The 115,343-nt window shown below is 68.2% G+C and carries 94 protein-coding genes, 1 pseudogene and 3 riboswitches (1 of these 98 running past the window's edge); of the genes and pseudogenes, 45 read left to right on the top strand and 50 right to left on the bottom strand.

Translation table 11 applies throughout. The annotated features are described in order from the left end of the window. Positions 1-4,834 carry the 3' portion of an ATP-binding protein gene (locus ABD231_RS05350; protein WP_344145861.1) on the top strand. Its footprint begins 686 nt before the window's first position, so 4,834 of the gene's 5,520 nt are visible here — the last part of the coding sequence; its start codon lies beyond the left edge, outside the window; the stop codon is at positions 4,832-4,834. A gap of 49 nt (positions 4,835-4,883) precedes the next feature. Next, the gene (locus ABD231_RS05345; protein WP_344145858.1) at positions 4,884-7,124 is read left to right on the top strand and encodes a penicillin-binding protein; all 2,241 of its coding nucleotides are present in this window, start codon (positions 4,884-4,886) and stop codon (positions 7,122-7,124) included. Here the strand turns inward: ABD231_RS05345 and ABD231_RS05340 are convergent. The 4 genes from ABD231_RS05340 to ABD231_RS05325 form a co-directional block, all read right to left on the bottom strand. Further along, positions 7,110-7,445, bottom strand: a complete 336-nt coding sequence (locus ABD231_RS05340; protein ID WP_344145855.1) for a hypothetical protein — start codon at positions 7,443-7,445, stop codon at positions 7,110-7,112. The genes ABD231_RS05345 and ABD231_RS05340 overlap by 15 nt on opposite strands. Positions 7,446-7,510: 65 nt before the next feature. After that, entirely contained in the window at positions 7,511-7,945 is a 435-nt protein-coding gene (locus tag ABD231_RS05335; protein ID WP_344145852.1) for an ester cyclase, read from the bottom strand. A gap of 78 nt (positions 7,946-8,023) precedes the next feature. After that, positions 8,024-8,248 (bottom strand): translation initiation factor IF-1, encoded by a 225-nt coding sequence (infA, locus tag ABD231_RS05330; protein WP_344145849.1) that lies wholly within the window; start codon positions 8,246-8,248, stop codon positions 8,024-8,026. 1 nt (position 8,249) lies between these two features. Then, the gene (locus tag ABD231_RS05325; RefSeq protein ID WP_344145844.1) at positions 8,250-8,984 is read right to left on the bottom strand and encodes a GNAT family N-acetyltransferase; all 735 of its coding nucleotides are present in this window, start codon (positions 8,982-8,984) and stop codon (positions 8,250-8,252) included. Between the two features lie 208 nt (positions 8,985-9,192). On the opposite strand from ABD231_RS05325, the gene ABD231_RS05320 reads away from it, so the two are divergent. Beyond that, positions 9,193-9,663 (top strand): hemerythrin domain-containing protein, encoded by a 471-nt coding sequence (locus ABD231_RS05320; protein WP_344145841.1) that lies wholly within the window; start codon positions 9,193-9,195, stop codon positions 9,661-9,663. Here the strand turns inward: ABD231_RS05320 and ABD231_RS05315 are convergent. The 3 genes from ABD231_RS05315 to ABD231_RS05305 are packed head-to-tail and all read right to left on the bottom strand — an operon-like array spanning position 9,660 to position 11,849. Further along, positions 9,660-10,862: a cytochrome P450 gene (locus tag ABD231_RS05315; RefSeq protein ID WP_344145838.1), complete on the bottom strand. Its 1,203-nt coding sequence runs from the start codon at positions 10,860-10,862 to the stop codon at positions 9,660-9,662. The two genes, ABD231_RS05320 and ABD231_RS05315, sit on opposite strands and share 4 nt — an antisense overlap. Continuing rightward, positions 10,859-11,425 (bottom strand): TetR/AcrR family transcriptional regulator, encoded by a 567-nt coding sequence (locus ABD231_RS05310; protein WP_344145835.1) that lies wholly within the window; start codon positions 11,423-11,425, stop codon positions 10,859-10,861. The genes ABD231_RS05315 and ABD231_RS05310 overlap by 4 nt, the downstream gene beginning before the upstream one ends. A gap of 28 nt (positions 11,426-11,453) precedes the next feature. Next, positions 11,454-11,849, bottom strand: a complete 396-nt coding sequence (locus ABD231_RS05305) for a nuclear transport factor 2 family protein (protein ID WP_344145832.1) — start codon at positions 11,847-11,849, stop codon at positions 11,454-11,456. A gap of 95 nt (positions 11,850-11,944) precedes the next feature. Between ABD231_RS05305 and ABD231_RS05300 the strand changes: the two genes are divergently transcribed. Together ABD231_RS05300 and ABD231_RS05295 are read left to right on the top strand one after the other, a co-directional pair. Further along, positions 11,945-15,358, top strand: a complete 3,414-nt coding sequence (locus ABD231_RS05300; protein ID WP_344145829.1) for an error-prone DNA polymerase — start codon at positions 11,945-11,947, stop codon at positions 15,356-15,358. A gap of 41 nt (positions 15,359-15,399) precedes the next feature. Beyond that, on the top strand, positions 15,400-15,996 hold the full coding sequence (locus ABD231_RS05295; protein WP_344145826.1) for an acyltransferase: 597 nt from the start codon (positions 15,400-15,402) through the stop codon (positions 15,994-15,996). Here the strand turns inward: ABD231_RS05295 and ABD231_RS05290 are convergent, their stop codons facing one another. Continuing rightward, positions 15,997-16,572: a hypothetical protein gene (locus tag ABD231_RS05290; RefSeq protein ID WP_344145823.1), complete on the bottom strand. Its 576-nt coding sequence runs from the start codon at positions 16,570-16,572 to the stop codon at positions 15,997-15,999. It abuts the gene before it with no gap. A 147-nt stretch (positions 16,573-16,719) separates the two neighbouring features. Between ABD231_RS05290 and ABD231_RS05285 the strand changes: the two genes are divergently transcribed. Further along, positions 16,720-17,133, top strand: a complete 414-nt coding sequence (locus ABD231_RS05285; protein ID WP_344145820.1) for a hypothetical protein — start codon at positions 16,720-16,722, stop codon at positions 17,131-17,133. Between the two features lie 240 nt (positions 17,134-17,373). Here the strand turns inward: ABD231_RS05285 and ABD231_RS05280 are convergent, their stop codons facing one another. Then, positions 17,374-18,636 (bottom strand): S8 family peptidase, encoded by a 1,263-nt coding sequence (locus ABD231_RS05280; protein ID WP_344145817.1) that lies wholly within the window; start codon positions 18,634-18,636, stop codon positions 17,374-17,376. 86 nt (positions 18,637-18,722) lie between these two features. Here ABD231_RS05280 and ABD231_RS05275 point away from each other — a divergent pair, with 86 nt between their 5' ends. The 3 genes from ABD231_RS05275 to ABD231_RS05265 all read left to right on the top strand — a co-directional run bounded on the left by ABD231_RS05275 (position 18,723) and on the right by ABD231_RS05265 (position 22,435). Further along, on the top strand, positions 18,723-21,311 hold the full coding sequence (locus tag ABD231_RS05275; RefSeq protein ID WP_344145814.1) for a CHAT domain-containing protein: 2,589 nt from the start codon (positions 18,723-18,725) through the stop codon (positions 21,309-21,311). 66 nt (positions 21,312-21,377) lie between these two features. Beyond that, complete coding sequence (locus tag ABD231_RS05270; RefSeq protein WP_344145811.1) at positions 21,378-21,968, top strand: RNA polymerase sigma factor; 591 nt, start codon at positions 21,378-21,380, stop codon at positions 21,966-21,968. Positions 21,969-21,973: 5 nt separating this feature from the next. Beyond that, positions 21,974-22,435 (top strand): hypothetical protein, encoded by a 462-nt coding sequence (locus tag ABD231_RS05265; protein ID WP_344145808.1) that lies wholly within the window; start codon positions 21,974-21,976, stop codon positions 22,433-22,435. 28 nt (positions 22,436-22,463) lie between these two features. Here ABD231_RS05265 and ABD231_RS05260 read toward each other — a convergent pair whose 3' ends face one another. The 4 genes from ABD231_RS05260 to ABD231_RS05245 all read right to left on the bottom strand — a co-directional run bounded on the left by ABD231_RS05260 (position 22,464) and on the right by ABD231_RS05245 (position 28,467). Beyond that, complete coding sequence (locus ABD231_RS05260; protein ID WP_344145805.1) at positions 22,464-23,912, bottom strand: alkaline phosphatase PhoX; 1,449 nt, start codon at positions 23,910-23,912, stop codon at positions 22,464-22,466. Positions 23,913-24,019: 107 nt separating this feature from the next. Next, positions 24,020-25,456, bottom strand: coding sequence for a DUF4832 domain-containing protein (locus ABD231_RS05255; protein ID WP_344145802.1), 1,437 nt, complete (start codon positions 25,454-25,456; stop codon positions 24,020-24,022). Positions 25,457-25,468: 12 nt separating this feature from the next. Further along, on the bottom strand, positions 25,469-27,211 hold the full coding sequence (locus ABD231_RS05250; RefSeq protein WP_344145799.1) for a DUF4832 domain-containing protein: 1,743 nt from the start codon (positions 27,209-27,211) through the stop codon (positions 25,469-25,471). 113 nt (positions 27,212-27,324) lie between these two features. Beyond that, on the bottom strand, positions 27,325-28,467 hold the full coding sequence (locus ABD231_RS05245; protein ID WP_344145796.1) for an ROK family transcriptional regulator: 1,143 nt from the start codon (positions 28,465-28,467) through the stop codon (positions 27,325-27,327). A 95-nt stretch (positions 28,468-28,562) separates the two neighbouring features. Here ABD231_RS05245 and ABD231_RS05240 point away from each other — a divergent pair, with 95 nt between their 5' ends. From ABD231_RS05240 to ABD231_RS05230, 3 genes are all read left to right on the top strand, one after another. After that, complete coding sequence (locus ABD231_RS05240; RefSeq protein WP_344145793.1) at positions 28,563-29,609, top strand: Gfo/Idh/MocA family protein; 1,047 nt, start codon at positions 28,563-28,565, stop codon at positions 29,607-29,609. A gap of 11 nt (positions 29,610-29,620) precedes the next feature. After that, positions 29,621-30,616, top strand: a complete 996-nt coding sequence (locus ABD231_RS05235) for a Gfo/Idh/MocA family protein (RefSeq protein WP_344145790.1) — start codon at positions 29,621-29,623, stop codon at positions 30,614-30,616. A gap of 124 nt (positions 30,617-30,740) precedes the next feature. After that, positions 30,741-31,886 (top strand): acyltransferase family protein, encoded by a 1,146-nt coding sequence (locus tag ABD231_RS05230; RefSeq protein WP_344145787.1) that lies wholly within the window; start codon positions 30,741-30,743, stop codon positions 31,884-31,886. Here the strand turns inward: ABD231_RS05230 and ABD231_RS05225 are convergent. The 3 genes from ABD231_RS05225 to ABD231_RS05215 are packed head-to-tail and all read right to left on the bottom strand — an operon-like array spanning position 31,864 to position 36,061. Further along, the gene (locus tag ABD231_RS05225) at positions 31,864-33,201 is read right to left on the bottom strand and encodes an aminotransferase family protein (protein ID WP_344145784.1); all 1,338 of its coding nucleotides are present in this window, start codon (positions 33,199-33,201) and stop codon (positions 31,864-31,866) included. The genes ABD231_RS05230 and ABD231_RS05225 overlap by 23 nt on opposite strands. After that, positions 33,198-34,520, bottom strand: coding sequence for an aminotransferase class III-fold pyridoxal phosphate-dependent enzyme (locus tag ABD231_RS05220; protein ID WP_344145781.1), 1,323 nt, complete (start codon positions 34,518-34,520; stop codon positions 33,198-33,200). Before ABD231_RS05220 ends, ABD231_RS05225 begins: the two co-directional genes overlap by 4 nt. After that, complete coding sequence (locus ABD231_RS05215) at positions 34,517-36,061, bottom strand: aldehyde dehydrogenase family protein (protein WP_344145778.1); 1,545 nt, start codon at positions 36,059-36,061, stop codon at positions 34,517-34,519. Before ABD231_RS05215 ends, ABD231_RS05220 begins: the two co-directional genes overlap by 4 nt. Positions 36,062-36,386: 325 nt before the next feature. Here ABD231_RS05215 and ABD231_RS05210 point away from each other — a divergent pair, with 325 nt between their 5' ends. Beyond that, positions 36,387-36,851, top strand: coding sequence for a nitroreductase family deazaflavin-dependent oxidoreductase (locus tag ABD231_RS05210; RefSeq protein WP_344145775.1), 465 nt, complete (start codon positions 36,387-36,389; stop codon positions 36,849-36,851). On the opposite strand, the gene ABD231_RS05205 is transcribed toward ABD231_RS05210, so the two are convergent. Continuing rightward, complete coding sequence (locus tag ABD231_RS05205) at positions 36,852-38,585, bottom strand: L-aspartate oxidase (RefSeq protein WP_344145772.1); 1,734 nt, start codon at positions 38,583-38,585, stop codon at positions 36,852-36,854. It abuts the gene before it with no gap. 161 nt (positions 38,586-38,746) lie between these two features. Here ABD231_RS05205 and ABD231_RS05200 point away from each other — a divergent pair, with 161 nt between their 5' ends. Beyond that, positions 38,747-40,063: an NAD(P)/FAD-dependent oxidoreductase gene (locus tag ABD231_RS05200; protein WP_344145769.1), complete on the top strand. Its 1,317-nt coding sequence runs from the start codon at positions 38,747-38,749 to the stop codon at positions 40,061-40,063. 29 nt (positions 40,064-40,092) lie between these two features. Here the strand turns inward: ABD231_RS05200 and ABD231_RS05195 are convergent, their stop codons facing one another. Beyond that, entirely contained in the window at positions 40,093-41,304 is a 1,212-nt protein-coding gene (locus tag ABD231_RS05195) for an ROK family protein (protein WP_344145766.1), read from the bottom strand. Positions 41,305-41,344: 40 nt separating this feature from the next. Here ABD231_RS05195 and ABD231_RS05190 point away from each other — a divergent pair, with 40 nt between their 5' ends. Genes ABD231_RS05190 through ABD231_RS05180 form a run of 3 tightly spaced genes read left to right on the top strand, consistent with a single transcriptional unit; the run spans position 41,345 to position 45,368 of the window. Further along, positions 41,345-41,767, top strand: a complete 423-nt coding sequence (locus ABD231_RS05190; protein WP_344145763.1) for a hypothetical protein — start codon at positions 41,345-41,347, stop codon at positions 41,765-41,767. A gap of 33 nt (positions 41,768-41,800) precedes the next feature. Then, positions 41,801-43,594: an ABC transporter ATP-binding protein gene (locus ABD231_RS05185; RefSeq protein ID WP_344145760.1), complete on the top strand. Its 1,794-nt coding sequence runs from the start codon at positions 41,801-41,803 to the stop codon at positions 43,592-43,594. Continuing rightward, positions 43,587-45,368, top strand: a complete 1,782-nt coding sequence (locus ABD231_RS05180) for an ABC transporter ATP-binding protein (RefSeq protein WP_344145757.1) — start codon at positions 43,587-43,589, stop codon at positions 45,366-45,368. Before ABD231_RS05185 ends, ABD231_RS05180 begins: the two co-directional genes overlap by 8 nt. Here ABD231_RS05180 and ABD231_RS05175 read toward each other — a convergent pair. Beyond that, positions 45,359-45,958, bottom strand: coding sequence for a dihydrofolate reductase family protein (locus ABD231_RS05175; protein ID WP_344145754.1), 600 nt, complete (start codon positions 45,956-45,958; stop codon positions 45,359-45,361). The two genes, ABD231_RS05180 and ABD231_RS05175, sit on opposite strands and share 10 nt — an antisense overlap. Before the next feature lie 25 nt (positions 45,959-45,983). After that, positions 45,984-46,583 carry a dihydrofolate reductase family protein gene (locus ABD231_RS05170; protein ID WP_344145751.1) on the bottom strand — a complete coding sequence of 200 codons (600 nt, stop codon included), beginning with the start codon at positions 46,581-46,583 and terminating at the stop codon, positions 45,984-45,986. Positions 46,584-46,700: 117 nt separating this feature from the next. Here ABD231_RS05170 and ABD231_RS05165 point away from each other — a divergent pair, with 117 nt between their 5' ends. Together ABD231_RS05165 and ABD231_RS05160 are read left to right on the top strand one after the other, a co-directional pair. Continuing rightward, entirely contained in the window at positions 46,701-49,487 is a 2,787-nt protein-coding gene (locus ABD231_RS05165; RefSeq protein ID WP_344145748.1) for an ATP-binding protein, read from the top strand. A 169-nt stretch (positions 49,488-49,656) separates the two neighbouring features. Beyond that, the gene (locus tag ABD231_RS05160) at positions 49,657-51,696 is read left to right on the top strand and encodes a HelD family protein (protein ID WP_344145745.1); all 2,040 of its coding nucleotides are present in this window, start codon (positions 49,657-49,659) and stop codon (positions 51,694-51,696) included. Here ABD231_RS05160 and ABD231_RS05155 read toward each other — a convergent pair. After that, on the bottom strand, positions 51,673-52,551 hold the full coding sequence (locus tag ABD231_RS05155; RefSeq protein WP_344145742.1) for a DUF2797 domain-containing protein: 879 nt from the start codon (positions 52,549-52,551) through the stop codon (positions 51,673-51,675). The genes ABD231_RS05160 and ABD231_RS05155 overlap by 24 nt on opposite strands. Positions 52,552-52,582: 31 nt before the next feature. Further along, positions 52,583-52,753, bottom strand: coding sequence for a hypothetical protein (locus tag ABD231_RS05150; protein WP_344145738.1), 171 nt, complete (start codon positions 52,751-52,753; stop codon positions 52,583-52,585). 156 nt (positions 52,754-52,909) lie between these two features. Here ABD231_RS05150 and ABD231_RS05145 point away from each other — a divergent pair, with 156 nt between their 5' ends. Further along, complete coding sequence (locus tag ABD231_RS05145) at positions 52,910-53,233, top strand: plasmid stabilization protein (RefSeq protein WP_344145735.1); 324 nt, start codon at positions 52,910-52,912, stop codon at positions 53,231-53,233. Between the two features lie 245 nt (positions 53,234-53,478). On the opposite strand, the gene ABD231_RS05140 is transcribed toward ABD231_RS05145, so the two are convergent. The 4 genes from ABD231_RS05140 to gcvT form a co-directional block, all read right to left on the bottom strand. Then, on the bottom strand, positions 53,479-55,431 hold the full coding sequence (locus ABD231_RS05140; protein ID WP_344145732.1) for a heparinase II/III domain-containing protein: 1,953 nt from the start codon (positions 55,429-55,431) through the stop codon (positions 53,479-53,481). Between the two features lie 126 nt (positions 55,432-55,557). Continuing rightward, a complete protein-coding gene (glyA, locus tag ABD231_RS05135) occupies positions 55,558-56,829 on the bottom strand; it encodes a serine hydroxymethyltransferase (protein WP_344145729.1) in 1,272 nt (423 codons plus the stop codon). Position 56,830: 1 nt separating this feature from the next. After that, positions 56,831-57,205 (bottom strand): glycine cleavage system protein GcvH, encoded by a 375-nt coding sequence (gene gcvH / locus ABD231_RS05130; protein WP_344145726.1) that lies wholly within the window; start codon positions 57,203-57,205, stop codon positions 56,831-56,833. After that, positions 57,205-58,323 (bottom strand): glycine cleavage system aminomethyltransferase GcvT, encoded by a 1,119-nt coding sequence (gcvT, locus tag ABD231_RS05125; protein WP_344145723.1) that lies wholly within the window; start codon positions 58,321-58,323, stop codon positions 57,205-57,207. Before gcvT ends, gcvH begins: the two co-directional genes overlap by 1 nt. Positions 58,324-58,378: 55 nt before the next feature. Then, positions 58,379-58,490: riboswitch (glycine riboswitch) on the bottom strand. After that, a riboswitch (glycine riboswitch) is annotated at positions 58,491-58,585 on the bottom strand. Between the two features lie 82 nt (positions 58,586-58,667). Here gcvT and ABD231_RS05120 point away from each other — a divergent pair. After that, positions 58,668-59,921 (top strand): hypothetical protein, encoded by a 1,254-nt coding sequence (locus ABD231_RS05120; protein ID WP_344145721.1) that lies wholly within the window; start codon positions 58,668-58,670, stop codon positions 59,919-59,921. 3 nt (positions 59,922-59,924) lie between these two features. Here the strand turns inward: ABD231_RS05120 and ABD231_RS05115 are convergent, their stop codons facing one another. The 4 genes from ABD231_RS05115 to ABD231_RS05100 all read right to left on the bottom strand — a co-directional run bounded on the left by ABD231_RS05115 (position 59,925) and on the right by ABD231_RS05100 (position 66,215). Beyond that, complete coding sequence (locus ABD231_RS05115; RefSeq protein ID WP_344145718.1) at positions 59,925-63,635, bottom strand: S8 family serine peptidase; 3,711 nt, start codon at positions 63,633-63,635, stop codon at positions 59,925-59,927. 99 nt (positions 63,636-63,734) lie between these two features. Then, complete coding sequence (locus ABD231_RS05110; protein WP_344145715.1) at positions 63,735-63,950, bottom strand: MbtH family protein; 216 nt, start codon at positions 63,948-63,950, stop codon at positions 63,735-63,737. Between the two features lie 10 nt (positions 63,951-63,960). Further along, on the bottom strand, positions 63,961-65,268 hold the full coding sequence (locus tag ABD231_RS05105; protein WP_344145712.1) for a lysine N(6)-hydroxylase/L-ornithine N(5)-oxygenase family protein: 1,308 nt from the start codon (positions 65,266-65,268) through the stop codon (positions 63,961-63,963). A gap of 83 nt (positions 65,269-65,351) precedes the next feature. Then, positions 65,352-66,215, bottom strand: coding sequence for a MurR/RpiR family transcriptional regulator (locus ABD231_RS05100; RefSeq protein WP_344145709.1), 864 nt, complete (start codon positions 66,213-66,215; stop codon positions 65,352-65,354). 85 nt (positions 66,216-66,300) lie between these two features. Here ABD231_RS05100 and ABD231_RS05095 point away from each other — a divergent pair, with 85 nt between their 5' ends. Genes ABD231_RS05095 through ABD231_RS05085 form a run of 3 tightly spaced genes read left to right on the top strand, consistent with a single transcriptional unit; the run spans position 66,301 to position 69,708 of the window. Then, a complete protein-coding gene (locus tag ABD231_RS05095) occupies positions 66,301-68,361 on the top strand; it encodes a glycoside hydrolase domain-containing protein (RefSeq protein ID WP_344145706.1) in 2,061 nt (686 codons plus the stop codon). Positions 68,362-68,395: 34 nt separating this feature from the next. Then, complete coding sequence (locus tag ABD231_RS05090; RefSeq protein WP_344145703.1) at positions 68,396-68,941, top strand: RNA polymerase sigma factor; 546 nt, start codon at positions 68,396-68,398, stop codon at positions 68,939-68,941. Continuing rightward, positions 68,938-69,708, top strand: coding sequence for a hypothetical protein (locus ABD231_RS05085; protein ID WP_344145700.1), 771 nt, complete (start codon positions 68,938-68,940; stop codon positions 69,706-69,708). Before ABD231_RS05090 ends, ABD231_RS05085 begins: the two co-directional genes overlap by 4 nt. Here the strand turns inward: ABD231_RS05085 and ABD231_RS05080 are convergent. After that, positions 69,701-70,174 carry a nitroreductase family deazaflavin-dependent oxidoreductase gene (locus tag ABD231_RS05080; protein ID WP_344145697.1) on the bottom strand — a complete coding sequence of 158 codons (474 nt, stop codon included), beginning with the start codon at positions 70,172-70,174 and terminating at the stop codon, positions 69,701-69,703. The two genes, ABD231_RS05085 and ABD231_RS05080, sit on opposite strands and share 8 nt — an antisense overlap. 10 nt (positions 70,175-70,184) lie before the next feature. Then, the gene (locus tag ABD231_RS05075; RefSeq protein ID WP_344145694.1) at positions 70,185-71,408 is read right to left on the bottom strand and encodes a flavin monoamine oxidase family protein; all 1,224 of its coding nucleotides are present in this window, start codon (positions 71,406-71,408) and stop codon (positions 70,185-70,187) included. A gap of 73 nt (positions 71,409-71,481) precedes the next feature. Between ABD231_RS05075 and ABD231_RS05070 the strand changes: the two genes are divergently transcribed. Further along, on the top strand, positions 71,482-72,198 hold the full coding sequence (locus tag ABD231_RS05070) for a tetratricopeptide repeat protein (protein ID WP_344145691.1): 717 nt from the start codon (positions 71,482-71,484) through the stop codon (positions 72,196-72,198). On the opposite strand, the gene ABD231_RS05065 is transcribed toward ABD231_RS05070, so the two are convergent. Next, a complete protein-coding gene (locus ABD231_RS05065) occupies positions 72,188-75,058 on the bottom strand; it encodes an ATP-binding protein (RefSeq protein WP_344145688.1) in 2,871 nt (956 codons plus the stop codon). The two genes, ABD231_RS05070 and ABD231_RS05065, sit on opposite strands and share 11 nt — an antisense overlap. A 106-nt stretch (positions 75,059-75,164) precedes the next feature. Between ABD231_RS05065 and ABD231_RS05060 the strand changes: the two genes are divergently transcribed. Next, entirely contained in the window at positions 75,165-76,355 is a 1,191-nt protein-coding gene (locus ABD231_RS05060) for an epoxide hydrolase family protein (RefSeq protein WP_344145685.1), read from the top strand. A 76-nt stretch (positions 76,356-76,431) separates the two neighbouring features. Here ABD231_RS05060 and ABD231_RS05055 read toward each other — a convergent pair whose 3' ends face one another. From ABD231_RS05055 to ABD231_RS05030, 6 genes are all read right to left on the bottom strand, one after another. Beyond that, positions 76,432-77,919 (bottom strand): agmatine deiminase family protein, encoded by a 1,488-nt coding sequence (locus ABD231_RS05055; RefSeq protein ID WP_344145682.1) that lies wholly within the window; start codon positions 77,917-77,919, stop codon positions 76,432-76,434. Between the two features lie 130 nt (positions 77,920-78,049). Further along, entirely contained in the window at positions 78,050-78,619 is a 570-nt protein-coding gene (locus ABD231_RS05050; protein ID WP_344145679.1) for a TetR/AcrR family transcriptional regulator, read from the bottom strand. Positions 78,620-78,633: 14 nt separating this feature from the next. Beyond that, the gene (locus ABD231_RS05045; RefSeq protein WP_344145676.1) at positions 78,634-80,346 is read right to left on the bottom strand and encodes an ABC transporter permease subunit; all 1,713 of its coding nucleotides are present in this window, start codon (positions 80,344-80,346) and stop codon (positions 78,634-78,636) included. Continuing rightward, on the bottom strand, positions 80,343-81,455 hold the full coding sequence (locus ABD231_RS05040) for a polyamine ABC transporter substrate-binding protein (RefSeq protein WP_344145673.1): 1,113 nt from the start codon (positions 81,453-81,455) through the stop codon (positions 80,343-80,345). Before ABD231_RS05040 ends, ABD231_RS05045 begins: the two co-directional genes overlap by 4 nt. Next, positions 81,455-82,555: an ABC transporter ATP-binding protein gene (locus ABD231_RS05035; protein WP_344145670.1), complete on the bottom strand. Its 1,101-nt coding sequence runs from the start codon at positions 82,553-82,555 to the stop codon at positions 81,455-81,457. Before ABD231_RS05035 ends, ABD231_RS05040 begins: the two co-directional genes overlap by 1 nt. Continuing rightward, positions 82,552-83,697 (bottom strand): agmatine deiminase family protein, encoded by a 1,146-nt coding sequence (locus tag ABD231_RS05030; RefSeq protein WP_344145667.1) that lies wholly within the window; start codon positions 83,695-83,697, stop codon positions 82,552-82,554. Before ABD231_RS05030 ends, ABD231_RS05035 begins: the two co-directional genes overlap by 4 nt. 60 nt (positions 83,698-83,757) lie before the next feature. On the opposite strand from ABD231_RS05030, the gene ureB reads away from it, so the two are divergent. The 4 genes from ureB to ABD231_RS05010 are packed head-to-tail and all read left to right on the top strand — an operon-like array spanning position 83,758 to position 87,512. Next, positions 83,758-84,498, top strand: a complete 741-nt coding sequence (gene ureB, locus ABD231_RS05025; protein WP_344145664.1) for an urease subunit beta — start codon at positions 83,758-83,760, stop codon at positions 84,496-84,498. Continuing rightward, positions 84,495-86,168, top strand: coding sequence for an urease subunit alpha (locus ABD231_RS05020; RefSeq protein ID WP_344145661.1), 1,674 nt, complete (start codon positions 84,495-84,497; stop codon positions 86,166-86,168). Before ureB ends, ABD231_RS05020 begins: the two co-directional genes overlap by 4 nt. Positions 86,169-86,193: 25 nt before the next feature. After that, positions 86,194-87,306, top strand: a complete 1,113-nt coding sequence (gene ald, locus ABD231_RS05015; protein ID WP_344145659.1) for an alanine dehydrogenase — start codon at positions 86,194-86,196, stop codon at positions 87,304-87,306. Further along, positions 87,303-87,512 carry a hypothetical protein gene (locus tag ABD231_RS05010; protein ID WP_344145656.1) on the top strand — a complete coding sequence of 70 codons (210 nt, stop codon included), beginning with the start codon at positions 87,303-87,305 and terminating at the stop codon, positions 87,510-87,512. Before ald ends, ABD231_RS05010 begins: the two co-directional genes overlap by 4 nt. Here the strand turns inward: ABD231_RS05010 and ABD231_RS05005 are convergent. Beyond that, complete coding sequence (locus ABD231_RS05005; RefSeq protein WP_344145654.1) at positions 87,509-88,123, bottom strand: TetR/AcrR family transcriptional regulator; 615 nt, start codon at positions 88,121-88,123, stop codon at positions 87,509-87,511. The genes ABD231_RS05010 and ABD231_RS05005 overlap by 4 nt on opposite strands. Positions 88,124-88,187: 64 nt before the next feature. Here ABD231_RS05005 and ABD231_RS05000 point away from each other — a divergent pair, with 64 nt between their 5' ends. Genes ABD231_RS05000 through ABD231_RS04990 form a run of 3 tightly spaced genes read left to right on the top strand, consistent with a single transcriptional unit; the run spans position 88,188 to position 93,080 of the window. Beyond that, positions 88,188-89,603: an agmatine deiminase family protein gene (locus ABD231_RS05000; RefSeq protein ID WP_344145652.1), complete on the top strand. Its 1,416-nt coding sequence runs from the start codon at positions 88,188-88,190 to the stop codon at positions 89,601-89,603. Positions 89,604-89,622: 19 nt separating this feature from the next. Continuing rightward, complete coding sequence (locus ABD231_RS04995; protein WP_344145650.1) at positions 89,623-90,270, top strand: MBL fold metallo-hydrolase; 648 nt, start codon at positions 89,623-89,625, stop codon at positions 90,268-90,270. Next, on the top strand, positions 90,267-93,080 hold the full coding sequence (locus ABD231_RS04990) for a helix-turn-helix transcriptional regulator (RefSeq protein ID WP_344145649.1): 2,814 nt from the start codon (positions 90,267-90,269) through the stop codon (positions 93,078-93,080). Before ABD231_RS04995 ends, ABD231_RS04990 begins: the two co-directional genes overlap by 4 nt. Positions 93,081-93,132: 52 nt before the next feature. Here ABD231_RS04990 and ABD231_RS04985 read toward each other — a convergent pair whose 3' ends face one another. From ABD231_RS04985 to ABD231_RS04965, 5 genes are all read right to left on the bottom strand, one after another. Further along, positions 93,133-94,056: a hypothetical protein gene (locus ABD231_RS04985; RefSeq protein WP_344145648.1), complete on the bottom strand. Its 924-nt coding sequence runs from the start codon at positions 94,054-94,056 to the stop codon at positions 93,133-93,135. 114 nt (positions 94,057-94,170) lie between these two features. Further along, positions 94,171-96,888, bottom strand: coding sequence for a TIM-barrel domain-containing protein (locus ABD231_RS04980; RefSeq protein WP_344145646.1), 2,718 nt, complete (start codon positions 96,886-96,888; stop codon positions 94,171-94,173). Between the two features lie 76 nt (positions 96,889-96,964). Next, on the bottom strand, positions 96,965-97,660 hold the full coding sequence (locus ABD231_RS04975) for a GAF and ANTAR domain-containing protein (RefSeq protein WP_344145644.1): 696 nt from the start codon (positions 97,658-97,660) through the stop codon (positions 96,965-96,967). 40 nt (positions 97,661-97,700) lie between these two features. After that, complete coding sequence (locus ABD231_RS04970) at positions 97,701-98,765, bottom strand: fatty acid desaturase family protein (protein WP_344145642.1); 1,065 nt, start codon at positions 98,763-98,765, stop codon at positions 97,701-97,703. Positions 98,766-98,935: 170 nt separating this feature from the next. After that, entirely contained in the window at positions 98,936-99,868 is a 933-nt protein-coding gene (locus ABD231_RS04965; protein ID WP_344145640.1) for an amidohydrolase family protein, read from the bottom strand. An 87-nt stretch (positions 99,869-99,955) separates the two neighbouring features. Between ABD231_RS04965 and ABD231_RS04960 the strand changes: the two genes are divergently transcribed. Next, complete coding sequence (locus ABD231_RS04960; RefSeq protein WP_344145638.1) at positions 99,956-100,606, top strand: TetR/AcrR family transcriptional regulator; 651 nt, start codon at positions 99,956-99,958, stop codon at positions 100,604-100,606. Here ABD231_RS04960 and ABD231_RS04955 read toward each other — a convergent pair. The 3 genes from ABD231_RS04955 to ABD231_RS04945 form a co-directional block, all read right to left on the bottom strand. Beyond that, the gene (locus ABD231_RS04955; protein WP_344145636.1) at positions 100,603-101,100 is read right to left on the bottom strand and encodes a flavin reductase family protein; all 498 of its coding nucleotides are present in this window, start codon (positions 101,098-101,100) and stop codon (positions 100,603-100,605) included. The genes ABD231_RS04960 and ABD231_RS04955 overlap by 4 nt on opposite strands. A 1-nt stretch (position 101,101) precedes the next feature. Further along, complete coding sequence (locus ABD231_RS04950; RefSeq protein ID WP_344145634.1) at positions 101,102-101,818, bottom strand: AfsR/SARP family transcriptional regulator; 717 nt, start codon at positions 101,816-101,818, stop codon at positions 101,102-101,104. A gap of 163 nt (positions 101,819-101,981) precedes the next feature. Next, positions 101,982-103,004, bottom strand: a complete 1,023-nt coding sequence (locus ABD231_RS04945) for an LLM class flavin-dependent oxidoreductase (RefSeq protein WP_344145632.1) — start codon at positions 103,002-103,004, stop codon at positions 101,982-101,984. A gap of 218 nt (positions 103,005-103,222) precedes the next feature. On the opposite strand from ABD231_RS04945, the gene ABD231_RS04940 reads away from it, so the two are divergent. From ABD231_RS04940 to ABD231_RS04910, 7 genes are all read left to right on the top strand, one after another. Further along, a complete protein-coding gene (locus ABD231_RS04940; RefSeq protein ID WP_344145630.1) occupies positions 103,223-103,339 on the top strand; it encodes a lasso RiPP family leader peptide-containing protein in 117 nt (38 codons plus the stop codon). Between the two features lie 152 nt (positions 103,340-103,491). Continuing rightward, positions 103,492-105,315 carry an asparagine synthase-related protein gene (locus ABD231_RS04935; RefSeq protein ID WP_344145628.1) on the top strand — a complete coding sequence of 608 codons (1,824 nt, stop codon included), beginning with the start codon at positions 103,492-103,494 and terminating at the stop codon, positions 105,313-105,315. Further along, a complete protein-coding gene (locus tag ABD231_RS04930) occupies positions 105,312-105,569 on the top strand; it encodes a lasso peptide biosynthesis PqqD family chaperone (protein ID WP_344145626.1) in 258 nt (85 codons plus the stop codon). Before ABD231_RS04935 ends, ABD231_RS04930 begins: the two co-directional genes overlap by 4 nt. Further along, positions 105,566-105,994, top strand: a complete 429-nt coding sequence (locus ABD231_RS04925; protein WP_344145624.1) for a lasso peptide biosynthesis B2 protein — start codon at positions 105,566-105,568, stop codon at positions 105,992-105,994. The genes ABD231_RS04930 and ABD231_RS04925 overlap by 4 nt, the downstream gene beginning before the upstream one ends. Further along, positions 105,987-106,526, top strand: coding sequence for a MauE/DoxX family redox-associated membrane protein (locus ABD231_RS04920; RefSeq protein WP_344145622.1), 540 nt, complete (start codon positions 105,987-105,989; stop codon positions 106,524-106,526). Before ABD231_RS04925 ends, ABD231_RS04920 begins: the two co-directional genes overlap by 8 nt. Positions 106,527-106,532: 6 nt before the next feature. Then, positions 106,533-107,453 carry an ATP-binding cassette domain-containing protein gene (locus ABD231_RS04915; RefSeq protein ID WP_344145620.1) on the top strand — a complete coding sequence of 307 codons (921 nt, stop codon included), beginning with the start codon at positions 106,533-106,535 and terminating at the stop codon, positions 107,451-107,453. Continuing rightward, positions 107,450-108,277, top strand: a complete 828-nt coding sequence (locus ABD231_RS04910) for an ABC transporter permease (RefSeq protein WP_344145619.1) — start codon at positions 107,450-107,452, stop codon at positions 108,275-108,277. The genes ABD231_RS04915 and ABD231_RS04910 overlap by 4 nt, the downstream gene beginning before the upstream one ends. 12 nt (positions 108,278-108,289) lie before the next feature. Here ABD231_RS04910 and metE read toward each other — a convergent pair whose 3' ends face one another. Continuing rightward, positions 108,290-110,551, bottom strand: coding sequence for a 5-methyltetrahydropteroyltriglutamate--homocysteine S-methyltransferase (metE, locus tag ABD231_RS04905; RefSeq protein WP_344146747.1), 2,262 nt, complete (start codon positions 110,549-110,551; stop codon positions 108,290-108,292). A gap of 115 nt (positions 110,552-110,666) precedes the next feature. Continuing rightward, a riboswitch (cobalamin riboswitch) is annotated at positions 110,667-110,879 on the bottom strand. 76 nt (positions 110,880-110,955) lie between these two features. Between metE and ABD231_RS04900 the strand changes: the two genes are divergently transcribed. Continuing rightward, positions 110,956-112,014 (top strand): enoyl-CoA hydratase/isomerase family protein, encoded by a 1,059-nt coding sequence (locus ABD231_RS04900; RefSeq protein ID WP_344145617.1) that lies wholly within the window; start codon positions 110,956-110,958, stop codon positions 112,012-112,014. On the opposite strand, the gene ABD231_RS04895 is transcribed toward ABD231_RS04900, so the two are convergent. Beyond that, complete coding sequence (locus ABD231_RS04895) at positions 112,011-112,919, bottom strand: LysR family transcriptional regulator (RefSeq protein ID WP_344145615.1); 909 nt, start codon at positions 112,917-112,919, stop codon at positions 112,011-112,013. The two genes, ABD231_RS04900 and ABD231_RS04895, sit on opposite strands and share 4 nt — an antisense overlap. Positions 112,920-112,989: 70 nt before the next feature. Here ABD231_RS04895 and ABD231_RS04890 point away from each other — a divergent pair, with 70 nt between their 5' ends. From ABD231_RS04890 to ABD231_RS04880, 3 genes and pseudogenes are all read left to right on the top strand, one after another. After that, positions 112,990-113,919 (top strand): SDR family NAD(P)-dependent oxidoreductase, encoded by a 930-nt coding sequence (locus tag ABD231_RS04890; RefSeq protein WP_344145613.1) that lies wholly within the window; start codon positions 112,990-112,992, stop codon positions 113,917-113,919. Continuing rightward, entirely contained in the window at positions 113,916-114,740 is an 825-nt protein-coding gene (locus ABD231_RS04885) for an SDR family NAD(P)-dependent oxidoreductase (protein ID WP_344145611.1), read from the top strand. The genes ABD231_RS04890 and ABD231_RS04885 overlap by 4 nt, the downstream gene beginning before the upstream one ends. 136 nt (positions 114,741-114,876) lie before the next feature. Next, positions 114,877-115,343 (top strand): annotated as a pseudogene (locus ABD231_RS04880) (hypothetical protein); the annotation flags it as partial.

The following is a 115,343-nucleotide window of genomic DNA, read 5'->3' as shown; positions in this document are numbered from 1 at the left end:
CGGTGTGCGCGACTGCTCGGTGCAGCGCCGCAACCAGAAGGTGATCGAGGAGTCCGCCTCACCGCTGCTCTCGGCCGGTCAGGTCGAGGACCTCAAGGCCTCGGCCGAGCGGCTCGCCCTCGCGGTCGGTTACCGGGGCGCGGCCACGGTCGAGTTCCTGTACCACCCGGGGGAGAAGAGTTTCGCGTTCCTCGAGGTGAACACCCGCCTCCAGGTCGAGCACCCGATCACCGAGCTGACGACCGGGTTCGACCTGGTCAAGGCCCAGTTGCACGTTGCGAACGGCGGCCTGTTGGAGGGCCTGAAGCCCGCCGAGCTCGGGCACGCGGTCGAGGCCCGGTTGAACGCCGAGGACCCGGACCGCGACTTCGCTCCGTCACCGGGGCGCATCGCCGTACTGGATCTGCCGGCTGGTCCGGGTATCCGCGTCGACACCGGTGTGAGCGCAGGGGACAGCATCCCGGCCGACTTCGACTCGATGATCGCCAAGATCATCGGCTACGGCCGGACTCGCGAGGAGGCGCTGGCTCGCCTGCGCCGCGCGGTCACCGCGACCACTGTGCTGATCGAGGGTGGCGCGACCAACAAGAGCTTCATCCTGGAGTTGCTCGACCAGCCCGAGGTGATCGACGGCAGCGCCGACACCGGCTGGATCGACCGGGTGCGCGGTGAGGGCCGGCTGGTTTCGCACAAGCACTCGGCGATCGCACTGGTCGCCGCTGGGATCGAGGGCTATCAGGACGCCGAGAAGGTCGAGCGGGCCCGGTTGCTGGAGACCGCGCACGGCGGCCGGCCGCAGGTGCAGCACGAGGTCGGTCGCGCGATCGACCTGAAGCTGCGCGGAGCGACGTACCGGGTGACTGTCGCGCGGATCGGCGCGACTCGCTTCCGGGTGGGCGTCGGCTCCGGTAGTGACCCGTTCAAGGTGGTCGACGCCGATCTCGAGCGGTTGGACGGTCACAGCGGGCGGCTCACCGTCGGTCGGCAGCGTTTCCGGCTCGTCACAGCGACCCACGGCCCGGTGCACCTGATCGAGGTCGACGGTGTGACGCACCGCGTCAGCCGGGACGAGGGCGGCGTACTGCGTTCTCCTGCGCCCGCGCTCGTGGTTGCGACGCCGGTGCAGACCGGTGCCGAGGTAGAGGCCGGTGCGCCGGTTCTGGTGCTGGAGAGCATGAAGATGGAGACGGTGCTCTACGCGCCGTTCAAGGCCACGGTGAAGGAGCTGCAGGTCTCCACGGGCAGCCAGGTGGAGACCGGTGCGCCGCTGCTCCGGCTGGAGCCGGTCGCTGACGAGACCGACGGTGCGGCGGCCGCGCCCGCGCAGAGCGGCGTACGGCTCGACCTGCCGAACGGCATCGGTGAACGCACGCCCGAGCAGCGGTTCGGGCGGGCGCTGGAGGATCTGCGCAGCATGCTGCTCGGGTTCGACATCGACCCGCGCGACGAAGGCGGCATGCTGGCCGGCTACCTGTTGTCCCGGACGCAGTTGCCGCAGCCGCCGGTGCGTGCCGAGATCGACCTGATGCAGGTGTTCGCGGACTTCGCCGAGCTGAGCCGCAACCGGCCGGCCGGTGAGGAGATCAGCACCGAGAACCGGGTGCACAGCCCGCGTGAGCACTTCCACACCTACCTGCAGAGTCTCGACCCCGAGCGTGGTGGTCTGCCGGGCGAGTTCCAGACGCGGCTCACCCGGGTGCTGGCTCACTACGGTGTGAAGGACCTGGAGCGCAGTACTGAGATCGAGGAGGCCGTGTTCCGGATCTTCCTCGCCCAGCAGCGGTCCACGCCGGACATCCTGCTGGTCACGTCGGTGCTGGAGCGCTGGATCGACGAGCCGCGGCCGGAGGCCCCGCTGGACGAGGCCGTGCACGACCTGCTGGACCGGCTGGTGCTGGCCACGCAGCTGCGCTTCCCGATCATCGGCGACCTGGCCCGCAGTGTGCGGTTCCGCTGGTTCGACCAGCCGCTGGTGGACGCGGACCGAGCCTCGGTGATCGCAGGCGTCGGTGACGAGGTCGCCGAGCTGGCCGCCAACCCCGACGCCACGGATCGCCAGGAGCGGCTCGACGCGCTGGCCGCGATCCCGGAGCCGATCGTTCAGTTCCTGGCCCAGCGGGTGGAGGACGGCTGGAGTGATCGCGAGCCGATGCTCGAGATCCTCATTCGCCGTCACTACCGCGAGTACGAGCTGCACGACGTCAACGAGGTCACGGTCGACGGGCGGCCGTTCGCGACCGCCGACTACACGATCGACGATCGGCCGACGCACCTGGTCACCACAGTCGGTACGACGGCTGAGCTGGCCGACCCGGCCAGTGGGCTCTCCCAAGCGCTGACCGCGCGGCTGGATGCCAGTCCGGCCGGTCACGAAGCGGTGGTCGAGCTCTACCTGTTCGGTTCCGACCTGCCTGAGGTTCAGCAGGACGCGTCCGATCTGTACCGCCAGATGGTGGCCGACTTGCCGATCGCTCAGCGCGCCCGCCGGATCTCCGTCGCGGTCGCGCCTGGGGGCGGTCGCCCGGTCTCGTACTTCACCTACCGCCCGGCTGACGGCTCGGTGATCGAGGACGACAACGTCCGTGGCGTGCACCCGATGGTCGGTCGCCGGCTGAACCTGTGGCGCCTGCGCGACTTCCGGATCACCCGTCTGGAGAGCCCGGACGACGTACTGCTCTACTACTGCGTTGCTCGGGACAACGCGGCCGACCAGCGGCTCGTCGCCCTGGCTCAGGTCCGTCAGTTCGCTGTGGTTCGCGACGAGAACGGCAACGTCACCTCGCTGCCGCACGCCGAGCGGGCGATCGCCAACTGCCTTGAGGCGATCCGCCGGGCCCGGACCGCGCGCGGTGCGGCCGGGGCCAAGCTGGACATGAACCACGTGTGGATCCACATCTGGCCGGTCGTCGACGCACAGGTCGACGAGGTCACCACACTGAAGAGCAAGATCGCCCCGATGACGGCCGGTGCCGGGATCGAGGAGGTCCTGATCCAGGGCCGCGTCGAGGGACCGGACGGCGTCGCCTACCCGGTCGCGGCCCGGTTCTACGCCCAGCCGGGTGCCGGTGTCGTCACGTCCATCGAGCAGCCGCCGACCACCGGGCTGATGCCGCTCGACGACTACGCGCAGAAGGTCCAGCGCTCGCGGCGCCGCAACACGATCTACCCGTACGAGGTCAGTGGCATCGTCACGGGCCCGGGCGGCTCGTTCGTCGAGCACGACCTGGACGACACCGGTGCGCTGGTCCCGGTCGAGCGCCCCAAGGGCCTCAACAAGGCCGGCGTCATCCTCGGTGTGGTCACCACGCCGACCGCTCGCTACCCCGAGGGCATCACCCGGGTCGCGCTGAGTGGCGACCCGACCAAGGCGCTCGGTGCGGTTGCCGAGCCCGAGTGCTCGCGGATCATCGCGGCCATCGATCTGGCCGAGCGGCTGCAGATCCCGGTCGAGTGGTACTCGCTGTCCGCCGGTGCCCGGATCTCGATGGACTCCGGGACCGAGAACATGGACTGGGTCGCGAAGGCGCTGAAGCGGATCGTCGAGTTCACCCAGGCCGGTGGCGAGATCAACATCGTCGTGGCCGGGATCAACGTCGGTGCGCAGCCGTACTGGAACGCCGAGGCGACCATGCTGATGCACACCAAGGGCATCCTGGTGATGACGCCGGACAGCGCAATGGTGCTGACCGGGAAGCAGACTCTGGACTTCTCCGGCAGCGTCTCGGCCGAGGACAACTTCGGGATCGGCGGCTACGACCGCGTGATGGGCCCGAACGGTCAGGCGCAGTACTGGGCGCCGGACCTGAAGGCGGCCCGCGACGTGCTGATGTCGCATTACGACCACACGTACGTCGCTCCTGGCGAATCCGGTCCGCGTCGTGCGGAGACGACCGACCCGATCGATCGGGACGTGACGCCGTACCCGCATATCGTCGAGGGCAGCGACTTCAAGACCGTCGGCGAGATCTTCTCCGCCGAGACCAACCCGGACCGCAAGAAGGCGTTCGACATCCGCACGCTGATGCGGGCGGTCAGCGACCAGGACCACCCGGTGCTGGAGCGCTGGGCCGGGATGGCCGACGCCGACACCTCGGTGGTTCAGGACGCGCGGCTGGGCGGTTACCCGGTCTGCCTGGTCGGGATCGAGTCCAAGTCGGTGCCGCGGCGCGGATTCCCGCCGGCCGACGGCCCCGACACGTACACCGCCGGCACGCTGTTCCCGAAGTCGTCGAAGAAGACAGCCCGGGCGATCAACACGGCCAGTGGCAACCGGCCCCTCGTCGTACTGGCGAACCTGTCCGGGTTCGACGGCTCGCCGGACTCGATGCGCAACCTGCAACTCGAGTACGGCGCCGAGATCGGCCGCGCGATCGTGAACTTCCAGGGACCGATCGTGTTCTGCGTGGTCTCGCGGTACCACGGTGGTGCGTTCGTGGTGTTCTCCAAGCAGCTCAACCCGTCGATGACCGTGCTCGCGGTCGAGGGTTCGTTCGCGTCCGTGCTCGGTGGTGCACCAGCCGCGGCCGTGGTGTTCTCGGCCGAGGTCGACGCCCGGACGGCGGCCGACCCGCGGGTCGCGGCACTGGCCGAGCAGGTCGCTGCGGCGAGTGCGGGGGAGCGCGCCGAGCTGGCGACCGAGCTCGCGGAGGTGCGAACCGCCGTACGGGCCGAGAAGCTCACCGAGGTGGCGACCGGGTTCGACAAGGTGCACAGCATCCAGCGTGCGCGCGACGTCGGTTCGGTGGACGCGGTGATCAGTGCGGCCGAGCTGCGGCCACGGTTGATCGAGGCAATCAGTCACGGCCTGTCGTCGGGCGGTACCAACCAGGTCTAAGCTGTGCGGCATGCGCGGCGGGGAAGGCGCTCCAAACAAAGCACGGGCGTTGATTACGTTCATCGGGGTCAGCGTGCTTTCCGGTGCGCTCGCGGCGGGGCTGGCGATTCCGCTGGCCGGCTTCGCCGGGATCAGCAGCGAGCAGGTCGTGAAGACCGTTCAGGACCTGCCGCGTGAGCTCGAGGTCGAGCCGGTCGCCGTCCGCAGCCGGATGCTGGCCGCGGACGGTTCGATCATCGCGACCCTGTTCGAGCAGAACCGGGTCCCGATCCGGCTGAACCAGATCGCGCCGATCATGAAGACCGCGATCATCGCGATCGAGGACTCCCGGTTCTACGAGCACGGCGCGCTGGACCCGAAGGGCACCGTGCGGGCGATGATCCGCAACCACGGCAGCGGTGAGGTCCAGCAGGGCGGGTCGAGTATCACCCAGCAGTACGTGAAGCTCAGCCTGATCGAGAAGGCCCGGACTCTGGCCGAGCGGCAGAAGGCGACCGAGGTCTCGTACGAGCGCAAGCTGACCGAGCTGCGCTACGCGATCGCTCTCGAGAGCCGGCTGACCAAGAACGAGATCCTCGAGCGGTACCTGAACCTGGTCAACTTCGGTGACGGGACGTACGGCGTACAGGTCGCTTCCCAGCACTACTTCCAGACCACGGCGGACAAGCTCACCCTGCCGCAGGCCGCGCTGCTGGCCGGCCTGGTGAAGAACCCGACCGGCTACGACCCGACCAACAACCTGGCCCGGGCCAAGGCGCGCCGCGATGTGGTGCTCCGGCGGATGCTCGAGCTCAAGGTGATCTCGGTGCACCAGGCGAACCTCGCCCTGCGGTCGCCGGTCATCGACCGCGCCAAGGTGCGCCCGGTGCCGAACGGCTGCGCCAACTCGCGCTACCCCTTCTACTGCGAGTACGCCGTCGCTCAGCTGCTCGCGAATCCCGCGCTCGGGCGGACGGGCAAGGCCCGTGAGCACCTGCTGAAGACCGGCGGCCTGACCATCCGGACCAGCCTCGATCCGCGTACCCAGGCGGCCGCGCAGGCCTCCATCACCGCGCACGCCAAGCCCACCGACACCGCGGTCGCGGCGATCACGATCGTCCAGCCGGGAACCGGGCTGGTGAAGGCGATGGTGCAGAGCAAGCCGTACGGCAACGGCCGCAACCACACGAACTACAACTACAACGTCGAGAAGTCCTACGCCGGTGGGTACGGCGGATTCCAGAACGGCTCGACGATGAAGGCGTTCACCATCGCGGCCGCGATCCAGGCCGGCGTACCGCTGGACTACCGGATCAACTCACCGCAGCAGATCAACCTGAGCAACAAGAAGTTCCGCACCTGCACCGGCTTCACCCGGGACCCCGACTACACCCCGCAGAACTCGACCCGCAGCGGCAACCTGACCATGGTCGAAGCGGCCCGCTACTCGACCAACACCTACTTCCTGCAGCTCTCGCAACGGGTCGGCCTCTGCCAGATCGCCCGGGTCGCATCCCGGCTCGGCATGTACAACGCGCAGACCCTGCAGCCGCTCGACCAGGTCATCTCGATGACACTCGGCGTCGGCTACGTGACCCCGCTGCAGATGTCGAACGCCTACGCGACCTTTGCGGCCCGCGGCAAGTACTGCCGCCCGCTGGTCGTCACTTCGCTCCGCGACAAGGCCAACCGGCCGATCCGCACCCCGAAGGTCCAGTGCTACCAGGCACTCAAAGCAGGCGTCGCCGACGGCGTGAACAAGGTCCTCAGCGCAGTGATGGAGCCGGGCGGCACCGGCGGCCGGCTGAAGTTCGGCAACTGGGACCTGGCCGGCAAGACCGGAACCATCCAGGAGAACAAGGCAGTCTGGTTCGCCGGCTACGCCCCGAACCTAGCCGCCGCGGCAGTCGTCGCCGACGCCAACCTGCCCTACACAAACCTCATGTACGGCCACACCCTGGACGGCCGCGACATCTCCGACCCCACCGGCTCCGGCACCGCAGGCCCCCTCTGGGAAACCGCCATGCAAGGTGCACTCAAGGGCCTCCCGCTGCAGCGCTTCGTCGAGCCGTCCAAGAAGATCGTCAACGGCGACCGCAAAGGCCTCCCCGACGTCACCGGCCTCGACCGCGCCGAAGCCGCCAACCTCCTCCGCAAGGCCGGCTTCGACGTCACCATCGCCAACAAACTGGTCGCCTCCCCAGTAGCCACCGGCAAGGTCGCCTACACCGACCCCCGAACCGACTCCGGCGCCACCCGAGGCTCCCTCGTCACCATCTACCTCTCCAAGGGGCCCTCACAGCGGCCGTAGGTCGGTGCCGGGGATCCAGGTGACCTGACCGGTCTCGTCGCAGAACCGGCCGAGCCACTCGCCGTTGTGCCGGATCCACACGTCCAGCTCACCTGGAGACCACTTCGCGCGCTGCACGGCCTGCGCCGGATCAACCCGCCGTACGGCGTCGGCCGGGCGCGGGCCGTGCGTGTCGTACTGCACCTCCAGGTCGGAGGCCATTCGTTGCGCCTCCACCTCCGTGCCGAGACCACTCGCGCGCCAACCGTTGACCGCGCCGTCCCAGACGCCGAATCCTTCGGATCCGTCGTCTGCGGGGCGCACTGTGAACCGACCAAGCATATTTTCAGATTAGCCGATCATCGAACATATGTTCTAGTCTTGATCGCGTAGGGAGTCGTGTGCGGTCAGTTGCCGGTCGGGGCCGGGATCACGCCCAGTTGGGTCAGCCAGCTGAGCTGGTCGAGGACGTTCCAGTGCTGGATGATCTGGCCGTCGCGGACGGTCATGATGTCGACGTACTGGACGGTCACGTGTTTGCCGGTGGCCGGGACGCCGCCGAAGTCGCCGGTGTTGGTGCCGGACATGGTCTTCTTGGTCACCACCTGGTCACCTTCGGCGATCATGTCGTCGATGGTGAAGGTGGCATCGGGGTAGGCCTCGGCGAAGGCCTGCAGGAACACCTTGCCGCTGTCGCGGTCCGGTGGGACGCCTGGCGGGCTGCTGAGATTGACGAAGTCCGGGGCGTTGAGTTCGTCGTAGGCGTCGAAGTCCTTGCCGTTCTGGACTTCCTCGACGAAGCGCCGGATCAGGGCCTTGTTCTGTTCGGTCTGGTTTTCCATCGTTGCCACCCCCTGGCCAGGCTGTCGGCGCCGACGATCGGTGCCGACAGCACCTGGGGTCATTGTGCAACTGTGCGGTCAGTTGCGGTAGCGGAAGATGATCCGGCCGCGGGTGAGGTCGTAGGGGCTGAGCTCCACCAGGACACGGTCCTCGGGAATGATCTTGATGTAGTTCTTGCGGATCTTGCCGCTGATGTGGGCCAGCACCTGGTGGCCGTTGGTGAGTTCGACGCGGAAGTTCGCGTTGCGCAGCGACTCGATGACGATGCCGTCGAGCTCGATGGCGCCTGCTTTCCTGGGCATATCAGGCCTTCCCGTGGACGAGTTCGAGGTTGCTGTTGGTGTGGCGGGCGCCGAGGCTTTCGAACAGGGCCAGGGCGGCCGCGTTCGTTTCGTTGACCTCGGCCACGACCGTTTCGGCGCCGAGGTGGTGGAGCGCGTGGGTGAGCAGGGCGCGGCCGATCCCGGTACGCCGCTCGCCGGCTCGGACCGCGATCAGACCGATGCGCGGTTGGCGGGTCGCCGTGGCTAGGCGGAGGAGGCCGACGTACTGGCCGTTGCGTTGGGCGATCGTGTACGTCGACGGGTCGATCGGGGTGGTTCCGCCCTGCCAAGGCAGGACTTCGGCCGGCATCGTCGACCAGTCGATCTCGGCGCGGAGCGCATGGTCGAGTTCGCGGAGGGGTTCTTTGTCGGCCGCGGTGATGACGACACCTGGTGGTAGCGGTGCCGGGGTGATTCCGGCAGTGGGTACGACGAACTCGCGCTCGCGGCGCCAGGTCGTGAACCCGGCGCGTTCCCAGGCGGTTGTCAGTTCACGGTCGGTCTCGTCGACCACCGTGTACAGAGGCGATGGGTGGTCGGTCAGCATCGCGGCGGCGAGCCGGTCGAAGACGGCCTCGTCCCACGTGTCGATGCTGAGGAAGGTCCGGCCGTCGAGCCGGCGGGACGCATGTCCGCGGCCGACGACCAGATCGTTCTCGACCGCATGCCACTGGTTCTCGGCGACGCGGGAGATCGTGAGAAGCAAAGAGTTCATAGGTGTTTCCTTTCGGGAGTGCCGAAGTTCTCGGGGCGCTCCCGGCGACACCTATGTCAATCGCCCGCCCGTGACCACGAGAGGGAGAGCCCACTGCGCTACTGCGGTCATGGGTCCCACCTCCAAAGCTCATGTCACGGACTCCGGAACCGTAGCAACCCGACCGCCGTACCGGCCAGCCATTTATCGCTTGCTTAGAATGGCGGGAATGACCGACGCCGAGACGACCAGGATCATTGCCTGGAGCACCGAGCTTCGCCGGGTGCACACCCGGATCCGGGAAGCCTTGGAGGTCACCCGGCAGGCGGTCCGTGACGGGATGCCGAGCGAGCATGCGAGTCGTGACCTGCTGCTGTACTGCCACGGCTTCTGCGCTGCCCTCGACGGGCATCACCAGGGCGAGGACCGCGCGCTGTTCCCGGCGATCGAGGCCGCGCATCCGCAACTCGCGCCGGTCCTGCGAGCGCTCACCCAAGACCACTCGATGATCGAGCACCTGCTCGGAGGATTGCGGGACGCGGTCGACCGATCGGCTGCGCCCGATGAGCTGGATCGGCATCTCGAAGGGGTGGCGGCGATCATGGAGAACCACTTCCGGTATGAGGAGAAGCAGTTGCTCACCGTGCTCGAAGGCCTCGAGCTGAACGCCGCCGTACCGGAGGTGCTGGGACCGCTCTAGTCGATCAGGAGGGGCAGGGTGGCGTAGCCGCGGATGACTCGGGATTCTCGCCAGGTCGGGGTGTCGGCGGGGCGGCGTAGTTTCGGGAGTCTGGTGGCGATTTCAGCGAAAGCGATCTGGGCCTCCAGCCGGGCCAGCGGGGCGCCCAGGCAGTAGTGGATGCCGCTCGAGAAGGCCAGGTGTTCGGCCTGACGGGGGCGGGTGATGTCGAAGACGGCGGGGTCGCTGAAGATCTCGGGGTCTCGGTTGGCGGCACCTAGGAGCAACATGATCCAGCTGTCCGCGGGGAGGTCGACGCCGGCGATCGATACCGGCTCGTGCGCGAAGCGGCTCGTGTTCTGGACCGGCGGCGCATAGCGCAGGACCTCTTCGACGGCAGCGCCCGCGCGTTCCGGCTCGGTCCGGAGCAGCTCCCATTGCGCCGGGTGTTCGAGCAGGGTGGCGACGCCGTTGCCGATCAGGTTGACGGTCGTCTCGAACCCCGCGATCAGCAGCAGCCGCGCGGTCGTGTGTAGCTCGTACGGCGTGATGCCGTCAGGTGCCGCGGCGACCAGGTAGCTGATCACGTCGTCGCCCGGGTGCGCCTTCTTCAGCGGGATGAGCTCGCTGAACAGTTCGTAGAGTTCGGCGTTCGCCGCTGCCAGTGCGGCGGCCTCAGCCGGGGTTTCGATGCCCGACAAGGCCGAACCGACCACGGTGCCGTGCTGGGACAGCCGATCGACGTCCGCGTCCGGGATGCCCATCAGGGTCGTGATGACGCCGATCGGCAGTGGCGCGGCGAAGTCGGCGATCAGGTCGAAGGGACGGTCAGGTTCGGCCGCGGCGCGGCGTTCGATGCCGGTGATCAGGTCGCGGGTGAAGTCCGCGATCCGTTCGGCGTACCCGGCCATCATCTTCGGCCGGAACGCCGGCGCGGCCAGTCGCCGCAGCCGGGTGTGATCTGGTGGTTCGCGCTCGAGGAAACCGAGGTCCAGGGTGTTGCCCGAGGTGTCCTCCGAGGTCGGTCCCGGATCGCCCGCCGGACGGACGCCGAACCGCCGGTCGCGGAGAATCGCGTTGCAGACGGCGTAATCGGTGCTGACCCACTCCTGACCGGACTCGATGATCGGTCCGCCGGCGCGGAGCCGCTCGTAGATCGGGTACGGCTCGTCCTGCCCCGACCGGGACCAGAACGCATCGAGCGCGGAAGTGTCGGTCATGGCGTCAGCACTCCTCCGGTGAACGTCGACAGGACCAGCTCGGGCGCGTCCCGAGGGGCGAGCCAGCCGGCTTGGAGCAGATCCCAGGCGGTGAACAACAGCGCGTGCAGGGACCGGACGAGCCACCAGTCGGGCACGCCCGGACGAACGATCCCGGCGCCGGCCACGATCGCTGCGATCGGCGCGGTCAGTGCGTCGGTCCGGGCCGTGACGGCCTCATCGGCGAAGACCTCGGGTTGCGCCGTCAGCAACGTCAGATAGGCGCCGAACGGGAGAAGATCGACGACCATCCGGCGGAGCGGATCAGGGTCGGCCGGGGCGGCGGCGATCACCGATTCGCTGATGTCGAGCGCCCGCGACGCGACGCCCACCAGGAGGTCGTGCCGGGTCGGGAACTGCTTGTGCAGTGTCGTCCGGCCGATCCGCGCGGCAGCGGCGATCTGCCCGAGGGAGGCGGCCGGGTCCCTGGCGAGAACCGCCGCCGCGATATCGAGAACCTGCACCGGCGTCGCGGCCCCCGCCGTACTGGGTGGTGACTGGGCAGGAACCACGCGAACACTCATGTTCGCGAAGGTGCAGTGTTGTTCACGGCTACGAAAGGGACGGCACGACCACGCGGGCGCTGATTCGCCATCCGTTCGTCGTCCGGACCACCTCGTCCTCGTAGACGACCGTGCCCGCGCGGCCGTCCGCCATCACCGACAATCCCTTCGAACGCACCCGGGCGCGGTCATCGAGATCGGGGTCGGCCGTGACGATCACGTTGGTGACGTGGTGCCCGGCCGGCTGGTCGCCGGGGGCCGAGCTGAAGAGTTCGACGAGTGCCGGCAGCCCCCGGACGATCCCGAGGCCATAGGCAGTCACGTCGTACGACGCGTCGGGTGTCAGGAGTAGTCCGAGTTGGTCGGTACGTCGGTCGTCCGCGAGATGCCCGTGCAGCGAAACCAGTTCATGGATGGCCAGCCGGTCCTCGGTGGTCAGTGGCATCTGCACTCCTGAGTGATCGGTGGGGGAGGATGGCGGTGATAACCGATCCTAACGGGGCGAGGTAACCGCCTCCGAACATATGTTCTAATATCTGCATGGGGTACAACAATCCGCCGATCAAGTGGTCGGAGCTGGAGCGCAGGCTCTCGGACCGGTCGCGGCCCGGGAGCCACGGCGGGCGGCCGGTGACGGCGGATGGTGGGGACAGTCCGGCGTGGTCGCAGCATCGGGGGCCTTATGTGCCGTCGAAGGTTCAGCGGGGCGAGTCTTCGGTGGCTTATGCGGAGCTGCATGTGCACTCGAACTACTCGTTCCTGGACGGGGCCTCGCAGCCGGAGGCGCTGGTCGAGACCGCGGTTCGGCAGGGGTTGCATGCGCTGGCGCTGACGGATCATGACGGGTTCTACGGGGCGGCCCGGTTCGCCGAGGCTGCGGCGGCGTACTCGTTGCCGACGGTGTTCGGGGCCGAGCTGTCGCTGGGGCTGACCGGACCGCAGAACGGGGTGGCGGATCCGGAGGGGAGTCATCTGCTGGTGCTTGCCGAGGGGCAGGAGGGGTATCACCGGCTGGCGGGCGAGATCACCCATGGGCAGTTGAAGGGTGGCGAGAAGGGGAAGCCGGTCTACGACCTGGAGCGGCTCGCCGCCAAGGGCAAGGACCACTGGGTGATTCTGACCGGCTGCCGTAAGGGGCTGGTGCGGCAAGGGCTGGCGCAAGGTGGGCGGGAGGCGGCTGGGCGGGAGCTGGATCGGCTGACGGGTTTGTTCGGCAAGGATCGGGTGGTGGTCGAGTTGACTGACCATCATTTGCCGGAGGACAGCACGCGGAACCAGATCCTGGCCGAGCTGGCGGCCGGGCGTGGTCTTCCGGTCGTTGCCACCAACAACGTTCACTACGCGATCCCGGCACAGCACAAGCTGGCTGCTGCGCTGGCCGCAGTCCGAGCTCGGCGCGACCTGGATGCGATGGACGGCTGGCTGCCACCCAGCGGGATGGCGTTCCTGCGCACCGGCGAAGAGATGGCCTATCGCTTCCGCCGGTACGACGGCGCTGTCGCGCGGTCGGTGGCCCTGGCCGACCAGCTCGCGTTCGACCTGGGCCGGGCGAAACCGAAGTTGCCGTTGCGCGACGTACCGGATGGGCACGACCCGGACAGTTGGCTGGAGCACGTCACTCTCGAAGGCGCCGCCCGGCGGTACGGGACACCCGAGCAGCGCCCGGATGCCTACGAGCGGCTGAAACGCGAGCTGGCCGTGATCAAGGCGAAGGGCTTCCCGGGCTACTTCCTGATCGTGCACGACATCGTCAGCTTCGCCCACAGCAACGGCATCCTCTGCCAGGGCCGGGGCTCGGCGGCGAACTCGGCGGTCTGCTACGCGCTCGGGATCACCGCGGTGGACAGCATCCTCTACGACCTGCCGTTCGAGCGGTTCCTCGCCTCGACCCGGGCCGAGGAGCCCGATATCGACGTCGACTTCGACTCCGACCGGCGCGAGGAGGTGATCCAGTACGTCTATGACAAGTACGGCCGGCAGAACGCCGCCCAGGTGGCGAATGTCATCTCGTACCGGCCGAAGTCCGCCGTACGGGATGTTGCCAAGGCACTGGGGTATTCGGTCGGTCAGCAGGACGCGTGGTCGAAGCAGGTGGACGGCTGGAGTCCCGAGATCACCTCGACCGAGCACGACATCCCGCCGCGGGTGGTGACGATGGCGACGGCGTTGCTGAAGTTCCCCCGGCACCTGGGGATCCACTCCGGTGGGATGGTGCTGACTGAGCGGCCGGTCGGGGAGGTGGTACCGATCGAGCATGCCCGCAAGGAGAAACGCACGGTTCTGCAGTGGGACAAGGACGACTGCGCGTGGATGGGGCTGGTGAAGTTCGACCTGCTCGGTCTCGGCATGCTGGCGGCACTGCAGTACTGCCTGGACATGGTGCGCGAGCAGCTGGGGGAGTCCTGGCTGCTGCACACGATCCCGAAGGAGGAGGCCGGGGTCTACGACCAGTTGTGCCGGGCCGACTCGGTGGGGGTGTTCCAGGTCGAGTCGCGAGCGCAGATGGCGACGCTGCCCCGGCTGAAACCACGCAGGTTCTACGACCTGGTCACCGAGATCGCGCTGATCCGCCCCGGCCCGATCCAGGGCGGCGCCGTCCATCCGTACATCCGCCGCCGGACCGGCGAGGAGCCGATCAGCTACCTGCACCCGAAGCTGCAGCCGGTGCTGGAGCGCACCATGGGGGTGCCGCTGTTCCAGGAGCAGCTGATGCAGATGGCGATGGCGGTCGGCGAGATCGACGGCGACGAGGCCGACCTGCTGCGCCGCGCGATGGGCTCCAAACGCGGGGTCGAGAAGATCTCGTCCCTGAAGGTCAAGCTGTACGCCGGGATGGAGCGCAACGGGATCACCGGCGACCTGGCCGACGAGATCTACGCCAAGATCGAAGCCTTCGCGAACTTCGGTTTCGCCGAGTCGCACTCGATCAGTTTCGCCCTGCTGGTCTACTCGAGTACCTGGCTGCGGTTGCACTACCCGGCCGCGTTCCTGGCTGCGCTGTTGCGGGCCCAGCCGATGGGCTTCTACTCCCCGCAGTCCCTGGTCGCCGACGCCCGCCGGCACGGTGTCGAGGTGCGGCGTCCTGATCTGCTCCGCTCGGGGATCAACGCCGAGCTGGAGTTGCTGGTCGACGGCCAGGAGCTGACCGGGCCGACCGGTTCGCCGAGCTGCCTGAAGGATCCGCAACCACCGGTCGGGCCGTTCGACGGCTCGAAGCCGTTCGATTCGACAGTGCACCGGCGTGACGGCGCCTTCGCCGTACGGCTCGGGTTGTCGGAGGTCCGGACGGTGGGGGAGAAGGGTGCGACGCTGATCGTCGAGGAGCGCGAGCGCGGTGGCGACTACTGCGACATGGCCGACCTGGTACGGCGGACTGGGATCACAGCCGCACAGGTCGAGGCGCTCGCCACTGCCGGGGTGTTCGACTGCTTCGGTCTCGATCGGCGGCAGGCGTTGTGGGAGGCCGGCCGGGCCGCCGAGGAACGCCCGGACAGACTCGCCGGTGTCTCCACCGCCGGTCCACCACCGACCCTGCCCGGGATGAGCGACATCGAGACCGACATGGCCGACCTGTGGTCCACCTCGATCACCGCCACCAGCCACCCGATGCAGCGCGTCCGCGACCAGCTCCGCGCCGACGGCATCCTCTCGGCCGCTCAACTCCGCGAGGTCCCCGACGGCACCCGCGTCCGTGTCGCCGGCGTCGTCACCCACCGCCAGCGCCCCGCCACCGCCTCCGGCGTCACCTTCATGAACCTGGAAGACGAGACCGGCATGGCCAACATCGTCATCACCAAAGGCTGCTGGCACCGCCATGCCGCCGTAGCCCGCACCGCCAGCGCCCTGATCATCCGCGGCCGGGTCGAACGCGCCGGCGAAGTCACCAACCTCTCCGCCGAAACCCTCGAACGCCTCCCCCTGGCCACCCGCACGCCATCCCGCGACTTCCGCTGATCGCCAGCAACCAGGAACCAGCAGTCAGTAGCATGCGGCGGATGGACGGTCTTGCCGGGCAGGCGAAGTTGTGGGCGCAGAAGTGGCGGTGGTACGAGCGCAACTCGCTGCCTTGGAATCGGGGGCGGATTCACTGGGAGCTGATGCGGCGCGGGGCGTTCGCGCGGTGGCCGTTACAGGGGAATGTGCTGGAGGCGCTGCGGGACGGGCGGCTCGAGGTGGGGGAGCATGCGCTGTTCGAGCCCAATGTGTGGATCACGGTCGGCGACCAGGCGCGGGTGCGGATCGGCGGGGGGACGTTCCTGAATATCGGGGTGATGGTTGCGGCGCTCGAGCTGGTGGAGATCGGGGCGCACTGCATGCTCGCCAACGGGTGTTTCGTGACGGACTCCAACCATCGGTTCGACGATCCGGATCGCCCGGTGCCCTGGCAGGGATTCGACTCCAAGGGGCCGACCCGGATCGGCGACAACGTGTGGCTCGGGGCGAATGTGGTCGTGACCAGTGGCGTGACGATCGGCGAGAGGTGCGTGATCGGCGCCAACAGCGTCGTCACGCACGACATCCCGCCGTACTCGATCGCGACCGGCGCACCGGCCAAAGTCCTGCGCGCCGTCACCTACCCCGACGCCGGATGACTACATGCAGCTGGAGCTGAAGTCCATCCAGGCGGGGGTGTCGCCCACCTTGATGGTGCGGAAGTACCCGATCGACCCGGCACCGTCGACCGAGCGGGCGAACGACCCGTTGCCGGTGATGCGCAGCTGGTACTTGTGCCCCTTGGTCAGGGTGACGTTCGCGGAGCCTGAGCCGTAGTTCTGCTTGCTGCCGTTCGGGTACTGCAGGCTCTGGGTCACGGGGTACTTGCGGGTGCTGCAGTCCAGGAGTTGGTAGTACATGATCCCCGTGTACAACTTGCCCGGGGTGCTCCACTTCAGCGTGATCCGGCCGGTCGTGGCTCCGGTCCGGCCGTAACAGCCGATGCCGCGGATCTCGTTCACCTTCCGCGCCGCTCCGGTCCCGGCCGGGCCACCGGGCTTACCCGGGCCGCTGGCACCGCCGGCGTACGACGAATTGGCGAAGGCGGCCTGGAAGCGGCTGGGGCAGTCGTCCGCCGACGGCGGATCCGGCTGTGCGGCCGCGTGACTGCCCATCGACAGCGTCGCTCCGGTCAGTGCCAGCACCAGCAGTCCCCGCACACTTGCCTTGCTCATCACGAGTTTCCCCGTCCAGTAGTTGTTCACGGCAACTGTTATTGACGCTAAGTGACGACGGGGCCGTTGCGGAAGGACCCTCGGTGAATTTGCCACTTCCTGCAACGAACGGGCTTCCGGGTGCGTCTAGGGTGGGAGGTGATGATCATGATTCGACGATCCGGTACGGCGCTGGCGGCGGGTGCCGTCATGATGCTGGCTTTGGTTGCTTGTGGCAATGAATCTGGAGGTCCTGGGGTGAGTCCGTCCGACAGCAGCAGTTCGGCACCGACACCTGGTGGAGCGGCGCCGACCGGGACACCGGGCGGTACGGCGGTGGAGCAGGCGACGGCCGATCTGGCGAAGCGGCAGGGGATCCAGGCGGCCGCGGTGAAGGTGGTCTCGGCCGAGGAAGTCACCTGGTCGGACGGGAGTCTCGGGTGCCCGGAGCCGGGGATGCGGTACACGCAGGCGCTGGTCAACGGGATGCGGATCATCCTCGAGGCCGACGGCAAGCGGTACGAGTACCACTCGGGTGGGCCGCGGGCGCCGTTCCTGTGCGAGAACCCGCAGGCCCGCTGAAAAAGTTTGAAACTCGCTGTATCACCGGTCCGGTGCCCTGACTCCGCACTTATGGAACGCCGTTGAACTGCTTCTGGGGGGAAGGCAGTTCAAGGGTCTCCGTGGGGGGAGGGGCTGACGCGGTGCGCGAGGAGTTTCGGTGGTCAGGCCGAAAACTTCTCCGCACCGCGTCAGTGCGTGCACCGGTCGCCGGCCTCGGCCAACTCACCTGACTGAGCTGGCCGGGGCCGGCTTGCCCGTTTACGGAGTGCTGTTGTGTGCGTCGCCGGGCTTGAGCACCGGGCCGACGCCGGGGACCACCTGGCCGAGGGCGAAGGCGAGCAGGCCGTCGGCGGCCTGGAGCGCGTTCTCGCCGGTGCGCGACATCCGCCCGGCGATCAGGCCGGCCACCAGCGGCGTGGCGAACGACGTACCGCTCCAGCGTGCCATGCCGTCGAACTTGCGCACCTCGCCCGTGTGCGGCGGCTCGGTGCAGTGGTACTCGCCGGTCAGGAACGCGTTGATCAGGTTCTCACCGGGCGCGTAGACGTCGACCCAGCCGCCGAAGTTGCTGAACCAGGCCCGCTCGGTGCCGGTCTCCGCGAGGGCGCCGACGCCAACGGTCTCCGGGAAGGCGGCCGGCCAGAAGAAGTCGCGGGTCGACTCGTTGCCGGCGGCCGCGACCAGGACGAGACCGTTGACGCGATTCAGCCGGGTCTCGATGAACACGTCGAGGCCGAGCGGCGGCAGGTCGAACCTCGTCCGGGTCCCGGCCGACAGGCTGATGATGTCCGGCGCTAGGTCGAGCACCTCGTCGAGGGCTGCGGCGAGATCGAACTCCCAGATCGCACCGGCGGTGGTGAAGTAGCTCTGTACGACGACCTCGGTCTCGCGGGCCATCGAGCGCAGGACCCCGGCAATAAACGTGCCGTGCCCGGCGTACGGCTTGATCAGCCCAGCCGAGTCGAACGCGTCCTCCGGCTCACCGGTGACACCGTCCAGCCAATCCGCCGCGGGTGCGTCGGACCAGCCGACATCCAGTACGACGACCTTGACGCCCTTGCCCGTGGTCGTCTTGTCGTCGATGAACGGGCTCGGCAGAGTCTTCGGATCCACCTCTTCGGGCTCGGTGGCCGGGCACGGGCTGACGCTCGGTACGACGTAGAACAGGTGCTCCGGGGTGACGACGCCACGCCCGAGTCGCAGGTCGGCGTACTTCAGGAAGCGCTGGGTGGGCGAACGATCCTCCGGCGCGCCCGGCGGCACCCGGGACGGCAGGATCAGCCGGGTGACGCCGGCGATCCCGCCTTCGCCCGTGGTCCCGCCCTCGAAGAGCCGGATCACGCGCTCCACGTCCTCGTCGCGGACCAGCACGACGCCCGCGCGGTACAGGTAGTCGGCTCCGGTCTCCTGCCACTTGGCCGGGTAGACCTCGACTTCCTTGCCGAACCCCTTGAGGATCAGATTGATCTGCGCGATGTACTTCCGCTCTTCGCCGAGCGGATTCTTTCTTTCTTCGGTCATGGAATGGCGCCCCCCTCGAATCACTGAAATGGTCGAGTCCGAATCGATATCATTCCACCCTGCCGGGGAACTTGGGGGAGATTCGCATGACGGTTGCACCCGAAGATCTGCTGCCGCTGGCGTTGTCGCGTCCGCACGACGCGATCGAGGCCGCGCAGGAGCTGCTGGCCGGACAGCCCGACGCCGAGACGGCGTCGATCGCGCACCAGGCCGGTGGCATCGGGTTGCGGCAGCTGGGCGAGGTGGATGCGGCGATTCGTGAGCTCCGCAAGGCGCTTCGGCTCGCCGAGGAGTCGGGTCTGCCCGAGCGGGAGGCCGACGTACTGGCAACGCTCGGCGCGACCCTCGGCCGGGCGGGCCGGAGCCGGGAAGGTTTGGCCCGGCTGGATCGGGCGGTTGAATTAAGTCGGGGTGCACTGGCCGGGCGGGTGTTCCTGCGGCGGGCCGACGTACTGCTCGTGCTCGGGCGGCATCGCGAAGCGCTGGAGGATCTGCGGCTGGCGATCACCCGGCTGCGGCGCTCCGGTGATCAGGTGTGGGAGGCGCGCTCGCGGAACTACCGTGGTTTCATCCAGCTCGCTCTCGGCGGGACCCGGCAGGCCGATGCGGACTTCGATGAGGCCGGTCGGTTGTACGCCGCTGCCGGGCAGGAGTTCGAGTACGCCGAAACTCGGCAGAACCGTGGGATGGCGGCGTTCGCGCGTGGTGATTTGCCCGCCGCCTTGCAGTTCCTGGGGGAGGCCGCGGAGGGGTTCGCGGGGGTCGGTGTCGTCTGGCCGGATCTGGCGATCGATCGGTGCGCGGTGCTGATGGCTGCCGGGCTGACCGCCGAGGCGCTCACCGAGGCGGACGAGGCGATCGGCCGGATGGAGCCTGGCGGCGTCCCCGCGGCCAAACGTGCCGAGGTGCTGTTCACCGCCGCGACGGCTGCGCTGGCGGTCGGTGATCCGGCAACCGCGCAGGAGCGGGCCGAGCAGGCGCGTCGGTTGTTCTCCGCGCAACGGCGTTCCTGGTGGTCGGTGCGGGCGTCGATGCTGCGGCTGGAAGCGCAGTACCGGGCAGGTGAGCGTGGGCCGCGTCTGCTGCGTCAGGTGGTCCGGACCGCAGGCCGGCTCGACGAGCTCAGTACGGCGGAGGCGTCCGCGGCGCATCTGCTGGCCGGTCGCCTCGCGTTGTCCGAGGGACGCCAACGGACCGCGGATCGGCAGCTCGAGCTGGCCGGCCGGTTGTCGAAGGAAGTCCCGCCGCCAGTTCGGAGTGCCGCCTGGCTCGGCCGTGCGCTGCGTGCCGAGGCACGAGGCGAGGTACGGCGGATGCTGACCGCCTGCGGGCGCGGTCTCGACGCGCTGGACGAGTACCGGCTGATGATGGGCGCGACCGAGTTGCGGGCCCGCACGACCGGGCACGGCGCCGAGCTGGCCGAGCTCGCGCTCCGCGAGGCGCTCGGCCGCGACGACGCCCGCGGTCTGCTCACCTGGGCCGAGCGCTGGCGTGCGACTGCGCTGACGGTTCCACCGGTCCGCCCGCCCGGTGACGAGCAGCTGATCAGCGACCTCGCCCAGCTGCGCGACGTCGTACAGCGCCTCGAGTCCACGCCGGAGCCCATTCGCCCGCCGTCGCTCGAACGCGACCGTCGCCGGTTGGAAGCGGCCGTCCGCGACCGGGTATTAAGGGCCCAAGGCAACAATTCCGGCCAGTCCGAGGGTGCGCTCGACCTCACCGAGTTGCAGGATGAGCTCGGCGGTACGGCGCTGGTCGAGCTGATCGATATCGGCGGGACGCTGCACGCGGTGGTCGCCGCTGATGGCGAGCTCGTGCGGTACGAGGTGGGCCCAATGGCGACGGCTGCGGTCGAGGTCGAGCGGTCCCGGTTCCGACTGCGGTGGTTGGCGCACGGGCGGTCGAAGTCCGGACCTTCGTTGGAGGTGCTGGGCAAGCGGCTCGGGGATGCGATTCTCGGCCCGGTGCAGGACGTGCTGGGGGAGCGGGCGGTGGTGATGGTTCCGCCGGCGAGCTTGCAGGCGGTGCCGTGGGCGATGGTGCCGGCCTTGGCCGACAGACCGGTGAATGTCGTGGCATCGGCGGCGATGTGGTTGCGGGCGCAGCGCTTGCGGCCGCCGGCGGATCGGCGGGTTGTGCTGGTGCTCGGACCGGGTCTGACTGCTGGGCGGGCGGAAATCAACCGACTGACCGAGCTGTACCCGAAGGCCGTCGTCCTCCGGGACGGCGATGCGACGGCCGAGCGGGTGCTGCATGAGTTGGACGGCGCGTGGATCGCACACATCGCGGCGCACGGCACGTTCCGGGCGGACAGTCCGCTGTTCTCGTCCTTGCGGCTCGACGACGGGCCGCTGACCGTGTACGACTTCGAGCGGCTGCGACGCGCGCCGTACCGGCTGGTGCTGTCGAGCTGCGACTCCGGACTGGCCAAACCGGTCGGCGCCGACGAGCTGCTCGGGCTGAGCAGCAGCCTGGTGCCACTCGGCGCGGCGGGCATCCTCGCGAGCGTCGTACCGGTCAATGATCCCGCAACGGTTCCCTTGATGACCGCTGTGCACGATCATCTGCAGGCGGGTCGTTCACTTGCGGAGGCCTTCGCACTAGCTCGCAGTACGGCGGGGGCGGACCCGGTGGCGGATGCGGCCGGGCGGTCATTCGTCGCACTCGGCGCGTAACTGGTTGTTGTATCAATCCGCGACTCAGGTCGCTCCGTAACGATATCGGGGGGAAGGAGAAAGGGCATGCGGGACGATCCTGTCGTCGTCGCTCTGGTGACCAGGGCGGTGGATGGCGACAAAGGTGCCTGGGACGAACTGGTTGAGAGGTATGCACCGTTGATCTGGGGAATCGGACGCCGGTACCGGCTCACGCCCGCGGATATCGACGATGTCGGCCAGGGCGTCTGGTTGCGCCTGATCGAACACCTGCCGAGTCTCCGGGAGCCCGCCGCACTGCCCGGCTGGATCGCGACCACCACGCAGCGGGAGTGTTTCCGCCTGCTGCGGGCGTCCAGCCGGGTCGACCCGGTGGACCCGGCCGAACAGCGGGACGCGGTCGAGCCCGCCGTGGCCGAGGAGGAGGTGCTCCGGCACGAACGGCGCACCATCGTCCGGACCGCGTTCGGGCAGCTGTCCCAGCGCTGTCAGTTGCTCTTGGCAATGATCACGAAGGACCCGCCGACGCCGTACGACGAGATCAGCCGGCAGCTGGCGATGCCGGTCGGAAGTATCGGCCCGAACCGGGCCCGATGCCTGGAGCGGCTCCGCCGGACCCCGGCCCTGGCCGGGCTGGCCGACGACCGCGGCGGCTCGACAACAGGAATGGGGAGGTGAGTGGGATGACGGAGACCGATTGGAACGACGACGGCCAGCTGCTCGAGGCCCTGCGCGACGCGCTGACCGAAGCGGACGTGCCGCGAGCATTCGTCGAGGCCGGCAAGGCGGCCTTCGCCTGGCGGACCATCGACGCCGAGCTGGCCGCGCTCACCTACGATTCGGCGTGGGACACGGTCGAGGCAGCGCCGGTCCGCTCGGCCGAGAGCGCGACGCTGCGGGCGCTGACGTTCGCCTCCGACGGCTGGACGATCGAGATCGAGCTCACTCCGGAAGGGTTGCTCGGCCAGCTCGATCCGGCCGCGCCCGGCGAGATCACCGCGCGCACGGATTCCGGCGTACTGGCCACGGCGCGGATCGACGAGCTCGGCTTCTTCGTGCTCAAGCCGTTGCCGAAGGTGCCGTACCGGCTGGTCTGCATCCCCGACGACGGCCCGACGATCCTGACCGGCTGGGTCACGCCGTAACAAGCGCGCGACCCAGCTGGTACGGCGATCAGCCCAGGTAGTCGCGCCACGGGCCGGTGATGGCCAGCGTGATGCCCGGGTCCTGGATGTTCACGAAGAGCACCTTGCCGTCGGCCGAGAAGGCCGGCCCGGTGAACTCCGAGTCGTTCAGCTGGTTCCGGGCGATCGCGTAGGTCGGCCCACCCGGTACGGCGCTCAGCACGTGGCTGGCGGCCTGGCCGTCCTCGGCGAGGATCAGCGAACCCCACGGGGTCACCGTCACGTTGTCCGGACCGTCGAAGTTGTAGTCCTGGTACTTGGCGTCGGCGCCCTTGTCCGCGGCCGTGCTCTCCGGGAAGTACGTGACCAGCTGGATGGTCTTGTTCGCGTAGTTGTAGAACCAGACCATGCCGTCGTGCGGGACACCGTCGACCGGGACGTCCGTCGTACCGGACTGGGCGTAGGAGTTCACGACGTACACGCCGTGCTTGGTGCCGTAGACACCCTCGAACTTCTTGCCGCGGGTGATCTGGCCGTCGGTGAACTGCTTGCGCACCGAGGTGGTGGTGCCGTCGCGGTCCGGGACCTTGACCCACGCGACCCGGAACGGACGCAGCAGCTGGGCCGAGGTGAGGTAGGCGACGTCCGGGATCGGCTTGCCGTCGTCACCCAGGATGGCCAGCGCCTCGAGAGTGCCGAAGTCCTTGTCCTGCAGGTCCTTCCAGCTGCGCGAGCTCAGCCGGTACCCCTTCGGGGCGGACCAGCGGTAGAACGTACCGTTCGGGCCGGAGGCGTCCTCGGACAGGTAGATGTGCTCGCGGTCCTCGTCGATCGCCAGCGCCTCGTGCGCGTAGCGGCCGAGAGCCTTCAGCGGGACCGGGTGCGCGGTCTCGCCGTCGCCCCAGACCTCGAACACGTACCCGTGGTCCTTCAGCCGGGTGGTGCCGTTGGCCTTGTTCTCGGTCTCCTCGCACGTCATCCAGGTGCCCCACGGCGTGTGGCCGCCGGCGCAGTTCGTGAGCGTGCCGGAGATGGCGACCCACTCGCCGAGGTTCTTGCCGGTGCGGTCGACCGAGATGACGGTGCAGCCACCGGCTGCGCCGACACCCGCGTCGTACACGGTGCCCTCGAGCTGCGGTACGCCGAGGGCGCTGTTGCCGCTGATCTCGTGGTTCTGGATCAGCCGGTACGCGTCGTGCCGGCCGCCAGTGAACACGGCGGTGCCGTCGTGCGCGTTCGGGGTCGGCTGACCGGACTTGAGCTTGGTCTCACCGGCCTTGGTGACGATCCGGTACTTGAATCCCGGGGGCAGTGCGAGCACACTCTCCGGGTCGTCCAGCAGGGGCGGGAACGGCTTGTGCTGCGGGAACGGCGAGTGCTGGCCGTGCGAGGCCGGTGTGGCCTCGGCCAGGGTCGGCATGGAACCAACGGTGGCGAAACCGACACCGGCGGCGCCGGCAGCGGCGCCACGCAGGACGGAACGACGATCGACGGACATGGTGCTCCTTGGACGCTGTAGGCGGAACGCCCTGATCCTCCCCCGAGCACGGCTGACATTCGGCAAACGCAAGCTGAACAACGAGCATCCTGGAGCTGGGAGAGGTCTCATCTAGAGACGATCACGTCCTGGCCTAGCTCGTTGTAGCCGGTTGCTGGCTGCCAGGTACCAATGTTCGCGAGCTGGACCGCGTAGATCGGGTTGTAGGTGGGCGTCTGCAGCCGGGGTGAGGGGTCGGCGAGGTTGAGCAGCAGCCGGTAGCGGCCGGGTGCGATCGGTGCTCGGATGGTCGCCTTGAGAGTGGTCGTCGTACCGGCGGCCCAGCGGCGCGGGTCGGCGGGCAGGTCGACTCGGTAGGTGTGCTTGTCGCCCTGGAAGATCAGCTGGACCTGACGGCGGTGGTACGGCGCTGCCCAGCCGTCGTTGCGGATGTCCAGACCGACCTGTACGGCGCCGCCGGGGCGCGTCTTGGCGGTGAAGTCGCCGCGGACCAGGGACAGCCGGTAGCCGAGTTTCTGCTTGGCTGTGGTGATGTTCGAGCCCCAGCTGCCGAGCACGTCCGGGTGATAGTCGGTGTTCAGGTACGAGAAGTGCAGGCGTGCCATCTCGGCCGCGGCCGAATCCCAGTCGGAGCGCGGCGAGTTCACCGCGCAGGTCTCGCCGCCTTCGGGGACGTATTTGGTGTCCTGGGCAACAAAGTCCTTGTCGAGTTCGATCGGATCGCTGAGATAGGTGCCGAAGTCGTCGGGGCTGGCCAGGAAGCAGTCGTTGTGATGACCGATCCGGGCGGCCGGTGATCCGTCGTACGCCTGATCCTCGGAGAGCGCTCCCTCCGTTCCCGTCGGCAGTCCGAGCATGCGCTGCTTCATGTACGGCGTGCGCACCTGGACCATGAGATCGCGGGGAAGCGCTCTCAGCAGCGCCATCACCACGGCCCGGCGGTCGGCCCAGTTCTGGTCGGAAACCTTGCTCGGATCGGCCGGGTCGGCGAAGTGATCGGTGTAGTACCCCTCGCCCCACAGGCCGACGAAGCCGGATTGGACCAGCGCGATCACGTCGGCGTTCTCGCGCAGGATCGGGGTGAGTTGCTGGATGTGCTTGAGCACACGCTGCACCGGCGCATCGCCGTACGGGATGGTCGGCGGCCAGCCGGGCGGCTGCGCGTACGCGAACCGGACGAGCACCTTCACTCCGGCCGCGCGGGCGGTACGGAAGTCGGCGCGGACGAGAGCGAGGTAGGCCGGATCGAGCTTGTCGATGCTCGCGAACTTCTCCAGGTAGAACACCCGGAGAATCTGGGTAACGCTCTCTTGCGTTCTGAAGCCGCGCAAGGTCTCCAGGTTGAGGGGGACGTAGCCGGAGCCGTCGGCGCGGTAATGGGTCTCGGTGTGGTGGTAGAAACCGCGCTCCTGGTTGGCGATCACGGCATCGCTCGCCGGATAGGTACGCGTGACCGTCGGGCCGTCACGGTGTGCGTCGGCCAGCTGGGCCGGCCCGAGCAGACCGAGCACGAGAGTGGCGCCGATCAGGCGGCGAAGCTTCATCAGGGGGATCTCCTAGCTGATCGTGATGGTGTGCAAGAGCGAGTTCATGCCGGTCGACGACTCCCAGGTGTTCTGGTTCGCCAGCCGGATCGAGTACTCAGGCCGTGCAGAGAGCAGCGGGTCGGACAGGTTGAGCAGCAGCTGGTAGGAACCGGTCGGCAGGCTCGAGGGCACGGTGAGCGTCTGCGACACCGTGGTCGCCGTACCGGTCGTCCAGCGCCGCGGGTCCGAGCTCATCGCCAGCTTGTAGTGGGTTCCGGTCGTCGTGTTCCGCAGTACCAGCTCGAGACCGCGGGAGTTGTACGGCGTCGCGTAGCCGTCGTTGCGGACCGACAGCGACACCGGCAGACTCCCGCCGCGCACAGCCGAGGTCGGGAACGTCCCGGTCTCCAGGCGGAAGCGGTATCCGAGCTTCTTGGTTACATCGGCCAGGCAGCCGCCGGAGTTCCACGAACTCAGCACGTTCGGCTCGTAGTCGGTGTTCAAGTAGGACCAGTGGAACTGCGCGAGCTCGGCCGTCGCTGTCGGGCAGGTGGACCGCGGTGCGTTCACGGCACAGGTCTCGCCACCCATCGCGACGTACTTCGTCTCGTCCTGCAGGTACGGGTACTCGACCGAGGCGTTCTCGTAGGTGCCGAAGTCGTCGGGACTCGCCAGGAAGCAGTCGTTGTGATGACCGATCCGCGAGGTCGCAGATCCGTTGTAGGCATCCGCGGACTGCACCGGGGTCGTCGTGTACATGGTCCGCTTGAACTTCGGCGTCCGCAGCTGCACCATCCGGCTCGACGGTACGACGCTCAGCAGCTTGTCGACGACCGCCTTCCGGTTCGCCCAGTCCGTCGTACTGACCGTGCCGGCGTTGCCGAAGTTCTGCGTGTAGTACCACTCACCCCAGGCCCCGATCAGACCGGCCTGGACGACGGCGATGACGTCCTTCCCCGAGTTCAGGTACGGCGCCAACTGGTCGAGGTGAGCGAGCACGCGAGCCTTGGTGGCGTCGTCCCCGGTCGTCGAGGTGGTGTACGCGAACCGCAGCACCATCTTCAGCCCGGCCGCGCGAACCGTGTCGAGCTGCTGCTGCAACTGGGCGAGAGCGCTCTCCGCGATCGGGCCGTTCTTGTACTCGGCCAGATAGAAGACGCACATCACCAGCGAGATGCCCTGGCTGGTCCGGTAGCTCTGCAAGGTGCTCAACGAGAAGTCGGCCTTGTCGCAGTCGCCGGTGTGGTGGTAGAAGCCGCGCTCCGGATTCGCGAAGTTCTCCGTGCTTGCCGTGTAGGTGACCGAACCGCCCGAGCCGCCGCTGTAGACGTTCGTGTACTTGCTCGACGTCTCCATCGGCGCCTCGACCTGGAAGATCAGGTCAGAGTCATTCGGGGAAGCGCTCTCTCCGAGATCTGCGCGATCAACCGTCCAGCGAGCGACCCCGCCGGTAGCGGAGAAGGTGACGGCCTTGACCAGCGCCCAGCTCCAGCCGGTGCCGGTGCTGCGGTAGAGGTTGCCGTTCTCGAGCAGGTAGTCGGCGCCGACCGTGCCTTGGGCGTAGCCGGTGCCTGTGTTCCGGTCGGTGTCCACATAGACCCGCTGGTACGTCGGGGCTCCGGTGAACGAGTACTGGTACGTGACGGTGGTCGCGGTGTTGCTCGCGGAACCACCGCTGATCGTCGCGCCGGCGGGGGAGACGACCGCGAAGGCAGTCAGCAGTCCGCCGACGGTGATACCGGTCAACAGCCGGAGAGCCTGCCGGAGTCGCATGAGTGAGTCCTCTCGCTGGGCGGGGCGATGGAATAATCATGGACTCCACGGAAACTGTGTCAAGAGTTCACAACGCGGTAGTTTCGAGCACCTTCGCTCAAAATATCCAGCGCTCAAAACATCAGCGCGGCGGCGGTCGCGGGAGCGTCGCCGTACAGAGTGGACTCGACCTGCTCGACGGCCAGCCGGACCGCGCCGAGGGCGACTCCTTCGTCGCCGAAGGCGGAGACTCGGATCTCCGGGGTGCGCAGGCACCAGCGGTCGAGTTCGCGGCGCAGCGGTTCGACGAGGACGTCGGCGGAGCGGGAGAAGCCGCCGCCGATCACGACGAGTTCCGGATCCAGGGTCAGCACCAGGGCCGACGTACCGATCGCGATGTCCCGCACATACCCGCGGACGGCGCGCAGGGCAGCGCGGTCGCCGTCGCGGGCGGCGAGGAAGACGCGTTCGACCGGTTCGCCCGCTCCGAGCCAGCTGTGTAGGTGCTCCGGCGCGCGCTCCCAGCCGACCGCGGGCAGTGCGCCGATCTCGCCGGAGGAGTTCGCGAATCCGCGGTGCAGCTTGCCGTCGATGATCAGCCCGGCGCCGGTGCGCAGGCCGGCCAGCAGGAATACGACGTCCTTGGCGTAGCGGGCGACACCGCGCCAATTCTCAGCCAGGGCAGCGAGTTTGCAGTCGTTCTCGACGCGAATCGGCCCGCGGACAACCCGGTGGAGGTGGGCGACCAGGTCGACGCCGGTCCACTCGGGGAGCGAGTCCGACAGCATCACCTTGCCGGTACCGTCGACCAGTCCGGTCGTCGCGACGCCGGTCGCCCAGATCTGCCCAGGGGTCGTGCCAGCGCCGACGAACGCAGACGCGATGCAGTCGTCGACTGCCGCGAGCCGCTCGCGCCGACCGGCGTCGGCCGCGACCCGGATCCGGGTCTGATGCAGTACGTCGCCTTCGAGGTCAGTGACCACGGCAAGAACCTTGTGGCCGCCGATGTCGACGCCGAGCAGCCGACCGGCATCGGCGCGGAACCGGTAGCGCCGCGCCGGTCGCCCGACCGTGCCGGCGGTCGGCTCGACCTCGCTGATCCAGCCGCGGCCGAGGAGATCCCGCACGACGTCCTCGGTCGATGCGCGGGACAGGCCGGTCCGCTTCGCGAGTTCGGTGACGGTGAGGGGCGCTTCGGCGCGCAGCACCCGCAGCGCGGCCACGACGTTGAGCTGCCGCAAGCGCTGCAGGTCCCCACCGGACAGTGCCTCACTCATCAAGCCTCGATTACCTAGGAGTCCTGGATAACTATAGCTACGCCACCCGACGTCCGATGCGTGAAATGGGCGCGCCCAGCCCTTCCCAAAACCCCATGACAACGTTGTACGTTGGTGCGCGGCCGGTGCTGGTGAGCCGGACGACCTCGGGCTGGAGGAAGCAGATGCCGAACCCCCTCAAGATCGCGACCCTGGGCTTCTGGCACGTCCATGCGGGCGACTATTCGCGGCAGGCGCAGGAGCATCCGGGGACCGACCTGGTGGCGGTCTGGGACACCGACGTCGAGCGCGGCAAGGCGGGAGCCGAGGCCTTCGGAGTCCCCTACACAAGCGATCTGGACGCCCTGCTGGCCAGCGACATCGACGGTGTGGTGATCACCACCGCGACCGACGAGCACCGCGACCTGATGGTCAAGGTCGCTCAGGCCGGTAAGCACATCTTCACCGAGAAGGTGCTCGCGCCGACCGTCGCGGAGGCCGAGGAGATCATCGCCGCTGCCGACGACAACGGTGTCAAGCTCACCGTGTCGTTGCCGCGACTGGCGCACGGCTACACCAACGCCATTCGCGAGGTGCTCGACAGCGGACAGCTCGGCCAGGTCACCTATGCACGCGTCCGGCTCTCGCACGACGGCGCGATTGGGCGGGACGGCAAGGACGGCTGGCTGCCGCACCGGTTCTTCGAGCCGAAGGCCGCGATCGGGGGAGCGCTCACCGACCTCGGCTGCCACCCCGTCTACCTGACTCAGCTCTTCCTCGGCGCCAACATCGAGACCGTCAGTGCGACGTACCGGTCGATCGCGGGCCTCGGCCTGGAGGACAACGCGGTCGTCGTGGTCGGCTACCCGAACCAGACGATCGGCGTCATCGAGGCCGGCTTCGCCAGCCCGAACCCGTTCACGATCGAGATCTTCGGGACCGAGAGCACGCTGACCTACACCGATGCCGGCAACGTGCTGAAGGTCGGTGGCGAAGAGGTCCCGGTGCCCGAGCACAGCCTGGACCCGTTCGGTCAGTGGGTCGAGCACATCACCAACGGCACCCGCGCGGACGACAACATCAGTCGCGCCCTGGAGCTGACCCGGCTCGTCGTCGCGGCGAACGAAGCCGCCACCACCAACACAGTCGTCGCCTACAGCTGAGGAGATCACCCATGCCCCAGATCAAGGTCGGCCTGATCGGCGCCGGCGGTATCGCTTCCGCGCATATCAAGGGTTATGCGGCGCACGCGGACAAGATCGGTATCACGGCGGTCGCCGACGCGGTTGAGGAGACCGCGAAGAAGCGTGCGGCCGAGCTCGATGCGACGCCGTACACGGACTATCGCGAGATGCTTGCGAACGAGGAGCTGGACGCGGTCGACATCTGCCTTCCGCATCACCTGCACCGGGACGCGATCGTCGCGGCCGCTGAGGCGGGTAAGCACATTCTGTGCGAGAAGCCGCTGTGCCTGAGCGCCGAGGAGGCAGCCGACGTACGGCGTGCTGTCGAGGCGAACGGGGTCACGCTGATGTCGGCGCACAACCAGCTGTTCATGCCGGCCGTCGCGAAGGCGAAGGAACTCCTCGAGGCCGGCACGATCGGCACGGTCTACGAGGTGCGGACCACGGACAGTTTCTACAACGACTTCGACCCGAGCTCGATGGGCTGGCGGGCCAGCAGCAAGACGAGTGGCGGTGGCGAGCTGATCGACACCGGCTACCACCCGACGTACCTGATGCTGCACCTGGCCGGCGGGATGCCGGTCGAGGCGACCGCGATGCTGTCGACGCACCGCCTGAAGTTCATGGAGGGCGAGGATTCCGCTCAGGTGCTGATCCGCTTCGACAACGGAGTCGTCGGCCAGCTCGTGACCAGCTGGGCCTACCAGCCCGCCGGTTCCACCGAACGGTTCTCGGCGGTCGGCGAGCTGGGCTCACTGCACAGTGACGGTACGTCGCTCACGTACCAACTGCGGTCGGGCGAATCGGAGACGTTCGAACTCGAACCGGTCGACACCTTCGTCGCCGAGATCGAGCACTTCGCGGACTCCCTGATCGGCAAGACCCGGCCGCTGCACACCGAGGTCGAAGGCATCGCCGTACTGGGCATCCTGCTCGCCGCCTACGAGGGCGCCCGCAACAAGACGATTGCCCCCGTCATCAGCTGAACACGGAGACCGGGTGTCAATCTCAGGAGTGACACCCGGTCGGCGCGGCTCACTCGTTGCGGTGACCACAGTGGGCACTTGACGGCGATGTGGCCGCAGGGGTCAGGTAGCGATCGTCGAAAGCATGACGATCAGTCCATCGACCGAGCTCGATCCCGGCGTCTCGCGGCAGTCGCTGAGTCACGCCGAGTACCTGGCGCTCAAGCGGTTCCCGGCCCTCGATGGGCTGCGTGCGGTCGCGGCGCTGATGGTGGTGGTCTTCCACAACCAAGGGCCGGACTGCCTGCAGGGCTGGATCGGCGTGCAGATCTTCTTCGTGATTTCAGGCTTCCTGATCACCACGTTGATGCTGCGCGAAGAGGATCGCGCCGGGCAGATCTCGTTCAAGAAGTTCTACGCCCGCCGGATCTTCCGCATCCTGCCGGTCTACTTCGTGCTGCTCGGCGTGACGCTGGTCGCGCAGTTCTTCCACGGAGACCTGACGAAGAACCCGCCGGGATCCGAGCTGCCGCTGTACCTGTTCTTCTTCAACGAATTCGGCCACGGCGGCGCCTACGGGCAGTCGTGGTCACTGGGCATCGAGCAGAAGTTCTACCTGTTCTGGCCGCTGCTGGCCTTCTCAGCCGTCCTTGTGCAGCGCAAGGCGAAATTCGGCGGCCGGATCGGTGTGACGCTGGTGCTGATGGCGATCCTGCTCGCGATAGTGCCGCTGTCGATGGGCGGAGACCCGCGCGGCTGGAGCGTGCACTACTTCTCGATCCTGGTCGGCTGCCTGGTCGCGATCCTCATGCACAACCCCCGGACCTACGCGCTGTTCAGGCCGCTCACCCGGCCATGGGTCGCTTGTACGGCGGCCGCGGCCTTCCTCGTGATCCACGCGACCGTGCAGTTCTGGGCCGCGTTCATCGAGAAGTACCAGCTGGCTGGTGAGGTCCCCGGTTTCATCGCGGTCCCGCCACCGTACGTCGTACTGGTCGGGTTCCTGCTGTTGCCGGCGCTGCTGGCCAATGCCTTCCCGCAGCGCTTGCTGTCCACGCGGCCGTTCGTGTTCCTGGGCGAGCGGTCGTACTCGATCTATCTCGTGCAGTTGATCGCACACGGCGCCGTGGCGGGGATCTATCTGCTCTTCGGCGCCAGTCTGATCAAGACGCCAGTGCCGTGGGTTCCCGTGACACTGATGTCCATCCTGATGGCCCACCTGTGCTATCGCTGGGTGGAGAAGCCGATGATCAACGTCGGCAAACGCTTCATCGGCCGCCGGATGGCCTGACCCGGCTGACCTCCCGGATGGCTGCGGCCGTACCGGTCACGACTTCGGTCACTTCGGCCGGGCTGATCACCAGTGGTGGTCCGAACACCAGCAGGTCGCCTTCTGACCCGTTCGCACAGCCGGTGGAGTGGTACAGCAGCACCCCGCGATCCTTGGCGGCCGCGGCGATCCGCTCGGCCATGCGCTCGTTCCGCGCGAACGGCACCTTGGTCTCGCGGTCCGCGACTAGCTCAACCGCCCACAACAAACCGCGGCCGCGGATGTCGCCCACGTGCGGGTGGTCGGCTAGCTCGGCGCGTAGTTCGGCTCCCAGTTGTTCGCCGCGGCGGGCGGACGCGTCGACGAGGCCGTCGCGGCTCAGGATCTTCAGTACGGCGAGTCCGGCTGCGGCTCCGACTGCGTGGTGCGAGTAGGTGAAGCCGTGGACGAATCCGGCGCGCTGAACCGTGTCGTGCACCTCGCCACTGGTGACTGCCAGACCCAATGGCCAGTAGCCGGAAGCCGCTCCCTTGGCCGCCACCAGCAGATCTGGGCGAACACCCCAGTGGTCACAGCCGAACCAGCGGCCGGTGCGGCCGAAGCCGGTCATCACCTCGTCGGCGATCACCAGAACGCCGTACCGGCGGCAGACTGCTGTCATCGCCGGCCAGTAGTCGTCCGGCGGCACGCACGCTCCCAGTGCGGCACCGGCGATCGGTTCGGCGATGAACGCGGCCACATTGTGCGGGCCCTGGGCAACAATCTCCTGCTCCAGCGCCTGGGCGTGCCGGGCGCCGCATCCGTACGGGTGGCTGTCGGGGAACGGGCAGCGGTATTCGTACGGCGAGGTGGTGTGGGCCGCGGTACCCAGCCACGGCAGGTACGGCGCTCGTAGCCCGTCGCGACCGGAGACGGAGAGCGCTCCCCGGGTGTTCCCGTGGTACGCGCCCGTCCGGCCGATCACCACCGACCGATCCTCACCGCGGGCGAGGTGATAGGCCCGGGCGAGCTTGAGCGCGGTCTCGACGGCCTCGCTACCGCCCGACACCGGGTAGATGTACGGGTCATCCACCGGAAGCAGCGGCCCCAGCATCTCGGCGTACCCCTCCAACGCCGTTGATTTGAAGGCTGAGCCGTGCACGTACGCAACCTCGCGTGCCTGAGTCGCGATGGCGTCCGCGACCTCGGCCGAACCGTGCCCGATCCCGACCACGATCGCGCCGCCGGCGGCATCGAGATACCGCCGGCCGCTGGTGTCGAACAGTTCGGTACCGCGGCCGCCGGCCACGACCGGGAGGTCGCGACCAGCGGCACGGGAGAAGACTGCGCCAGTCACCCAGCGACCGCTTCAGCAAACAGAGAGAGCGCGATCTCGGCTTCCTCAGCTGTCACAACGAGTGGCGGAGAAAGCCGGATAGCGCTCTCTCCACATTCCAGCACCAGCAGCCCACGCTCGAACGCCCGCTGCTGTACGGCGGCCGCGTCGGCCGCGGTCGCGAACTCGACGCCGATCATCAGACCGACGCCGCGGACATCCACGATCATTTCCGGATGCTCGGCCTGGATCTTGGTCAGCCCCTCGATGAGCAACTGACCGATCTCGGTCGCGTTCTCCATCAGGCGCTCGGACTTGATCACCTCGAGCGTCGCCAACCCGGCCGCGCACGCGACCGGACTACCGCCGTACGTCGAACCGTGGGCGCCGGCCGGCCAGCTCTCCATCAGCTCGGCCCGCGCCATGAACGCACCGAGCGGGAGCCCGGATGCGAGCCCCTTCGCGGTGATCAGAATGTCTGGCTGGACCCCGGTGTGCTCGATCGCCCACATCTTGCCGGTCCGCCCGGCGCCGGACTGGACCTCATCGGCGATCAGCAAGATGCCGTGCTTGTCGCACAGTTCGCGCAGCCGCGCCATCCAGCCCGCGGGCGGGACCAGATAACCGCCCTCGCCCTGGATCGGCTCGACGAAGATCGCGGCCACCTCGTCCGGAGAGACCTCGTACCGGAAGAGCGTGTTCTCGAGGTGCTCAAAGGTGCTGTCGTCGCCGAACGGCGCGCGCAGGACGCCGGGCAGCAGCGGCCCGAATCCCTTGTGGTACTTGGATTTCGAGGCAGTCAAGGTGACCGCGCCCATCGTCCGGCCGTGGAAGGCGCCGTAGAAGCTGATCACGTACGGGCGCTTGGTCGCGTACCGGGCCAGCTTCAGCGCACCCTCGACCGCCTCGGCGCCGGAGTTCGACAGGAACACCCGGACCGGGCCGCTGATCGGTGCGGTCGCGGCGAGCGCGTTGCACATCTCGGCGTAGATCGGCAGGAAGAAGTCGCTCGCCGAGTAGTGCAGGAGCTCACCGGCCTGCTCTTGCACAGCGGCGGTGACCCGCGGATGGCAGTGGCCGGTCGAGTTGACCGCGATGCCTGCGTTGAAGTCGAGGAAAAGGTTGCCGTCGACATCTTCGATGACACTGCCGTGACCGCGCCGTGGAGCCAGCGGGTAGGCGCGGGGGAGTGAGCGGCTGGTGACCGCGAGATCGCGCTCTACCGCGGCGCTCGACAGCGGTCCGGGGATCGCCGTCACCAGGTCCGGCACCGGTCGGCCCGCGGGCAACCACGCGGGTCGCTGGGCCTGGGTCTGCTCGTTGATCGGGGTCTGAGTCATCGGGCTACCACCGTTCGGGACTGTTCGCGGAGGAACTGCTGGACGTAGTACAGGCCGCCACCGGCCTTGCCGGAGCTGCCGGATCCCTTCCAGCCGCCGAACGGCTGGACACCCGGCCACGCACCGGTGGTCGCGCCGGCAGCGCGGTTGACGTAGACGACCCCGGCCTCGATCCGGTCCAGGAACGCGTCGACCTCGGAGTCGTCGGCGGAGAAGAAACCCGCGGTCAGACCGAGTTCGGTTGCGTTCGCGAGTTCGATCGCTTCATCGAGGGAGTCGACCGGCTGGACGGCGATGAACGGTACGAACAGTTCGTCGGTCAGCAACCGGTCTCCCGCCGGGAGACCGGTGACCACGGTCGGCTGCACGTAGCGGCCTTCGATCACCGCACCACCCGCGACCACCTGGCCGACACTCGCAGCGTGCGCGGCGGCATCCTTGAACCGGGCAACGGATTCGTCGTTCACCACCGGCCCGACGAACACATCACGCTCGGTCGGATCACCGACCTTCAACTCGTTGGCCCGAGCAGCCAGGCCGGCCACGAACTCGTCGTACACGCCACGTTCGACGTACACGCGGGAACACGCCGAGCACTTCTGCCCCGAGAACCCGAACGCGGATCGCGCGATCCCGGCGATCGCGGTCGGCAGATCGGCCTTGGCTGACACGATGGCCGGGTTCTTGCCGCCCATCTCGCAGACAACCGGCTTCGGGTACGGCGTCGGGAAGCTGCGGTAGATCTCCATCCCGACCTGGAACGAGCCGGTGAAGGTCAGACCGTCGACACCCGGGTTCGCGACCAGCGCCCGGCCGACCTCGTCACCACCGGGGATGAGCTGCAGGGCATCGCCCGGCAGACCCGCGTCCTGCAGGCATTCGTAGAGCTTGACCGCGGTGAACGTTCCCTGCGGGCTCGGCTTCAGTACGACGGTGTTACCCGCGACCAGCGCCCCACCGGCCGGTCCCGCGGCCAGGGCCATCGGGAAGTTGAACGGGCTGATCACGCCCCAGACGCCGTACGGGCGCAGGACGCTCGTCGTGCGTTCCTGGTCGGACAGTCGCTCCATCGGCTGGACGAAGCCGTCGTTGGCGCTGAACTGCCTGCAGTAATAGCGAATCAGATCCGCGGACTCCTCGACATCGCCGAGTGCCTCGAGGCGGTTCTTGCCGACCTCCATCGACATCAGGGCCGCGAGTTCGTTGGAGCGCTCACTGATCAGGTCCGCGGCACGCAGCAGGATCTCGACCCGCTCCTGCCACGGCCGACCCGACCACGCCGGTACGGCGTCGGCTGCGACCCGGACCGCGGAGTCGACCTCGGCCGCGGTCGCGCTGTGCACGGTGCACAAGGTGAGCGCGGCGTCGCCCGGACTGGTGATCGTGAACGTGTCCTGGCCAGAGAGCGGTTTCCCGCCGACGAAGCCGGTGAGTTCGGCGCCGAGCCAGTCCTTCGCGGTGGCGAGGCCTTCTTCGTACGCGGTGTGCAGATCCTCGTTGTCTGCGCTGAGGGTTGCGTAGGTCACGCGAAATGTCGTCATGGATGTCCTTCCGAGACACGCAGAGATAGGGCTGTGCCAGAAGAGGGGCAGGCGCGGCAGAACGAGCGCATGCCAAAGGCCACCGAGAGCATCGGTGGCAGCGGGTGGAGAACCTACCCGGGGGGAAGAATCGTGAGCGGCTTGAGGGAGCCCGGAGGACGCATTGGCCTCGCTCTCCCTTCGCTCACGGTGGACTTGCTACGGCCCTTTCTACCATCCAGCCTGGCCGCGCGCCGATGCGATCTTCATCACCAAGCGGTCGGCTCGCAGAGATGATCAGGAATCAAGAAGCTTCGGCTGGGCAGCCGGTTCTAGCGTTCCAGGCATGGAGAACACGAGCACCCAAGAACGCAAGCCCGGAACGCCGGGAGCGCTCTCTCGCTGGTTCCAGCGGAAGATGAACGACCGGGCCACCCGCAAGATCCGCCGCGGTCGCGCCACCATGATGGGGATGGATCTGCTGATCCTGACCACGGTCGGACGCCGTACCGGCCTGCCCCGGGAGAACCCGCTCGCCTGGTTCGCCGATGGTCCGGATTCGTGGTTGCTGATCGCGTCCGGCGGTGGGAGTCAGCACCCCGGCTGGTTCGCGAATCTGCTGGCCAACCCGGCTGCGGCAACGATCGAACTGCCCGGGCGCGGCGTCCTGCCGGTGACACCTGAGCGGCTGACCGGATCGTCGTACGACGCGGCCTGGGCCTCGGTGATCGAGGCCCAGCCACGGTTCGCGAAGTACCAGGAGAAGTCGGACCGGAAGTATCCGGTCGTCCGGCTCACCCTGCGCGGGTGATCACTCGACGAGCTTGCCCTCGGTCGAGATGTCGTCGCGCATCAGGGCGCGGATCTCGGCCGGGATCGCGGGGACGCGCTCTCTCGTGATCTCGCCGGGACCGGACCAGACGAGGTTGACCTGCAGGGACTCGTCGAGATCGGGGTAGTCGGAGCGGTTGTGGCAGCCGCGCGATTCCCGCCGTTCGAGCGCGGCGTCGAGCGTGGCCCGCGCGGCAAGCGCCGACGACTTGAGGTCGAACGCGTGCGCCAGGTCCTGGAACCCCGCGATATCGGGGTGCACGCCGATCTGCGCCGTACGCGCCTCGATCTCGCCGAGCTCGGCGATCCCGGCCAGCAGACCGGCCTCGTCGCGGACGACGCCGGCGCGGGCGGTGAGAGTGTCGCGGAGCGCTCTCTGCAGTGCCCGGACGTTCTCCGGCCCGTCGGCCGCGAGCAACCCGTCCACCTCGGCCCGCGCCTCACCGACAACCTCGGCAGACCGCTGCTGGGACTCGCGATTGACCGAGTACTTCGCAGCCTCCTCACCGACGATCCGGCCGAACACCAGGAGCTCGATCAGCGAGTTCCCGCCGAGCCGGTTCGCGCCGTGCAGACCACTGGCCGCCTCACCGAGCGCGTACAGACCGTCGACACCGGTCGAGTGATCCTCGGCCCGCACCCACACGCCGCCCATCGAGTAGTGCGCGGTCGGCGCGATCTCGATCGGCTGCTGAGTGATGTCGAGCATCTGCAGTTCGAGCAGGGTCTGGTAGACCCGCGGCAGCCGCTGCATGATCGTCTCCCGCGGCAGATGCGAGACATCGAGCCAGACCCCACCCTTCGGCGTACCGCGGCCTTCCTTGATCTCCGTGTACGCCGCCAGCGCCACCCGGTCGCGGGTCGACAGTTCCATCCGCTCAGCGTCGTACCGGGCCATGAAGCGCTCTCCGAGCGCGTTCCGGAGCTGACCGCCCTCGCCACGCGCGGCCTCGGACACCAGCGTCCCGGCCGCGTTCTCGGGTTCGAGCAAACCGGACGGGTGGAACTGGACGAGCTCGGGGTCGCGGATCCGCCCGCCGGCCGTCACCGCGAGGCGGAACGAGTCGCCGGTGTTCTCATCGCGGCGCGACGACGTCCGCCGCCAGATCCGGGTATGCCCGCCGGCCGCGAGGATCACGGCGTCGGCGTGGATGACATAGCGCTTACCGGTGTCGAGATCGAATCCGTACGCGCCGAAGACCGTGTTGTCCCGAACCAGGATCCGTGTCACGTAGACGTTGTCGAGGATCGGTACGCCGAGCTGCACCGCGCGATTCACCAGTGTGCGCTGGATTTCCAGACCCGTGTAGTCGCCCGCGAACGCCGTGCGGCGATAGGTGTGCGCGCCGAAGAACCGCTGCGAGATCCGCCCGTCGGCCTCGCGCGCGAACGGCATCCCGTAGCGCTCCAGATCGGCGATGCCTTGCGCCGCGCCCTCGGCGACGATCCGGACCGTGTCCGGGTTGGCGAGCAGGTAGCTCTCCTGCAGGGTGTCGGCGGCGTGCTGCTGCCAGGTGTCCTCGGGGTCCATCGTCGCCAGCGCGGCATTGATCCCGCCCGCGGCCAGCGAGGTGTGCGCGTCGTTCCGCGGGCGCTTGCCCAGGGCAAGGACTTCGACACCGCGTTCGGCCAGCTCGATCGCGGCCCGGAGACCGCCACCGCCGGTTCCGATCACCAGGACGGAGGTTGCGATCTGCTGCTCGGCCATCGTCATTGACGGACTCTCCTTCGGCTCATCGGCTCTACGTACAACAAGACCACGCAGAATCGGGATCTGTGACTCGCCGACGGGTAACCGCAGTCACATCGGGGGTGTGAGTTGTCACAATGAGGCCCTCGACGCGGTCATAGCTGGTGAGAGAACGGAGAACTGCTGTGCGCAGAATCGTGGTCGTCGGAGGTGGCTATGCCGGCTTCTACACGGCCTGGAAGCTCGAGAAGAAGCTCCGCCGCGGCGAGGCCGAAGTGATACTCATCGATCCGCGGCCGTACATGACCTACCAGCCCTTCCTGCCCGAGGTGCTGTCCGGTTCGGTCGAGGCCCGGCACGCCGCGATCTCGTTGCGCCGCAACCTGCGCCGGACCCGGATCATCGCCGGCTCGGTGACGCGGGTCGAGCACGCCCGCCGTACCGTCACCATCCACCCCGTCAACGGCGAGGACTTCGAGCTCCCGTACGACGTGATCGCGGTGACCGCCGGTGCGATCACCCGCACCTTCGACCTCCCCGGCATCGCGGACCACGCGATCGGGATGAAGCACGTCGAGGAGGCAGTCGCGGTTCGCGACCGGCTGCTCACCGCCTTCGACGAGGCGTCCGTTCTACCTCCAGGCCCGGTACGGCGCCGCCTGCTGACTGTGGTCTTCGTCGGCGCGGGCTTCAACGGTGTCGAGAGTTTCGGCGAACTGCTCTCGCTGGCCAACAGCCTGCTCAAGTCGTACCCCGGACTGAGCCGCGACGACCTGTCCTTCCACCTCGTCGAGGCGACCCAGCGGATGCTGCCCGAGGTGACTGACGGCCCCCGCGCGTGGGTGCGCCGACTACTCGAGGGCCGGGGCGGTCACCTGCACCTGGAGACCACAGTGACGTCCGCCGTCGACGGTCACGTCGTTCTGTCCGACGGGTCCGAGTTCGACGCGGAGCTGATCGTCTGGACGGCCGGTAACGCCGCCACCCGGTTGGTGCGCGGCCACACTGACCTCCCGGTCACCGCGCGCGGCCTGATCCAGACCCGCCCCGACCTGCGCGTCGGAACCGACGACGAGATCGTGCCGGACGCGTGGGCCGCCGGTGACGACGCTGCGATCCCGGACCTCGCCGTACCGGGCTCGTTGACAGTTCCGAACGCACAGAACGCCGTACGGCAGGGGAAGCTGTTGGCGAAGAACCTGCTCGCGAACCTCCGCGGCCGAGAGCCGAAGCAGTACAAGCACCACACATTGGGGGCAGTGGCGACACTCGGTCTCGGTACCGGCGTCTTCCAGTTCCGCCGCATCGTGGTGAAGGGCCCACTGGCCTGGCTGATGCACCGCGGCTACCACGTCCTCGCCGTACCGACCTGGGACCGCAAGGTCCGCGTCCTCGCAGTCTGGCTAGCCGCCGCCGTCTACGGTCGCGACATCGTCTCCCTGGCCTCAGTCCAGCAACCCAGAGCCGCCTTCACCACCGAGGCCGACCGAACCGGCGAGTGACTCCGCCAGCTGGGTGCTGCGCTGATCGGCTAGGCGCCCGGTACGGCGAGGAGGTCGGCCAGGACCGTGTCGAGCGCCATCCGGGCCGCGCCGAGGGCGACGGAGTCGGCGCCCATGGTCGACGTGATCACCTCGATCGGGACCAGGGCCAGGCGGGCCAGTTCGCGACGGAAGGGTTCGGCGATGATCGCGCCGCCGCGCGACATGCCGCCGCCGAGGACTACTACCTCGGGGTCGACGGCCAGCGCCAGGACAGCGGCGCCGCGGGCCAGCACCTCCGCGAATTCGATCAGCACGCGCAGACTCTCGGGGTCCTGCAGGGCCGCCGAGGCGATAACCAATTCGCCCTCACGGCCGGACGGGAGGCCGGCTCCGGTGGCTAGTTGGGCGCCGCGGGCATGCAACTGATCGACCGCGGCCTCCCAGCCGAGTGCCGGCCAGGTACCGATCTCGCCGGCCGCGCCGTGGAAGCCCTGATGGACTTGCCCGTTGATCAAGACACCCGCACCGGCGCGGTGGCCGGCGAACATGTAGACCATGTCGCGGTGTCCTTGCGCCGCACCTTTCCAGTGCTCGGCGAGCGCGGCGAGCTTCACGTCGTTCGCCACAGCAACCGGTACGCCGAGTCCTGTCGACAGCTCGGCGGCCACATCGACGTCGGGGAATCCGGGCAGCGAGTAGACCGCCAGCCCGGCACCGATCGGACCCTTGCGTACGTCGTGCACACCCTCTCCAGCCCGGAGAGCACCGGTCACTCCGCACGCGGCGCCGGTGATTTCGTGAGGATCGAGGCGGGCCTCTTGCCAGGTCGCGCGGGTGACGTCGATGGCGATCTTGATGCGGGCGGTTGCGTCCAGCCCGGGGTCCAACTCGACGCGCTGGGTCGCGAGGGTGTTGCCGCGGAGGTCGGTGACGACGGCCATCGCCTTGTGCGCGCCGATGTCGATGCCGCTCACGTAGCCGGACTCGGCGCGGAACCGGAAGTGGCGAGCCGGACGGCCCGCGGAACGAGTGGTGGAGGCCGGCTGCCGCGGTGCCGCGGTCTCCTCGACGCGGCCATCCGCGATCAGACTGGCCAGCAGGTCCTCGGCGGTCGGCCGCGAGACGCCGACGACGGCTCGCAGATCGCGCGGAGTCAGGGACTCCGCTTGGAGGAAGGCGTCCAATGCCGCAGCCAGGTTCAGCTTGCGCAGCAGCGAGGAGTCGCCCATCCGGCCACCATCGGCTTTGTCCTGACTCACCCCCTGAGGATACGGGCTGCTGTTCCAGTAGTTTGAAGCTGTGGAGGACCAGACGAGTTGGCGCGAACGGCGTCGCGAGGCGTCCGTCGAGCAAGCGGCGGCGCTGGAACGGCGGAAGGTTGCGGAGTCGGCGCAGGCGCGTGAGCTGCTGATCGCGTTCGTGCGCGAACTGCAGGACCGTGGCGTGGCGGCCGAGGCGTTGCGGGCGCAGGTGATCGGGTCCGGCACGAGTTACCGCACCGGAATCAGCGGGTGGTACCTGCGGAAGAACCGGTCGGTCGGCGTCGATACCGAGGCCAACTTCTACATTCTTGGGACGACCGCGAGCCTGGCCGCGCGAGTGACCGGCGTACGGGTGTTGCCGTCTGATCCACCGCTCGTGGTCGGTCAAGGTGGACGGGATGGCGAGTCGATCAAGCTCGCTGATCTGCTGGAGATGCGTCGGGCCGAGTTATTCAAGTGATTTGTGTCGGCGCGGCCGGTTACCGTCTGTCGAGTGCTGACTCTGCTGAGATACGGGATGCGCGTCGCGCCGGGGAGTACGGCGTTGACGGTGGGGCTGACCGTGCTCGGATCGGTGCTCGGGATGGCGGTCACGCTGCTCACCGGGCAGGTGGTCGGCGCCGTACCGGGGGTGGTCGCGGGGTCGGCCGGGGCGATGTCGCTGTGGGCCTTCGGGTGGCTGCTGGCGGCGATGCTGGTCGTGTTCGTGCTCGAGAGTCTCGCGCCGGCGATGCACCGGGTCACGGCGACGCTGCTCGAGGCGGCGGTCGTTCGCGAGATCGGGATCGGGATCACCGAGCCGCTGCTGCGGCCGCAGCGGATCGAGCACCTGGAGGACGGTGAAGTCCTCGACGTCCAGGAACGGGCGAAGGGCAAGGGCGGCTTCCACCTCTCCCAAGGCATGTCGCAACTGCCGTGGCTGCTCGCGGCCCGCGTGACCATGATCGGGTCCGCGGTGATCGTCGGGCTGATGTTCTCCTGGCTGGTCGCCGCGATGCTGGTCGCGGTGACGTTGCTGCTGGAGTGGCACCAGGGCCGGATGATCGAGGGCGAGATCGACATGTGGTGGGGCAACACCGAGGAGCAGCGCCGCGCCGGCTACGTCTTCAACCTCGGGATGAGGGATGCCCCGAAGGAACTAAGAGTCTTCGGCCTGCATCAGTGGGTGGTGCACCGTTATGTCCACGAGTGGACCGCCGGATTCCGGGCCGTGTGGGCCAAGCGCGGCAAGAACGTCGCCTGGTCGATCGCGATGGGCTTGGTCCGGCTGGCCGCCGATGGCTTCGCGATCCTGCTCGTCGGTCGCGCCGCGTTGGCCGGTGACCTCCCGCTGACACAGGTCGCGACGGCAGTGCCGGCGATCTTGGCGATCGGCGTCTCCGGCAGCGGGTACGGCGTCGTCCAGATGCGGCGCGGATTGTCGGCGTACCGGGCGATGGTGGCGTTGCCGGAAACGATCGCCACCCGGCACCCGGAACCGGCGGTCACTGGGCAGCACAGAACAGAGACGATGCCCGCGCGTGAGATCCGGTTCGAGAAGGTGAGCTTCCACTATCCGGGCTCGGACAACTACGTGCTGCGGGATCTCGACCTGACGATCAACGCGCGGGAGGCGCTGGCGCTGGTCGGGATCAACGGCGCCGGGAAGTCGACGCTGGTGAAACTGCTCGGTGGGGCGTACCGGCCGACGAGCGGGCGGATCCTCATCGACGGGGTCGATCTCGCCGAGCTCGACCTGGGCGCGTGGCAGCGGCGGATCGCGGCCATCGTGCAGGACTTCCTGCGGTTCCCGCTGCCGGTGACGGACAACGTGGAGTTCGGCGCGGTCGAGCGGGCCGGTGACCGGGCGGCGCTGGCGAAGGCGGCACGGGAGTCCGGTATCGAGGACGTGGTCGGCGGGCTGCCCAAAGGCTGGGAAACCGTGCTGGACAAGGCGTTTGACGGCGGTGTCGATCTGTCCGGTGGCGAGTGGCAGCGGGTTGCGTTGGCGCGGGCGTTGTTCGCGGTCCATGCGGGCGCCGGAGTGCTCGTCCTGGATGAGCCGGCTGCTGCACTGGACGTGCGGGCCGAGATCGAACTGGTGGAGCGGTATCTCGAGCTGACCTCCGGAGTGGCGTCGCTGATCATCTCGCACCGGTTCTCGGTGGTGCGGAACGCGGACCGGATCTGTGTGCTCGCCGACGGACACATCACCGAAGACGGAACGCATGAGCAGTTGCTCGCGGCAGAGGGGACCTACGCCAAGATGTTCCGGCTGCAGGCCGAGAGGTACGTGACCGATGCGTAGCCTGCGGATCGGCCGGCTGTGGCTGACGACGTCGTTCCGGGCGGCGCCGGTGCTGATGGCGATCTCGACCGTCCTGGTCGCGGCGCGGGCGGTGACGGCGCCGGCTCAGACCTACGGCATCAGCCTGCTGGTCGATGGCCTCAGCGGAGACCGGTCGAACACGATCGCGCTCGGCGTGGCGATCATCGTCGGTGGTCTGGCGGTCTCGTTCCTCGCCGACGTGGTCGGCTGGCCGGTGCAGGAGACAGCGCAGGAGCGGATGGCCGGGAAGGTGCATGCCGACCTGCTGGACGTGACGACCGGCATCCCTGGGCTGACCCATCATGAACGACCCGATGTGGCCGATCGGCTGGAGCTGGTGCGAGAGCGGGCCTGGCGGATGGGCGTCGGCTCCGAGGTACTGCTCTGGGTGTTCGGCACGGTGACGAACACGGTCACGGTGCTCACCTTGCTGGGTTCGGTGCACCCACTGCTCTTGCTACTGCCACTACTCGGTACGTCGCGGATCTGGTCGGCGTACAAGGGGAGCATGCGGGAGGAGAAGGCCTATGAGGACTCGCTACCGCACGAGCGGTTGGCGGATCGGCTGATCGAGGTCGCCAAGGATCCGCGGACCGCCCTCGAGCTGCGGGTGTTCGGGTTGGGCAAGATCCTGATCGAGCGGATCTCGGCGTTGCAGGCCGAGCGGTTCAAGCTGCAGGTCGCGGCGGTGAAATGGAGCGGGAAGGTCGACGGCGCGGTGCGCCTGGCATTCGCGCTGGCCTATGCCGCGGCGATCGTCTGGGTGATCTCGCGGGCCCGCAACGGCCAGGCCTCGGCGGGCGACGTCGTACTGGTGTTGCTGTTGGCACCGCAGGTCGATCAGATGACCGGCGGGATCGCGCAGAACATCTACTGGGTCGGTGAAGTGGTCCGGAGTTTCAGTCGCTACGACTGGCTGCGGGAGTACGCGAAGGACAACTCCTGGCGGTCGAGTACGACGCCGGCCCCGGCCAAGCTCGGCTCGGGAATCGAGCTGCAGAACGTCGGTTTCGCCTACCCGGGCAGCGAATCGCCCGTGCTGAGCGAGGTGACGCTGAAGATTCCGGCCGGATCGGCTGTCGCGCTGGTCGGGGAGAACGGTGCCGGCAAGACCACGCTGGTGAAATTGCTGGCGCGGATGTACGACCCGACCACCGGACAGATCCGGATCGACGGGGTGCCGCTGCCCGAGGTCGATCCGGAGGACTGGCGGTTGCGGATGTCGGCCGGGTTCCAGGACTTCGTGAAGTTCGAGTTCCTGGCCCGCGAGGTGGTCGGGATCGGCGACCTCACCCGGCTCGACGACGAGGACGCGATCCGGGCGGCCGTCGTACGGGGTGATGCGGAGTCGGTGATCGCCGGGCTGCCGAAGGGGCTGGACAACCAGCTGGGGAAGAAGTTCGAGGGCGGTGCCGAGCTGTCCGGTGGCCAGTGGCAACGACTCGCGCTGGCGCGGGCGTTCATGCGGGAGAGACCGCTGCTGTTGCTGCTCGACGAGCCGACAGCCGCGCTCGACCCGGAGGCCGAGCACCGGCTGTTCGAGCAGTACGCCGAAGCGGCGCGGATCGCGGGCACCGAGACCGGCGGAATCACCGTGCTGGTCTCGCACCGCTTCTCGACCGTGCGGATGGCCGACCTGATCGTGGTCCTGCACGAGGGACGGATCGAGGAGGTCGGCACCCACGAGGAGCTCGTCGCGGCAGGCGGCCGGTACGCGGAACTGTTCGAGCTACAAGCCCGCGCCTACCGCTGAACCGGGAACACGAGGTGGGTGACCTGGTCGCCCTGGATGCAGGTCGTCGGGTCACCGAGCAGGACCTCGGCGGAGACTTCGCCGAAGAACGGCCGGTTTCCGGCGCCCATCACCACGGGCACCAGGTCGACGGCCACTTCGTCGAGCAGCCCCAGGTCCAGGCACTGCCGGGCGATGGTCCCGCCGGTGACCGAGACGATACGGTCCCCGGCGAGCTTCTGCGCCTGGGCGATCGCAGCCTCCACGCCGTCCGTCACGAAGAAGAACGGCGCGTCCGGGTGAGCCTCGATCCAGTCCGTCGGCACCTGGTGGGTCACCACGACAACGGGGACGTCCAAGGTGTGCCGCCCCTGCCAGCCGTGAGCCGCGTCGAACAGCGTTCGGCCACAGACCAGAGCGCCTAGGGACGACACCCACCGGCGCAGGTGCTCCGCACTCGTCGGGCTGACGTGGAGAGTGAAATCGCCGGCCGGAGTCGGGACCGCGACCTCGCCGTTCTGCAGCCAGTCGAACAACCGGCCGATGGAGTTGTCCTGCTTGGCGACGTAGCCGTCGAGCGACATGTTCGCCTGTGCCTGCACGGTGCCCATGGAGGTTCCTTTCTCAATGCTGCGATCAGCCGCGCTGGCGGTCGTAGAGGAGGCAGAGGGTTCCGCTCTCGCCGGGCGTGCTGTCAACCAGGGTCCACGAGCCGGGGACCAGGGTGGTGTCGAAGAGCGGCGTGCCGCCGCCGACGAGTTCCGGGCAGAGGGTGATCGAGAGGCGGTCGAGTTCGTCGGCGGCCAGCAGGGCGCGGATCACGCTGGCGCTCGCGAGCACGATGATGTCGCCGCCAGGCTGGCCGCGGAGCTCCTTGACCGCGGTGGCCGGGTCGCTCGCGGTGATCCAGCTGTTCTGCCAGCCGGCGTGCTCGAGCGTGCTGGAGAAGACGACCTTCTCGACCGCGTTGAGCCAGCGGGAGAACTGCCGGCTCTGCTCCGGCGCGCTCTCGTCGTCGGCGACGGTCGGCCAGTAGCCGCCGAAGCCCTGGTAGTTCTTGCGGCCGAGCAGCACGGTCGTGGCCGGGGCGGTGACGCGGATCATGTGGTCGAGCGTCACCGGGGTGGCCGCGTGCGGCACGATCCAGCTCATGTCGAAGTCGCCGCCGGGGCCGTTGACCCGGCCGTCCAATGACAGCGAAATGTTTCCGACGACGGTACGACGAGGGTTGGTCATCTCGGTTCCTTTCCTGCAAGGGCTGATGTCTCAACTCTCGGTGTCGACACCGGCCCGGGTCGTCACCAGAACTGGTGACTTCGCTGCCGCGCTCCCCGGTGATGCCAATATGGGCTCATGCCGTCGCCTGTCATCAGTCCCGTCCTGGTCGGCCGGACGGCCGAGCTGGCGGCGATCGAGGCGGCGTACGGCCAGGTTCGGGCTGGTGAATCGACCACGGTGCTTGTCACCGGCGAGGCTGGTATCGGCAAGTCCCGGCTGGTGTCGACGGCGACCGGCCGACTGACGGCTGAGCCACTGGTGTTGCGCGGCGGCTGTCTTGAGCTGGGGTCCGGTGGGACACCGTGGTTGCCGTTCGTCGCGGTGATGCGGGAGCTGCGCCGGGCTTGGGGTCCGGAGCGGTTGCGGGCGGAGCTGCCGGCGGACGGTACGGCGCTCGCCGACTGGTGGCCGGAACTTGGGCTGACCCGGGCCGATGGCGGGCAGGTGCGGCTGTTCGAAGAGGTCCTGACGTTGCTGGGCCGGGCGGCACGGGATCAGCCGGTGGTGCTGGTGATCGAGGACCTGCAGTGGGCGGACATGTCGAGCCGCGAGCTCTTCGCTTACCTGGCGCGGAACCTGGTCGACCGCCCGGTCCTACTGGTCGGCACGATCCGGTCCGGCGAACTCACACCCGGTCACCCGACCCGGCAGTTGCTGGGCGAGCTGGGTCGGCGCGCGGACGTCGTACGGATCGAACTCGCGGCGCTCGAGCGGCGCGAGGTGGCGGCGCTGCTGACCGCGATCGAAGGGCGGCCGGTCGATCCGGTTGTGGCGAGTGAGATTCATCGGCGCAGTGACGGGAACCCGCTGTTCGTCGAGGCTCTGAAGTCGAGCGGCTCCGCCGCTGGTGGTGGGTTGAGTGACCTGTTGCTCGACCGGGTTGCGGACCTGTCGCCAGATGCGCGACACCTGTTGGCGGCGATCGCGGTGGCGGGGGCCGAGGTATCGGACGTGATCCTGGCTGACGTTCTAGAGCGGCCGAGCGACGAGGCGCTGCACGAACTCGTCGAGCGACACCAGGTCGTCGTACGGGACACGGTGTACGCCGTACGGCATGACCTGATCAGGGAGGCCGTGTACGGCGCGCTCCTGCCGGGCGAGCGTCGTCGTCTGCATCGCCGCTATGCGACCGCTATCGATAGTCGGGACACCGACGGCGACTACCAGGCGGCTGCCCTGGCCGAGCACTGGCAGGCCGCGGGGGAGCACGGGCAGGCCTTGACCGCGGCATGGCGGGCGGCGGCGGGGGCGGGGCGGCAGTTCGCGTACGACGATCAGGTCAACCTGCTCGACAAGGTGCTGACGCTCTGGCCCGAGGTGGGTAACCCAGAAACGTTGACGGGTGTGAGCCACGTGGATGTGCTGGCGGCAGGTGTCGAGGCTGCCTACTCCGCAGGCCGGGCCGATTGGGGCGTACGGCGGTCGACCGAGGCGCTGGCCGAGATGGACGTGACCGCCGAGCCGATGCGGGCGGCGCGGTTCCTCGGCCTGCAAGGGCTGATGCAGAACCGGCTCGGCGCATCAGGGCTGGACAGCCTGGAGCGAGCGGTCGCGCTGGTGCCGCCTGGTGCCGACGACCTGTTGCGCACCCGCCTACTGGCTTGGCTGGCCTTCGGGTTGTGCATCGAGGAGAAGCATGAACGCGCCGGAGCGGTAACCCGGGAGGCCGATGTACTGGCTGAGCGGCTCGGCGACGACGGTCTTCGGGCGGCTGCCTTGCTGCCGGCCGCGTACCTTGACGACGCGATGGGTGAGGGCGACGCGGCGCTCGCGAAGTACATCGAGTGTGAGGAGCTCGCGCTGCGGGCCGGCGACCACTCGTTGTGCCTGACGGCCTCGCAGTGGAGGAGTCTCGCGCTTGTCCTGGATGGCCGGCTCGAGGAGGCTGTGCAGGTCAACGCCCGGGGACAGCAGTTGGCCGAGAGCTGGGGTCTCGTCCGGGCCCGGGGCAGCATGCTGGCGCAGAATCGGGCGTGGGCATTGTTTCGCCTCGGCCGGTGGGACGAGGCGCTCGATGTCATCGACGACGCGCTGGCCGATGCGCCACCCCTGCGCTACGTGGCCGCGTTGCAGCAGGTGGCTGCGGAGATCGCCGTACGGCGTGGATGTTTCGAGGATGCCAAGCGGCTGATCGACGACACCGTAGCCTCCGAGTTCCAGCCGTTCGCGACGATGATGATGGCCGTTCGGCTCACCATGGCGACGCTGCAGGGCGATGCCGCGACAGCGAAGCAGCTCGTCGAGCGGGCTGTGGGTCTCCCGCTCTGGAACACGTACGACGCCACCTGGTTCCTGCTCGCGGTGGCCCAGGCGGGGGCCGGCAGCGCGTTGCCCAGCGCGCAAAAGTACCTCACCCCGGCCACGTCCCGGCGGGCCACTCCCGCCGCGGTGCTGTGCTCGGCCGAGGCTGCCGAGCACTCGTCAGCGGAGCGCTGGCGGCGGGCGGTGGACGCGTGGCGGCAGGTCGGCGATCGGTACGAACTCGCGGTCGCGCTGACCGAGTTGGGCCGGTCAGAACTTGCCGAGCGCAACGAATGGAGCGCCCGGGAGACCCTGGCGGAGGCTCGGGTGGTCGCGACCGAGCTGAGCGCGGAACCGCTGCTCGCGCGGATCGGCGTACTGGCGGACCGGATCGGCCTCAGGGCGGATCCGCGGCCGGCGCGGGCGTTCGGGCTGACGGCTCGGGAGCTCGAGGTGCTGCAGGTGCTGGCGCAGGGGTTGTCGAATGCGGAGATCGCGCGGAAGCTCTTCGTGTCTGGGAACACGGTGGCGACCCATGTGGCCCGCGTCCTGCGGAAGCTGGGGGCCGCGTCGCGGACCGAGGCATCGGCGATCGCGCACCGCGAAGGGCTGCTGAATTAAATGAGTGGTGGCGCCTGAGGTCTGCTGGTAACGTCGCCCGTCTGCCTTTTCGGGTGACTTGTAGCACTGAGTGAAGGATCGAATCGAACCGGACATCTTCCGGGGCGGGACCCTTGGTGGTCGCCCGTCGATCTGTCCGTTCTCCTTCACTGAAACGAGGCAATCCCGGATGCATGAGCTCGATTCCGAGCGTGCGGTTCTCGCCGAATCCAAGGCCGCGCTGGCCAGGATGTACGCCGATGTGCTGGTCCGCGACATTCCCGTCATCGGGGGTGAGGACAACGACGAGCGGTTCACCAACGAAGCGAACCAGCGCGCACATGAGCAGCGGACACTCGCGCTGGTCGACCTTCCCGACGTACCGCTGTTCTTCGGCCGGCTCGACTACGAGCACGGGACGATCGACGGGATCGACCGGATCTACATCGGTCGGCGGCATGTGCACGACGGCAGCGGTGAGCCGATGGTCATCGACTGGCGTGCGCCGGTCTCGGTGCCGTTCTACCGGGCCACGCACAGCGACCGGCAGCGAGTGTTGCTGCGGCGGCGGTACGGGTTCTCCGATAGTGCGGAGCTGACCGGCTTCGAGGACGAGCCGATGCTCGGGCCGGAGGCGCACGATCAGGGTGACGCCTTCCTGCGGGCCGAGATCGAGCGGCCGCGTACCGGGCCGATGCGCGACATCGTCGCCACCATCCAGCCGGAGCAGGACGACTTGGTCCGGGCGCCGCTGAACCCGTCGATCTGTGTCCAGGGCGCGCCCGGGACCGGGAAGACCGCGGTCGGTCTGCACCGCGTCGCCTACCTGCTCTACACCGAACGCGAGCGGCTCCGGCGCGGCGGTGTGGTGATCGTCGGACCGAACCGCTCGTTCCTGGCCTACATCCGCAAGGTCCTCCCCGCGCTGGGCGAGGTCGACGTCCGGCAGATCACCATCGAGGAGCTGATCACGCACCCGACCGACGCGATCGACGGTCCGGAGACCGCGCGGATCAAGGGCAACGAGCGGATGTCCGGCGTACTGGTCCGGGCCTTGTGGTCATTCGTCGGTACGCCGGCCGAGGGGATCCTGTACAGCAAGGGCGCGCAGCGGTTCCGGGTGCACGACTACGAGGCGCAGGAGATCGTCGCCGCGCTGCGCGGATCAACCGGGTACGCCGCTGGTCGCAATGCGCTCGCGCAGCGGCTCGCCCACGCCGTACTCGTGTTGATGGAACAGCGGGGGGACTCGCCGGACGACCGGGTGCAGAACGCGGTGGCGCGGTCGAAGCCGGTGCAGGCGCTGGTGAATTCGGTGTGGCCGAAGCTGGTCCCGGAGCAGGTGTTGCACCGGATGCTGTCCGATGCCGACTTCCTGGCCGAGGTTGCGGGCGACGATCTGACGACCGATGAGCAGGCTGCGCTGCTGTGGGCGAAGCCGGCGCGGTCGTGGAAGTCGGCGAAGTGGTCGTCGGCGGACGCGGTGTTGCTGGATGAGCTGGACGACTTGATCGAGCGGCGGTCCGGTTCGCTCGGGCATCTGGTGCTGGACGAGGCGCAGGACTTGTCGGCGATGCAGTTGCGCGCCCTCGGCCGCCGCTGCCGCACCGGGTCGGCCACGGTGCTCGGAGACGTCGCGCAGGCAACCACGCCGTGGGCTGCCGGAGCATGGGACCGCGTCCTCAGCCACCTGGACAAGTCGGACGGCCGGGTGGTCGAGCTGGATCGAGGCTTCCGGGTGCCCGAACAAATCATCAAGTTCGCGGCTCGGCTGCTGCCGGTCATCGCCCCGACCCTCGGCGTACCGACGGGCGTCCGAACGGTGGCGGACGCGCTGGCCGTCGTACGAACCGCGGAGGAGTCGCTCGCCGACGCCGTGGTCGAGTCCTGCCGCACCGCGCTGGCCGGTGAAGGTTCGGTGGCGTTGATCGCCGCCGATGACCAGATCGGCGCGCTCCAGGCCGAGCTGGTAGGCGCCGGCCTGGAGGCCGGCCTGCTGGGCGACTCGGAGGACTCAATGGAGGCGACCCGCCTCGTCTGCGTCCCTGCAACCCTCGCCAAGGGCCTCGAATTCGACACAGTCGTCGTGGCCGAGCCCGCCCGCATCGTCGCCGCGGAACCCCGAGGCCTACAACGCCTGTACGTCGTACTGACGCGAGCCGTGAGTCGGCTGCATCTCGTGCACTCGGAGCCGCTGCCGGAGGCGTTAGAACAAGGCGTCCTGCGGTAACACGGGCGCGGCGATTGGTTCGGTGGGGGCGGTGAAGGGGCTACCGGGGTCGGTTGGGGTGAGGGGCCAGCCGGAGAGGAGTTGAGTGTCGGCCAGGACGAGGCCTTGGGGGGTTTCGAGGTAGAGGTCGCGGGCGATCTGGCAGGTGATGCGGCCGGAGATGACGGCGTACGGCGTGAGTGCGGTGAGTGTGTGAGCGGGTTGGATGCCGTTGGCGGGCAGGCCGTACGTCGGGGTGTGGTCGATGACGTCGAGTGGGCGGAGGGTTTGGCCGGCCGGCCAGTCGAGGGTGCTGACGTTTTTGGCGAGCGTTTGGAGGTCGTCGGCGCGTTCAAGAGTGCTGGGCGGGTCCAGGCGGGCGGTGCGCTTCGTGGGGGAGGTGACTCGGTCGGTGACGCCGAAGGCGGAGGTGAAGAGTCGTTCGACGCGGCGGGCGGCGGCCAGGGTGCCGCTCGACAGGAAGGTGGAGCTGAGGGCGCCTTGCTCGAGGAGGCGGGCTTGGCCGCGGTCGGCGGCGGTGATGCCGATCTTGACGCGGCTGCCGTGGTGGGCGAGGTAGACGGCGAACTCGCGAGGGTCGTCGAGGCTGGTGTCAGCGGCGATCGAGTACGAACGGTCCATCGTCTGGCATTCCGGACAGAGCGGCCCGTGGACGGTGGCGGCGAGCGGGGTCCTGGTCGGGCAGCCGAGGCGTTTGCCGTTGCGCCAGATGCCGATGCACTGGCGGTCTTGCCCGGTGGCGAAGGCGATCTCGTCGCCCAGCCGGAGCGGGGTTCGCGGGGTGGCGGCGGACCACTCCAGCTGCGGGAGGCCGCCGTTCCAGACCAATCCGGCCACGCGCGCAGGTTCGCTCATGGGCGCTGACTCTAGAGGGTGCCTCCGACAGTCAGTGCACGTTGTCCGATCCGGGGTGGTGCTCGAGTCCGCAGTACCCGCATTTGTGCGGCACCGCGTGCCCGTTGCCTTGGCGGCAGACGTGCGCCTGCCCGCCAACGGCCCACGCGAACCGGCAGATGTCACCCACCTGCTCCACCGATCCACCACCGTCGTGGCTCATCTGTAACACCTCATCCGCTCGCTCGGCCGCCTTCCTTCGAAGGTGAGACGCACCCCGTTCGACTTCATGACGTGAGATCGGGACGGGAAGTTGACGCCGCAAAGTTGTCTTGACGAAGTTTTTGGGTACCGGGCGGCGGCCGAAAGGAGTCGGATCATGCCGGCAGGAGCCAGTCCGAAGCGGGAACGGCAGTACAAACACATCAAGGCGGGGCTCAAGAAGAGCGGTCGCAGCGAGGATGTGGCGGAGGAGATCGCGGCGCGCACGGTGAACAAGGAGCGTGCCCGGTCCGGCGAGTCGAAGGAGTCGAGCCGGAGTTCCACGCATGACATTTCGTCGGCGCGGCGCGGTGGACTGCGGTCACACAAGGGGCCCGGCGGGCGGACGAAGGCGCAGCTCTACAACGAGGCCAAGGACAAGGGCGTCAAGGGCCGTTCGAAAATGAACAAGGCTCAGCTGCAACGCGCCGTCGGCCGGTGACCGCGCCACCTCAGCGGTGGCGCGGCCCAGTCTGGTTACTGGTCCTTGCCGGCCATGGTGCCTCCTGAAGTTCGGGTGCGGATGGGGATGATTACTGGTCCCTGCCTGCCATGTCGCCTCCTTGAAGCCTCGTGCGGATCGGTCAGAAGTCGCGGCTGCTCATGGGCATAGTCGACCTGCTGCCGGTGCGGCGTTCAAAGGATTCAGCGGTGGCGCAATACTCGCTTCGGGCGCGGCCGAAGCGGTCAGTTCATCCGGGTCAGGCGGCCGTCCGGGGTGATCTTGACGGTGACCTTCTTCGCGCCGATGGAGAGTTCGACGAAGAAGTTGGTGCCGGCGGAGCGGGTGCTGTAGGTGACCTTCTCGCCGTTGGCGGAGGGCGCGATGACGGACAGGATGCGCGCGTTCTGCCCGGTCTGGGTGAACTTGACGACCGGCGCTGGCCTGGCGTTGAAGATGTCCGGGAGGTACCAGCCCTGAGCCGGGTTCGACTTCCCCTGCTCGACAGTCGTCGTACCGGTCGTCTCGCCGAACGGGATCTGGAACAGGTGCGTCTGCACCGTCGCGCCGGTCGCCACCGCGGTGGTCGGCGACTGCACGGTCACGGTCTGGCCAGGCGGCAGGTGCCACAGCGTTTCGTACCGCTGGTTGCTCCCCGACTCGCCACGATCCAGCGCGATCACCACATCCGGATCCTTCAGGATGAGGACGTCCCGGATGCGGCTCACACCTTCGGCAGGGTCGTCGGCCAACTCGTAGTAGTCCGAGTTCGCCGTACTGACTGACCCCACCAGCCGCGTCGGCACCAGCTTGCCCTGGGCGGTCGGGATCGTCATCACGTTGTGCGCGGCCTGGCTCGGCGCCCAGGCCTGCAGGTCGCCCTTCTTGTAGCCGTAGTACCCGGGATCGATCAGCACATCCTGGCCGTGCCAGTTGTAGTTGATCGACATGTGGTCATCGTGCCCGTGGTACTTCTTCGACGGCCCGAAACGGATGCTGTACGCCGACTCCTCGCCGAACGGCCGCTTCTCGCCCCAGCCGGTCCGCCCGAAGATGTAACCGCCCTTGAAGATCCCGGTACGGCGATCCGGCCGCGGCCCCGACTTGCCCTGGGTCGCGACGAACTCCCACGGCGTACCGGGAACGCTCTGGACCTTGTCCCGAGTCGTGTTGCCGATCTGGAACAGCTCGCCGTTCGGCTTGGTGGCGAGCGCCATCCAGTCCGCCAGCAGCTTCCGCCGGGCGTCGATCGCCGGGCCCGGGGACTGCCCGCAGCGCCGCACGACCTCGGCGGCCCGGCCCCACAGTCGATAGTTGAAGCCGGCGTACCCGACGGACTGCTCGTTCGTCGTGCCCTCGGAATCGATGGACTGTACGACGCCAGTGTTGAACCGGTCGATGGCCTTCCTCATCAGGTCCTGACGGCCGAAGGTGCAGCCGACGCCGAACAGCGCGATGCTCTCGTCGGTGCCGTGGTTCCGGCTGCCACTCCAGTGGTCGATCATGTACCGCGCATGCGTGAGCAGCGCGTCGTCGAGCCACTTGTACTGCGCCGGCAACGTCTTGGCGTGCAGCCCGGTGAGCACCGCCTGCCGAGCGCAGATCAGCACGTTGGTCCGATGCATCGTGGACTCGGATGCGCTCGCATCGCCCTTCGACGTAGTCGAGTTAGATGTGGCTAGCCAAGGGAAGGGGTTGTCGCGCACCCAGTCCTGGATGATCGCGAGCGTGTGCGTCCGCGCTGCGGCGTTCCCGGCCTTCATGGAGTCGATCCCATTGCCCAGCCAGCGCAGCGAGTGCAACCACAGGTGCCAACTCGGATCCTGGTACGGGTTCGATTCCCACTTGATGTCACCGGACCCATTACCAGCCTTGTACGGCGGGTTGTTGCCCCACGCAAACGTGTCCTCGAGCACCAGCTTCAGCGGGATCTTCTGCTGCAGACCGCTGTAACCAGGACAGGCGTAACCCTTGGTCGCCGGTGTGGTTCGGGGCGCGGCCGGGACCGGCGCGGCGACCGGTTGGCTGACCGGGGCAGTCGGCCGCGTGGTGCCGACCGGAGCGATATGTCCTTTCTCACTTGGCATCAAGAGGACAATCGCCCCCGTGAACGCGATCCCGCAGATCAGCGCACACACCGCGACCAACGCGACGGTGTTGCCCAGTTTTCGGCGCAGCTCACCCTTGTGTTCGCCCACCCCACACACCAGCCCCCGGCCCGGCTCCGGTACTTCCGGTCAGGACCCTATATAGGCGATAACGCCCGAGGCAGGGCGAACCGTTGCATGAAGCACCGAAGCGGAGCCAGGTCTTTCGTTAAGCGCTCAGAGCGCCGGGTACAGCGGGAACTTCGCGGTGAGCAGGCCGACCCGATCGCGCAAACCATCGAGCACGGATTCGTCGGCCGGGTGGACGAGTGCGGTCGCGATGATGTCCGCGACCTCCGCGAACTCGGCCGGACCGAAACCGCGGGCGGCGAGGGCCGGCGTACCGATGCGCAGCCCGGAGGAGATCATCGGCGGCCGCGGGTCGAACGGTACGGCGTTCCGGTTCACGGTGAGGCCGACCGAGTGCAACCGGTCTTCGGCCTGCTGCCCGTCGAGCTCGGAGTTCCGCAGATCGACCAGCACCAGGTGCACCTGGGTGCCGCCGGTGAGCACCGAGATCCCGGCCGCGCGGACGTCATCGGCCGACAGCCGCGAGGCGATCGCCTGCGCGCCGTCGAGGGTACGGCGTTGCCGGTCGCGGAACTCGTCGGATGCCGCCAGCTTGAAGCCCACGGCCTTGGCCGCGATCACGTGTTCCAGCGGACCGCCCTGTTGTCCGGGGAAGACCGCAGAGTTGAACTTCTTCGCCAGGTCGGCGCGGTTGGTGAGGATGACACCACCCCGCGGACCGCCGAGGGTCTTGTGGGTCGTCGTGGTGACGACGTCGGCGTGGGGGACCGGGTTTGGGTGCAGCCCCGCGGCAACCAAACCGGCGAAATGCGCCATGTCGACCATCAGATACGCGCCGACCAGATCGGCGATCCGCCGGAACTCGGCGAAGTCGAGGTGCAGCGGGTACGCCGACCAGCCCGCCACGATCAGCTTCGGCCGATGCTCGAGGGCGAGTCGCTCGACCTCGGCCATGTCGACCACGAAGTCGGTGTCACGGACGTGGTACGCGACGACGTCGTACAGCTTGCCGCTGAAGTTGAGGCGCATGCCGTGGGTGAGGTGACCGCCGTGCGCGAGGTCGAGACCGAGGATCGTGTCACCCGGATCGAGCAGCGCGAACATGGCGGCCGCGTTCGCCTGGGCGCCGGAGTGCGGCTGAACGTTGGCGAAGTCGGCACCGAACAGCGCCTTCACCCGGTCGATGGCCAGCTGCTCGACCACGTCGACGTGCTCGCAGCCGCCGTAATACCGGCGGCCGGGGTAGCCCTCGGCGTACTTGTTGGTGAGGACGGAACCCTGCGCTTCCATGACCGCGAGCGGGGCGAAGTTCTCGCTGGCGATGAGTTCGAGGGTGTCGCGCTGACGCCCGAGCTCGGCCGTGACCGCAGCGTGGATCTCGGGGTCGAACTCGGCCAGACTCTGATCGAGGGTGCTCATCTCACTCACCTCCGATCAGTGCCTCGTAGGCCGCCGCGTCCAGCAGCTTGGTGGGCCCGCTGACCTTGATCCGAAGGAGCCAGCCGGCCTGGTACGGATCGGTGTTCAGCAGACCGGGATCGGCGACGACCGCCTCGTTGAGTTCGACGACCTCGCCGTCGACCGGCGCGAACAGGTCGCTCACCGACTTGGTCGACTCGATCTCGCCGCACGCGTCACCGGTCAGAATGGTGCTGCCGACGGCCGGCAGGTCGACGTACACGACGTCACCCAGGGCCTCACCCGCGAAGGCGGTGATGCCTACGGTCGCGATGTCGCCCTCCAGAGCGACCCACTCGTGGTCTTCGGTGTAGTTCAGTTCAGAAGGAACAGACATCAGGACTCCTGGCGGCGGTAGAAGGGGAGGGGGACGACGAGTACGTCGTCGTGGGTGCCGCGGATGTCGACCTGCAGGCGGGTGCCCGGCTCCTCGAAGGCGCTGTCGACATAGGCCATCGCGATGGGGTGACCGAGCGTCGGCGACGGTGCGCCGCTCGTCACGGCGCCGATCTCACGGCCGGTGGCCGGATCCAGTACGGCGTACCCGCTGCGCGGTGAGCGGCGGCCTGATGAAGTCAGCCCGACGAGCACCCGCTGGGCGCCTTCGTCGCGGCGGCGGGCGAGTGCCTCGCGACCGACGAAGTCCTCTTCCTTGCTGAACGCAACGACCCGCCCGAGCCCGGCCTCGAACGGCGTCAGCTCGCGGCTGAGTTCGTTGCCATACAACGGCATTCCGGCTTCGAGCCGCAAGGTGTCCCGGCAGGCCAAACCGCACGGCTTCAGCTCGTACGGCGTTCCGACCCGCAGCAGCTCGGCCCAGATCTGCGGAGCCTCGGCCGGGCGGCAGTAGATCTCGAAACCGTCCTCACCGGTGTACCCGGTCCGCGCGAGCAAGATGTTGCTTCCGGCAAGCGTGGTTTCGGTGATCGCGTAGTACTTGAGGTCGTCCAGGTCGGCATCCGACAGCTCGCCCACGATCTGTACGGCGACCGGCCCCTGAACCGCGATCAGCGCCCAGTCCTCGGTGGTGTCCCGGAGTTCGGTGGAACTGTGCCCGTTTTTTGAGGCGGCGATCCGCTGCTTGAGCTCGTCGCGGACGACGTCGGTGTTGCTCGCGTTGGCGACGATCAGGAAGTGGTCCTCGGCCAGCCGGTAGACGACCAGGTCGTCGATGATGCCGCCGTCCTCGGCGCACAGCATCGAGTACCGCGCCCGGCCGATACCGATCTTCGACGGGCGCCCGACCAGGCTGTGGTCGAGTGCCCGGGCCGCGCAGGCGCCGATCACCTCGAGCTCGCCCATGTGCGACAGGTCGAACAACCCGGCCGTGGTCCGGACAGCCGTGTGTTCGGCGATATCGGAGGTGTAGCGCACCGGCATGTTCCAGCCGGCGAAATCGGTAAAAGATGCACCGAGCTGCTGGTGCTCAGCCTGCAACGGAGTCGCGCGTGTCATGAGTGGGAGGCTCCCTCGGTCAGGCACCGCGAAATGCGGTGCCACTGCTGGGTGACCTCCCCGCTCTGTCATCTGTACCTGAGAGCTTCACCGCCGGGTGAGGCGGTTTGCACCGTGGGTGCGGGTGTCCTCGCAGCTACGCGGGGGCCCGGCTTTCCAGAGTTCGCCTCATCGGAACGGTCAGTGGGCCTGAGAGATTCTGGGGAGATTTGCTCCTTCGGCGCCGGGTCATGGTGAGCCCGGACTCTCCCGCCCCGATTCGAACGGCGCGATATGCAGTTGAGCCGCCGACTCTAGCAGCAGCTGACCGCTCCGGGACCCGCCGATGTGATTGGCTCGACTCCATGACCGGGAACCAGATCTTCAGCCTGATCCTGATTGTGCTGCTGCTGGCCGGTACGGCGGTCGGCGTGGGGCTGTTCGTCCGGCGGCAGCGGTATGTCAAGTCATTGCGGGATCGCGGCTGGACGTTCGTGGGCAGCCCGGTGTTCGACTCGGTGGCGCGGCTGTCCAATCCGCCGTTCGGGATGGGGTTCACGCGGAATCCGGACGACCAGATCACCGGCCTGACCACCGCCGGGCGGCCGTTTCAGGTGATCGAGTACGGCAGTGAGTACTGGAAGGGCTGGGTCGGCATGGTGACGTTGTCACGCCGGCTGCCGGAGTTGTGGATCACGGGTGGGCAGACCGTGCCGCGGTCCGGCGTGGCCGCGACGATGGTGCCGGTGCCACCGCAGCTGGGCGCGGGCTGGGCGGTTGGCGTCCAGGACCCGGCGTTCGCTACCGAGGTGCTCAGCGGTCAGCTGTGTACCGCCTTGCTCACGCTGGCGGGTGGACAGCCGGGCGTGAATCTCAGCATCGATGGCGACCAGCTCGTCATCCTCGATCCGCCGCGCAAGGATCCCGAGCTGCTGGCGCCGTGGCTGGACCAGGTGGCCTTGCTCGCGGCAGCCATCGACGCGCTGCCGCTGGACCGCTGGATCCAGCCGCCGAAGGAACCGCGGCTGAGCTTCTACCAGCACCCGGACTGGTACTGGATCGGCCAGGACGACAGCCTGCTGCACAGCACGCCGGTGACGCAGAGCGGACACGATCACAGCACGAGCGAGGTGATCCGCGGCCGGGACGGCGACGGGCCGCCGTTCGTCGCCTTCACCCACCACTGGAAGACCACCCGCACCGAGAGCTCCACCGACTCCGAGGGCCGGACGACCACACGCACGGTGACCGAGAACCACAGTGAGCCGATTCTCGGCTTCGAGCTGCCGGTAGGGATGCCCTGGCTGCAGGTCAGCCGGCGCGGGTTCGGGTCCGGGATCAGTTTCGAGAGCGAAGCCTTCAACGAGGAGTTCGCGATCCACGCCCGGGACCAGAAGTTCGCGTACGACGTCATTCACCCGCGCCAGATGGAGTTCCTGATGGCAGTCAAACCGGCGTCGTTCCAGGTGGTCGGCAACTGGGCCTGGTTCGAGGCCGGCCGGCACGACCACCAGACGATTGCCCGGTGCTCCTATTTCCTCCGGGACTTCCTGGCCCGGGTCCCGCGCTTCGTGTGGAAGAACCTAGGCCTGCAGGACTCGCCATACCCGCAGGCCTAGGCCCTACTTAGTCAGACCATACGCCTTGGTGACTTGTTGCTGAAGGCGCCCACCTGCCGCGTCGGTGACGTCCAGCTTCAGATCGACCGTGCCGCCTGCTCGGGCGGCCGGGTGGTTGACGCTGGCCGTGTACAGCGTCGCCGACTTCTTGGACAACGGCACCGGCTTCCAGCTGCGGCCGTCGTACGACATCAGCAGCTTCACACTCTTGTACGACGCGGTCGGAGCGCCGGTCTGGTGGCGCAACGACACGGTGAGCGGCGTCGCCGTACCGACGCGGGCCTGGTTCAGGTTGGTTGCCTGCGGCAAGCCGAGGTCGGCGAGGATCAGCGGCATCGTCTCAGCCGCACCAGCCCGGGAGCGGAAGTCCCACGTGCTGCGGATCTGCGTGGAGTACTTCCACCACGGCTCGCTCCGCTGCACGTCCAGTGCGAGCTGATAGTTGCCGGGGGCATCAGGCACTGGCCCGTTGATCAGCAGTTCCTCCGCCTCGACCAGGACCTTCCCGTCGCGTTTCAGCGATAGCGCGTAGGTGCCGGTGGACAAGCCGTCCGGCTCCTCGTACTGCGCCCCACCCGCGACGAACGGCGCAAGCCCGATCACCAGATTCTTGCCAGTCCTCTGCACACCGATGTCTGACGGCCAAGTCGTAGTTGCCGACGGCAACCCCGAGGTCGCGACCGGTCCACCCCAGGCGACCGTACGGCGCTCGCCCGTCCGATAACGGTATGCCGCCGCGCGGCCCCGGCTGCCGGAATCCGCCGAACCGATGTCGACGCGCTGCTCCCATGCGCCCGGCGTCACGTAAGCGGTCCGCTGGAACGGACCGATCGCGAGGGGGAGCGGCCGCAGACCGTGCGCCTCGCCAAGCGGCGTGTACCCGACCTTCGACTCCCACAGCTGCGTGACCTTGCTGTGCGCGGCATACGACTCCGCGATCCGCGCCAGCTGAGCCTTCTGGTACTGGTGTACCGGCCGCAGCGGCACCCGTCCCGGCCAAGCCTTGAGCAGGTCGAACACCTCCGGCGATCCGTTCGTCCCGTCGATCCGCACGACCTTGCCGGACAACGTCTTGGCGACCTCACGCGAGGTATGCAGGACCGGGATCCGTAGCGTCCGGTCGCCGAGGAAGAGTTCGTCGACGCCGAACCCCGCGACATTCGGGTCGTAGAACAGCACGCCGGCGACCTTGGCCTGTTGCGCTGCGCGGGCGACATCGACCTGCCCCTGCAACCCGTCCAGCGCGACCACCGCCAGCTTGCCCACGGCGCGCTTCAGGTCGGCCGCCGTACCGGTCCCCGCATTGACCGCGGTCAGCAGCTTGGTTCCAGCGATGCGCGGCCCATCGGTCAATTCCGCGACCGGCAGTTCCCGGGTTCCGAGCTTCATCCGGTACGGCGGCGTCTCGTGCCTGGTCGCCGTGCTGAACTCCATCTTTCCGACCGTGACACCAGATGTGGGAACTGCACGCAGCTCGATCGGGGTGTCGTCCACCTCGACCTCTTCGAAACCGCTGAGCTTCCCGAACCGGTTCAAGCGGTAATAGGCCATCGAGCTGGCGGCCGGCGCGAGCTGATGCTTCCCGGCGAGCGAAACCCCGACCGGAACCGCCTTACGCGCATCCAACGTGATCGTGGTCGCCTTCCGGATCCGAACCTCCGGCTGGGCGGCGATCACCAATTTGTCGGCGGTCTTGGCCGTCGCGGGCTGTAGGAACGTGCCGACGATCGAGTAGACGCCGGGCTCGATCCGCATCTTCGCGACCCCGTTGATCATGTCCGGTCCGCCGTTGCCGTCCCAGGTGTCGACGGGTCCACCGTCGGGCCGGGTGACGAACAGCAGCGAGTCGGCCGGCGTTCCGTCGCCGAGGACGCCCTTCACGGTGACGTCGTACATCTCCGGCTCGAGGAACCACCCGTACGACGTGTAGAGCGGATCGCCCTGAGCCGGAGTCGCGACGACGCGCCCGGCGTGCCGGCCGACCTTACCCAGACCGGGATCGGCCGAGACCGTGACGGACGCCTTGCCCTTGGCCGGTACGACGAGCTTCGTGGTGCTGAGCTTCGCCGCCGCCCCGTTGTCGCCCGCGTCCAGCGGAGCACTCAGGTTGAGCGTCACGGCGGTCGTGCCGTTGTTCTGATAGGTGAGCACCTGGCTGAAGGGCTTCGGCGCTCGGTGCGGCCAGAGGTAGGTGCCCATCTCGAGCTCGGCGGTGTCAACCGTGACGCCGTTGTCGGTGGCCTGATCGGCATCGACCCGACCGGTGCCGGAATCGTCGAGCGGCTGCTTGAGCAGGGGATCGGCGGTCGAGATCAACCGCGCCTTGATCCGGTCGCCCTTCCAATCACCGTGCTGCTGCGCGAGCAGTGCGGCGGTGCCGACCACGTGGGGCGTGGCCATCGACGTACCGGTCATGGGGGTGTAGTACTTGTCGACCGGCTCGCCCTCGGAACCGGCGGCCAGTGCCGCCACGATGTCGGTGCCCGGAGCGGCGATGTCCGGCTTGCCGGTGTGGTCCGGGTTCGGTCCGAGGCAAGAGCTCTCGTTCAGGCTGCCGTCGCGCTCGAGGTTGGCGACGGTCAATGCCTGCTCGGCGGCACCGGGTGCCTGGATGAGTCCACGCCGGCCACAGCCGTTGCCGGCCGCGGCGACGAACAGGGTGCCGGATTTCTTGCTCAGGGCATCGAGTGAACGCGCGAGCGCAGAGGTGCCGTCGGTTCCATCCGCGTGCAGGCTGAGGTTGACGACTTTGGCGCCCTGGGCAACTGCCCACTCCATGCCGGCGATGACCTTCGACTCCGAGGACATGCCGTCGTCGCCGATCACCTTGCCGTTGAGCAGGGTGACGTCCGGCGCGACCCCGCGGTACTTGCCCTTCGATGCGGCGCCGGTGCCGCCGATGGTGCCCGCGACGTGGGTGCCGTGCCCGTAGTGGTCGACGATGTTGCCGGAACCGGAGAAGTCCTTGGCCGCCTGGACCTTGCCCTTCAGGTCCGGGTGCGTCGCGTCGATCCCGGTGTCGAGTACGGCGACCTTGACGCCCTTGCCGGTCAGGCCGCGCTTCCATGCGGTGGTTGCGCCGATCTGAGGCACGCTCCAGTCGAGTGCCGGTGCGACCTTCCGATCCAGCGAGACCTTGCGGACGGCCTGAGCCGATCGCTTCTGCAAGCCGCTGCCGGCCAGCGACTGCCAGAAGTCCTTGGCGGTCGTACGGCGAACCGACTCGGCGCGCGCTCCGATCGACGTGAGCGCGGTGCCGTCCGCGGTACCCGGCAGCGCACGTTGCGCCTTGGCAGCGGCCTCGCGCGGCGGGCCGTCGTACTCGACGATGACTGGGATCCGGTCCGATGCCTGGTCGTCGCCGAGCTGGGCGAGCAGGGTGGTGATGTCGAAGAGCTGGCGGTCCATCCGCCCGGAGGCGATCGGCGTACGCGCCGCGAACGGTACGACGAACGTGTGCCCGTTCGCCCGGGAAACAGTGGCCCCCGCCGAACCACTGCCCGCCGTCGGCAGGAATCGCACCTGCTCCGGCATTCCCGGCCGTGCGGTCACGGCAACCCGGTCACCAGTCAGCAACGTCAGAACGCGCTGACTGTCACCAGGCTGTGCGCCGGTCTGCCACCCGGCACCGACATCAGCGGTCGCCGCCACCCCCGCGGCTGTGGTGAGCAAGGCCGCCCCGGCCAAGGCCACCACCGATCGTGTGAATCGCATGCGCCAACCCCCGAGTCAGTCCAGCGGGGCACTCCCGCTTCGCTTGGCTGACGGTCCTCGGGACGATTTGGTTGGTTGTTGCCCGGAAAGGCTGACCCTTCAGGCGGCCGAGTCGTCCTGCGCAATCAACGAGGCCGGGCGAAGATCGGTCCAGTTGGTCTCGATGTAATCGAGGCAGGCCTGGCGGCCGGTGGGGCCGAAGACGTTCCGCCAGCCATCGGGGACGGCGGCGAACTCCGGCCACAGGCTGTGCTGGTTCTCATCGTTCACGAGAACCAGGAAGCTGCCCTCGGCATCATCGAACGGGTTGCTCATCTCAACTCCTTCAGACACCGACGGGTTGTGCGACAGCTGGCCGGAGTGGTGCGACCGGCTGCTGCCGGATCGAGTCGAGAATCTCGCCGGCCCGGACGGAGATGTTCGAGAGCAGCGACGACGCCAACCCGTGGCTGTGCTCGGTGCCCCCACCCTGGAGATAGATGCCGGCCCGTACGACGGGCGTCGTGACGACGCGGTAGTCGCGGCCGATCCGGACCCGCCCAGCCTGGTCCCGGCGGCACTCGCTGCCCAGGTCACCGAGCAGGTCGGTCGGGTCGCCCGGCGTGTAGCCGGTGCAGAACACGACCAGGTCCGCATCGAGCGGCGTCTTCTGGCCGGTGCTCAGCGACTCGACCGTGAGCGAGACACCGCTCGAGGTGTCGTGCAGGTCGATCACCCGGGAGACGTTGAAGAACCGCAGCCGCTCCTTGCCCACGATGCGCTCGCGGTAGCTGCGGCGGTACAGGTCCTGGATGACCTCGGTGTCGACGACCGAGTAGTTCGTGTTCGCGTGGTACCCGAGGAGCTGCTGCTTGACGTCCTCCGGCGCCGAGTAGAACTCGTCGACCGCGTCCGGGTCGAACACGCGGTTCGCGAACGGGCTGTCGTCGGCCGGGCTGTACCCGAACCGCGAGAACACCGAGCACACCTCGGCCGACGGGAACCGCTCGTGCAGGAACCCGGTGACCTCGGCCGCACTCTGACCAGCACCGACGACGACCACGCGGCGCGGCGCTGCGTCGTCACCGAGCTGCTCAACGCGGTCGAGCAGCTCACGGTTGTGCCACACCCGGTCCGACGCCGTCACACCGTCGGGCAGCCGCGGCGACAGGCCGGTCCCGAGGATGAGATTGCGGGTCCGGTACGTCTCGCGGGCGCTGCCGTCAGCCGACGTCGAGGTGACCTCGAACTCGTCCACGACACCGTCGTTCGTGATCGGCCGCACGGCCTCCACAGTGCGGTCGTAGCGGACGACGTCGTCGACCTGAGCCGCGGCCCACTCGAGGTAGTCGTGGAACTCGACGCGCAGCGGGAACAGCGTCTTGTTGTTGATGAAGTCGATCAGCCGTCCGCTGGAGTGCAGGAAGTTCAGGAAGCTGAACTGGCTGGCCGGGTTGCGCAGGGTGACCAGGTCCTTGAGGAACGAGACCTGCATGGTCGCGTCCTCGATCAGCATCCCGCGGTGCCAGCCGAACCGCGGCTGCCGCTCCAGGAACAGCTGCCGCGGGGTCGCCGCGCCGAGTTCACCGGCAGCGATCGCCAAAGCCAGGTTGGATGGGCCGAAACCGACCCCGATCAGTTCGAAGCCTTCCACAGGGTGGATCCTCCTCATTCGCGGTTAGGCGAGGCTAACCTAAGCGAATCGTTGAAGAATAGAGGGGGTCCACGAATTCCAGGTCACACCCGGTGGGTGAAGGCCTCGGCGGTGGCCGCCAGAGTGCGCGCGGTGAGCGCCGGATCGACCTGGGCGACCAGCAGGTAGAGCAGGTCGGCAGTCAGCAGTTGAGCGTGCCGCGCAGCAACCTCATCAGGCTGTACGTCGGAGTGCGGCGAGGCCGCGGTGATGTGCTGATCGGCGATCGCCGCCATGGCGGTCTCCGGCGAACTGGTGATCGCGACCGCCCAGGCCCGGCGTCTCGTTGCCTCGGACAACATTCCGAGTGTGTCCTCGGTGTCGCCGTGGTTGGAAATCCCCAGTGCCACACAGTTTTCGCCGAGCAGCGCGGCACTCGGGAGACCGCTGTGCCGGTCGATGTGCGCATGCGCGTTGACACCCAACCGGGCCAGCCGGGCAGCGAGTTCGCGGCCAACCAGGCCGCTCCCGGCGACGGCGTACACGTCCAGCTTTTGGCAGTGGCGGATGCGGGTGGCGAGGCTGGTGAGCGCGGGCAGGTCGTACTGCTGCGCGGTGGTTCGGATGGCGACGAGTTGGGCGTTCAGGAGGGTCGAGAGGACGGTCGACGGGGAGTCGCCGGGCGCGAAGGAATCGCCGAAGTCGGTGAGCCACGCCCGGTCGCGATCGCCGCGGCCGACATCCTGGGCGGCCGCCACCCGCAGGGCCGGGTAGCCGGAGAAGCCGAGCAGGCGGCAGAGCCGGGTGACGGTCGCCGCGGAGGTCCCGGCGCGCTCGGCCAGGCCGGTGATGGACAGTTCGAGCGGCGCGGCCGGGTCAGCCTCCAGTACGGCGGCGACCCGGGCCATCGTGGCCGGCATCTGCGCACGGAACGTCAACACCCGGTCCAGAACCCCCGAGGTCTGCATGCTGGTGATAATCCTTGTCAAGCCGGAGTGATTGCCTGAGAGTGATTTTCACCCACGCTGCAGCTCACGGCAAGGACATCTGCTCATGAGACTTCACCGGCTTCTCGTCCCGCTCGTCGTACTCGCCCTGCTGATGACCGGAGCGACTCCCGCGGTCGCGGCGGTCGCGAGGGTGTGGACGGCCGACTCCTGGAAACGCGTGTTCCAGACCGATCAACGCCCGGCCGGCGCCAGTACGTCGATCAATTGGGACGCAGCGCGCAACGAGGCCGAGTCGTACCAGATCCTCTTGCGGCACACCGCGTCGTTCACGATCACCGGCGTCACCCTCAGCGCGCTGACCGGGTCGGCGGGGACCATCCCGGCGGGGAATCTGGAGTACAAGTTCCAGAACCACCACGCGCCGGAGAAGGGTCAACTATTCCCGGATCCGCTGGGGAACGAGCGGTCGAAGGCCGTGTCGGCGAACACGACGCAAGGCATTTGGGTGACCGTGAACGTGCCGGCTGGACAGGCCGTCGGTACCTACACGGGCTCGGTGGACATCGCGACGAACACCGGGGCGATCGCCGTACCGATGCGGCTGACGGTCTATCCGATCGACGTGCCGAACGCGGTGGACAGCAAGTACATCTACAGCACCTGGAACGTCTTCTTCAACGAGTACGCCGACACCGACGGTGGTGTGGTGGCCGACGAGATCGTCGATCGGTACCACTTCCCGCGGTACTCGGCGCAGTGGTGGAAACTCATCGAGGACTTCGCCAAGGAGCAGAAGGCGACCCGGCAGAACCAGGTGCACATCTCGATCGATCCACTGCTGGACGGGCCGACCACGTTGGTGGGGGACACGTACCACTTCGACTGGACGAAGTTCGATCAGTTCGTCGAGTTGTTCATCCGGCACGGATCGGTCGCGCGGCTGCGCGGGAACCCGCTGCTGAACGCGCTGCACACCGACCAGGTCTGGATCATCGACAACGAGGACGGTGTGAACAAGGTCGCGCTCGCCCCGGTCGACAGCCCGAAGGCGAACCGCTGGCTCGACCAGTATCTGCCTGCTCTCAAAGCACATCTCGATGCGAAGGGCTGGACGGATATCTGGTACCAGACGATCTCCGACGAGCCGAAGGAGGACAAGCTCGCCAACTACAACTGGGCCGTCGGCAAGTACCGGCAGTACTTCGGCGCTGACGCGAAGACCCAGGACGCGGTCATCGGCCTGTTCCCCGAACTGGTCGGCAACCTGTCGGTGTGGATCCCGCTGATCGACAAACTGCAGGAGAACGAGCAGTTCTACCGCGACCGGCAGGCCGCCGGTGACGAGGTGTGGACGTACGTCTGCCTACAGCCGGATGCCCGGGACGGCTGGCTGAACCGATGGTCGACGTACCCGGCGTACACGGCCAGACAACTTGCCTGGGGCAACTTCAAGTACGGCGCGACCGGCTTCTTCCACTGGGGTTACAACGCGTGGACCTCCGGCCAGTACGGCGAAGTCGAGCCGTATCCGGGTGACGGGTACATCGTCTATCCCGACGTACCGAACGGGACCGTGCGGACGAGTGTGCGATCACTGGCGACACGGGACGGGAACGAGGAGTACGAGCTGCTCTCGATCCTCAAGCAGCGTGATCCGGTCGCGGCCCAGCGGCTCGCGGATGCGTTGATGCGCGGCTACGACAACTTCACCGACGACACCGATCTGATGGCGAAGACCCGCAAGGAGCTTCTCCTGCGCGCAGCCGGTACGGCGTTGCCGCCGCGCGTCGAGGCCGAGAACGGCCGGCTCACCGGGACTGGGCGGGTCGACACCGTCGGCAGCGGCTACACCGGCAGCGGGTACGTCGGTTGGCTCGACCAGGCGAGTGGTAGTTCGGTGACCGTCGACGTGACCGCCGCTCGGCCGGGACCGCAGGTCGTCGAGATCCGCTACAGCAACGGCACCGACACCACGAACACCCTGACGCTGCTGGTGAACGGCGCCGTACCGCGGAAGGTCGAGTTCCTGCCGACCGGTGACTGGAACACCACCTGGTCGTCTGCCTACGTCACTGTCGACCTGGCCGCCGGGACCAACACCATCACGCTGCGCCACGACGCCGACGACGGATCCGTCGATCCGGATTCGCTCACCCTTTGGTGAGATACACCTTGGGGTGTGGTGGACAAGTAGGGGCATGAGCAAGCAACCGGATGAGCGCGCGGAACGGTTCGTGGCCTTGTACGAGGCGACGTACGCCGATCTCGTGCGGTTCGCACAGCGGCGGGTGCCTGAGGTGCAGGCCGAGGACACCGTGGCGGAGGCGTTCCTGACCGCCTGGCGGCGGCTGGACGACGCGCCGAGCCAGCTGCCGGACGCGCGGGCGTGGTTGTTCGGGATCGTCCGCAACACGATCCTGAACAGCCACCGAGGCGCCCGCCGGCAACGAGCGGTCGCAGTCCGCCTGGCCGAGGTCGTCGAGACCTCGTTGCCGGACGACACCGAACTCGTGGCACGGCAGGTCGATCTCACGCGTGCGTGGGCCCGCCTGTCCGCCGTCCATCAGGAGGCACTTGCTCTGGCGGTGATCGACGACCTCCCGAGCCGCGAGGCGGCCGCGGTGCTCGGCATCACGAGCGTCGCGTACCGCCTGCGGCTGTCCCGGGCGCGCAATGCCCTGCGCGGTCAACTCGATCACCGTCCCACCACCGAAGCACGTGTCACCGAAAGGCAACCGACATGAAGCCCCTCGACGAGTTCGCCGCCCTGAAGACCCTGGATCCCGCCTCAGGTGATCCGGACCCCCACAGCCCCCGCGCTCAGGCGTCGCTGGAGCGCATCGTGGCCACCGACCCGTCGTACGACGTCCCTCGGCATCGGCTCCGTCGCCCGCTGGTTCGGGCCGCGGTCGCCACCGCCGCCATCGCGATCGGAGCAGCCGTCGTCCTGGTCCCTCGGAGTGGCCTGCTGCCGAACGGTGATGCGTACGCCGGTTGGACCGCAGCACCGTCCGGGCTGTCGCCGAAGGAGTACGCCGGAGCCGTCGCCGACTGCCGGTACTCGCTGGAGAGCACGGGGCCCAGCAACAGCGCCCAGGTTGCCATGGCCGAACGGCGGGGCAAGTGGGCGATCGTGGTTCTCAAGGGTCCGCCCAAGTTCCAGGGCTACTGCATGACGAACGTCGTCGACTACGACAAACGCAGTGGCTACGGCGGCTCCGCAGGACCCAACCATCCGCCGGTCGGTCCGCGAGAGCTCGCGGTCCTGCAGTTGGGTGCGGTCGGCGGCAAGCAGGCCGGCTACGTGACCTCAGCGATCGGCTGGGCCGGTTCCGACATCGTCGGGCTGACCTACACCAGCCCGAAGCATGGCGTCGTGAAGGCGACCGTCAAGAACGGCTTCTTCGCATTCTGGGTGCCCGGCTTCGAGTTCGTGGGCCCGGACCTGGTCCCGGTGCAGGTGCGGTACCGCGACGGAACGACCGCCGCGACCACGATCCAGCTCAGCTGACCCGATCCAGGCGGAAGACTCGGATCTCGCGGTTCGGGGCTCGGGTGGCGTAGGTGTTGTAGGCCGGCCAGTAGGCGGCGACCGCGTCCCACATCTGCTGGCGTTCGTCGCCGGTGAGGAGGCGGGCGTGGACCGGGATGGTGCGGCCGCGGACGGTGGCGCTGGCTTCGGGTTGGGCGATCAAGTTGGCGGACCAAGCGGGGTGGTTCTCGCCACCCCAGTTGGAGCCGATGACGACGAAGGCTCCGTCGCGTTCGACGTACAGGAGCGGGACCTGACGGAGCTGGCCGCTGCGGCGGCCGGTTGTGGTGAGCAACAGCGTGCGCAGGCCGATCCCCGAACCGATGCCGATGCGGCCGTTGGTACTGCGGAGCAATCGCTCGTCGACGCGGACCAGCGCGCGGCCGATGCCCGCGAAGGCTCTGGTGGTGCCGAGCTTGCCGATCAGCCGCTGCAGTCCGTTCATTGCGCGGAGTCTAGGGGCTGACCGATCGCAGTACTTCCTCGGCCGCCCGGGTACCGGATCGCAGCGCCCCGCTGACCGTGCCGGGCGAGGTCGTGTCGGTCGCCTCACCAGCGAAATGGACCCGCCCAAAGGGAGCAGCCAGTACGTCGCGCAGCTGGGTGCCACCCGGGGCCGCGGACGAGTAACCGCCGCGCGACCAGGGATCGACACCCCAGTCGACCACCTGCGAGTCGACAAGCTCAGCGCCGTTCAGGTGCGGTCGCAGTACGTCGAGGACCCGCGCGACCGGCCCTGGTGGCGGGCGCAACGCGTCGGACCGCGGCCCGGTGACGAAGGCCGTGAGCACCGGCTCGGTGGGCCGCGGCGGCCACAACACCGGCACGTCGGGATCCGCGAGCAGGTAGGACATCGACTCCGGCCACCACACCTGGTCGAAATGCAGGATCACCTTCGTTGCGGAGTACATCCGCAACTGCTCGATCGCATGCTGCTTGGCCGCCGGTAGCTCGGGCGCGAACTCGGTACCGCCGGCCTTCAGCACCCCGAGCGGGATCGACACGACGACAGCCCGCGCGGTGTAGGCGCGATCCGCTTCGACGGTCACCCCGTCGGCCGAGTGGCGGATGACCTTGACCGGGTTGTTCAGTTCGATAACACAGTCCTGGGCCAGGTAGTCGATCACCTGGTCGAGCCCATCGCGCAGTCTTTGCTGCCCACCGGACTCCTCAGCACCGCCCATCACGGCCGCCATTTCGTGCACGCTGAGGTCGGATGGCGTCGAACAGACATCGTGCGCGACCGCATCGGCCATCCGCAGCGCCCGCCCACCAACGCTCCGACGAGCCAGCAGTTCGGCGAACGACTGATCCGGCTTCCCCGCCGATCGCCGTACGGCGAGCATCACCGCAGCCAATTTCGGCACCGCCGGCAACGTCCACGGCAGCAGCCCGCGCATCCGCCCACCGTCCAGCACGCGCCCGCGCCGCATCGTCATCGCCGGTGTCTGCCGAGCCCCAATCTCCTTGGCCAGTTGACCAAGCGGGCTCTCCGCACCCTGCAACAACTCCGCGCCACGCTCCACTGGAAACCGCGTGAACCCCCGATCGGTGTGTACCCGCCCACCGATCCGCCACCGCGCCTCCAGCACCAGTACGTCGAGTCCCGCCGTACCCAACCGCCGAGCCGCCGCCAACCCCGCCGCCCCGGCCCCCACCACAATCACATCGGCATCCACAACATCTCCTCCCCGCCGAATACCAGTCTCCGTCACCCGCAACCTCCAGTACCGTCAATGCGAGGAGGCGAGGATGCGCGAGAGGGTCGAAAACCTGTACCGCCAGGGCCGCCGGCACGAGATGGCCGGCGAGGTCGAGCCCGCGCGGCGCTACCTGGAAGAGGCGCTGGCCGGGGCCGAGGATGCCGGCCTGGAAGACATGCTCCTGCGGATCCGGTCGATCCTGGGCGTGGTGAGCCACAAGGAAGGCAACCTCGCCGAGACGCGGCTGCATCTCGAGGTGGCCTTGGAGCTGGCGCTGGCCAGAGCCGATCTGATGGCAGAGGCCTACGTGCGGCAGGAGCTGGGCTTCTTGCTCCTGGGAGAAGGCCGCCCCGACGAATCGCGCAGCGAGTTCCTCCGCGCACTCGCGCTGGCACCCGCGGTCGGAATCGTGAACCTGACCGGGAACGCCTTGAGCGGCTTGGGCGTTGCGGCGCTGGCGGTCGACCGAGCCGCGGACGCGGTGCCGCTCCTCCTCGGGGCATTAGGCATCCGCACCGAGATCGACGACTTCGAACAGCAGCACGTCGACCTCGTCCACCTGGCACGAGCGGCGTCCCAGCTGGGCCAGCACGAGATCGCAGCTGGGGTGGCTGGGTTCCTGGTGCGGAGTCCGGAGACCAGCAAAGGGATGTACGCCCACGACCGGCGAGCGTTCGATGCCCTGGTCGCCACAGTGCCGACCAATGCGGCGATCACCAGCTTCGCGGAGGCCCGATCAGCGGTGGCGGCGTTGGTTAGTCCGTGAGCAGGCCCAGGGTGTGTGCGACTGCGGTGGCCTCGGTGCGGGTGGTGGCGTTCAGTTTGGTGAGGATGCGGCCTACGTGGACACCTACGGTGGCGGGGGAGATGTAGAGCTCGGCGGCGATCTGCCGGTTCGGCAGACCGCGGGCTAGCAGCCGCAGTACGTCGTACTCCCGCGCAGTCAGGCCCGTGTCGTCCTCGGGTGTGGTGGTCGGGGGTTCGAGGCGGGCTCGTTGGCCTAGGACGGCGATGCGGTCCAGGGCGACCGTGCCGCCGTACACGGTGGCTAGGTCGCGGGCTTCTTCCAGTCGGCGGCGGGCGCCGGCGCGGTTGCTGGTGGCAAGGGCTGCCTCGGCCGAGCTGATCAGGCACTCGGCCGTGCCGTACAGGTGACCGAGTTGCCGCCAATGGTCGGCTGCCTGGTCCCACTCGGCCATCAGGCCGGGGCCGAGCGCGGTCTTGATGGTGAACCGGTAAGCCTCGGTCAGCCGCGATCCGGTCGGGATCAGGGTGACGAGGTCGGCGAGGGCGGCCCGGATCCGGGTGACGTCGGCGGCGATCTCGCGGTTGCGTGGTGCGGCGGCGAGGCGGGCGCGTTGGAGGCGCGCGACGCCGATCAGGCCTTCGGTGTCGGGTTGTAGCGAGTCGCGCTGGTCGCGGCAGTGCTGCAGGAACAGGTCGACCTCGCGGTTGGCCGCTTCGGGTTCCTGCCGGGCCATCGCCAGCTCGCACCACAGCGAGGTGATGTAGCCGAGGATGTAGTTGCGGTACGTCGCCGATCCGGCGAACACCTCGTCGGCCGTGATGAGGAGTCCGGCAACCTGGTCGAAGTCCCCACGGTGAATGTGGATGTCGGCCAACTGTGCCCGCAGGACCATCGCGTACAGCGGTTCGGGTTCGCTCGCCAGTGCTTCCTCGATGGTTTCGACAGCCTGGTTCCAATGGCCGAGTGCGACCTGTGCCATGGCCAGATTGACCGCCAGCAAGGGCCCTCGCCACTTCTGCATCCCCACGAGCTCGGCCTGCCTGATGGCGGTCGGACACCGAGTCGCGAGTTCCTCGAAGCGTCCGGCCATCCCGAGTGCGGCGCATTCCCACAGCACGCTCGCGACCAGCACGTAGTCGTCGCCGATCGCGGTGGCGAGCTCCTGGGCCTGGCGTGAGACGAGGACGCCCGCATCCGGCTGACCGGTCATAATCAACGCGTCTCCCTGCGCCGCGAGGGCACGGCAGCGCAGCCGGTCGTCGTCCAGGGTCTCGGCGATCTCGGTGACCGCGACGGCATGGCGAGTGGCCGACGGGCCGCGCCGGGCAGTGGCCTCGTCGATCGCGAGCAGATAGTGCACGATGCCGAGGGTGTAGCTAGGTCGGTCGGTAGGGATCAGTTCGAGTGCGCGGTCGAGGTCGGCCCGGGCGGTGAGATCGCGGCGACTCCTGAACTGCGCGCGGAACATCAGGATCTCGGCAGCGCGGCCAGGTTCGCGATCAGGATCGACCAGCTCCCAGGCCGCCATGGTGTGTTGCAGACCTTGGTTGGCAGCTCCGGCCGGGATGGCGGCGGCCATCGCGCGTTCGAGCAGCGTCAGCCGCTCGGGGTTGTCGGCGGGACGCAACGAGAGAGCGCGTTCCAGGTGTCGCAGCTCTTCGATGTAGGCGAAGCTTGCGCGGGCCTCGTCGGCGGCGATCAGCGAGGCCTGGTACGCCTCCTCGGTCCGGCCGGCCAGGTACCAGTGCTCGGCCAGTTCGGCGGCCGGGAGTCCTTGGGCAGCGAGCGCGGGAAACTCGGAGAGCGCTCTCGCCGCGCGTCCATGCAGGCGACGGCGTTCGGCCGGGAGAAGCCCGGTGTAGACGGCCTCCCGGATCAGCGCGTGCCGGAACTGATAGCCGGTCGCAGTGGTCTGCAACTGGTCTCGCTCAACCAGCTCGCGGAGGGCAAGGTCGAGTTCGTCATCCGTCCGGCCGACCAGCAACGTCAGTAGCTCGTGGCCCACGGTCGCCCCCGCGATCGAGGCGACTGCGAGAACCGGGCGAGCGCTCTCTGACAGCCGGGCAACGCGTTCCTGCAAGAGTGTCCGCAACTGCGCGGTCCCACTCCGCGCGCTCCCAGGCGCATCGTGGGCCAATGCCTCCACGAACAACGGATTGCCACCGGAACGGCGATGAATGGTCGCGGCGCGCGCCGGGTCGTACCGGCCGTCGATCGCCGTCAGCTGCTCACCGACATCGCGCTGCCGCAACGGCCCGAGTTCCAGCGTCGTCACGTCCGGTCGGCGACCGAGCTCGGCGACCAACTGTCGGATCGGGTGCCCGGCCGGCAGCTCACCGGTCCGGACCGTGCCGACGAGCAGGACGGGCAGCCGGCCGAGATTCCGCGCGAGGTAGCCGAACAGTTCACGGCTCGCACCGTCGGCCCAATGCAGGTCTTCGACGACAAGCAACAACGGGCGTTTGGTGGCCGCCCGCTCCACCAGTGCGAGCAGTTCGTGCAGGAGGGTCAATCGACTGTTCTGGACATCCTGCTGGGGGAGCAGCGTCCGCAGCGGCGATCCCGACGCCGAACCGCCTTCGGCTTGGACGAGCTGCTGGACGACCGGCAGGAAGCCGACGTACGGGAGGTGTTCGGCACCGAGCTCCGGGCAGGCACCGGTGACGATCAACCAGTCCGCGCCGAGGGTCCCGCCGAACTCGGTGACGAGTCGCGACTTGCCGATCCCGGCCTCACCGGCAATCAGGATCCGCGCCGAACCGCCCGCCTCGACCTGAGCGGCCGCGGTTCGCAACTCCGCGAGCTCGGTACGGCGCCCGACGTACAAGGGGCTGACCACTGGTTGTCGTCCGAGGGCGGACAGATCGTCACCGGACATGGAAATACCGCGTTCCACGGATTCGCCGGAAGCGGTCTGCCAGCACGCTGTGATCGTAGACCGGCCGGGGGCGAGAGAAGGCCGGAATACAACGACCTCTGAGGAGATGACAGTGAACACTCCGAACAGCACCCCGCGGGATACTGCGGACGACGAGATCCGGCCGTTGCGGATCGAAGTTCCCCAGTCACAGCTGGATGATCTGGCCGCTCGACTGGAGCGCGTCCGCTGGGCCAACGAGCTGCCGCGCGACCAGGTCACCGACGGCATCCAGCGCGGTCCGGTCACGCCGGGCTGGGAGTACGGCGTACCGCTGGAGTATGTGCAGCGGCTCGTCGAGACGTGGCGGGACAGCTATGACTGGCGCAAGTGGGAGGCGCGGCTGAACGAGTGCCCGAACTTCACCACCGAGATCGACGGCCAGAACATCCACTTCCTGCACGTCCGCTCGCCCGAGGCCGACGCCACCCCGCTGATCCTCACGCACGGCTGGCCGAACAGCGTCGTCGAGTTCCTCGACGTGATCGGCCCGCTGACCGACCCGCGGGCGCATGGCGGTGACCCGGCCGACGCGTTCCATGTCGTCGTACCGTCGCTGCCGGGCTTCGGGTTCTCCGGACCGACGCATGAGAAGGGATGGAACCGGCACCGTACGGCGCGCGCGTGGGCCGAGCTGATGCGGCGGCTGGGCTACGAGAAGTTCGGTGCCCACGGCAACGATGTGGGCTCGTTCGTGTCGCCGGAGCTGGGCCGGATCGCGCCGGATCAGGTGATCGGCGTCCACGTCACCCAACTGTTCTCGTTCCCGTCCGGTGACCCGGCCGAGTTCGAAGGGCTGACCGAGAAGGACATCGAATACCTCGGCTTCCTGCAGAAGTTCAACGAGGAGATGTCGGCGTACGCGAAGCTGCAGGAGACCGCGCCGCAGAACCTCGCACACGCACTGGCCGACTCACCGAGTGGTCAGCTCGCCTGGATCGCGCAGCTGCTCGCGGCCTGCGAGGACGAGCACGTGCTGACCAACGCGACCATCTACTGGCTGACCAACACGGCGGCGTCATCGGCACGGTTCTACTACGAGGACCACCACGCCGAGCACCCCACCGAGGCAACCAAGGCACCGACCGGTCTGGCCAGCTTCGCCAACGACTTCACCCCGCTGCGCCGGTTCGCCGACCGCGACCACGCGAACATCGTCTCCTGGAACGAGTACGACCGCGGCGGCCACTGGGCCACCCAGGACGCCCCCGACCTACTCGTCGACGACATCCGGAAATTCTTCCGGACCTTCCAGTAGGACGGAACCCAGGACCCGCCGGGTCCGTCACAGACTGCGCTGGACGGTCTTTTGCAGAAGGCCGTCCAGCGTTTGTTCAGGTGACCGTGAAGGTGGGGGAGGCGGCGAGCAGGGTGTAGTCGTCGTAGGCGAAGAAGCGGAAGTTGTAGGTGCCGGTGGTGCTCGGCGCGGTGAAGGTGATCGTGGCCGAGGTGAGCCCGCTCGACGGCGGGGTGTTGCGGCCGTTCAGGTACTTCTCGTCGACCCCGCCGGCCGTGTTGCCTGCGCTGGCGCGGTAGAGCCCGACCCAGTCGCGCGGATTGCCCGGTCCGTTCGTGACGGTCGCGGTGATCGCGCCACCTCGCCGTACCGTCGTCTTGTCGGCAACGACTGCCGGACCAGTCGGCGTCGGAGTCGGGGTGGGGGTCGGACCGGGCGTCGAGACCGGCTCGTTCATCGTGACGCAGTGCGCACCGCCGCCACCGTCACCCATCAGGCGGTCGAGGTTGAGCTGCACGACCGGCCGGCCGAACGCCGACTCCAGTGCCGCCTTCGCGGCTGCGTCGGCCTGGGCATCGCCGAACTGGGCGGTGATGACGGCCGAGTTGGTCATCGCACAGTTCAGGTACCCGTCGAAGAACGTCGACCACTGCGAGCTCGGGATCCGCGGCAGCGTCGACGGCCCGTAGATCGTGCTGACCTGGAAGCGGCGGCCCTTCGCATCGGTTGCCGCGGACAACAGATCGCGAGTCGCAATGGCATCGCGGGACCACACGCTGCTCGGCCGGGACGGGCTGGACAGCTGCACGATCACGACACCCGGCCGGACGAACAGCACGGTGCTGTCGATGTGGTCGTCGGTGATGTCCTCGTTCGAGACACCCGCGCACCAGATCATCTTCTGCGCGCCGTACTGCATGAGCAGTTCAGACTCGATCTGTGCGAGCGTCTTGCCCGGGTTGCGGGCGGAGTCGAGCCAGGAGCTCTTGTTGGCGATCAGGGTGCCGTCGCCGTCGTAGATCACGCCGCCGCCCTCGCCGACGACACTCGCGCGCGCCAGCGGGATGCCGTCGTACGTCGCGATGTTCTGCGCGACCAGTGCGTCCTTCGCGTGGGTCTGCTCGTTGCCCCAGCCGTTGAAGTTGAGGCCGAACGCGTCCATGCCGCCGGTGCCGTTGAGCCGGAAGATCGGGCCGGTGTCGCGCATCCAGCAGTCGTTGACCGGGATCGAGCTGAGCACGGTGACCGAGCTGCTGACCCGGCTGCGGGCCGTGGTCGCGGCCGACGCACCGTCGGCGCACATCACCACCGGGTTGTACTTGACGATCTCATTGGCCAGCTTGGCGACATCGCCCTGGATACCGCCGAGCAGGTTGCCCCAGATCGACGTACTGGAGGGCCAGGCCATCCAGGTGCGCCGGACCGGCACGTCCTCGGCCGGTACGGCGAACGGCGGCGCGGCGACCGCGGCTCCGCGGGTTGTGAGGGCCTGCCAGCCGCCGCCGGCCACTGCGAGACCGGCCGCGGCCAGTCCGGTCCGGGCGACGAACTGGCGGCGGGACAAACCGCTGGGGAGATCGTTCATGGCGGATCCTCTCGAGCTGATTTTCTTGGATGTGAACCAAGAATTATCCGCAAATGTGCTCCAGGCAACGATGTGTGTCAAGAGTTCGGAAGTGCTGCTTTCGTCAACCCTGTAAGGGCTGTCCCAGCGATCAGGGCAGTTCGATCTTGATGGCGTCGGCGAGCAGTTCCTGCAGATGCTCGGGCGGTACGGCGCCGGTCAGCCAACGACCGGAGAGTCCCTCGACGAGCGCGACCAGGCGCTCGGCCACCGCGCCGGAATCCCGGGCGCCGGTGTTGCCTTCCTCGGTGTGCACTCGTTCGACGAGCTCGGCGATCTCGTCGACCCACTCCGCGGTCAGCTTGTGCACGGCAGGCCGCAACCGATCGTCGAAGACGGAGGCCCAGCGCAGCTCACCCCAGGCCGCGGAGTTCGTCTGCACCTCCTCGGTACCGCTCAGCTCGCCAACCAGCCGCGCGACCAACTCGGCCCGGGCGGTCGTCGCACCGGCCGCTGCCTGTTCGCCGTACCGGCCGGCCTGATCGCTGACCGCCTCCAAGGCTGCCTCGAGCAGACCCTCGCGGCTACCGAAGTAGTGGTAGAGCAGCGTGACCGAGACTCCGGCATCGGCAGCCACCTCTTGGACCCGCATCCCGCGCACGCCCCGGCGGGCGATGACGGCAATGGTGGCCTGCAGCAGCTGGGTACGGCGATCGGTCATCCCACCGATTCTAGTCATTGGCCCACCAACCCTTCGGCGAACGACTTGGATTGCCCGCGCAGCCGCAGTACCCACGCGATCACGACCACGACCACCGCGATCAGCAGCATCACGCCGACCGAGGCCGCGGCCGCGTCACCGCGCAGGCCGTTGCGGAGGGTCGAGTAGACGAAGACCGGCAGCGTCGTGGTCCCGACGTTCCCGAGCATGCTGGCCGCGACGACGTCGTCGAGCGAGGCCGTCGACGCGAGAACGGCAGCCGCCAGTACGGCGGGTACGGCGAGCGGGACGGTGACCCGGCGGAACACGGCACGAGGTGGCGCGCCGAGATCCGCGGCCGCATCGGACAGCCTCGGGTCCAGCGTCGACAGCCTGGCCTGTACGACGAACGCCACGATCGCGACCGCGATCACGGAGTGCGCGATCACCAGGCGGACGACTCCGTTCGACAGCGCCGGCCCAGCGGCGACGTACAGGAGCAGTAGCCCGATCGCGGAGACGATCTCGGGGGTGATGAAGACGATGAGGAGCAGACCGAGCAGAGTACGGCGAAGTGGGCGGCCCGCCCGGGCGAGTGCGGCACCGGCGAGCGTGCCGATGATCACCGCCACCAAGGTCGAGATGAGCGCGACTCGCAACGAGACCCCGATCGAGCTGACCAGCGCCGGGTTGTCCGGGACCGCGGCGTACCAGCGGGTGCTGAACCCGGACCACACCGGCAGCGACCGGCCGCCGTTGAACGAGTAGACGACGATCGTCAGGATCGGCACCCAGAGAAACGCGCAGAGTGCGACACCGAAGACGCGCAAGGCAGGTCCCCAGACGTCGCGGCTCCACGCTCTGTTCCCGAGGGTGAAGCGAGCGGTCAGATCGAGTGGCCTCACGATCCTGACCAGCAGGCCGGCAAGCTTCAAGAGCAACGCCGCGCATCCCAGCACGAGCAGCACCAGAGCGATCAGCAGTACGGCGGTCGCCGCGCCGAGCGCCCAGTCCTGGCTCTCCAGGAACGAACTGCTGACAAGTGAACCGGCCACCGCGGCCTTGACGCCACCGAGGATGGACGGCGTCACGTAGTCACCCATCAACGGGATGAAGACGAGCAGCGCCGCGCTGATCACACCGGGCCGGACCGCGGGCAACGTCACCTGCCGGAACACCCGCCACGGACTCGCGCCGAGGTCACGGCCCGCCTTCCGGAGGGCAGGATCGAGACGATCGAGCGCGACGGCGATCGGCAGCACCGCGAGCGGCAGGTAGTTGTAGACGACACCGAGCTGGGCGCCCGCCAGCGTGTCGAGGATGCCGAGGCTGTCGATACCCAGCACGCCAGTCACCGGTCCGTGGTCGCCGAGCAGGATCCGCCAGGAGTAGGTGCGGAGCAGGAACGGCATCCAGTACGGAATGACGACGGCCGCGATCGCGGCGTACTTCCAGAAGCCGGTGAGGCGGGTGGCGATCAGATAGGCCATCGGTACGGCGAGCAGGACGCACAAGGCGGTGCCGACGATCGAGAGCTGCAGCGTGTTCTGGAAGACGATCCGGAACGTGTCGCTGGTCGCCTCGCCGTACCGGTCCAGTGACGGCGAGCTCAGATCGACGGGACTGGTACCGAAGAACGTCGATTCACCGAGGCTGAAGACCGCCACCAACGCACCGGGCAACAAGAAGAACAGGCACAACCAGCCGAAGGCCGGCAGCGATGGAACCAACCCGCGGACGCTCCTCATCGGGAGACCACGGCTTTGAGCCGCTGGAACGTGGCCACCGCCTGCTTCCGCGCCGGCGTCACCTCGGCCGGAACGAACCGATCCGCAGGCACACCTTCGTCGAAGAAGACGATCTCCTTGTAGGGCAGGTCTTTCAGGAGGCTCTTGGACGCTTCGACGCCGGTGTAGTACCCGATCGCTTTGGTCTCGCGAGCCGCGTTCTCCGGCTTCAGCAGGAACTCGACGAACGCATGGGCGGCGGCGATGTTCTGCGAACCCTTGGGGAGCACCCAGTGATCGACGTACAGGTCGGTCTTCGGTCCGCCGAGTGCGAAGCGCAGCGTCTTCGGACCGTCCATCAGCGCGCCACGCGCATCGCCGGTGAACGCCTGGGCCAGCACGATCTCACCGGAGGCGAGCTCGGAACGCGGATAGGAGTTGAACGCCTTGAGATGTGGCAGCACCTTGTCGGTGTAGAACTGCTCGGCCGCAGCGTAGTCGGACCGCTCGGTGGTCTGGTCGGAGATGCCGTTACCCCAGAAGTACGAGCCGACGAACGACGGAGCGCCGTCGATCACCGACGTACGGCGTTTGACCGAGGGGTCGGCGAAGTCTGCGTAGAAACTGTTCCAGTTGGCCGGCGGTGTCTTGATGATCGCGCTGTCCCAGACATAGCCGGTCGAGCCGCCCGACTTGGGGATCGCGTAGGTGTTGGACGGATCCCAGGACTTACCGGTGAAGGTCTTGGACAGACCGGAGAGACCGGGTAAGCGGCTCTTGTCCCAGGCCAGCAAGGACTTGCTCTGCGTGAGTTGCGGGATGTACGAACCGTCCATCACGACGAGGTCGTAGCCGCTGGTGCCTTGGGTCAGCCGGAGCTTCGCCACCGCTTCCTCGGCGGAGGCATAGGCGTCGACGGTCACCTTGACGCCGGTCGCCGCCTCGAAAGCCGTGAGGTTCTCCTGGGAGATGTAGTCGGCCCAGGAGTAGATCGTCAGCGTCGAGCCCTTCTGCACAGTGCTCGGGTACGACGTCGTGGGCTGAGGCTCGGCGTGGTTGTCAGGCGCGCTGCACCCGCCGATGGCGAGAGCGGCCGCGAGCAGGGCCGCGAGTCGTCGGGGTGATCTCATCAGGCACCTTCCGGAGTGGGAAAGATCCGGACGTGGGCGGGGTCCCAGGAACAGCGGACCTGGTCGCCGACGTGGGGGAGCGGCCGGCCGTCGCGGGGGACGCGGGCCAGGAGCGTGAGCCCGCGGCAGTGCACGAGGACCACACTGGAGATCCCCGCGATACTCACGCCGCGGACGATCCCGTCGATGTTGTTCACGTCGGCCGGTGAGCTGAGGTCGAGACCGACACGGATGTGTTCGGGGCGGATCAGGGCGAGTGCCGGGCCGGGCTCGGCGATCGTCGGGGCGCCGACCACCACATCCGCGTGCTGCAGCTTGCCGTGGCTGTTGACGATGCCGCTGATCTCGTTCTGTTCGCCGACGAAGCGGGCGACGAACAGGCTCGCCGGATGGTCGTAGACCTCCTCCGCGGTACCGACCTGCTCGGCGCGGCCGTCGGACATGATGACGATCCGGTCCGCGAGGCTGAGCGCCTCTTCCTGATCGTGGGTCACCAGAACGGTGGTGACGCCGAGGTTCTGCTGGAGCAACCGCAGTTCGACCTGCATGGCTTGCCGGAGACTGCGGTCGAGGGCGGAGAGCGGTTCATCGAGGAGCAGGACGCTCGGGCGATCGACGATCGCGCGAGCCAGCGCGACGCGTTGCTGCTGACCGCCGGAGAGGCTGGTGACGGGCTGGTCGCCGGCCGCTGGAAGCTGGACGAGTGCGAGGGCATCGGCGACGCGGCCGCGGATGTCGGGTCGGGACACTCCCCGCTGACGGAGCGGGAACGCGACGTTGTCCGCGACGCTGAGGTGCGGAAACAACGCGTACGACTGGAAGACCGTGTGGATGTCGCGGCGGTGCGCCGGGACGGCGGTCACGTCGGTACCGGACAGGAGGACCTGGCCGCGGTCCGGTTGTTCGAGGCCGGCCAGGATCCGCAGGGTGGTCGACTTGCCACAGCCGGATGGGCCGAGGAGTGCGACGAACTCGCCGGCCGGGACGGTCAGCGACAGATCATCGACCGCCACAGTTCCGCCGTACCGCTTGGCCAGTCCGGTCAGTTCCACCTCGGCGCTGGTCCGCGCGGTCGGTGGTCGTTCGGTGAGAAGGGTCATGGGGTACTGCCAATCGCTGCGGGGATCTGCATCGTGATGCAGTGCGGGCCGCCGCCGCCGAACGCGATCACCTGGCCGATGACGCCGATCGTCTCGCGGTCGGGAAACTGGGCGCTGATCACAGAAAGCGCTCTCTCGTCGTCTCCGGTGTTGCCGCTCACCGGTACGACGACGACCCCGTTGGCGACGTAGAAATTCGGGTACGAGACGTAGTCCGTCACGCCCTCGACAGCGAACGACGAGAACAGGTCGAGCCCGAGCACCTCGACTGTCCGGCCGCGCCGGTCGGTGTTGTCGCGCAGCTGACGCAGGTTGCGGGACATCGCTTCGTGGTTGATGTTCGCGGTATCGCTGCAGGTCTGCGCGACCACGCGGCCGGGAGCGACGTAGGTGCAGACCCCGTCGACATGACCGTCGGTGTGCCGGTCGTCGAGATGCCCGAACGGCAGCAGGAGCACGCTGTCGATCCCGAGCGCCCGCCGGATCGTGTCCTCGATCGTGGCCTGGGAGAGCCCGGGATTGCGGTTGCTGTGCAGCAGGCACTGCGCGGTCGAGATCAGCGTGCCCTCGCCGTCCACGGTGATGCTGCCGCCCTCCAGGACGAGATCGATCGGGACTCGCTCGATGCCCAGGTGCTCGAGGATCAGCGGGGTCAGCGTGGCGTCCCGGTCGTACGGGAGGAACTTGCGGCCCCACGAGTTGAATGCGAAGTCGACGCCGAGGCGGTTGCCGTCGGCATCTCGTACGACGAGCGGTCCGTTGTCGCGGATCCAGGAGTCGTCGGCGGGAGCTTCGAGTACGTCGATGTTCGCGGTACCGCAGTGGTCGAGCACCTCCTGCTTCCGCCCGGGGAGCGCGACGACGGTCACTGGCTCGAAGTCGGCGACGGTTCGGGCGACCGTGGCGTACTCGCGCTTCGCCTCCTCGAAGACGCCGGCCCACAGTTCGCGGCGGGTCGGCCAGGTGAGGAGCGTGCGTTCGTGCAGGTCCCATTCGGCCGGCATCCGGTAGCGGGTGAGGCGTTCGTCGACGTACGGGACCGGGGTCGCCGGGGCGGCGGCGAGGCCGTGCGGGGACAGCTCGGCCGGGTAGCTCGCGGCCAGGCCGGGGCCGGCATCGGGGGACGTTGTGGTCGTCGTCATGGTGAGTTAGTTTGTGGTTGACCGAATTTTTAGTCAAGACCTCGAGCAAGGATCTCCGGGATGCGACTTACCCCCACCGAACGGGACCGGCTGCTGCTGTTCTCGGCCGCCGAGCTGGCCCGCCGCCGCCGCGCGGCCGGCGTGCTGCTGAACGTTCCCGAGGCCACCGCCCTGATAGCAGACGAGGTCTGCGAGGCAGCCCGCCGCCGCGCCCGGCACGCCGACGCGGTCCTGACCGGTCAGTCGGTGTTGACCGCCGCCGAGGTCCTCCCCGAGGTGCCGTACATCGTCCGAACGGTCTCCGTCGAAGCCGTCTTCACCGACGGCTCCCGCCTGGTCGTCGTCCCAACCCCCTTCGGCCAGGTGCCGGATCGAGACGACATGCCCGGCACCGTGATCCCCGCAGAGAGCGCTCTCCCCGCTGCTGCCACTCGCGAGGTGGTCACAGTCGAGGTGGTGAACACGGCGTCGGTGGTGATCTCGGTGACGAGTCATTTCCACTTCTTCGAGGCGAACGCGCGACTCCGGTTCTCCCGGGCGGCGGCGTACGGGCGGCACCTCGACGTACCGGCCGGCACCCACGTGCGGTTCGAGCCCGGTACGCCGACCCGCGTGGCGCTCGCGCCGATTCGCGGCGGACGTGTCGTGGTCGGCTTCGCCGGTCTGGTGGACGGTCCGCTCGACGACCCCGGGATCCGCGAGAAAGCGCTCTCTCGTGCCCACGAATGGGGCTTCCTCGACACCGACCACCCAGGAGACGGCAATCCCGAGAATGCTGCGGCGCGGGCGGTGCGGGGATGACGCTTGATGCGCGGGCTCGGGCTGGGGTTTATGGGCCGGGCCTGGGGGATCGGGTGGTGCTGGGGGACACCGGGTTGGTGGTTCGGGTGGACCGGGATGACCGGGGGAGTGATCGGGATGAGGTGTTGCTGGGGTTCGGGAAGACGGGGCGGGACGGGATCGGCATGCGGGCCGTGCGGACCAGCGAGTCCTGTGATCTGCTGATCAGCAACGTGCTGCTGCTCGATCCGGTGCTCGGGATCCGCGCGACCAACATCGGGATCCGCGAAGGACACATCGTCGGCATCGGCAAGGCCGGCAACCCCGACACGATGGACGATGTCGACCTGGTGATCGGCAGTGGTACGGCGGTTGTGTCCGGTGAAGGGCTCATTGCGACACCCGGCGGGATCGACACTCACGTGCACCTGTTGTCGCCGCGGGTCTGCGAGGCCGAGCTGGCCTCGGGCGTGACCACCGTCATCGGCCAGGAGATCGGCCCGTTCTGGGGTGTCGGCGTCGGCTCGGCCTGGATCCTGCGGACCGGGTACGGCGCTTTCGACGACTACCCACTCAACATCGGGCTGCTCGGTCGTGGATCCAGCAGCCGGCGTGATCCGTTGCTTGAGGCAATGGAATCTGGGGTGTGCGGATTCAAGGTGCACGAGGACACCGGGGCGCACCTCCGGACGCTCGACACCGCGTTGACAGTGGCGGAGGAGTACGACGTACAGGTTGCGGTGCACACCGACGGACTGAACGAAGGGCTCACCGTCGCGGACACGTTGGCCGTGCTCGACGGGCGGGCGATCCACGCCTACCACGTGGAGGGTTGCGGCGGCGGGCACACGCCCGACGTACTCAGCCTGGCCGGTGTCCCGCATGTGCTTGCCTCGTCGACCAATCCGACCTTGCCGTTCGGCCGGGACGCGGTTGCCGAGCACCGGGCGATGATCGCGCACGTGCACGGTCTTCGCGACGACCTGCCCGGCGACCGCGCGCTGGCCGCCGACCGGGTTCGCGCGGCCACCATGGGCGCCGAGAACCTCCTGCACGACCTAGGCGTCATCCCGATCACCTCGTCGGATGCTCAAGGGATGGGCCGCGCCGGGGAGACCTGGCGCAGCACCTTCGGGCTCGCGTCCGTTCTGCGTCCGTCGCGCGACCCGCACGGCGCAGACAACGACCGAGTCCTGCGGTACCTCGCAAAACTCACCATCAACCCAGCCCGCGTCCACGGCCTCGACGAGTACGTCGGCAGTCTCGAACCCGGCAAGCTCGCCGACCTCGTGTTGTGGCGGCCGGCAACGTTCGGCGCCAAGCCCGAGCTCGTCCTGAAGGCCGGGTTCCCGGCCTGGGGCGTGACGGGCGATCCGAACGCCTCGATCGACAGCGCAGAACCGCTCGTCCTCGGCGCTCAGTTCGGCGGACTGGGCGCGACCGCCGCTGAATTGTCCCTGCTCTTCGTCAACCAAGCAGCGGCCGCGGCCGGCGTCTCCGCCGTACCGACGCGTCGAAAGCTCGCACCCATCCGCGGTTGCCGGACAGTCCGGCTCGACGCGATGGCACATCACGGTGCCACCGGCCCGGTGGTCGTCGATCCGCGCAGCGGCGAGACCCGCTTCCGCGGCGAGTTGCTGACCATGCCGGCGGTCGATCGCGTGCCCCTGCAGCAGCTCTACCACTTCTGACCCAGCCTAGAAAGGCAGCACCGCCATGAAGATTGGCGTGCCCCAAGAGATCAAGAACCACGAGTACCGCGTCGCGATCACGCCCTCCGGCGTCGACCAACTGACCCGGCGCGGCCACGAAGTCTTCGTCGAGACCGGCGCGGGCCGCGGCTCGTCCATCACCGACGCCGAGTTCCTCGCGGCCGGTGCGAAGGTGCTCGACACGGCCGACGAGGTGTGGGCGGCAGGCGACCTGCTGCTCAAGGTCAAGGAGCCCATCGAGCCCGAGTACGAGCGGATGCGCCCCGGCCAAGTCCTCTTCACCTACCTGCACCTTGCCGCGTCCCGCTCCTGCACCGAGGCACTACTCGACCGCCAGGTGACCGCGATCGCCTACGAGACCGTGCAGTTGCCATCAGGTGCCCTCCCACTACTTGCACCGATGAGTGAGGTCGCCGGTCGACTCGCCCCGCAAGCCGGAGCGCATCACTTGATGGGTTCGCTAGGTGGTCGCGGTGTGCTGGCCGGCGGCGTACCGGGAACCCATCCGGCGAAGTTCGTGGTGATCGGTGCCGGCGTTTCGGGGCTGAGCGCAACGGCCGTAGCGGTCGGTCTCGGTGCCGAGGTCACCCTGCTCGACCTCGACGTGGACCGCCTACGAGCAGCCGATGCCCTGTACGGCGGCCGCGTGCGCACCGTCGTCTCGAACCCACTCGAGATCGAGCGGGCCGCACTCGAGGCGGACGTCTTGATCGGCGCAGTCCTCGTGCCAGGGGCCAAGGCGCCCAAGCTGATCAGCAACGACCTGGTCAGCCGGATGAAGCCGGGCAGTGTGCTGGTCGACATCGCGATCGACCAAGGCGGCTGCTTCGAGGACTCCCGCCCGACCACCCATGCCGAGCCGACCTTCCCCGTCCACGGCTCGATCCTGTACTGCGTTGCGAACATGCCCGGCGCAGTCGCGAACACCTCGACGTACGCACTCACCAACGCAACCCTCCCGTACGTCGTTGCCCTCGCCGACCGCGGTTGGGAAGAGGCGATGCGCCGCGACCCGGCCTTGGCCGGCGGACTCAACACCCACGCTGGCAACGTCACGCATCGGCCGATTGCCGACGCGCACGGTCTGCCGTGGGCCGAGTTGGTTCTCGCGGGATGAAGCGGTGGCTGATCAGGGAGTACCACGACGACGACCTGGAGTCGGTCGTGCGGCTGTGCGACACCACGTCGAACAGCCAGCACTCGGTATTCACGCCGGCCGACTACATCGGCGTACTGCGAAGCCTGGGCAAGCTTCGCCGCAGCGTCACCCAGGAGTTGCTCGACGACTTCGGTCACGCCATCACGTCGTACGGGCGCGTCTAGTGGGTCAGCAGGGTGCGGGCGGTGTCGAGGCAGAGGCGGTTGACCTGGCGCGCGGTCAGGCCGGCTTTGCCGAGGGTGAGCTGGATGGAGAGGCCGTCGATGGTCGCGGCGAGGACGATGGCGGCCTGGGTCGGGTCGTCGGTGGTGAAGACGCCTTGGTCGCAGCCGTGGCGGATGATGTCCGCCAGCAGGGCGCACGAGCGGGCGTCGAGCTCTTCGTGCAGGCGAGCGACCTCGTCGGACTGGGCGGCGTTGCTCCAGACCTCGAACCAGAGCACCCAGCCGGGATCGCGCGGACCGTTGGCGGCGGAGAGTTCGATGAACTTGGCGAGCCGCTTCCAAGGGTCGCGGATGCGGGCGAGGGTGGCCTCGGTTTGGTCGATGAACGCGTCCTCGGACTGCTGGATCGCGCGCATCAGCAACAGCGTCTTGGAGCGGAAGTAGTACGAGACGTGGCCGGCGCCCAGCCCGGCTCGCTCGGCCACGTCGGCGACGCGCAGGTTCGCGAGCCCACGCTCGGCGATCAACTCGGCAGCGGCGCTCACGATCTGCTGCTCGCGGGCCGCGCCACGCTCCTGCCGCTTCGGGACAGCGGCACCGTTTTCTGTCACGCTCGGAGCGTAGCCGCCGCTCCCGCTCACATCTGTATCAACCGAGAATGGAGAGCAAGGTTCAATGATGGGTCGTCGGGGATTTATCCGCACCGCAGGCTTCGGGGTGGTAGCCGCCGCCGGGCTGAGCGGCTGTGGTCCGGACAAAGCAGAGCCGAAGCCGCGGGCGGTCAAGGACGGCTTCCTGCTGGCTGCCGAGGGTGCTCCGCACGAGGTGACCTGGATGGCGTACGGCGCGACGCCGGGCGTCTGGGGTGAGGAACCGGAGACGGCGTACGGGCGGGACCTGACCAACGCCCGGATCGTCGCCCGGCAGGATCTGGTCCGGCTGGCCGCGACGATCTCGCGGTTCGAGCCGGTCGCGCTGCTGGTGAACAACGCCGCCGACGAGGCCGAGGCGAACCGGTTCCTGGCCGACATCGTCGCGGCGTCGTCGGCCAAGGACCAGGTCGGCAACGACCTCGACGGCTCCGGCCGGATCTACCTCGGCGACGTCAAGAAGAGTGAGCTGCCGCCGATCAAGTCCCACCCGCTCGACCTGGTCCGGATCCCGCTGAACGACCTCTGGGTCCGCGACACCGGACCCGTCTTCGTGACGGACGCGAGTGGTGCACTGCACGGCGTGAACCTGAACTTCAACGGCTGGGGGCAAGCGCCGGTCACGACCGGTCTGGAGGGTTGGCGGAAGGACCCGCGCAAGGCCGCCAACGGAGTGGTCGACCAGCCGATCGACGAGGACCGGGCCGTCGCGACCGCGATCGCGGCCGATTCCGCCGTACCGGTCGTGAAGACGTGGCTGACGATGGAGGGTGGCGGGATCGAGGTCAACGGCCACGGCCTCGGCGTGGCCACCGAGAGCTGCCTGCTGAACCCGAACCGGAACCCCGGCAAGCAGAAGGAAGAGATCGAGGTCGAGCTGCGCCGCCTGTTCGGGATCGAGCGGATGCTGTGGATGCCGGGCCGGCCGGGGCTCGAGGTCACCGACTGGCACGTCGACTTCCTGGCCCGGTTCACCGAACCCGGCCACCTGCTGTACGCGTCGGCGGAGTTCGGCGCAGCCGAGGACAAGCGCGATCGCAAGGTGCTCCTGCAGGCGGTCGACGAGATCAACGCAGTGCCGGCCGATCAGCGCACCCGGCTGCTGGGCGGTGCGAAGAAGCTGACCACGGCGACTCTGCCCGAGCCCGATCCGGCCGCCGTCTACAAGACCTACAAGGCGCGGAACCAGGCGTTGCCGTTCACCGAGCGTGGCGGTGACGAGTTTGCGCAGACCGCGGCACCCGGCTACATCGGCTACTACGAGGCGAACGACTGCATCGTGCTCGGCCAGTACGGCGACAACGCGACCGACGCGGAAGCGTTCGACACGGTCGCCGACGCGTTCCCGGACAAGATCGTCGTACAGATCACCACCGACGGCCTCTGCACCGGCGGCGGCACCATCCACTGCGCCACCCAGCAACAACCCCGGAAGGCCTGACATCCTCTAAGATCCGTCTGTGCGGCAGCTTGCGGAGGGGGTCGGTCAGTTGTTGGGCCGGCCGCCGCATTTCATGAATGCGTACCTCGTCGACGACGTGCTGGTCGATGCCGGGACCCCGGCTGCGGCCGGGCGGATCCTGCGGCAGCTTCGGGGGCGGGAGGTGGCCGCGCATGTGGTGACCCATGCGCACCCCGATCATTTCGGGTCGAGTCACGCGGTCTGCGAGGAGCTCGGTATCCCGCTGTGGGCGGGAGCCGACGACGCCGAGGCGATCGAGACGGCCACGCCGGTACCGGCCGCCGGATGGCTGCCCGGGTTGATGGCCCGCGGCAAGATGCCGCCGCCGCATCCGGTCAGCCGGCGACTGGTCGAGGGCGACCAGGTGGGCAGCTTCACCGTGCTGGAGGTGCCGGGCCACTCGCCCGGCCACATCGCGTTGTGGCGGGAGTCGGATCGGACGCTGCTGTGTGGTGACGTCTTCTTCCGGCTGCCCAAGGTGTCCGCGCCGTGGAACTTCCTGACCTTCGATGTCCGGCGCAACCATCAGGCGATGCGCCGGCTCGCCGCGCTGCGGCCCGCGCTGGTGCTGTTCGGTCACGGCAAGCCACTCCGGGATCCCGATCTGCTGAGCCGGGTGGCCGACGCGCTGCCAGGATCTGAGTGAGCGGCGTGCTCGAGCGGCCGGACGAGCTCGCCCGGATCGCCGCCGCGCTGGATGCGGCCGGTCGGGGTGAGGGCAAGGTCGTCGTGATCGAGGGCGAGGCCGGGATCGGCAAGTCGCGACTCGTGGCCGAGACCCGTGCGATGGCCAAGGAACGCGGTTTCGTCCGGATGCAGGCGACCGGCGACGAGGTCGAGAGCGCGCTGGCCTGGGGTGTCGTCCGGCAGCTGATCGAGCGGTCGATCGCCCGGTACGCCGGGGAGACGCGGGCCGCGATCATCGCCGGACCGACCGGTCGCGCGATCGAGGCGCTCGACAAGGCGACTCCGGATGCCGGGGACGCCGAGGTGGCGCGGACGTTGCACGCGCTCTGGTGGGTGGCGGTCGACCTGGCCTCGCCGCGACCGCTGCTGATCACCATCGACGATGCTCAATGGTCCGATCCGCCGTCGCTGCGGTTCCTGTCCTATCTGTCCAAGCGCGTTGGTGACCTGCCTATCGCGTTGGTGGTCGCGACCCGGCCGCCGCCGGACCGGCTGGGTCCGCTGGCCGAGCTGACCGTCGCCCGGCACGTCGAGCGGTTGCTACCGCGACCGCTGAGCCGCGACGGCATCGCCGTACTGATTGCGGAACGAAGCCGCACCGAGGCGGCCGATCAGGTCGTGGATGCGGTCCTGGCGGCGAGCGGTGGGAACCCGTTCCTGGCCGAGTCGCTGCTGGATGAGTTGGCGGTGCTGGACCGGTCGACCAAGGATGCGGCGACTGCGGAGACCGTCCGCGGGCTCGGTGCGAGTGCCGTGAGCCGGACCTTGTTGTCGAGGTTGTCGCCGACCGCACTCGCCTTGGCCAAGGCCGTGGCGGTGTTCGGCGCTCGCACGGATATCTGGGCGGCCGGTTCGGTCGCGCAACTGCCCGAGTCCGCGCTCGCCGCGGCGGTGGATGAGCTGGTCGCGGCTCATGTCGTTTGTGTCGAGGCCTCTCAGCTGAGCTTCGTGCACCCGGTGATCCGCGACTCGGTGACCTCGACCTTGGGCCCGGTCGACCAGGCCACGCTGCATGGCCGGGCGGCCGAGACCCTGTGGGCGGCGCGAGCGGCGGCCGATCGGGTGGCAGCCCATCTGGTCCAGGCGCCGGCCGGGACGCTGGATTCCGCGGTCGCGATCTTCACCGAGGCCGCCACGATGTGCGCAACGGCAGGTGACGTCGAGAAGGCGATCGCCTACCTGAATCGTGCGATCGAGGTCGAGCCGGCGAACGCGAAACTCCAGAGCCTGCTGGGGAAACTCCTGCTCCGCAATGGCGATCCGCAGGCGGCCCGGCGCTACCTACTGGCTGCGGCCGACGCGAGCAGTGGTCGAGAGCGCGCCGACCTCCTCGGTACGGCGGCCACCGCGACCTCAGCGGTTGACGGGCCAGTGGCGGCCGCGACCGAGCTGATGCATGCACTCGATGACTGGACCGATGACAGGTCGGCGCGGTTGGCGCTGGACGCACGGCTCGGGATCATCCGGTCCTATCTCCCGTCGGAGCGCAAGCGCGCCTCGCAACACCTGCGCGGGTTCGCCGACGTCCCCGGTGATACGCCCGACGAGCGGATCCTGCTGGCGCTGCTCGCGCAGTGCGGCCGGTACGAGGTGAGCCCGTCGGCCGACGTACGGCGTACTGCGGAGCGCGCGTTGCGTCGCGGCGCGCTGCTCAAGGACTCGGTCGGCCAAGCGGACCCGCTGGTCGGCTGGCTGCTCGCGATGATGTCGCTGATCGCAGCGGACGGCGTCGGACCGGCCCGCGACGAGATCGCCGGCGCACAGGACTGGGTACGGCGGCACGGTTCGCCGATCGAGTTCGCGATGGTCGCGAATGTCGCGGACTTCCTGGCGTGGCGCTGCGGTGATCTACCGGCGGTCGAGGCCGACGCGGACGGCGTACTGGCTGCGATCGAGTCGGAGGATCTGACACCGCAGGTCGTGGCGATCCGGGCGACCGCGGTGACCTTCGGGTTGTATGCGGCGCTGGAACGCGGTGATCTTGCCGGGGCGCAGGCGATGCTGGCCGAGTGGGATGAGTCGAGCCGGAATGCGCCGCGGGTGATCGCGGCGATGTGGCTGGAGGCGATCCGGGCCCGGATCGCGTTGGAGCTGGACGATCCGCTGGCTGCGCTTGAGCATGCGCTGTGGTTGCGCGACGAGATGGTGGCCGCGGATCTGGATCCACCGGCGGTCCCGTGGCGGACTCCCGCCGCGTTGGCGCAGCTGCGACTGGGTGATGAGGCTGCGGCGCGTGAGCTGGCGAGCGATCAGCTGGCCCTGACTCGACGCTGGGGTGCGCCCACCGACCTGGGAGCCGCACTGCGACTGACCGCCAAGGTCGATGTGGGGCAGGGGGCTCGCCGGGTCGAGACGCTGACCGAGGCAGTCGCCGTGTTGGAGCGTTCGCCGGCCCGATTGGAGCTGGCACGGGCCCTGGTCGATCTCGGTGAGGCCTATCGCGTGGTCGGCCGCCGTACGGACGCTCGAGAGACGCTCAATCGAGGCGGCGAGCTGGCGGCCAGTTGTGGCGCTGTCGTCCTGCGGAACCGGGTGGCCGAAGTCCTGCAGGCTCTGGGGGATCGGCCGCGATCGCTGGTGGCACCGGGCCAGGACTCCCTGACTGCGAGCGAACGCCGGGTCGCCGGGCTCGCAGTCACCGGCCGCAGCAACCGCGACATCGCTCAAGAGCTGTTCGTGTCACCCAAGACGGTCGAGAACCACCTAGGCCGCATCTACATCAAACTAGGCATCACCGGCCGCCGCGAACTCGGCCGCGCCCTGACCTGACGCAAGAACGAGCGGCCCCCTCCCTCCAAGGGGCCGCTCGTCAGGTACTGCGTCAGCCGACCGGCGGTGCGGTCTCGAACCAGTTGAAGGCCTCGACGTACTGCAGTGTCGTGCCGGTGTAGCTCTCGCCGAACAGCCGCCAGAAGGTGTGCTGTGCGGTCGTCACGACCCCGGTCTCCTCGTCGACCGACTTGGTCCGGATGTTCACCTTGTAGAGGGTGACCGTCTCGTCGCGGATGTCGGACTGGGTGTCCTTGTAGCCGGGTGTGCCGTGGTCGTCGGAGCGGGCCGGGTCGTGCAGGGCCAGCTCGACCTTGCCGGACGCCACATCACCCTTGGCCGCGACGACGGTGACCGCGTGGCCGCCGGTGCGGGTGTGCGTGTTGTCCGCGTTCAGGACGTACCGGCCGTACCAGAGCTGGAGCGGGGCCTGGCGCAGCCGCTTCGCGATCTCCAGCCCGAACTCCGGGAAGTCGTCGGTGCGGGCCTCGCCGCGGTTGACCGTCCAGCCGCTCTCCTTGGCGCCGACGGTCGCCGCGTCGAAGGCGAGCCGGTTGCCCTTGGCAGTGGAGCTCTTCGGGTTCGGGCCCATGCCGGCCTTGAAGCCGAGCCAGCCGATCCAGGCGGTGGCCTCGTCGTAGTCGGCCGGGTCGTGCGGGTCGTACTCAGTCATCAGCTGACCGTTCGGTGTCACCCGCATCGGCAGGCCCTTGTGCTCGCCGAGGTAGTACATCGCGTTGTAGAGCGACGTCGGCCCGCAGTGGACATTGCCCTCGTTGGCGAGGTTGGTGCGGAACTGGTCCGCGTCGATCACGTCGCACAGGTTGACAGCGAACTGCGGTCCCGTGACGTCCTTCTGCTCGGTGCACGGCGCCTGCAGCGGCAGCCCGTCCGCAGCGGCGGTCCCGGCCGGCAGCACGGTCCCGGCGATCACAGCGGCGACTCCGGCCAGTACGGCGATCCCTTGACGCTTCATTTCGTTTACCCCCAGGTTTTCGGTGGTTGACCTTGTGCCACCAAATCTCATGCCTGGGGCACCCCCCAGGCATGAGGGTCGATCCCTCATCTCTGCGCCTGGGGGGTGTGGGGGTCAGAGCGTGATCTTGTGCGGGATGCGAGTGCTCAGACTGCCGGTGGTGACCGTGACAGTGCGGCTGGCGGCGTCGTACGACCACCCGGTACGGCGGCCGTCGACGTACACCGCAGTGGGGGCGCTGCTGTTGGTCAGGCGCACGGTGTAGGCGCGTGCGGCAGCGGCTCCCGGATAGCTGCCGCGGGTGGCGCCGATGGTGAGTGCGCGAGCCCGGTCGTTCCAGGTGAGCTGCGTGCTGGTCGAGCCGCCGGAGCCTTCACCGGCGTCCTGATAGAGGCTGAAGCTGCCGTTGGCGCCACCGGCGACGGTCGCGGTCAGTTGGGTGAGCACGCTGGCGGTCTGGTTGTCGACGTAGTCGGTCCGGGTGGTGACGATGCCGCCGCCCTTCACGAGCACCGGCATCCGCGACAGCGGCGCACTGATCGTGACGGTGGCCGGGCCGGTGTACGACGTACCGGTGAAGTAATCGGTCCAGGTCCCCGGTGGCACCCACACCGAGGTCGATCCGACACCGCCGACGTTCGGGGTGGTGATCGGTGCGACGAGCAGGCTGTCGCCGTACAGGTATTGACCGGGACTGCTGTACGCCGCCTCCTCCGCCGGGTACTCGAGATACATCGGCCGCACGATCGGTACGCCGGTCGTGTGCGCCCGCGCGGCCATCGTGTACGTGTACGGGACCAGCGCCTCACGCAGCTGCAGGAACTTCGTGGCACTGTCACCCGCCTCGGCGCCGTACTCCCAGGGCAGCCGGTCGGCGTGGTCGGAGTGCAGCCGGTCGATCGGCTGGAACGTGCCGAACTGGACCCACCGCGCGTACTGGTCGTCCGGCAGGTGGTCCGCGTGGAAGCTGCCGATGTCGTGGCTGACGTTCGACAGCCCGGCCGAGGCCTCGTCGGCGGTGAAACGAACGGCGTACCGCAGGAAGTCCCAGGTGCCTGGGGTGTCGCCGGTGAACTGGAGCGTGTTCCGCCGCTCCGACCATGGGCCGATCGGGTACGAGCTCTCGATACCGCCGTACTCGGCGCCGCCGACCCGGGCGAACGAGAAGCCGCGCAGACCGCGCTTGGTGGCACTGTCGGCGTACGCCTGGTTGATGAAGTTGTCGGGGGCAACCTGTGGGTTGGAGGCGGTCGAACCACCGCAGTACTGGCAGTAGTCCAGCCACCAGGCCCGGACGCCTTGCTGCTCGAACGGCTTGTGCAGCTCCTGGTACGCCGCCAGTTGGGTCGGCTTCGACCAGTCGAACAGATAGTTCCGCCCACCGTCGAGTTCGAGACCGCCCGCGGTCGCGTTGGTCTTGGCGAACTGCGGATCGTCGTCGGCGATCGTCGGGTGCACGTTCAGCGCCACCGAGAGTCCCTGCTCGCGCGTCCAGTCCATGAAGGTCTCTGGGTTCGGGAAGAGCGACGCGTTCCAGTTCCAGCCGTTCCACGTGCTCGGCGACTTGAAATCGGTGTCGATCACGAGCCAGTCGATCGGCACCTTGGCCGCGCGGAACTTGGGCAGCAAGGTCTTCTGATAGTCGTCGGTGCTGTAGGCGTGGTACCGCGAGTACCAGACGCCGTACGCCGATTGCGGGAGCAGGTTGGTCCCGCCGGTCAGCGTGTTCAGGTCGCCGAGCGCACGCTTGTAGTCGCGGCCGTAGCCGAACAGATAGCCGTCCTGGTAGGGATTCATGCCATGACTCGGACGTGTACCAACGACGTGATCGGCGTTCAGCAAGGCGGTTCGGGTGTCATCCAGCAGGTACCAGCCGTCGCGGTTGAGGATGCCCGGGTGCTGGTACGCCGGAACCTGCCGCGGGTTGTCGAGCGCGCGACTCCAGCCGCCGAGAGTGTTGGTCGGCCCGGCACCGTACGCCGTACTCAGCAGGCCGGTGTCGGCGGATGGATAGGTCGAGTTGTCGACCGGCGTGACGGCGAGGCTGTCGACATTGACCTTCCCGCTGTCGGTCGGGCTCTGCCGAACGGTGATGCTGTTCGTCCCGGCCTTCAGATCGACTGTGGTGCTGGCGGATGACCACGTGTCCCAGGATCCGGTGGGCGGCAAGGTCAGCCCTGGACCGGTGGCATCGTTGAGCTGGGTCGACAGAGTGCGCGTGGTGTTCTGCCCGTCGCCGCCGGTCGAGTTCGCGTATCGGACGGCGAGCCGATAGCTGCCTGCTGCCGGCACTCCGGAGACATTGACGGTGATCCCCGCGCCGGCCTTCTCATACCCGGCGACGAACCCCGAGCCGGTGTAGCTGACGTGGTCGTAGGCCGTCGACGCGTGCCCGAGCAGCAGCCCGTTCTCGGCCTCACAGGCAGCCTCGAAGCCGCAGTACGACGGGAACGCCGGAGCCGCCGTGACATTGTTGCCAGCGACAACCATCGACAGGTTGGACCGGGTGAACGGGCCACTCCCACGTTTGTAACGCAGTGTCAGTCCACTGGTCCGGATCTCGCGGAACCCGTCCGCGGTGACCTTGGTCGTGTACGGCGTCCGCGGGAACGCGCGGTTGATCGCGGTGAACGTGGTCGCGTCCTCGAATTTCCGGTCCCCGGCGTACTCGACCCGGATCAGAGTGGGGGACAGGACCTGGAAACGCGCATTGCCATCGGTGACCGCGGATCTGGTCGGCGCTGGTGGACCGGCGAGCGCCGTACCGGCGACCAGGGACAAACAGGTGCCGGCGGCGAGAAAGCGGAGAATCCGGGCAGGCGAAAGTCGCATCAAGACCTCACAAGGGTCAGGGGCGGGACGACCTTGAGTTCAAGCCTTGAAATTAGGCCATTTACAACGATGGAAGTCAAGACCTAGGAGTCGGCCCGGCGCCCCTCAGCTTGCGAGTGTCGATCAATTCCTGCGCGACGTCCCGCAGCTTGACGTTGTGCTCCTGGGAGTACCGCTTGAGGGTCTCGAAGGCCTGGGTCTCGTCGAGGTCGAAGCGCTCCATCAGGATGCCCATCGCCTGCCCCACGAGCTTCCGGGCGTCGACGGCCGCGGTCATCGTCTCGTCGTTGCGGGCCGTGGCGACCGCGACCGAGGCGTGCCGGGCCAGGATGTGGGCGATCGCCTCGTCGTCGGCGCTGAAGGCGTCCGGCTCGGTCTTGTACAGCGAGAGCACGCCGATCAGTTGGGCGTTCGCCCACATCGGCGCGTGCAGCACCGAACCGATCGGGTACTTCGTCATCTTGGCGGACCAGTCCGGCCAGCGCGTCTCGGCCGCCACCTCGGGGACCTGTACGGCGACGCCCTCGGTCAACGCGGTCAGCATCGGGCCTTCGCCGAGGTCGAACTGCATCTGGTAGATCTCGGCGACCAGCGGATCGGTCACCGCCGCGATCTCCCGGACACCCCGCAGGACGAGCGCGACACCGGCGTACGAGCAGGCCTCCGCCTGCAGCGCGAACTGCACGACCGCCTCGACGGTCTCTTCCATGCCGCCGGCATCGTGCAGCTCGACAGCTAGGCGGGCGAACGCATCGGCGTCCATCTGATCCATGGGCACATCATGCCTCGCCGCCCGCTGCTTCGACACGAATTCAGGACGTGGCGGGGGAGCGCAGTTGCCGACCGACCTCGTGCATGTGGCGCAAGCCCTGGGCGTAGGACTCGATGATGTTGGTCGACAGGTACGGAACGCCGACGCGCTCGCAGTAAGCACGGACGGCGGCCTGGGCGCGGCGCAGGTTGGCGCGCGGCATGTTCGGGAAGAGGTGATGCTCGATCTGGTAGTTCAGGCCACCCATCAGCCAGTCGGTGACCAGGTTGCCGTTGACGTTGCGCGACGTCCGGACCTGCTTCTCCAGGTGACCCCACTTGGAATCGCAGTCGGGCATCTCCATGCCCTTGTGGTTCGGCGCGAAGACGCTGCCGAGGTGCAGCCCGAACAACACGTGGTGCAGCACCGCGAAGACGAGCGCCTTCTGCGGCGACATGATCAGCAGCAGACCACCGAAGTACACGGTCAGGTGCGCGACGATCAGGCCGAGCTCCAGGACGGACTCGCGGCGCGGCCGGTGCGTGAGCAGGTAGGTGATCCCGGAGACCTTCAGGCTGAAGCCCTCGAGGCTGAGCAGCGGGAAGAAGATCCGCGCCTGGTTGCGGCTCAGCCAGCCGTACAGGCCCTGGCGGCCCTCGGCCTGCGCGAGCGTCCAGACCAGTACGCCGGCCGCGACGTCGGGGTCCTTGTCGGTGTGGTTCGGGTTCGCGTGGTGCTTGTTGTGCTTGTCGTTCCACCAGCCGTAGCTCATACCGAGCAGGAAGTTCGCGTGCAGCTGACCGATCGCGTCGTGCAGCCGGCGCGAGCTGCCGATCTGCTGGTGACCGGCGTCGTGGCCGAAGAACGCAGCCCGGGTGCTGAAGATGCCGGCCGGGATGGTCAGCAGCAGCACGAGCCAGGAGTTGCCGAGCAGGATCAGCCCGGCGACCACCGCGCCCAGACAGAGCAGGTTGATCACGATGCCGACGACGTACTCACCGGTTCGGCGCTCGAGCAGACCGGCTGCCTTGATCTCCCGGAGCAGCGGTGCGAAGTCGCTGCCCTTGGGAGGCGGTGTGCAGGTCTGAATTTGGGTAGGCGTGAGCGTCGTGCCGGCGGATGGCATGGGTTCCTCGAATCATGGTGGCTGCGCAGCCAAGGTGGGCAGGAAATCTGCTCAGTCCGCGCAGACACATCCGCCGCGATCTTCTGCTGCGGCCGGTCACGACAACGAGAACCTTGAAGAGGTCGTTCTGGTGCCCACCCTACGGCACCCCCGAAACCGCCACGCCGGACTCAGAGACCGAGTATTTCCGCGGCGTTGTGGTCTAGCACGTTGTTGCCGTCGGCTCCGAGTGCCTCGGGGACATAAGCAATCGCTCGAAGGAACAGATCGCCTGCCTCGTAAGGGAAATCGGTTCCCAGGACGAGACGATCGGAACCGAAGCTCTCCGCCGCGGCGCGCACGGCTGGACGGTGGCTGTGGCCGACTGTGTCGTACCAGAGCCGGCGTGCGGCGATGCTCGGTTTCTCCGGTGCTCCACCGGCCTCCCACTCGTACTGGTCGTCGAGGCGTTGCAGCAGCATCGGGAGCGCGCCACCGAGATGCGACGTGATGATCTTCACGTTCGGATAGCGGCTCGGGATGCCGGCCAGCAACAGATTGGTGATCGCGATCGTGTCCTCGACCGGCGCGCCGACCATCCACAACATGTGGTGATCTTTGATCAGCGGCGACTGCGCTGCCGCACCTGTCGGGTGGATGTAGAGCACCGCACTGCGTCGATCCAGCTCCTCCCACAACGGCGTCAGTGATGCATCGGCCAGCGGAGTGCCCAGTACGTCGGTTGTCACCGAGGCGCCGACCATTCCGAGCTCGTCGAGTGCGCGACCGAGTTCTTTGAAGGTCGCGTCGAGGTGCGGAAGGGGGAGTGCCGCGAACGCCGCGAATCGATCGGGATACCGGCGTACGAAGTCGGCGTACTGGTCGTTGGCGAACCGGGCCACCTCGACCGCCTGGTTCTCGTCGGCGAAGTGCGGTGAGCGCGGCGGGACCGACAGCACCTGCCGGTCGACACCTGCCGAGTCGAGCAGCGCGAACCGGGCCGCGAGCTCGTCGGGACTGCCGCCCGCGCCGAGGCCGCGGTGGGCCGAGGTGTCCTGTCCGTAGTGCTCGACCAGGTCCAGGTATTCGTCGGTCCACAGGTGGGCATGAACATCGATCCGCATCACCATCAGCTCCTTGAGTCAGTGATTTCAAACTACACCGTTCAGTAAGATCTTACAACACGGTTTAGTTTGATGTAGGGTGAGCGCATGGATACGGACGAGTTCGGCATACCGCTCCTGACCGCTGTCACAGGCGCCTCGGAGCGCAAGCGGGTGGCGATCACGCAGGCAGCCATCAAGGAGTTCGTCCAGCACGGGTACTCCGGTGCTTCGGTGGAGTCGATCGCCGCCACGTCAGGCGTGTCGAAGCCGACCGTCTACAGCCACTTCGGCAACAAGGAGCAGCTCTTCCTCGCGGTGATCGGCAGCTACCTGCGGGACAGCTACACCGGTTTCGACGAGCTGGCCGACCAGATCATCGAGGCCGACGACCTCCGTACGGCGTTGATCGAGTTCGCCGGTGCGCTGGGCGAGATCCTGCTGCGGGACGACCTGATCACCTTGCGCCGGCTGGTGATCGGTGAGGTCGACCGGTTCCCGCAGCTCGGTGAGTTGTGGGCGCAGATCAGTCAGGCGAAGAACGACGAGCCGCTGATGCGCGCGCTGATGACATTGCGCGAGCAGGGCAGGCTCGACGTACCGAATCCGTTGCGAGCCGTCCGTCAGCTGATCGCCCTGACGGTCGGCTCCGCGCAGCTGATTCACACGCTGCGCCCGAGCTACGAGTTTGCCCCGGGGGAACTGGAAGACCTCGTCACCTCGGGCGTCGACGTCTTCCTCGCCGCCTACGCGCGCTAGAGGTACTGACCTGCGTAGAAGATCAGCGGGTCGTCGTCGGCGGCCTCGGGAGTCACGGCGGCTTCGAGGACCGCGCCGAACAGGACGAGGTGATCGCCGCGGATCAGGGTCTCGTCGACCCTGCAGTCGACGTGCCCGAGGCTGCCTTCGATGACCGGTGCACCCGTGCGGCCCGGGCGGGTGGGCAGTCCGGCGAACCGGTCCTGCCCAGGGCGCGCGAACGTCTCACTCAACCGGCGCTGGTCGCGGCGCAGGAAGTTGACCACGAAGGACTCGGCGCGCGTGATGGCCTGCCCGCTGCGGGAACAGGCGTCCAGGCAGACCAGGACGATGGCGGGTTCGAGCGAGACGCTGGTGAAGGAGTTCGCGGTCAGCCCCACCGGGCCGCTGTCGCCGGCCGCCGTCACGATCGTGACGCCGGTGGCGAAGCGGCCGAGCACCAACCGCAGCGGATGATGTTTCCGCGCAGGTTTCGGCACCGTCGGCTGAGACACGTCAGGCCACCTGTACGGCCGTGTTCCGCAGGATGCGCGCGTGCAGTGTCCGGAGCTCCTCGCACGGGTCGACTCCGACCTCCTGACGAAGCCGCCGGTCGATCTCGCAGTACGCCTCAAGAGCTTCGGTCTGCCGGTCCGATCGGTACAGGCACGTCATCAGCTGCAGCCAGAACCGTTCGCGGAACGTGTACCGGCCGACCAGGCCGCGGAGCTCGGAGACCAGTTCGCGGTGACGTCCGAGAGAGATCTCCAGCTCGCAACGGCGCTCGCGTGCCAGCAGCAGCTCCTCTTCGAGCCCCGGAATGATGTCGGCCTCGAGTGCCGGGCCGCGGACATCGGCGAGAATCCGGCCGTGCACCAAGTCGAGCGCCTGGCGGAGGCGCTCGGACTCCTCGACTGCACACCTGGCCGGTAGACGCTGGGCCAGCTGACGGAAACGGATCAGGTCGACCTGCGACGGATCGACGGCGAACTCGTAGCCGCCGGACTCACTGCGGACGACCTGGCCGAGCCCTGGCCGGCCGCGATCGAGTGCGTGCCGAACGCGCGTGATGCGGGTCTGCAGGGCGGACTTCGGCCGCTGTGGCAGGTCGTCGCCCCAGAGCCGGTCGATCACTTCTTCGGTGGAGACGAGCTCGCCGACGCGGACGAGCAAGATCGCCAGCAGGACTCCGTTCTTCCCGGCCGGGACCTTCAGCTTCTGCTGACCCACCATGAGCTGTAGCGGACCGAGGACCCGACAGTCCAAGTCCTTGGCTATCTCCGCACGTGACACCAATTCACTCTCCCCAGAGTCAGGCGGCCGCAGCCGCCAGAGTGTTGAACTCAGCAAAATGGCTACGGCTTGCCAGGTGACCTCCTGGCAGAGCTGCGACAGGTCACGCCCGGACCGGCACGGCGGAGACCGCCTGGTTGAGCAGCCGGTACGACTCGGTCCTGGCGATGACGTCTTGAATCAGAGTGAGCGCCAGAATCTCCCGGCACCCAGTGGCCGCGACCAACTCGGTGACCTGGTCGCGAACCGTGGCGAGATCTCCGATCAGGTGGCTCCGCAGATGCTGGGTGACGGCCAGCTTCTCGCGTGGATCGAACCGGTACGACGCGGCTTCGGCCGGCGGCAGATTCGGGCCGTTGCGGCGGCCGCGGAGCAGCTCTGCGACCACCACGCGCGTCGGCCCGGCGAGATGCTCGGCCTCGGCCGCTGTGTCGGCGACGATCGCGGATGCGGACAGCGCCGCCCACGGTTCCGTCGACCAGGCCGTCGGGCGGAACGACTCCCGATAGGCGGCGATCGATTCCACCACTCCGACCGGCCGCACGTGGTACGCGTAGGCGAACGGTACGCCGAGCCGTCCCGCGAGTTCGCCGCTTCCGGGGCTCGCACCCAGCACCCAGAGAGTCGGCCGGGATCCCGATGCCGGCACCGCCTGAATCGTCGTACCGGTGATGTCACCCATCACCTCGCCGCCCGCGCCGCGCAGCAGCAGGTCGGACAGTTCCTCGACGAGTGGCTCGAACTCTGCACCCGGCCGGCGATGCAGAGCAGCCGCTGTCGTCGGGTCGGTGCCGGGTGCCCGGCCGACGCCGAGATCGATGCGACCTGGGTGCAGCGACTCCAGAGTGCCGAACTGTTCGGCGACGACGAGTGGGGCATGGTTCGGGAGCATCACACCGCCGGAGCCGACCCGGATCCGCGAGGTCCGGGCGGCGATCGCCGCGACCAGGACCGGTGGTGCGCAGCTCGCGATGAAGGGCGCGTTGTGGTGCTCGGCCACCCAGTAGCGATTCAGACCGAGCGAGTCGGCCTCGATCGCCAGCCGCACCGAATCGTGCAGTGCGTCGGCGGGCCGCTGGCCCTGCCAGATGGGGGCCGTATCCAGCACTGACAACTGCACCGACATCGGTTTTCTCCTCACCCTCGATGACCCGCGATCACCACCCCACTACAACACGCGAACGGGCCGGACAAAAGCGCGGCGCGGGTCGGTGAAAGCGATGTGAAAGTGCATCGAGGGATTTCCGAACGAGGTTTGCAGCAACCGCTGGCTAAGTTGGTTTTCGAAGTCGCCGATTGGCAATTCTGTCAATTGGTCTAATCGCGAATCGCGTACTGGAGGCAATGATGCTTGCTTACGAGCCGCCCATGCTGACCGAGGTCGGGAGCTTCGCCGAGGTGACCCTGGGACGTCCGAGCTGGGGCTTCGAAGCCGACTGGACCTGCGTCATGCTGTGCTGATTCCGAGCAGCTCCGCAGGTCGCGGAACCTAGGCACAGTGGGGTGCCGGTGCGGATTTCTCCCGGGCCGGCACCCCGTCCGTCAATTTGTCACCGGGATTGCGGGATCTTTGTTTCGCGATTACCCCGGTTAGACCTCTTCCGGGGGCTGCGATGACTTTCCTGATCTTTCCCGACCATGCGACCGCGTCGCAGCTGGCCGACTCTTTCGACTGGCCGTCCGGCGCCCAGGTTCTGTCCCATCCGGTCAGCGGGCGCCCCTGGCTGGCCGGGCAGCTTCCTGCCAAGGCACTCACCGTCCACCGAGGCCGCGATCGATGCCTGGTCACCGTCGGCGTCACCGAGGCGCCTGCCGACGCCCAGGCCGAGCTGGACCGGCTGTCCGCACCGGCCGCGGCCGATGCCCTCGCGCGCCGCTTCCCAGGTGACCGGCACGTCCTACTCTCGATGGCCGGCCTGGTCCGTGCGCACGGCACACTCTCGTCGACCCGGCAGCTGTTCTTCGTCCGGTACGACGGCATCGACATCGCGGCGGATGACCCCGAACTGCTGATCCAGCTGACCGGTGCGACGCTCGACGACGATGCGATTCCGGCCCGGTTACTCGCGCCGTGGACACCATGGCCGTTCACCGACCACGTGATGTGGCGCGGGATCGACGCCGTACCGATGGGCGAGCGCCTGGACTGGGACCGCGCGGGCCGCGCTCGCCGTACCCGCTGGTGGTCGGCGCCGGAGCCCGAACTCCCACTTGAGCAGGCCGCCGCGGCAACCCGCGTAGCACTTGATGAGGCGATCCGGGTGCGCGCCGCCCACACCGACCTGAGCGCAGACCTATCTGGTGGACTCGACTCCACCTCACTGAGCTTCCTTGCCGGTCAGCATCAGCGCGGGATGACGCTGACGAGTTGGGAGGCGGCCAACCCGGCCGATGAGGATCAGCTCTGGGCCGCCCGGGCCGCCGACCAGTTGTCCGGCGCGCATCAGGTGCTGCGGGATGCGCCGGCCTGGTTCTCAGATCTCGACGGTCATGGGGAACTGGAAGGGCCGTTCGCCTGGATCCGCACGCGCGGCAAGCTGCGGTACCAGGCCGAGCTCCTCGCATCCCGCGGATCGAAGCTGCATCTGACCGGTCATGGGGGCGACGAGCTCTACACCGCGACGCAGCTTTTCCTGCCTGCGTTGATGGAGCGACCATTGCGCGCGCTGCCGTACGTCAAGGCGTATCGCGCCGTGCACCGCTGGCCGTGGCGCGAGACGCTCACCGAGCTGAACCGGTCCGAGACGTTCGCCAGCGGACTACGTCGTACGGCGTCTCTCATCGATACGCCGATCGAGCAGTACCTGCGCAAACCCGAGTTCGGCTGGGGCATCGGCTATCGGATGCCGATCTGGGCCACCGTCGACGGAGTCGAGGCGGCTCGCCGCCAACTGCACCGAACCGCCGACGAAGATCCGCAGCCGATGTCGCCGCATCGTTGGGTACACGCGCTTCTGCAGGACGTGCGGTTGTGTGGCGACACGATCCGGCGCGTGTCGCGGTGGACCGAGCGCAGCGGGGTGGCGTGGCACGCGCCGATGATCGACGACGCCGTCGTCGAGGCCGCCTGCTCGGTCAGCCCCTGGGATGTCGCGATGCCGGACCGCTACAAACCACTGCTGACCGAGGCGATGCGCGGCGCAGTCCCCGACGAATTCCGCCTGCGCAGAACCAAGTCGGAGTACAGCGCCGATGTGTACGCCGGAGTTCGCCGGATGCGACCGCAGTTGCTGGAACTGTGCGACGACCTGGAGTTGGCCCGACGCGGTCTGGTCGACGCGGATCGATTGCGCGACCTGGTGATCCGGCCGCCGCAGTCGTCGTTCGCGTTCATGCCGTTGATCAGCACGCTCGCCGTCGAATCCTGGCTGCGAACCGTCGACGGCCGCTCGGCCCGGAACAACGAACAACTGACCCGCCAAGGAGGTCTGGGATGACGTACACGCTGGCGCCCGGGATGAGTTGGACCGACACCGACGAAGGGATGGTGTTGCTGAACGAGAAGTCCGGCAGCTACCTGACCCTCAATCGCACCGGAGCGACGGTGCTGCACGGGATTCTCGACGGCAAGAGCCCGGATGAGCTGATCACGACGCTGCAGGCGTCGTACCCGGATGCGTCCGAGCGGATCGCCGCCGACGTCGGTCAGCTGATGACGTCGTTCCAACAAGCGGGGGTGCTGCGGCCATGACGATGCCGGTGACGTTGGAGCACGGCATCCCCGTCGGCCGCTGGGACCGGTTGCTCGGCCGGATCTGTGTCGCGGCGGCGTTCGGACTCATCAGACTGCGGCCGGCCACCCTGCGCCGCGTGATGTCGACTGTCCGGATCGGCGCGCGTCCGGCGACCGAGACCGATGCGTACGCCGCTCGGTCGGCCGTCGTCGCGGTGAGCGTGACATGTGCGGGTCAAGGCTGCCTGCCGCGATCGGTGGCGACCGCCTTGCGCTGCCGGCTGTCCGGGACCTGGCCGCACTGGTGCACCGGCGCGCTGACCGAACCGTTCCGCGCGCACGCGTGGGTCGAGGCCGACGGACAGCCGGTCGGTGAACTCGCCGACGTCAAGCACTTCCGCAAGCTGATCGAGGTACCACCCCGGGGAGGTCGCCATGACTGAGTTCATTGCCGTAGCAGCTCGCGCCTTCCTGGCCTTGGTCTTCGTGACCGCTTTCGTCGGGAAAACCCTGACCAAGAACGGGTTTCGCGGCTTTGCCCAGTCGGTGCAAGGGCTGGCTCGGCTGGAGTCCGCCCGGTCTGCAGCCATCCTCGCCGGGATCGTCGTCGGCGGTGAAGGACTGGCCGCCGCGCTGCTGGTCTCGCCGATCGCACCCCAGCTCGGCTTCGTGATCGGCGGGCTGATGCTGCTGCTGTTCACCGGTGTGGTGATCCGCTCCGTCCGGGCCGGCATCTTCGCCGAGTGCCGCTGCTTCGGTGGCCGGGGCGCGATCATGAGTACGGCGATGGTCGGCCGCAACCTGGTCTTCCTCGCGATCGCGGTCGTCGGCGCCGTCGTACCGGTCGCTCCGGTCCTGGGCAATCTGCCACTGGCACTGCCCGCGCTCGCCTCCGGGCTGCTGCTCGCGTTACTCGTCATCCGCTACTACGACGACTTCGTCCGGCTGCTGTTGCGTCGGCACGCGACGGCGTGAGCGGCCGTGATCGAGGTCGAGCAACTGAGCAAGCGGTACGGCGACACTCTCGCGCTCTCGTCGGTCGATCTGTCGGTCGGGGCAGGTCAGGTGCTCGGGCTCATCGGTCACAACGGCGCCGGTAAGACGACGCTGGTCGAGATCCTCGCGACACTGGTGCGGCCGTCGGCCGGTACGGCGCGGGTCGCGGGCGCGGATGTCATCCGATCGCCGGGCCGCGTCCGGCGCTCGATCGGGCTGACCGGGCAGTTCGCCACCGTCGACGACACGCTGTCCGGGTTGGGGAACCTGATCCTGCTCGCCCGGCTCAGCGGGACCGGGCGGCGAGCGGCGCGAGTGCGGGCCGATGAACTGCTCGAACAGTTCGGCCTCACGCACGCCGCGGATCGGCGGGTCCGGACATACTCCGGTGGTATGCGACGGCGGCTGGACCTCGCCGCGAGTCTCGTCACCGCCCCCGCCGTACTGTTCCTCGACGAGCCGACGACCGGACTCGATCCGACCAGTCGGCGCGCTGTCTGGGACCAGGTCGCCCAACTCGCGGGGCTCGGGACGACGATCCTGTTGACCACCCAATACCTGGACGAGGCGGACCAGCTGTCCGACCGGATCGTCGTACTGGCTGGTGGACGCGTTGTCGCCGGTGGGACGCCGGCGGACCTGAAACAGCAGGTCGGCCGGCGAGCCATCGTGGTCCAGTTGCCGCCCGATGCCCCGGCCGCCGCGGTCGTCGAGCACCTCGCCGGGCGCGGGCTGGATGTTGCTCAGCGCAACGAATCCGGCCAGTTGACCGTGGTGGACGCATCATCGGCGACGATCGTGCAGGTCGTTCGCGCGCTCGATGATCTCGGGATCGAGGCCGAACGTCTCGAAGTCGCCGAACCGAGTCTCGACGACGTCTTCGCGACATTGGGGGAGGCCCGATGACCGTCATCACCGCACCTCGCGCCCAGCCGGCCTTGCGGACTCGGACACAGTCGGCAAGCGTCGCGACCCAGATCATCGCGCTGTCGGCCCGGTCTTTGCGTGGCGTGGTCTTCGAACCGCGCACGTTGATCGTGACGCTGCTCGGCCCGATCCTGCTGGTCAGCGTGCTCAGTCAGCTGCTCGGCAGCCTGTCCACGACCCTCAGCTTCCCAAGCGGCACCCGGTACGTCGACTTCGTCGTACCGGCGATCATGATCACCACCGCACTGCAGTCGGCGCTCGGCCTGATCATCAGTCTGCTTCAGGACATGCGCAACGGGCTGATCAACCGGCTGCGGACGATGGCGATCTGGCCGGGTTCGGTACTCGTCGCGCACAGCCTGGCCGGCCTGGTCCGGATGGTCCTGCAGCTGACCGTGCTGAGCATCTTCGCCGCGGTGGTGCTCGGCTTCGACCCGCCGGGCGGCATCCTCGGTACGGCGGCCGCCGTCGTCGTGTCGACCGCGGTCAGTACCGGCCTCGGCTGGATCTTCATCGCCCTCGCCTGCCAGCTCCGCCATACCGAGCTGGTGCAGGCCATCTCCGGCACTGTCACCTTCCCGCTCATCGTCGCCTCGAACGCCTTCGTCCCCGAGGCAGGTCTGCCCACTTGGCTGCGGCACGTCGCTGCCTTCAACCCCGTGTCGCACAGCATCACCGCCGCGCGCGAACTGGTCCTCGGGCACGCGCCCGTCGGCCAACTGCTCGCCGCCCTCGCCGGTGCCGCTGTCATCACGGTTGTCGGCGCCACCGTGGCGATCCGGGGCCTCAGCCGGCCTGGCTGAGGCCCCTTTGAACTACTCGGCGCGAATCTCGCGAGCGGCGGCGACCAGATTCTGCAGGGAGTCGCGAACCTCAGGCCAGCCGCGGGTCTTCAAACCGCAGTCCGGGTTGACCCAGAGTCGTGCCGCTGGAATCGCGTCCAGTCCCTTGTGCAGCAGGGACACGACTTCCGGCGTACCGGGGACTCTGGGGGAGTGGATGTCGTAGACGCCCGGACCGACCCCGCGCGGGTAGCCGGCTTCGCCGAGCTCCTGCGCGACCTGCATATGCGAGCGGGCTGCTTCCAGGCTCGCGACGTCGGCATCCATCTCGTCCAGCGCGTTGAGAATGTCGCCGAACTCGACGTAACACATGTGCGTGTGGATCTGCGTGTCCGCGCGCACCCCGCTCGTGGTCAGCCGGAAGACCTCGGTACCCCAGCTCAGGTAGGCGGCGCGATCCGCCTGCCGCAGCGGCAGCGTTTCGCGGAGTGCAGGCTCGTCGACCTGGATCACCGCAGCTCCGGCCCGCTCGAGATCGACCACCTCGTCGCGCAGCGCCAGCGCGACCTGGCGAGCGGTCTCGCTGCGCGGCTGGTCGTCGCGGACGAACGACCAGGCCAGCATCGTGACCGGTCCGGTGAGCATGCCCTTGACCGGACGGTCGGTCTGCAGTTGCGCGTAGGCCCACCAGCGGACGGTCATCGGCGTCGGCCGGGAGATGTCGCCGACGAGCACCGGCGGCCGGACATAGCGGGTGCCGTACGACTGGACCCAGCCGTGTTGAGTGGCGACGTACCCATCGAGCTGTTCGGCGAAGTACTGCACCATGTCGTTGCGCTCGGGTTCGCCGTGGACCAGGACGTCGAGCCCGGCCTTCTCCTGGAACGCGAGGACCTCGCGGATCTCGGCTCCGATTACCTCGTCGTACTGCGCCTCGTCGATGCGGCCCGCGCGCAGATCTGCCCGGGCGGTTCGCAGCTCGGTCGTCTGCGGGAACGAGCCAACCGTTGTCGTCGGCAACAACGGCAGCTCGAGCCGCTTCTGCTGGGCTGCACTGCGTTCCTCGTACGACGCCGCCCGGCGACTGTCGTCAGCCGTCACACCGGCGACGCGGGCGCGCACGGCCGGGTTGTTCGTCACCGCCGAGTTCGCCCGGGACTCGAGTGCTGCTCGGTTGATCTCGAGCTCGGCCGCGATCGACTCGGTGCCTCCGGTGATGCCGCGGGCCAGCGTGACGATCTCGGCGGTCTTCTGTCGAGCGAACGCGAGCCAGCGGCTGACCTCCGGATCGAGGTCCGTGTCGGCCGCGACATCCAGCGGGACATGCAGCAGTGAGCAGGATGAGCTGACCTCGACCTGGTCGGCCAATCCGAGCAGAACGGCCAGTGTGGACAGCGATTTGGGTAGGTCGTTCAGCCAGACGTTGCGGCCGTTGACGACACCCGCGACGAGTCGCTTCGACCGGATCTCGGGGACGGCGGCCAGGTCGTCGAGGTTGGCCGCGGCCGGTCCGGTGAAGTCGATGGCCAGGCCCTCGACCGGCGACTTGGCCAGCACCGGCAACGCGTCGCCGAGCCGGTCGAAGTACGACGCGACCAGGAGCTTCGGGCGATCCACGAGACCGCCCAGTTCGCCGTACGCGCTCGTGGTTGCAGTCAGCTCGTCCGCGGTCCGGTCCTGGACCAGCGCGGGTTCGTCCAGCTGGACCCATTCGGCGCCGGCCGCGCGCAGATCGCCCAGGATCTCGGCGTACACGGGAAGGATTCGCGGCAGCAACGACAGCGGTTCGAAGTCGATGCCGGGCGCGGGTTTGGCGAGGAGGAGATAGGTGATCGGTCCGATGAGGACCGGGCGGGCCTTGAGCCCGAGTGCGAGGGCCTCGCGCAGTTCGGCGACCTGTTTGGTGGAGTCGGCGGCGAATGTCGTGTCCGGGCCGAGCTCCGGGACCAGGTAGTGGTAGTTCGTGTCGAACCACTTGGTCATCTCCAGCGGCGCGACCTCCTGGGTACCGCGCGCCATCGCGAAGTAGCCGTCCAGCGCGTCGGCGTTCACTGCGGCACGATGCCGCGCGGGGATCGCGCCGAGCAAGACGGACGTGTCGAGGACATGGTCGTAGTACGAGAAGTCGCCGGTCGGAACCTCGTCGATCCCGGCGTCCGCGAGCTGCTGCCAGTTCGATCGGCGCAGTTCGGCCGCGGTCTGCCGGAGGGCGTCGGCGGTGACCGTGCCCTTCCAGTAGCCCTCGATGGCCTTCTTCAGTTCCCGGTTCGGGCCTTGCCGGGGGTAGCCGTGCACGGTGGTCAAGCGTCTCTCCTTAGCGAGCCTGTCTTGAGGACCACAGGGCTTGGAGAAAGGCGGCACACGTACGCCGGCCCTCCCACGAGGCCTTGCGATCACCGCCGTACGACGGGCGCACAGCGGGCGGCTGGCAGGTCTTCGGACTCGCGGGCACGTCCGGCGGACCGGACACCTACTGACCGTCGCTTCCCAGACCGAGAGGTCCAGTGCGTATGACGGTGGTCGTTCCCACTTACCGCTGCGGGGCAGTCCCGGATTCACACCGGGTTCCCTCTTGCGACGTCCTGACCGGCTGCCAGGACGAACCAGCTACCCGATCAGCCTACGCACTCGCGGGAGGTTCCGGCCCTGTGATCCACACCCTAGGAAAGTAGTAGGACGTCCAGCTATTTTGGCGCACCGTGAGCAATGTCGAAGAATCCCCGGTCCTCGCGCATGTGGACGGTCACGCCGGTCATCTGGTGCTGAACCGGCCGCGCGCGATCAACGCGCTCACACACGAGATGGTGACGATCATCCGCCGGGTGCTCGACGAGTGGGCCGCTGACCCCGCCGTACAGACTGTCGTACTGACAGGCAGCGGTGACCGCGGTCTGTGTGCGGGCGGCGACATCGTCTCGATCTACCACGACGGGATCGCCGGCGGTACGGCGTCGGCGGCGTTCTGGGCGGATGAGTACCGGCTCAATGCGGAGATCGCGGAGTACCCGAAACCGTTCGTCGCGGTGATGGACGGCATCGTGCTCGGCGGCGGGATCGGGCTGTCGGCGCACGCGAGTATCCGGGTCGTCACCGAGCGGTCGAAGCTCGGCATGCCGGAGACCGGGATCGGCTTCTTCCCCGATGTCGGCGGTACCTACTTGCTATCGCGGGCGCCGGGCGAGCTGGGCACCCACCTGGCCCTGACGGCCGGGTTGGTCGGCGCGGGTGATGCGATCGCGGTCGGTCTTGCCGATTGGTACGTGCCGAGCGATCGGTTGCCGGATCTCCTTGCTGCACTGGCTTCTCAGGACGCGGCGACCGCGGTGGCCTCGTTTGCCGATCCGGTTCCGGAGTCCGGGTTGATCGGTGACCGCGAGTGGATCGACGAGGCCTACGAGGGCGAGGACCTGGTGAAGATCTACAGCCGGCTGGCGGATGCCGACGTACCGGCTGCGCGAGAGGCTGCCGCGGTGCTGCTGACGAAGTCGCCGACCTCTTTGAAGGTCACACTGCGCGCGCTGCGGGCCGCGGCCGATCTGCCGTCGTTGCCGGCTGCGCTGGAGCAGGAGTACCGGTTGTCGGTGTGGCTCCACGGCTCGCACGACTTCCTTGAAGGCGTGCGCGCACAGGTGATCGACAAGGATCGCAACCCGCGGTGGTCACCGGCCACCTTCGACGGTGTCAGCGACGAATCCATCACCGCCCACTTCGCCACTCTCGGCGACGCCGATCTCGGGCTCACCGACGCGTCGAGCTAGCCGTCCGCGCTCGCGGCCGCGCGGATGGCGGCGGCCAGGCGAGCAACGGGCTCAGGTACCGGGCGGGGGAGCCGTGCCAGCAGGATGCGGCGTTGCTCCTCGGGGCCGCCTTGTACGGCGATGATCCGGACGCCCGGTGGGAGGGCGAAGGTCAGGGCGGCGGGTGCGGTGGTGATCCCGCAGCCGGCGGCGACCAGATGGAGTTTGGCCAGCCAGTCGCGCGCGGTATGGACGACCTGGGGGCGCTCGTCGAGACCCGGCCAGACACCCATGTACTGCTCGCCGCCCGGACCGGCGATCCAGCGCTGACCACGGAGGTCCTCGATGTCGACGACGTCGGCGTGGGCGAGCGGATGCGTACTGGGGACCGCGATCCGGAGGCTGCGTTCGGAGAGGGTGTGTAGCTCCAGCGCGGGCGACTCGGCATCGGGCGCGCGGAACGGCGGTGCGGAGGCCAGGAGGGCGAGGTCGATGGTGCCTGCGCGTAGTGCGCGGACCAGGGCCGGCGTACTGCCTTCACGGCTGATGACCGTGATGCCGGGGTGCGTCTCGCGGAGTGCCGCGAGTGCGCGGGGTACCAGGAAGACGCCCGCCGTCGCGAACCAGCCGAGCCGGACCGTGCCGAGCTCTTCCGGGATCCCGGCCAGCTCACGTGCGGCCGCATCGACCTGATCGATCGCGGCGGCAGCCCGTCGTACGACGATCCGCCCGGCCGGCGTCAGCCGTACCCCGTCGTGGCGGCGCTCCAGCAGTGCCGTGCCTGCCGCGCGTTCCAGGGACGCGATCTGGCGGGAGACGGCCGACTGGGTGTAGCCGAGCGCGGTCGCCGCGGCGGTGAGCGTACCGCGCTCGGCCACCTCGCGGAACACCCGCAGCGCGGTCAGGGAGGCGTCGGTGAAGGTCATGACGTTTACGCATACCACACTTGCCAGACTTTCGCTGGTGTCATGGGCTGCAGGTGCCTAGCTTGAAGGTATGGAACTCATCAAGACACCGTTCGGCTTCAGCAGTACGGCGGCAGAAGTTGCCGCTGGCATCGACCTCTCCGGCCGCCGCGCCGTGGTGACCGGCGCAGCCTCCGGCCTGGGCATCGAGACCGCCCGCGCACTCGCGGGCACCGGCGCCGAGGTCACCCTCGCGGTCCGCGACCTCGAGGCAGGCGAGCGAGTCGCCAAGGACATTCGCGTGACCACCGGCAACACGGCATTGCACGTCCTACCGCTTGATCTCACCGACCCGGCCTCGGTGGCGGAGTTCGCCGCCGCCTGGGATGGGCCGCTGCACATTCTGGTGAACAACGCCGGGGTGATGGCGTCGCCCGAGACTTATACGCCCGAGGGGTGGGAGTTGCAGTTCGCCACAAATCACCTCGGTCATTTCGCCTTGGCGACCGGTCTGCACGATGCGCTGGCCGCTGACGGCTCGGCTCGGATCGTCAGCGTCAGTTCGAGCGGTCACCAGCTCTCGCCGGTGATCTTCGACGACGTGAACTTCGCGTTCCGCGCGTACGACCCCTGGCTGGCCTACGGACAGTCCAAGACCGCGAACGTGTTGTTCGCCGTCGAGGCCACCCGTCGCTGGGCCGCCGACGGCATCACCGCGAACGCACTGATGCCGGGCGCCATCTTCACCAACCTGCAGCGGCACACCGACGGCCGCGGGAGCGGCAGCACGCCATCCGAGCTGATGAAGACACCGGAGCAGGGCGCGGCAACCTCGGTTCTGCTGGCCACCTCACCCCAGCTCGAGGGAATCGGCGGACGCTATTTCGTCGACTGCAACGAGACCCCGACCATCGACCGTCGCGGTGAGGTTCCGCGACTACATGGTGTGGCTCGCTACGCCCTGGACCCGGCGAACGCCGTACGGCTGTGGGACCTGTCCGAAAGGTTGCTGGCAGCATGACCATCGCACTCGTCACCGGCGCTACCCAGGGACTCGGCTTGGCCTTGGTCGAAGGGCTGGCGGCCCGTCTCGGACCTGAGGACACCGTCTATCTGACCGGCCGCGACATCGACCGTGTGACCGCGGCCGTCGCCACCATCCCGGCCGGCGGAGCGCGGGTGCGCGCCGAGCTGCTCGACGTGGGCAGCCCGGGCGCCATCGAGAAGCTGGCGCATGAGTTGAAGGAACGGCATGGCGGCGTCGACATCGTGTTCGGGAACGCCGTCATGCGGGTCGGCCCCGACGATGACCCGCGCGCGATCGTCGACACCTACACCGAGGTGAACAACTTCGGCACCACTCGGCTCCTGCGTTCCTTCGCCCCGCTCCTTCGCGACAATGGCCGGCTGCTGGTCGTGGCCAGCTCGTTCGGCACCTTGCACTACCTGGCGCCCGCGCTGCATCACCACTTCGCCGACCTTCCGGACCTCGACGACGTGGATCGGGAGGTAGCCGCCTGGCGCGACCTGGTCAAGGACGGTACCGCCCGGGCAACCGCCTGGCCGGGGTTCGTGAACATCCCCTCGAAGATCGGCCAGGTTGCCGCGGTCCGCACGTTGGCCGCCCAGCGCCGTACCGAAGACGTTGCCCGCGGCATCCTCTTGGCGGCGGTCTGCCCCGGCATGATGAACACGCCCACCTCGGCGTTGTGGTGGGACGTCAGTACGGCGCCAACCCCGGCCGAGGCCGCCGTACCGCTGCTGGACCTCGCTCTGGAGCCGGCCGATCCGGATCACTACGGCCAGCTGATCCGGTACGGCAAGGTCCTGCCGTGGGTTTGATGGTCAGCCGCGCGCCGTGAGGCCCGGTTTACCCGGATTCGCGGCTGATGCAGGTGTGATGTTTTCCCTTGTGGACAAGGGATTCTGACTCTGCGGCGATTTGCATGTATCGCTGTGACTACCTAAACTAGAACGCATGTTCGATGATGATCTGACGCTGCTTTCGACGGCTGACCTGCTGGAGTCGTCCGCCGAGCACCGCGCCATCGCAAACCGGGCCGATGCCCGGGTCCTCGAACATGCCCAGCTCTACGCCGACCGTTTCCACCCCGACGCCTGCACCCCACGCCCCGGCCGCCGCTCCTGCGACGGCCGCGAACGCGCAGTGGTCCTCGGCGGTGAGGGCTGCCCGGAGATCTTGGAGTTCGCGATCGCCGAATACGCAGCCGTGCACGGCGTCTCGCACCGGATCGGCGCCAAGATCATCGGCGACGCCCTCGCGCTGCGGCACCGGTTCCCGTTCACCTGGGCGCGGGTCCTGTCCGGCGACGCAACTCCGTGGAAGGCCTGCCGCCTCGTCCGCGACTGCGTGGACCTGTCCGAGGAAGCCGCCCGCTACGTCGACCAGCGGGTCGCCGCCCTGATCGACACGATCACCCCGTA

It is taken from the genome of Kribbella yunnanensis, from assembly GCF_039529655.1.
Taxonomy (GTDB): domain Bacteria; phylum Actinomycetota; class Actinomycetes; order Propionibacteriales; family Kribbellaceae; genus Kribbella; species Kribbella yunnanensis.
This window is presented reverse-complemented; position numbering and strand designations above follow the sequence as displayed.

Coding starts and splice junctions, on each gene's coding strand:
- ABD231_RS05340 (WP_344145855.1), bottom strand. CDS start 7,445: ATGCTTGGTCGGTTCACAGTGCGCCCCGCAGACGACGGATCCGAAGGA.
- ABD231_RS05335 (WP_344145852.1), bottom strand. CDS start 7,945: ATGGAAAACCAGACCGAACAGAACAAGGCCCTGATCCGGCGCTTCGTC.
- infA (WP_344145849.1), bottom strand. CDS start 8,248: ATGCCCAGGAAAGCAGGCGCCATCGAGCTCGACGGCATCGTCATCGAG.
- ABD231_RS05325 (WP_344145844.1), bottom strand. CDS start 8,984: ATGAACTCTTTGCTTCTCACGATCTCCCGCGTCGCCGAGAACCAGTGG.
- ABD231_RS05320 (WP_344145841.1), top strand. CDS start 9,193: ATGACCGACGCCGAGACGACCAGGATCATTGCCTGGAGCACCGAGCTT.
- ABD231_RS05315 (WP_344145838.1), bottom strand. CDS start 10,862: ATGACCGACACTTCCGCGCTCGATGCGTTCTGGTCCCGGTCGGGGCAG.
- ABD231_RS05310 (WP_344145835.1), bottom strand. CDS start 11,425: ATGAGTGTTCGCGTGGTTCCTGCCCAGTCACCACCCAGTACGGCGGGG.
- ABD231_RS05305 (WP_344145832.1), bottom strand. CDS start 11,849: ATGCCACTGACCACCGAGGACCGGCTGGCCATCCATGAACTGGTTTCG.
- ABD231_RS05300 (WP_344145829.1), top strand. CDS start 11,945: ATGGGGTACAACAATCCGCCGATCAAGTGGTCGGAGCTGGAGCGCAGG.
- ABD231_RS05295 (WP_344145826.1), top strand. CDS start 15,400: ATGGACGGTCTTGCCGGGCAGGCGAAGTTGTGGGCGCAGAAGTGGCGG.
- ABD231_RS05290 (WP_344145823.1), bottom strand. CDS start 16,572: ATGAGCAAGGCAAGTGTGCGGGGACTGCTGGTGCTGGCACTGACCGGA.
- ABD231_RS05285 (WP_344145820.1), top strand. CDS start 16,720: ATGATTCGACGATCCGGTACGGCGCTGGCGGCGGGTGCCGTCATGATG.
- ABD231_RS05280 (WP_344145817.1), bottom strand. CDS start 18,636: ATGACCGAAGAAAGAAAGAATCCGCTCGGCGAAGAGCGGAAGTACATC.
- ABD231_RS05275 (WP_344145814.1), top strand. CDS start 18,723: ATGACGGTTGCACCCGAAGATCTGCTGCCGCTGGCGTTGTCGCGTCCG.
- ABD231_RS05270 (WP_344145811.1), top strand. CDS start 21,378: ATGCGGGACGATCCTGTCGTCGTCGCTCTGGTGACCAGGGCGGTGGAT.
- ABD231_RS05265 (WP_344145808.1), top strand. CDS start 21,974: ATGACGGAGACCGATTGGAACGACGACGGCCAGCTGCTCGAGGCCCTG.
- ABD231_RS05260 (WP_344145805.1), bottom strand. CDS start 23,912: ATGTCCGTCGATCGTCGTTCCGTCCTGCGTGGCGCCGCTGCCGGCGCC.
- ABD231_RS05255 (WP_344145802.1), bottom strand. CDS start 25,456: ATGAAGCTTCGCCGCCTGATCGGCGCCACTCTCGTGCTCGGTCTGCTC.
- ABD231_RS05250 (WP_344145799.1), bottom strand. CDS start 27,211: ATGCGACTCCGGCAGGCTCTCCGGCTGTTGACCGGTATCACCGTCGGC.
- ABD231_RS05245 (WP_344145796.1), bottom strand. CDS start 28,467: ATGAGTGAGGCACTGTCCGGTGGGGACCTGCAGCGCTTGCGGCAGCTC.
- ABD231_RS05240 (WP_344145793.1), top strand. CDS start 28,563: ATGACAACGTTGTACGTTGGTGCGCGGCCGGTGCTGGTGAGCCGGACG.
- ABD231_RS05235 (WP_344145790.1), top strand. CDS start 29,621: ATGCCCCAGATCAAGGTCGGCCTGATCGGCGCCGGCGGTATCGCTTCC.
- ABD231_RS05230 (WP_344145787.1), top strand. CDS start 30,741: ATGACGATCAGTCCATCGACCGAGCTCGATCCCGGCGTCTCGCGGCAG.
- ABD231_RS05220 (WP_344145781.1), bottom strand. CDS start 34,520: ATGACTCAGACCCCGATCAACGAGCAGACCCAGGCCCAGCGACCCGCG.
- ABD231_RS05215 (WP_344145778.1), bottom strand. CDS start 36,061: ATGACGACATTTCGCGTGACCTACGCAACCCTCAGCGCAGACAACGAG.
- ABD231_RS05210 (WP_344145775.1), top strand. CDS start 36,387: ATGGAGAACACGAGCACCCAAGAACGCAAGCCCGGAACGCCGGGAGCG.
- ABD231_RS05205 (WP_344145772.1), bottom strand. CDS start 38,585: ATGACGATGGCCGAGCAGCAGATCGCAACCTCCGTCCTGGTGATCGGA.
- ABD231_RS05180 (WP_344145757.1), top strand. CDS start 43,587: ATGCGTAGCCTGCGGATCGGCCGGCTGTGGCTGACGACGTCGTTCCGG.
- ABD231_RS05175 (WP_344145754.1), bottom strand. CDS start 45,958: ATGGGCACCGTGCAGGCACAGGCGAACATGTCGCTCGACGGCTACGTC.
- ABD231_RS05170 (WP_344145751.1), bottom strand. CDS start 46,583: ATGACCAACCCTCGTCGTACCGTCGTCGGAAACATTTCGCTGTCATTG.
- ABD231_RS05165 (WP_344145748.1), top strand. CDS start 46,701: ATGCCGTCGCCTGTCATCAGTCCCGTCCTGGTCGGCCGGACGGCCGAG.
- ABD231_RS05160 (WP_344145745.1), top strand. CDS start 49,657: ATGCATGAGCTCGATTCCGAGCGTGCGGTTCTCGCCGAATCCAAGGCC.
- ABD231_RS05155 (WP_344145742.1), bottom strand. CDS start 52,551: ATGAGCGAACCTGCGCGCGTGGCCGGATTGGTCTGGAACGGCGGCCTC.
- ABD231_RS05150 (WP_344145738.1), bottom strand. CDS start 52,753: ATGAGCCACGACGGTGGTGGATCGGTGGAGCAGGTGGGTGACATCTGC.
- ABD231_RS05145 (WP_344145735.1), top strand. CDS start 52,910: ATGCCGGCAGGAGCCAGTCCGAAGCGGGAACGGCAGTACAAACACATC.
- glyA (WP_344145729.1), bottom strand. CDS start 56,829: ATGAGCACCCTCGATCAGAGTCTGGCCGAGTTCGACCCCGAGATCCAC.
- gcvH (WP_344145726.1), bottom strand. CDS start 57,205: ATGTCTGTTCCTTCTGAACTGAACTACACCGAAGACCACGAGTGGGTC.
- gcvT (WP_344145723.1), bottom strand. CDS start 58,323: ATGACACGCGCGACTCCGTTGCAGGCTGAGCACCAGCAGCTCGGTGCA.
- ABD231_RS05120 (WP_344145721.1), top strand. CDS start 58,668: ATGACCGGGAACCAGATCTTCAGCCTGATCCTGATTGTGCTGCTGCTG.
- ABD231_RS05115 (WP_344145718.1), bottom strand. CDS start 63,635: ATGCGATTCACACGATCGGTGGTGGCCTTGGCCGGGGCGGCCTTGCTC.
- ABD231_RS05110 (WP_344145715.1), bottom strand. CDS start 63,950: ATGAGCAACCCGTTCGATGATGCCGAGGGCAGCTTCCTGGTTCTCGTG.
- ABD231_RS05100 (WP_344145709.1), bottom strand. CDS start 66,215: ATGCAGACCTCGGGGGTTCTGGACCGGGTGTTGACGTTCCGTGCGCAG.
- ABD231_RS05095 (WP_344145706.1), top strand. CDS start 66,301: ATGAGACTTCACCGGCTTCTCGTCCCGCTCGTCGTACTCGCCCTGCTG.
- ABD231_RS05090 (WP_344145703.1), top strand. CDS start 68,396: ATGAGCAAGCAACCGGATGAGCGCGCGGAACGGTTCGTGGCCTTGTAC.
- ABD231_RS05085 (WP_344145700.1), top strand. CDS start 68,938: ATGAAGCCCCTCGACGAGTTCGCCGCCCTGAAGACCCTGGATCCCGCC.
- ABD231_RS05080 (WP_344145697.1), bottom strand. CDS start 70,174: ATGAACGGACTGCAGCGGCTGATCGGCAAGCTCGGCACCACCAGAGCC.
- ABD231_RS05070 (WP_344145691.1), top strand. CDS start 71,482: ATGCGCGAGAGGGTCGAAAACCTGTACCGCCAGGGCCGCCGGCACGAG.
- ABD231_RS05065 (WP_344145688.1), bottom strand. CDS start 75,058: ATGTCCGGTGACGATCTGTCCGCCCTCGGACGACAACCAGTGGTCAGC.
- ABD231_RS05060 (WP_344145685.1), top strand. CDS start 75,165: ATGACAGTGAACACTCCGAACAGCACCCCGCGGGATACTGCGGACGAC.
- ABD231_RS05055 (WP_344145682.1), bottom strand. CDS start 77,919: ATGAACGATCTCCCCAGCGGTTTGTCCCGCCGCCAGTTCGTCGCCCGG.
- ABD231_RS05050 (WP_344145679.1), bottom strand. CDS start 78,619: ATGACCGATCGCCGTACCCAGCTGCTGCAGGCCACCATTGCCGTCATC.
- ABD231_RS05045 (WP_344145676.1), bottom strand. CDS start 80,346: ATGAGGAGCGTCCGCGGGTTGGTTCCATCGCTGCCGGCCTTCGGCTGG.
- ABD231_RS05040 (WP_344145673.1), bottom strand. CDS start 81,455: ATGAGATCACCCCGACGACTCGCGGCCCTGCTCGCGGCCGCTCTCGCC.
- ABD231_RS05035 (WP_344145670.1), bottom strand. CDS start 82,555: ATGACCCTTCTCACCGAACGACCACCGACCGCGCGGACCAGCGCCGAG.
- ABD231_RS05030 (WP_344145667.1), bottom strand. CDS start 83,697: ATGACGACGACCACAACGTCCCCCGATGCCGGCCCCGGCCTGGCCGCG.
- ureB (WP_344145664.1), top strand. CDS start 83,758: ATGCGACTTACCCCCACCGAACGGGACCGGCTGCTGCTGTTCTCGGCC.
- ABD231_RS05020 (WP_344145661.1), top strand. CDS start 84,495: ATGACGCTTGATGCGCGGGCTCGGGCTGGGGTTTATGGGCCGGGCCTG.
- ald (WP_344145659.1), top strand. CDS start 86,194: ATGAAGATTGGCGTGCCCCAAGAGATCAAGAACCACGAGTACCGCGTC.
- ABD231_RS05010 (WP_344145656.1), top strand. CDS start 87,303: ATGAAGCGGTGGCTGATCAGGGAGTACCACGACGACGACCTGGAGTCG.
- ABD231_RS05000 (WP_344145652.1), top strand. CDS start 88,188: ATGATGGGTCGTCGGGGATTTATCCGCACCGCAGGCTTCGGGGTGGTA.
- ABD231_RS04985 (WP_344145648.1), bottom strand. CDS start 94,056: ATGAAGCGTCAAGGGATCGCCGTACTGGCCGGAGTCGCCGCTGTGATC.
- ABD231_RS04980 (WP_344145646.1), bottom strand. CDS start 96,888: ATGCGACTTTCGCCTGCCCGGATTCTCCGCTTTCTCGCCGCCGGCACC.
- ABD231_RS04975 (WP_344145644.1), bottom strand. CDS start 97,660: ATGGATCAGATGGACGCCGATGCGTTCGCCCGCCTAGCTGTCGAGCTG.
- ABD231_RS04970 (WP_344145642.1), bottom strand. CDS start 98,765: ATGCCATCCGCCGGCACGACGCTCACGCCTACCCAAATTCAGACCTGC.
- ABD231_RS04965 (WP_344145640.1), bottom strand. CDS start 99,868: ATGCGGATCGATGTTCATGCCCACCTGTGGACCGACGAATACCTGGAC.
- ABD231_RS04960 (WP_344145638.1), top strand. CDS start 99,956: ATGGATACGGACGAGTTCGGCATACCGCTCCTGACCGCTGTCACAGGC.
- ABD231_RS04950 (WP_344145634.1), bottom strand. CDS start 101,818: ATGGTGGGTCAGCAGAAGCTGAAGGTCCCGGCCGGGAAGAACGGAGTC.
- ABD231_RS04945 (WP_344145632.1), bottom strand. CDS start 103,004: ATGTCGGTGCAGTTGTCAGTGCTGGATACGGCCCCCATCTGGCAGGGC.
- ABD231_RS04940 (WP_344145630.1), top strand. CDS start 103,223: ATGATGCTTGCTTACGAGCCGCCCATGCTGACCGAGGTCGGGAGCTTC.
- ABD231_RS04935 (WP_344145628.1), top strand. CDS start 103,492: ATGACTTTCCTGATCTTTCCCGACCATGCGACCGCGTCGCAGCTGGCC.
- ABD231_RS04930 (WP_344145626.1), top strand. CDS start 105,312: ATGACGTACACGCTGGCGCCCGGGATGAGTTGGACCGACACCGACGAA.
- ABD231_RS04925 (WP_344145624.1), top strand. CDS start 105,566: ATGACGATGCCGGTGACGTTGGAGCACGGCATCCCCGTCGGCCGCTGG.
- ABD231_RS04920 (WP_344145622.1), top strand. CDS start 105,987: ATGACTGAGTTCATTGCCGTAGCAGCTCGCGCCTTCCTGGCCTTGGTC.
- ABD231_RS04910 (WP_344145619.1), top strand. CDS start 107,450: ATGACCGTCATCACCGCACCTCGCGCCCAGCCGGCCTTGCGGACTCGG.
- ABD231_RS04895 (WP_344145615.1), bottom strand. CDS start 112,919: ATGACCTTCACCGACGCCTCCCTGACCGCGCTGCGGGTGTTCCGCGAG.
- ABD231_RS04890 (WP_344145613.1), top strand. CDS start 112,990: ATGGAACTCATCAAGACACCGTTCGGCTTCAGCAGTACGGCGGCAGAA.
- ABD231_RS04885 (WP_344145611.1), top strand. CDS start 113,916: ATGACCATCGCACTCGTCACCGGCGCTACCCAGGGACTCGGCTTGGCC.